102 protein-coding genes (1 of these 102 cut by a window edge) are annotated in these 113,050 nt (G+C 65.2%); 57 read left to right on the top strand and 45 right to left on the bottom strand.

The window, feature by feature from the left end; translation table 11 throughout:
- From modA to Q0894_RS10915, 7 genes are all read left to right on the top strand, one after another.
- Positions 1-514, top strand: partial view of a molybdate ABC transporter substrate-binding protein gene (modA, locus tag Q0894_RS10945; protein WP_299235111.1) — the 3' portion only. Its footprint begins 341 nt before the window's first position; 514 of the gene's 855 nt are visible here — the last part of the coding sequence; the start codon falls outside the window, past its left edge; the stop codon is at positions 512-514.
- Positions 514-1,182, top strand: coding sequence for a molybdate ABC transporter permease subunit (gene modB, locus Q0894_RS10940; RefSeq protein WP_299235108.1), 669 nt, complete (start codon positions 514-516; stop codon positions 1,180-1,182). Before modA ends, modB begins: the two co-directional genes overlap by 1 nt.
- Complete coding sequence (locus tag Q0894_RS10935; protein ID WP_240721739.1) at positions 1,175-2,320, top strand: ABC transporter ATP-binding protein; 1,146 nt, start codon at positions 1,175-1,177, stop codon at positions 2,318-2,320. Before modB ends, Q0894_RS10935 begins: the two co-directional genes overlap by 8 nt.
- Positions 2,317-2,811, top strand: coding sequence for a DUF192 domain-containing protein (locus Q0894_RS10930; RefSeq protein ID WP_299235103.1), 495 nt, complete (start codon positions 2,317-2,319; stop codon positions 2,809-2,811). The genes Q0894_RS10935 and Q0894_RS10930 overlap by 4 nt, the downstream gene beginning before the upstream one ends.
- A gap of 165 nt (positions 2,812-2,976) precedes the next feature.
- Positions 2,977-3,987 carry a DctP family TRAP transporter solute-binding subunit gene (locus Q0894_RS10925; RefSeq protein WP_299235100.1) on the top strand — a complete coding sequence of 337 codons (1,011 nt, stop codon included), beginning with the start codon at positions 2,977-2,979 and terminating at the stop codon, positions 3,985-3,987.
- A gap of 67 nt (positions 3,988-4,054) precedes the next feature.
- Positions 4,055-4,534 carry a TRAP transporter small permease gene (locus Q0894_RS10920; protein WP_132044373.1) on the top strand — a complete coding sequence of 160 codons (480 nt, stop codon included), beginning with the start codon at positions 4,055-4,057 and terminating at the stop codon, positions 4,532-4,534.
- Positions 4,524-5,831 carry a TRAP transporter large permease gene (locus Q0894_RS10915; RefSeq protein WP_299235096.1) on the top strand — a complete coding sequence of 436 codons (1,308 nt, stop codon included), beginning with the start codon at positions 4,524-4,526 and terminating at the stop codon, positions 5,829-5,831. The genes Q0894_RS10920 and Q0894_RS10915 overlap by 11 nt, the downstream gene beginning before the upstream one ends.
- Here Q0894_RS10915 and Q0894_RS10910 read toward each other — a convergent pair.
- Positions 5,816-6,340 (bottom strand): macro domain-containing protein, encoded by a 525-nt coding sequence (locus Q0894_RS10910; RefSeq protein ID WP_299235093.1) that lies wholly within the window; start codon positions 6,338-6,340, stop codon positions 5,816-5,818. The two genes, Q0894_RS10915 and Q0894_RS10910, sit on opposite strands and share 16 nt — an antisense overlap.
- A 101-nt stretch (positions 6,341-6,441) precedes the next feature.
- Between Q0894_RS10910 and Q0894_RS10905 the strand changes: the two genes are divergently transcribed.
- The 9 genes from Q0894_RS10905 to Q0894_RS10865 all read left to right on the top strand — a co-directional run bounded on the left by Q0894_RS10905 (position 6,442) and on the right by Q0894_RS10865 (position 18,136).
- Complete coding sequence (locus tag Q0894_RS10905) at positions 6,442-6,681, top strand: DUF2798 domain-containing protein (RefSeq protein WP_299235090.1); 240 nt, start codon at positions 6,442-6,444, stop codon at positions 6,679-6,681.
- Positions 6,682-6,916: 235 nt separating this feature from the next.
- Entirely contained in the window at positions 6,917-7,897 is a 981-nt protein-coding gene (locus Q0894_RS10900) for a TAXI family TRAP transporter solute-binding subunit (RefSeq protein WP_299235087.1), read from the top strand.
- Positions 7,898-8,030: 133 nt separating this feature from the next.
- Positions 8,031-10,625, top strand: coding sequence for a TRAP transporter permease (locus Q0894_RS10895; RefSeq protein WP_132044367.1), 2,595 nt, complete (start codon positions 8,031-8,033; stop codon positions 10,623-10,625).
- An 11-nt stretch (positions 10,626-10,636) separates the two neighbouring features.
- Entirely contained in the window at positions 10,637-11,065 is a 429-nt protein-coding gene (locus tag Q0894_RS10890; RefSeq protein ID WP_132044365.1) for a universal stress protein, read from the top strand.
- Between the two features lie 258 nt (positions 11,066-11,323).
- Positions 11,324-12,151, top strand: a complete 828-nt coding sequence (locus Q0894_RS10885; protein ID WP_132044363.1) for a DUF2189 domain-containing protein — start codon at positions 11,324-11,326, stop codon at positions 12,149-12,151.
- Positions 12,152-12,348: 197 nt separating this feature from the next.
- Positions 12,349-13,674 carry a transposase gene (locus Q0894_RS10880; RefSeq protein WP_299235080.1) on the top strand — a complete coding sequence of 442 codons (1,326 nt, stop codon included), beginning with the start codon at positions 12,349-12,351 and terminating at the stop codon, positions 13,672-13,674.
- Between the two features lie 80 nt (positions 13,675-13,754).
- Positions 13,755-14,261, top strand: a complete 507-nt coding sequence (locus Q0894_RS10875) for a molybdopterin-dependent oxidoreductase (protein ID WP_299235078.1) — start codon at positions 13,755-13,757, stop codon at positions 14,259-14,261.
- Between the two features lie 42 nt (positions 14,262-14,303).
- Positions 14,304-16,478, top strand: coding sequence for an ATP-binding protein (locus tag Q0894_RS10870; protein WP_299235075.1), 2,175 nt, complete (start codon positions 14,304-14,306; stop codon positions 16,476-16,478).
- Positions 16,479-16,615: 137 nt separating this feature from the next.
- A complete protein-coding gene (locus tag Q0894_RS10865) occupies positions 16,616-18,136 on the top strand; it encodes an aldehyde dehydrogenase family protein (RefSeq protein ID WP_299235072.1) in 1,521 nt (506 codons plus the stop codon).
- Between the two features lie 77 nt (positions 18,137-18,213).
- Here the strand turns inward: Q0894_RS10865 and Q0894_RS10860 are convergent, their stop codons facing one another.
- The 3 genes from Q0894_RS10860 to dauA all read right to left on the bottom strand — a co-directional run bounded on the left by Q0894_RS10860 (position 18,214) and on the right by dauA (position 21,105).
- Complete coding sequence (locus Q0894_RS10860) at positions 18,214-18,702, bottom strand: CreA family protein (protein WP_299235069.1); 489 nt, start codon at positions 18,700-18,702, stop codon at positions 18,214-18,216.
- A gap of 51 nt (positions 18,703-18,753) precedes the next feature.
- Positions 18,754-19,269: a TlpA disulfide reductase family protein gene (locus tag Q0894_RS10855; RefSeq protein WP_132042932.1), complete on the bottom strand. Its 516-nt coding sequence runs from the start codon at positions 19,267-19,269 to the stop codon at positions 18,754-18,756.
- Between the two features lie 93 nt (positions 19,270-19,362).
- On the bottom strand, positions 19,363-21,105 hold the full coding sequence (gene dauA / locus Q0894_RS10850) for a C4-dicarboxylic acid transporter DauA (protein ID WP_299235064.1): 1,743 nt from the start codon (positions 21,103-21,105) through the stop codon (positions 19,363-19,365).
- 253 nt (positions 21,106-21,358) lie between these two features.
- On the opposite strand from dauA, the gene Q0894_RS10845 reads away from it, so the two are divergent.
- Complete coding sequence (locus tag Q0894_RS10845; RefSeq protein WP_299235061.1) at positions 21,359-21,811, top strand: hypothetical protein; 453 nt, start codon at positions 21,359-21,361, stop codon at positions 21,809-21,811.
- A 53-nt stretch (positions 21,812-21,864) separates the two neighbouring features.
- On the opposite strand, the gene Q0894_RS10840 is transcribed toward Q0894_RS10845, so the two are convergent.
- The 9 genes from Q0894_RS10840 to Q0894_RS10800 form a co-directional block, all read right to left on the bottom strand.
- Entirely contained in the window at positions 21,865-22,626 is a 762-nt protein-coding gene (locus tag Q0894_RS10840; RefSeq protein ID WP_299235058.1) for a DUF1499 domain-containing protein, read from the bottom strand.
- Positions 22,627-22,732: 106 nt separating this feature from the next.
- Positions 22,733-23,467, bottom strand: a complete 735-nt coding sequence (locus Q0894_RS10835) for a hypothetical protein (RefSeq protein ID WP_299235055.1) — start codon at positions 23,465-23,467, stop codon at positions 22,733-22,735.
- Between the two features lie 92 nt (positions 23,468-23,559).
- Positions 23,560-24,273, bottom strand: coding sequence for a response regulator (locus Q0894_RS10830; RefSeq protein WP_132042942.1), 714 nt, complete (start codon positions 24,271-24,273; stop codon positions 23,560-23,562).
- Positions 24,270-25,706: an ATP-binding protein gene (locus Q0894_RS10825; RefSeq protein ID WP_132042944.1), complete on the bottom strand. Its 1,437-nt coding sequence runs from the start codon at positions 25,704-25,706 to the stop codon at positions 24,270-24,272. Before Q0894_RS10825 ends, Q0894_RS10830 begins: the two co-directional genes overlap by 4 nt.
- A gap of 92 nt (positions 25,707-25,798) precedes the next feature.
- Positions 25,799-26,725, bottom strand: a complete 927-nt coding sequence (locus tag Q0894_RS10820; protein WP_299235049.1) for a lysine exporter LysO family protein — start codon at positions 26,723-26,725, stop codon at positions 25,799-25,801.
- 97 nt (positions 26,726-26,822) lie between these two features.
- Complete coding sequence (locus tag Q0894_RS10815) at positions 26,823-27,566, bottom strand: hypothetical protein (protein ID WP_240721703.1); 744 nt, start codon at positions 27,564-27,566, stop codon at positions 26,823-26,825.
- Positions 27,567-27,692: 126 nt separating this feature from the next.
- Positions 27,693-29,039, bottom strand: a complete 1,347-nt coding sequence (locus tag Q0894_RS10810; protein ID WP_299235042.1) for a nicotinate phosphoribosyltransferase — start codon at positions 29,037-29,039, stop codon at positions 27,693-27,695.
- Complete coding sequence (locus tag Q0894_RS10805; protein ID WP_299235039.1) at positions 29,036-29,599, bottom strand: nicotinamidase; 564 nt, start codon at positions 29,597-29,599, stop codon at positions 29,036-29,038. The genes Q0894_RS10810 and Q0894_RS10805 overlap by 4 nt, the downstream gene beginning before the upstream one ends.
- A gap of 110 nt (positions 29,600-29,709) precedes the next feature.
- Positions 29,710-30,645, bottom strand: a complete 936-nt coding sequence (locus Q0894_RS10800; RefSeq protein ID WP_299235036.1) for a glyoxylate/hydroxypyruvate reductase A — start codon at positions 30,643-30,645, stop codon at positions 29,710-29,712.
- A 269-nt stretch (positions 30,646-30,914) separates the two neighbouring features.
- Here Q0894_RS10800 and doeA point away from each other — a divergent pair, with 269 nt between their 5' ends.
- The 10 genes from doeA to Q0894_RS10750 all read left to right on the top strand — a co-directional run bounded on the left by doeA (position 30,915) and on the right by Q0894_RS10750 (position 44,425).
- A complete protein-coding gene (doeA, locus tag Q0894_RS10795; RefSeq protein WP_132042953.1) occupies positions 30,915-32,114 on the top strand; it encodes an ectoine hydrolase DoeA in 1,200 nt (399 codons plus the stop codon).
- 147 nt (positions 32,115-32,261) lie between these two features.
- A complete protein-coding gene (gene doeB, locus Q0894_RS10790) occupies positions 32,262-33,275 on the top strand; it encodes a N(2)-acetyl-L-2,4-diaminobutanoate deacetylase DoeB (RefSeq protein ID WP_132042955.1) in 1,014 nt (337 codons plus the stop codon).
- Positions 33,276-33,291: 16 nt separating this feature from the next.
- Positions 33,292-33,765 (top strand): Lrp/AsnC family transcriptional regulator, encoded by a 474-nt coding sequence (locus Q0894_RS10785; RefSeq protein ID WP_132042957.1) that lies wholly within the window; start codon positions 33,292-33,294, stop codon positions 33,763-33,765.
- Positions 33,766-33,967: 202 nt separating this feature from the next.
- The gene (locus tag Q0894_RS10780; RefSeq protein WP_132042959.1) at positions 33,968-34,837 is read left to right on the top strand and encodes a carbon-nitrogen hydrolase family protein; all 870 of its coding nucleotides are present in this window, start codon (positions 33,968-33,970) and stop codon (positions 34,835-34,837) included.
- 35 nt (positions 34,838-34,872) lie between these two features.
- Positions 34,873-36,345, top strand: coding sequence for a biotin carboxylase (locus Q0894_RS10775; protein ID WP_299235029.1), 1,473 nt, complete (start codon positions 34,873-34,875; stop codon positions 36,343-36,345).
- Between the two features lie 47 nt (positions 36,346-36,392).
- Entirely contained in the window at positions 36,393-37,391 is a 999-nt protein-coding gene (locus Q0894_RS10770) for a C45 family peptidase (RefSeq protein WP_237561958.1), read from the top strand.
- Positions 37,392-37,470: 79 nt separating this feature from the next.
- Complete coding sequence (locus tag Q0894_RS10765) at positions 37,471-40,254, top strand: beta-eliminating lyase-related protein (RefSeq protein WP_132042963.1); 2,784 nt, start codon at positions 37,471-37,473, stop codon at positions 40,252-40,254.
- A gap of 320 nt (positions 40,255-40,574) precedes the next feature.
- A complete protein-coding gene (locus Q0894_RS10760; protein ID WP_299235024.1) occupies positions 40,575-42,074 on the top strand; it encodes an NAD-dependent succinate-semialdehyde dehydrogenase in 1,500 nt (499 codons plus the stop codon).
- Between the two features lie 80 nt (positions 42,075-42,154).
- A complete protein-coding gene (locus Q0894_RS10755) occupies positions 42,155-43,582 on the top strand; it encodes an aspartate aminotransferase family protein (RefSeq protein ID WP_132042965.1) in 1,428 nt (475 codons plus the stop codon).
- Between the two features lie 159 nt (positions 43,583-43,741).
- Positions 43,742-44,425: a haloacid dehalogenase type II gene (locus tag Q0894_RS10750; RefSeq protein ID WP_132042967.1), complete on the top strand. Its 684-nt coding sequence runs from the start codon at positions 43,742-43,744 to the stop codon at positions 44,423-44,425.
- Between the two features lie 113 nt (positions 44,426-44,538).
- Here Q0894_RS10750 and Q0894_RS10745 read toward each other — a convergent pair whose 3' ends face one another.
- Positions 44,539-45,495 carry a sulfurtransferase gene (locus Q0894_RS10745; protein ID WP_165927510.1) on the bottom strand — a complete coding sequence of 319 codons (957 nt, stop codon included), beginning with the start codon at positions 45,493-45,495 and terminating at the stop codon, positions 44,539-44,541.
- A 255-nt stretch (positions 45,496-45,750) separates the two neighbouring features.
- On the opposite strand from Q0894_RS10745, the gene Q0894_RS10740 reads away from it, so the two are divergent.
- The 3 genes from Q0894_RS10740 to Q0894_RS10730 all read left to right on the top strand — a co-directional run bounded on the left by Q0894_RS10740 (position 45,751) and on the right by Q0894_RS10730 (position 49,283).
- The gene (locus Q0894_RS10740; protein WP_299235020.1) at positions 45,751-48,108 is read left to right on the top strand and encodes a hypothetical protein; all 2,358 of its coding nucleotides are present in this window, start codon (positions 45,751-45,753) and stop codon (positions 48,106-48,108) included.
- 111 nt (positions 48,109-48,219) lie between these two features.
- Positions 48,220-48,588: a hypothetical protein gene (locus Q0894_RS10735; protein WP_299235017.1), complete on the top strand. Its 369-nt coding sequence runs from the start codon at positions 48,220-48,222 to the stop codon at positions 48,586-48,588.
- Between the two features lie 74 nt (positions 48,589-48,662).
- The gene (locus Q0894_RS10730) at positions 48,663-49,283 is read left to right on the top strand and encodes a DinB family protein (RefSeq protein WP_299235015.1); all 621 of its coding nucleotides are present in this window, start codon (positions 48,663-48,665) and stop codon (positions 49,281-49,283) included.
- Positions 49,284-49,547: 264 nt separating this feature from the next.
- On the opposite strand, the gene Q0894_RS10725 is transcribed toward Q0894_RS10730, so the two are convergent.
- Positions 49,548-49,730, bottom strand: a complete 183-nt coding sequence (locus Q0894_RS10725; RefSeq protein ID WP_272922936.1) for a zf-HC2 domain-containing protein — start codon at positions 49,728-49,730, stop codon at positions 49,548-49,550.
- Between the two features lie 2 nt (positions 49,731-49,732).
- Positions 49,733-50,347: a sigma-70 family RNA polymerase sigma factor gene (locus tag Q0894_RS10720; protein ID WP_132042977.1), complete on the bottom strand. Its 615-nt coding sequence runs from the start codon at positions 50,345-50,347 to the stop codon at positions 49,733-49,735.
- 230 nt (positions 50,348-50,577) lie between these two features.
- Here Q0894_RS10720 and Q0894_RS10715 point away from each other — a divergent pair, with 230 nt between their 5' ends.
- On the top strand, positions 50,578-51,351 hold the full coding sequence (locus tag Q0894_RS10715; protein ID WP_132042979.1) for a lipo-like protein: 774 nt from the start codon (positions 50,578-50,580) through the stop codon (positions 51,349-51,351).
- Here Q0894_RS10715 and Q0894_RS10710 read toward each other — a convergent pair.
- Together Q0894_RS10710 and Q0894_RS10705 are read right to left on the bottom strand one after the other, a co-directional pair.
- A complete protein-coding gene (locus Q0894_RS10710) occupies positions 51,312-51,926 on the bottom strand; it encodes a TIGR04282 family arsenosugar biosynthesis glycosyltransferase (RefSeq protein WP_299235009.1) in 615 nt (204 codons plus the stop codon). The genes Q0894_RS10715 and Q0894_RS10710 overlap by 40 nt on opposite strands.
- Positions 51,927-51,957: 31 nt before the next feature.
- On the bottom strand, positions 51,958-52,647 hold the full coding sequence (locus tag Q0894_RS10705; protein WP_205741912.1) for a TIGR04283 family arsenosugar biosynthesis glycosyltransferase: 690 nt from the start codon (positions 52,645-52,647) through the stop codon (positions 51,958-51,960).
- 121 nt (positions 52,648-52,768) lie between these two features.
- Here Q0894_RS10705 and Q0894_RS10700 point away from each other — a divergent pair, with 121 nt between their 5' ends.
- Complete coding sequence (locus Q0894_RS10700; RefSeq protein ID WP_132042985.1) at positions 52,769-54,964, top strand: bifunctional TVP38/TMEM64 family protein/FAD-dependent oxidoreductase; 2,196 nt, start codon at positions 52,769-52,771, stop codon at positions 54,962-54,964.
- The gene (locus Q0894_RS10695) at positions 54,957-55,796 is read left to right on the top strand and encodes a sterol desaturase family protein (protein ID WP_132042987.1); all 840 of its coding nucleotides are present in this window, start codon (positions 54,957-54,959) and stop codon (positions 55,794-55,796) included. The genes Q0894_RS10700 and Q0894_RS10695 overlap by 8 nt, the downstream gene beginning before the upstream one ends.
- Here the strand turns inward: Q0894_RS10695 and Q0894_RS10690 are convergent.
- From Q0894_RS10690 to Q0894_RS10675, 4 genes are read right to left on the bottom strand one after another with little or no spacing between them, the layout of a single operon-like run.
- Positions 55,783-56,412, bottom strand: a complete 630-nt coding sequence (locus Q0894_RS10690) for an ATP-binding cassette domain-containing protein (RefSeq protein ID WP_132042989.1) — start codon at positions 56,410-56,412, stop codon at positions 55,783-55,785. The two genes, Q0894_RS10695 and Q0894_RS10690, sit on opposite strands and share 14 nt — an antisense overlap.
- 2 nt (positions 56,413-56,414) lie before the next feature.
- Complete coding sequence (locus Q0894_RS10685) at positions 56,415-58,094, bottom strand: ABC transporter permease subunit (RefSeq protein ID WP_299234998.1); 1,680 nt, start codon at positions 58,092-58,094, stop codon at positions 56,415-56,417.
- Between the two features lie 37 nt (positions 58,095-58,131).
- Positions 58,132-59,403, bottom strand: a complete 1,272-nt coding sequence (locus tag Q0894_RS10680; RefSeq protein WP_132042991.1) for an ABC transporter substrate-binding protein — start codon at positions 59,401-59,403, stop codon at positions 58,132-58,134.
- 2 nt (positions 59,404-59,405) lie between these two features.
- Positions 59,406-60,509, bottom strand: coding sequence for a phosphotransferase (locus Q0894_RS10675; RefSeq protein ID WP_132042993.1), 1,104 nt, complete (start codon positions 60,507-60,509; stop codon positions 59,406-59,408).
- A gap of 217 nt (positions 60,510-60,726) precedes the next feature.
- Here Q0894_RS10675 and Q0894_RS10670 point away from each other — a divergent pair, with 217 nt between their 5' ends.
- Positions 60,727-61,434 (top strand): hypothetical protein, encoded by a 708-nt coding sequence (locus Q0894_RS10670; RefSeq protein WP_132042994.1) that lies wholly within the window; start codon positions 60,727-60,729, stop codon positions 61,432-61,434.
- 90 nt (positions 61,435-61,524) lie between these two features.
- On the opposite strand, the gene Q0894_RS10665 is transcribed toward Q0894_RS10670, so the two are convergent.
- Positions 61,525-63,558, bottom strand: a complete 2,034-nt coding sequence (locus Q0894_RS10665) for a diguanylate cyclase (protein WP_132042996.1) — start codon at positions 63,556-63,558, stop codon at positions 61,525-61,527.
- A 246-nt stretch (positions 63,559-63,804) separates the two neighbouring features.
- Between Q0894_RS10665 and Q0894_RS10660 the strand changes: the two genes are divergently transcribed.
- From Q0894_RS10660 to Q0894_RS10640, 5 genes are all read left to right on the top strand, one after another.
- The gene (locus tag Q0894_RS10660; RefSeq protein WP_299234981.1) at positions 63,805-65,283 is read left to right on the top strand and encodes a nodulation protein NfeD; all 1,479 of its coding nucleotides are present in this window, start codon (positions 63,805-63,807) and stop codon (positions 65,281-65,283) included.
- 58 nt (positions 65,284-65,341) lie between these two features.
- Positions 65,342-66,148, top strand: a complete 807-nt coding sequence (locus tag Q0894_RS10655) for a slipin family protein (RefSeq protein ID WP_132043000.1) — start codon at positions 65,342-65,344, stop codon at positions 66,146-66,148.
- Between the two features lie 104 nt (positions 66,149-66,252).
- Complete coding sequence (locus tag Q0894_RS10650) at positions 66,253-67,131, top strand: DMT family transporter (RefSeq protein WP_132043127.1); 879 nt, start codon at positions 66,253-66,255, stop codon at positions 67,129-67,131.
- Positions 67,132-67,393: 262 nt separating this feature from the next.
- Positions 67,394-68,881, top strand: coding sequence for a SulP family inorganic anion transporter (locus Q0894_RS10645; RefSeq protein WP_299234956.1), 1,488 nt, complete (start codon positions 67,394-67,396; stop codon positions 68,879-68,881).
- A 73-nt stretch (positions 68,882-68,954) separates the two neighbouring features.
- Positions 68,955-69,809, top strand: a complete 855-nt coding sequence (locus tag Q0894_RS10640; RefSeq protein ID WP_132043004.1) for a universal stress protein — start codon at positions 68,955-68,957, stop codon at positions 69,807-69,809.
- Between the two features lie 69 nt (positions 69,810-69,878).
- Here Q0894_RS10640 and Q0894_RS10635 read toward each other — a convergent pair whose 3' ends face one another.
- From Q0894_RS10635 to Q0894_RS15750, 8 genes are all read right to left on the bottom strand, one after another.
- A complete protein-coding gene (locus Q0894_RS10635) occupies positions 69,879-70,943 on the bottom strand; it encodes a LacI family DNA-binding transcriptional regulator (protein WP_299234950.1) in 1,065 nt (354 codons plus the stop codon).
- 112 nt (positions 70,944-71,055) lie between these two features.
- Complete coding sequence (gene ugpC / locus Q0894_RS10630) at positions 71,056-72,162, bottom strand: sn-glycerol-3-phosphate ABC transporter ATP-binding protein UgpC (RefSeq protein WP_299234947.1); 1,107 nt, start codon at positions 72,160-72,162, stop codon at positions 71,056-71,058.
- Between the two features lie 47 nt (positions 72,163-72,209).
- Positions 72,210-73,847, bottom strand: coding sequence for an alpha-glucosidase (locus Q0894_RS10625; RefSeq protein ID WP_299234944.1), 1,638 nt, complete (start codon positions 73,845-73,847; stop codon positions 72,210-72,212).
- 26 nt (positions 73,848-73,873) lie between these two features.
- Positions 73,874-74,716: a carbohydrate ABC transporter permease gene (locus Q0894_RS10620; protein WP_299234941.1), complete on the bottom strand. Its 843-nt coding sequence runs from the start codon at positions 74,714-74,716 to the stop codon at positions 73,874-73,876.
- Positions 74,713-75,687 (bottom strand): sugar ABC transporter permease, encoded by a 975-nt coding sequence (locus Q0894_RS10615; protein WP_299234938.1) that lies wholly within the window; start codon positions 75,685-75,687, stop codon positions 74,713-74,715. The genes Q0894_RS10620 and Q0894_RS10615 overlap by 4 nt, the downstream gene beginning before the upstream one ends.
- A gap of 12 nt (positions 75,688-75,699) precedes the next feature.
- Entirely contained in the window at positions 75,700-76,962 is a 1,263-nt protein-coding gene (locus Q0894_RS10610; RefSeq protein ID WP_299234935.1) for an ABC transporter substrate-binding protein, read from the bottom strand.
- Positions 76,963-77,140: 178 nt separating this feature from the next.
- Entirely contained in the window at positions 77,141-77,299 is a 159-nt protein-coding gene (locus tag Q0894_RS15755; RefSeq protein WP_366131001.1) for a hypothetical protein, read from the bottom strand.
- A 119-nt stretch (positions 77,300-77,418) separates the two neighbouring features.
- Positions 77,419-77,856 (bottom strand): aldo/keto reductase, encoded by a 438-nt coding sequence (locus Q0894_RS15750; protein WP_366131004.1) that lies wholly within the window; start codon positions 77,854-77,856, stop codon positions 77,419-77,421.
- A gap of 392 nt (positions 77,857-78,248) precedes the next feature.
- Here Q0894_RS15750 and Q0894_RS10600 point away from each other — a divergent pair, with 392 nt between their 5' ends.
- The 3 genes from Q0894_RS10600 (at position 78,249) to Q0894_RS10590 (ending at position 82,283) form a co-directional block, all read left to right on the top strand.
- Positions 78,249-79,733 carry a carbohydrate porin gene (locus Q0894_RS10600; RefSeq protein ID WP_299234931.1) on the top strand — a complete coding sequence of 495 codons (1,485 nt, stop codon included), beginning with the start codon at positions 78,249-78,251 and terminating at the stop codon, positions 79,731-79,733.
- Between the two features lie 356 nt (positions 79,734-80,089).
- Positions 80,090-80,464 carry a RidA family protein gene (locus Q0894_RS10595; RefSeq protein ID WP_161423412.1) on the top strand — a complete coding sequence of 125 codons (375 nt, stop codon included), beginning with the start codon at positions 80,090-80,092 and terminating at the stop codon, positions 80,462-80,464.
- 220 nt (positions 80,465-80,684) lie between these two features.
- A complete protein-coding gene (locus Q0894_RS10590; RefSeq protein WP_299234926.1) occupies positions 80,685-82,283 on the top strand; it encodes a solute:sodium symporter family transporter in 1,599 nt (532 codons plus the stop codon).
- A gap of 117 nt (positions 82,284-82,400) precedes the next feature.
- Here Q0894_RS10590 and Q0894_RS10585 read toward each other — a convergent pair whose 3' ends face one another.
- Positions 82,401-83,261, bottom strand: coding sequence for a MurR/RpiR family transcriptional regulator (locus Q0894_RS10585; protein ID WP_161423410.1), 861 nt, complete (start codon positions 83,259-83,261; stop codon positions 82,401-82,403).
- A 227-nt stretch (positions 83,262-83,488) separates the two neighbouring features.
- Between Q0894_RS10585 and zwf the strand changes: the two genes are divergently transcribed.
- The 3 genes from zwf (at position 83,489) to Q0894_RS10570 (ending at position 86,431) form a co-directional block, all read left to right on the top strand.
- Entirely contained in the window at positions 83,489-84,982 is a 1,494-nt protein-coding gene (zwf, locus tag Q0894_RS10580) for a glucose-6-phosphate dehydrogenase (RefSeq protein WP_299234919.1), read from the top strand.
- Positions 84,983-85,079: 97 nt separating this feature from the next.
- Complete coding sequence (gene pgl / locus Q0894_RS10575) at positions 85,080-85,751, top strand: 6-phosphogluconolactonase (RefSeq protein ID WP_299234916.1); 672 nt, start codon at positions 85,080-85,082, stop codon at positions 85,749-85,751.
- Between the two features lie 17 nt (positions 85,752-85,768).
- Positions 85,769-86,431 (top strand): bifunctional 4-hydroxy-2-oxoglutarate aldolase/2-dehydro-3-deoxy-phosphogluconate aldolase, encoded by a 663-nt coding sequence (locus Q0894_RS10570; RefSeq protein ID WP_299234913.1) that lies wholly within the window; start codon positions 85,769-85,771, stop codon positions 86,429-86,431.
- 101 nt (positions 86,432-86,532) lie between these two features.
- Here the strand turns inward: Q0894_RS10570 and Q0894_RS10565 are convergent, their stop codons facing one another.
- The 12 genes from Q0894_RS10565 to Q0894_RS10510 all read right to left on the bottom strand — a co-directional run bounded on the left by Q0894_RS10565 (position 86,533) and on the right by Q0894_RS10510 (position 100,540).
- Entirely contained in the window at positions 86,533-87,417 is an 885-nt protein-coding gene (locus Q0894_RS10565) for an SMP-30/gluconolactonase/LRE family protein (RefSeq protein WP_299234910.1), read from the bottom strand.
- The gene (locus Q0894_RS10560) at positions 87,414-88,025 is read right to left on the bottom strand and encodes a 2-dehydro-3-deoxy-6-phosphogalactonate aldolase (protein WP_299234907.1); all 612 of its coding nucleotides are present in this window, start codon (positions 88,023-88,025) and stop codon (positions 87,414-87,416) included. Before Q0894_RS10560 ends, Q0894_RS10565 begins: the two co-directional genes overlap by 4 nt.
- 24 nt (positions 88,026-88,049) lie before the next feature.
- Entirely contained in the window at positions 88,050-89,099 is a 1,050-nt protein-coding gene (locus Q0894_RS10555) for a 2-dehydro-3-deoxygalactonokinase (RefSeq protein WP_299234904.1), read from the bottom strand.
- Positions 89,096-89,866 (bottom strand): SDR family oxidoreductase, encoded by a 771-nt coding sequence (locus tag Q0894_RS10550; protein ID WP_299234901.1) that lies wholly within the window; start codon positions 89,864-89,866, stop codon positions 89,096-89,098. Before Q0894_RS10550 ends, Q0894_RS10555 begins: the two co-directional genes overlap by 4 nt.
- Positions 89,867-89,888: 22 nt before the next feature.
- Positions 89,889-91,037 carry a galactonate dehydratase gene (dgoD, locus tag Q0894_RS10545; RefSeq protein ID WP_299234898.1) on the bottom strand — a complete coding sequence of 383 codons (1,149 nt, stop codon included), beginning with the start codon at positions 91,035-91,037 and terminating at the stop codon, positions 89,889-89,891.
- Positions 91,034-91,843 carry an FCD domain-containing protein gene (locus Q0894_RS10540; protein WP_299234895.1) on the bottom strand — a complete coding sequence of 270 codons (810 nt, stop codon included), beginning with the start codon at positions 91,841-91,843 and terminating at the stop codon, positions 91,034-91,036. Before Q0894_RS10540 ends, dgoD begins: the two co-directional genes overlap by 4 nt.
- Before the next feature lie 164 nt (positions 91,844-92,007).
- A complete protein-coding gene (locus Q0894_RS10535) occupies positions 92,008-93,003 on the bottom strand; it encodes a Gfo/Idh/MocA family oxidoreductase (RefSeq protein ID WP_299234892.1) in 996 nt (331 codons plus the stop codon).
- Positions 93,004-93,167: 164 nt separating this feature from the next.
- A complete protein-coding gene (pgi, locus tag Q0894_RS10530; RefSeq protein WP_299234889.1) occupies positions 93,168-94,841 on the bottom strand; it encodes a glucose-6-phosphate isomerase in 1,674 nt (557 codons plus the stop codon).
- Between the two features lie 153 nt (positions 94,842-94,994).
- Complete coding sequence (locus Q0894_RS10525; protein WP_299234886.1) at positions 94,995-96,095, bottom strand: D-hexose-6-phosphate mutarotase; 1,101 nt, start codon at positions 96,093-96,095, stop codon at positions 94,995-94,997.
- 21 nt (positions 96,096-96,116) lie between these two features.
- Positions 96,117-97,082, bottom strand: a complete 966-nt coding sequence (gene glk, locus Q0894_RS10520; protein ID WP_299234883.1) for a glucokinase — start codon at positions 97,080-97,082, stop codon at positions 96,117-96,119.
- An 11-nt stretch (positions 97,083-97,093) separates the two neighbouring features.
- Entirely contained in the window at positions 97,094-98,980 is a 1,887-nt protein-coding gene (gene edd, locus Q0894_RS10515; protein ID WP_299234880.1) for a phosphogluconate dehydratase, read from the bottom strand.
- Positions 98,981-99,142: 162 nt separating this feature from the next.
- Entirely contained in the window at positions 99,143-100,540 is a 1,398-nt protein-coding gene (locus Q0894_RS10510; RefSeq protein ID WP_299234877.1) for a coniferyl aldehyde dehydrogenase, read from the bottom strand.
- Between the two features lie 116 nt (positions 100,541-100,656).
- On the opposite strand from Q0894_RS10510, the gene Q0894_RS10505 reads away from it, so the two are divergent.
- The 12 genes from Q0894_RS10505 (at position 100,657) to lpxL (ending at position 111,507) form a co-directional block, all read left to right on the top strand.
- Positions 100,657-101,820 carry a GNAT family N-acetyltransferase gene (locus tag Q0894_RS10505; RefSeq protein WP_299234875.1) on the top strand — a complete coding sequence of 388 codons (1,164 nt, stop codon included), beginning with the start codon at positions 100,657-100,659 and terminating at the stop codon, positions 101,818-101,820.
- A 46-nt stretch (positions 101,821-101,866) separates the two neighbouring features.
- The gene (gene ftsB / locus Q0894_RS10500) at positions 101,867-102,202 is read left to right on the top strand and encodes a cell division protein FtsB (RefSeq protein WP_132043042.1); all 336 of its coding nucleotides are present in this window, start codon (positions 101,867-101,869) and stop codon (positions 102,200-102,202) included.
- On the top strand, positions 102,199-102,933 hold the full coding sequence (gene ispD, locus Q0894_RS10495) for a 2-C-methyl-D-erythritol 4-phosphate cytidylyltransferase (protein WP_299234869.1): 735 nt from the start codon (positions 102,199-102,201) through the stop codon (positions 102,931-102,933). The genes ftsB and ispD overlap by 4 nt, the downstream gene beginning before the upstream one ends.
- A complete protein-coding gene (ispF, locus tag Q0894_RS10490) occupies positions 102,933-103,454 on the top strand; it encodes a 2-C-methyl-D-erythritol 2,4-cyclodiphosphate synthase (protein ID WP_299235223.1) in 522 nt (173 codons plus the stop codon). The genes ispD and ispF overlap by 1 nt, the downstream gene beginning before the upstream one ends.
- Entirely contained in the window at positions 103,447-104,523 is a 1,077-nt protein-coding gene (truD, locus tag Q0894_RS10485; protein ID WP_299234866.1) for a tRNA pseudouridine(13) synthase TruD, read from the top strand. The genes ispF and truD overlap by 8 nt, the downstream gene beginning before the upstream one ends.
- A gap of 26 nt (positions 104,524-104,549) precedes the next feature.
- On the top strand, positions 104,550-105,296 hold the full coding sequence (surE, locus tag Q0894_RS10480; protein ID WP_299235220.1) for a 5'/3'-nucleotidase SurE: 747 nt from the start codon (positions 104,550-104,552) through the stop codon (positions 105,294-105,296).
- Positions 105,283-105,963, top strand: coding sequence for a protein-L-isoaspartate(D-aspartate) O-methyltransferase (locus Q0894_RS10475; protein WP_299234863.1), 681 nt, complete (start codon positions 105,283-105,285; stop codon positions 105,961-105,963). Before surE ends, Q0894_RS10475 begins: the two co-directional genes overlap by 14 nt.
- Positions 105,964-106,015: 52 nt before the next feature.
- Positions 106,016-107,053, top strand: a complete 1,038-nt coding sequence (locus Q0894_RS10470) for a DUF368 domain-containing protein (RefSeq protein ID WP_299235217.1) — start codon at positions 106,016-106,018, stop codon at positions 107,051-107,053.
- Positions 107,053-108,219 (top strand): peptidoglycan DD-metalloendopeptidase family protein, encoded by a 1,167-nt coding sequence (locus Q0894_RS10465; protein ID WP_299234861.1) that lies wholly within the window; start codon positions 107,053-107,055, stop codon positions 108,217-108,219. The genes Q0894_RS10470 and Q0894_RS10465 overlap by 1 nt, the downstream gene beginning before the upstream one ends.
- A 107-nt stretch (positions 108,220-108,326) precedes the next feature.
- Positions 108,327-109,310 carry an RNA polymerase sigma factor RpoS gene (gene rpoS, locus Q0894_RS10460; RefSeq protein WP_299234859.1) on the top strand — a complete coding sequence of 328 codons (984 nt, stop codon included), beginning with the start codon at positions 108,327-108,329 and terminating at the stop codon, positions 109,308-109,310.
- Positions 109,311-109,465: 155 nt separating this feature from the next.
- Positions 109,466-110,569, top strand: a complete 1,104-nt coding sequence (gene alr / locus Q0894_RS10455; protein WP_299234856.1) for an alanine racemase — start codon at positions 109,466-109,468, stop codon at positions 110,567-110,569.
- Positions 110,570-110,589: 20 nt separating this feature from the next.
- Positions 110,590-111,507, top strand: a complete 918-nt coding sequence (gene lpxL / locus Q0894_RS10450) for an LpxL/LpxP family Kdo(2)-lipid IV(A) lauroyl/palmitoleoyl acyltransferase (RefSeq protein ID WP_299234853.1) — start codon at positions 110,590-110,592, stop codon at positions 111,505-111,507.
- On the opposite strand, the gene Q0894_RS10445 is transcribed toward lpxL, so the two are convergent.
- Positions 111,501-112,856 carry a DUF2254 domain-containing protein gene (locus Q0894_RS10445; protein ID WP_299234850.1) on the bottom strand — a complete coding sequence of 452 codons (1,356 nt, stop codon included), beginning with the start codon at positions 112,854-112,856 and terminating at the stop codon, positions 111,501-111,503. The genes lpxL and Q0894_RS10445 overlap by 7 nt on opposite strands.
- Between the last annotated feature and the right edge of the window lie 194 nt (positions 112,857-113,050).

The following is a 113,050-nucleotide window of genomic DNA, read 5'->3' as shown; positions in this document are numbered from 1 at the left end:
GGAGGAGCAGGGCCGGCTGCCCAGTGCGGAGGACCCGCTGGCGGCGGTTCGGGAGGCGGTGGCGTCGCATGCCGCCGGGGAGGGGCGATCGCGTATCGCCCTGGCGAACCCCGAGCATGCCCCCTATGGGGTCGCGGCACGCCAGGCCCTGGTGCAAGCCGGGTTATGGGAGCCCAGTGCGCCGCTGCGGGTGCTGGGGGAGAGCGTCGCCCAGGCGACCCGCTTCGCGCTCTCCGCGGATGCCCGCGGCGGGCTGGTGGCCTGGTCCCAGGCGCTGGCGCCACCGGTGGCCGCCCGGAGCGAGTTCGTGATGGTGCCGGCCGACTGGCACCAGCCCCTGGTGCAGCGCATGGCGCTGGTGAAGGGAGCCGGTGATACCGCGCGGGCCTTCTACGCCTGGCTGCAGCGGGAGGAGGCGCGTGCCATCTTGGCCGACTATGGTTTCCGCGCTCCCGGCGATGGTTTCCGCGCTCCCGGCGATGGCCTCCGGCTAGCCGAGGATGAGCCCCGCTGATGGACTGGACGGCGCTCTCGGTCTCGTTGCATCTGGCTGCCCTCACGGCACTGTTGCTGTTGCCGGCAGGGCTGTGGCTGGGCCGCGCCCTGGCCGGCAGTCGTTCGCGCGCCAAGCCCCTGGGTGAGGCCCTGATCGCCCTGCCACTGGTGATGCCGCCCACGGTGCTGGGGTTCTACCTGATGCAGGCCTTCGGGCTGGAGGCTCCCTTCGGCGGGCTCTGGGTGCGGCTGTTCGGTGAGGGGCTCAACTTCACCTTCGAGGGCATCCTGCTCGCCTCCCTGGTGGCCAATCTGCCCTTCGCGGTGCAGCCGGTGCAGCGCGCCTTCGAGGCGGTGCCGGCCAACCTGCGCGAGGCGGCCTGGTGCAGCGGCCTGTCGCCGCTGCATACCCTGTGGCGCATCGAGCTACCCCTGGTGTGGCCGGGCATCGTCTCGGCCATGGCGCTGACCTTCGCCCATACCCTGGGGGAGTTCGGGGTCATCCTGATGGTGGGCGGGGCCATCGATGGCGAGACGCGTACCCTGGCCATCGCCATCTACGATCGCGTTCAGGCCTTCGACGAGAGCGGGGCGGCCACCATGTCGGCGATGCTGCTGCTGGTCTCCTTCGTCACCATCGGTGTGGTCTATGGCCTCGCGGGGCGTCGGAGGTGGCGCCGTGCCTGACACCGTGGCCAAACCGGCCCCCCTCGAGGTGAGCCTGCATCAGTCGGGCCCCATCCCCCTGGCGGCGGACTTTCGCTGCGCGGCCGGTGAGCTACTGGCACTGGTGGGTCCCTCGGGCAGCGGCAAGACCACCCTGCTGCGCAGCATCGCCGGCCTCTACCGCCCACAAGGGGGGCGTATCGCCTGTGGCGAGGAGGTCTGGTTCGATGCCGACAGGCGACTCGCGCTCCCGCCCCAGCGCCGACGCCTGGGGCTGGTATTCCAGGACTATGCGCTGTTCCCGCACCTCACGGCGCTGGGCAACGTCATGGTGGCACTGCACCATCTGCCGGCCGCCGAGCGCCGTCGCCGGGCCGAGCAGTGGTTGATCCGGGTACGCCTGGAAGGGCTGGCCGGGCGCCACCCCGCCGAGCTCTCCGGCGGCCAGCGGCAGCGGGTGGCGCTGGCTCGGGCGCTGGCCCGCGAGCCGCGGGTGCTGCTGCTCGACGAGCCCTTCTCGGCGGTGGACCAGGTGACGCGGCGCCGCCTGCAGCGTGAACTGGCGCTGCTGCGCGAGGAGATCGCCATCCCCATCGTGCTGGTCACCCACGATCTCGACGAGGCGGCGGCATTGGCCGACCGCCTCTGCGTGCTGCATGCCGGACACACCCTCCAGACGGGTCCTCCACAGTCGCTTTTCCGCCGGCCGTCATCCCCGCAGGTGGCGCGGCTGCTCGATCGCCACAACGTCTTCAGCGGTGAGGTGGTGATGGAGGGTGACGAGCGCCGCCTGGCCTGGGGGCCCTGGCGTCTGGAGGTGGCCGAGGGGCTTGCGTCGCTGGCGCCGGGTACCCGCGTGGCCTGGTATCTGCCCGCCTCTGACGTGGTGCTGCATCGCCGAGGGCGCCCCTCGCTGGGGGAGCGCGAGAACCCGGTGAGCGCTCGCGTCGAGGAGCTGGTCGTGCTGGGCGGCATGACCTCGGTTACCCTGGCATTCGGCCACACCCCCGGGCGGCTCGGCTTCGAGATCGCCACCCATGCCGCCCGTCGCAACGGCCTGGCCCGCGGGGAGGCGGTACAGGTCTCGCTGCTCGCCGCGGGCATCCACCTGATGCCGGAGGCTTCCACCTCCGGCGATGACGCCATGAGCCTGCCATGAAACGTCTTCTGGTCGCCGCCATCCTCGCCGTCGCCCCCTTTACGCTGCACTCGGCAAGCGCTGCCGAGGTGCCCGCAAAGCGCTGGCCACTCACCATTGCTACCGGCGCGGGGGTGCATGAGTTCCATGCCGAGGTGGCGCAGACGTCGGCCGAACGCAGCCGTGGCCTGATGGGTCGCGAGCGACTCGCCGAGGACGGCGGCATGCTCTTTCTCTATGCCAGCGAGCAGCCGGGTCGCAGTGGCTTCTGGATGTACAACACCTTGATTCCGCTGGATATCGCCTTTATCGACGGGATGGGATGTATCGTCTCGACCCACACCATGGTGCCCTGTGGTTCGGATGCGCCGGCAGACTGTCCGGTGACGCGGCCGGGAGTGCCCTATCGAGCCGCGCTGGAGGTCAGGGCGGGTACCTTCCAGGCGCTGGGGATCAGAGTGGGAGACTGTGTCGCCTGGCCGGGTCACGCCACCCGTTGCAAACCGGAGTGACGGAGCTGATATTCAACGCTGGGAGCCCTTAGAATATTCCGCGAGGTGGCGCCGGGCCCTGGAGGGGGTCGTCCACCGCCGCCGGCTCACCGCGCCGGCACATCGTGCCACTCATAACCATAACCGCGCCTCGCAGATGACGAGGTGTCGCTGCAAGGACACGCCATGACAACGTATCGACCGCTTGCCAAGCTGGCCGCCGCCCTGGCCGGTGCCGCTGTGCTCTCCGCCTCGCTCTCCGTTCAGGCGCGCGAGATTGCCGTCTCCACCGTGCTTTCCGATGCCTTTCCCTGGGGCCAGGCCGCCGAGAAGTGGGCCGAGCTGGTGGAGGAGCGCACCGAGGGACGCATCACCATGCGCGTCTACCCCAACTCCCAGCTGGTCAACGGTGACCAGACTCGCGAATTCTCCGCCATGCGCTCCGGGCTGATCGACGCCGCCGTGGGCTCCACCATCAACTGGTCCCCCCAGGTGCCGGAGCTCAATCTCTTCTCGCTGCCCTTCTTCCTGCCCGACGAGGCGGCGGTGGACGCCGTGACCGGTGGCGAGGCGGGCGAGAAGATCTTTGCGGCCATCGAGTCACGGGACGTTATCCCGCTGGGCTGGGGCGAGAACGGTTTCCGCCAGCTCTCCAACTCCCGGGGCGCGATCGATGAGCCTCAGGACCTGGAGGACCTGAAGATCCGCGTGGTGGGCTCGCCGCTGTTCCAGGACACCTTCACCGCCCTGGGGGCCGACCCCACCCAGATGAGCTGGGCCGATGCCAAGCCGGCACTGACCACCGGCGCGGTGGATGGCCAGGAGAATCCGCTTTCGGTGTTCGACGTGGCGCGTATCGACCAGGTGGGCCAGGAGCATCTGACCCTGTGGAACTACATGAACGATCCGCTGATCTTCGCCGTGAATCGCCGGGTGTGGGAGTCACTGGACGAGGGCGACCAGGCGATCCTGCGTGAGGCCGCCGTGGAGGCGGGCGAGTGGGAGATGTCCATGACCCGCGAGGAGGAGAGCGAACGCCTGGCCGCCATCCAGGAGCGTGGCGTCACCGTAACGGAGCTCTCGGACGCCCAGTACCAGGCCTTCGTCGAGGCCACCGCCGGCGTTCACGATGAGTGGGTGCCGAAGATCGGTGAGGAGATCGTCGAGGCCGCCCGTGCCGCCATCGAGTCACGCTGATTCCCGCTCTTGATTCCCCTTGACCGGCCGGCCCTCGAGGCCGGCCGCTGCCTTGTGAGGTAACCCCATGACGCCTTCCCCGGATGCCAGGCCGGAGCGCTGGCTGGCCAGCCTGGCCCTGGTGATCATCGCGCTGATCAGTCTCGGCAACGTGGTGACTCGCTATATCACCGGTGGCTCGCTGGCCTTTACCGAAGAGCTCTCGGTATTCCTGCTGGTGGTGCTGACCTTCGCCGGCGCCGCCGTGGCGCTGCGGCGTAACGGTCATATCCGCATCGGCATGCTGGAGCGTGCCCTGCCGGTGGGCGCACACCGGGTCCTGATACTCTTCCAGGGGCTTTGCGGGGTGGCGGTGCTGGGACTGATCGCCTGGTTCGGCGCCAAGCTGGCCTGGCAGGAGTACCGCTGGGAGACTCTCTCGCCCGGGCTTGGTCTGCCCCAGTGGTGGTATATCGTCTGGCTGCCGCTGCTGGCGGCGGTGATGCTGGTGCGTCAGCTGCAACAGACCAGGGACCGGCTGCGTGGAGGACTCGACGATGAGTCCTGATCTCTGGATGCTGCTGGCCTTCGCCGGGCTGCTGATCGCCGGTGTCCCGGTGGCCTTCTCCCTGGGGCTGGCGGGTGCCGTAGGTATCCTGGCGGGGTTGTCGCCGGCGATGCTCGCTACCCTTGGCACCAATACCTACAACAGCATCGCCAAGTATCCGCTGATTGCCATTCCGCTGTTTATCCTCACCGGGCTGATCTTCGAGCGCTCCGGGGTGGCGCTGCGTCTGGTGCGCTTTGCCCAGGCACTGATCGGTCCGCGTCACGGCGGGCTGGCGCTGGTGGCAGTGCTGGTGTGCATGATCATGGGTGGCATGAGCGGTTCGGGGCCGGCGGATGCCGCCGCGGTGGCCATGGTGATGCTGCCGAGCATGACCCGGGCGGGCTACCCGAAGCCGTTCTCGGCCACGCTGATCGCCGCCTCGGCCTCCACGGCGATCCTGATCCCCCCCTCGGTGGCACTGATCCTCTACTCCATCGTGGTGCCGGGAGTCGATCTTCGGGCACTGTTCGCCGCCGGGCTCTTCCCCGGTGTACTCGCCGGTCTGGCGCTGCTGGTCCCGGCCCTGCTGGTCTCACGTCGCCATGGTTGGGAAGGTGGTGCACCGGTAGCGGGCGCCGACCCCCTTCGTGTGGGGGAGACCTTCAGGCAGGCGCTGCCGGCTCTGTTCGCGCCGGTGCTGATCCTCGGTGGGCTGCGCTCGGGGCTCTTCACTCCCACCGAGGCGGCGGTGGTGGCAGTGGCCTACGGTGTATTGATAGGGCTCTTCGTGACCCGCGAGCTCAGCCTGCGTGATCTCTGGTCGCTGTTCGGCGAGGCGGCGGTGATCTCGGGGGTGGTGATGCTGATCATCGCGCTTGCCGGCATCTTCGCCTGGGCCGGCACCATGCTCGGTACCTTCCGCCATCTGGCGGAGTGGATCATCTCGCTTTCCGACAACGGGGTGGTGCTGCTGGTGCTGATCATGCTGGCGGTGCTGGCCGCCGGCATGCTGCTCGACGCCATCTCCATCTACCTGATCATGATGCCGATCCTGATCCCGGTGATGCAGCACTTCGGCTGGAATCCGGTCTGGTTCGGTATCCTGCTGGCGATGAACATCGCCATCGGCCAGTTCACGCCGCCGGTGGCGGTCAATCTGATGGTGACCACCGAGGTGGCCAGAATTCGCCTAGAACAGACCGTGGGCTGGGCCCTGCTGTTCGTGGTGGCCATGGCCGCCGCCCTGGCGCTTGTTGCCGTGTTCCCGGAGATCGCGCTCTGGTTGCCGAGGACCCTGGGCTACAACGTCGGCTGATTGCCCTGAAGCGTGTCGAGCAGACGCTGGAAGCAGGCAGTGGTCTCGGCATCGAGGAGCACGAAGCGCACGCACTCGATATGCGGGCAGTCGGGCAGGGTGGCGATCGCCGTCTCGAGCGCTACTCGTGCGGCCTCTTCCAGCGGATAGCCGAAGGCGCCGGCGGAGAGTGCCGGGAAGGCGATGGAGCGCAGGCCCTCGCGTTCGGCCAGCATCAGGGCGTTCCGGTAGCAGTCGGCGAGCAGCGCCTCGGCGGGCCTGTCGACGCCGTAGACCGGCCCCAGGCAGTGAATGACATGGCGATTGGGCAGGGCGAAGGCGCCGGTTATCACCGCCTCTCCCGGGCGGATCGGCGCCAGCGGCCGGCAGGCGTGGTCGAGCTCGGGACCGGCGGCGCGATGCAGGGCCCCGGCCACGCCACCGCCGGGGCGCAGCTGGGCATTGGCGGCGTTGACCACCGCCTCGATGTCGGGTTGATGGGCGATGTCCCCCTGAATGCACTCGATCATGGTATCTCCTGAACGATGCGACCTTCGGGCGCGCTCGGGCAACGGGCGGGATGACGTAGAATGCACGACATTCCCACCCTGCAAGCCTATCAGGAGTTTCGATGTTGTTCCCGCCACGCTTCGCACCGCTCATTTTTGCCGTGCTGATGTCGCTCTATATGGTGACCCTGATGACCTTCGTGATCACCTGGGCCAACACCGGCCTTGGAGAGGGCTTCCTCGGTCGCTGGTGGCAAGCGTTCTATATTGCCTGGCCGATCGCCTTTGTACTGATGCTGGTGGGGGCGCCGCGACTGCAGTGCGTCGCTGCCTGGCTCGTCCGCCAGCCTTCGCATCGGTAACGGACCGGCCCCATGCGGCTCTTGCTGCGCCGCATCATAAGATTAACGCTTCATAAACGCTCGACAAGGCTAGACTGGTGGGTGAATACCTCCGCCGGTCATGATTCGGCGGCTTTGCCTCCGGTCATTATCCCCGGAATGATTTTTTCGCTAAAGTAGAGGAGGGTGGTAGATTCGGGGCCTCTGCGCTCACGACGCTCCGCTCTCTTGCCGACAACGTCAAAGAGGTGTGTTCATGAAACGCCATGCATTCTCTGCTGCTGCCTTCACCGGCGCGATCCTGGGGGCCGCGATGTTCGCCTCGCCGGCCATGGCCCAGGACGAAGAGAAGTTCATCACCATCGGTACCGGTGGCCAGACCGGCGTCTACTATGTGGTCGGCCAGTCCGTCTGCCGCCTGGTGAACCGTCTGGACGACGCCAACATCAAGTGCAACGCGCCCTCCACCGGCGGCTCGGTGGCCAACGTCAACGGCATCAAGTCCGGCCAGCTCGATATGGGTGTGGTGCAGTCCGATGTCCAGTACCAGGCCTACAACGGTACCGGCAACTTCGAAGGCGAGCCCTTTGAAGACCTGCGCGCGGTATTCCGTGCCCATGGCGAGCCGCTGACCATTCTGGCGCGGGCCGACTCCGGCATCGAGACCCTCGATGATCTGGAGGGCAAGCGCGTCAATATCGGCAACCCGGGTTCCGGCCAGCGCAACACCATGGAAGTGGTGATGGAGGCCAAGGGCTGGACCGAAGACTCCTTCTCGCTGGCCTCACAGCTCGATGCCGCCGAGATGGCCTCGGCCCTGGCCGACAACAACATCGACGCCATGGCCTATGTGGTCGGCCACCCCAACGGCTCCATCCAGGAGGCGACCACCACCGTCGACTCACGGCTGATCCCGCTCAACGGTGAGGCGATCCAGGGCATCGTCGACGAGTACCCCTACTACTCCATGTCGACCATCCCAGGCGGCCTCTACAAGGGCAACGACGAGGAGGTCGAGACCTTCGGTGTCGCGGCGACCTTCGTGACCACCGCCGAAACCGACGAGGAGATCGTCTACCAGACCGTCAAGGCGATCTTCGACAACTTCGATCGCTTCAAGAAGCTGCATCCGGCCTTTGCGAATCTCAAGCCGGAAGAGATGGTCTCTTCGGGTCTCTCCGCACCGCTGCACGATGGGGCTGCACGCTACTATCGTGAGCAGGGCTGGATTGAGTGATACAACGGCCTGAGGTGCTTTCACCTCGGTGAAGAATGCGCGGTCACCCGAGGGGGCCGCGCATTCTGTTTGAGATGCCGTGGGAGGCCATCCCGGGCGCTCCCAGGGAAACGTTACAGAGCAGGGCACGCTTATGACTGAGGACAACAAGAGGGCCGCGGGGCAAGAGGTCGATCTCGAGGATATGGTCGCCTCGAGCGACTCCGGGGCCCGCAAGCCGTCCGGCACGCCTGGCAAGCTGCTGGTCAGCATTGCCGCCGCCTGGTCGCTCTTCCAGCTGTGGATCGCGTCTCCACTGCCGTTCATGCTGGGCTTCGGGGTCTTCAACGCCACCGAGTCCCGCTCCATTCACCTGGCCTTCGCGCTCTTCCTGGCCTATATGGCCTATCCCGCGCTCAAGCGTTCGCCCCGTGATCGCATCCCCGTTCAGGACTGGGTCCTGGCGGCCGCGGCGGCCTTCTGTGGTGCCTACATGTTCATGTTCTACGAACAGTTGGCCCAGCGTCCCGGTGCGCCGATACTGCAGGACGTGATCATCGGTGTGGCGGGTATCCTGCTGCTGCTCGAGGCCACGCGACGGGCGCTCGGTCCGCCGCTGATGATCATCGCCTCGATCTTCATCATCTACTCGCTGGCCGGGCCCTACATGCCGGGCATCCTGTCCCACCGCGGGGTCAGCCTCTACGGTCTGGTCAACCATCAGTGGTTGACGACCCAGGGGGTCTTCGGCATTGCGCTGGGGGTCTCGACCAGCTTCGTGTTCCTGTTCGTGCTGTTCGGTGCGCTGCTCGACAAGGCCGGCGCCGGCAACTATTTCATCAAGGTCGCCTTCTCGCTGCTGGGCCACTACAAGGGCGGGCCGGCCAAGGCCGCCGTGGTGGCCTCGGGCATGACCGGCCTGATCTCCGGTTCCTCCATCGCCAACGTGGTGACCACCGGCACCTTCACGGTACCGATGATGAAGCGTGTCGGCTTCTCGGCGGAGAAGGCCGGCGCGGTGGAGGTCTCCTCCTCGGTCAATGGTCAGATCATGCCGCCGGTCATGGGGGCCGCGGCCTTCCTGATGGTCGAGTATGTGGGCATCTCCTACGTGGAGGTGATCAAGCACGCCTTCCTGCCGGCATTGATCTCCTATATCGCGTTGATCTATATCGTTCATCTCGAGGCGCTCAAGGCCGGCCTCCAGGGCCTGGAGAGCAGCAACCCGCCCAAGCCGCTGGTGCGCAAGGCGATCGGCTTCCTCGGAGGCCTGCTCCTGATGATGATCACGGCTCTCGTGGTCTACTATGGCCTGGGCTGGTTGAAGCCGGTGCTGGGTGGTGCGACGCCCTGGGTGGTGGCCGCCGGACTGGCGGTGATCTATGTGGGGCTGCTCAAGGTTGCCTCCCGCTATCCCGAGCTGGAGCTCGATGACCCCGATGCACCCATCTACAAGCTGCCCCAGACCCGTCCCACGGTGATGGTCGGCCTGCAGTTCATCCTGCCGGTGATCGTGCTGATCTGGTGCTTGATGGTGGAGCGCCTCTCGCCGGGGCTGTCGGCCTTCTGGGCCACGGTGTTCATGGTCTTCATCATCCTCACCCAGCGTCCCATCACATCGATCTTCCGTGGGCGCAGTGACATGGCGGCGGACCTGCGCGAGGGGGTCATGGACCTGTGGAGCGGCCTGGTCACCGGTGCCCGCAACATGATCGGCATCGGCATCGCCACCGCCACCGCCGGCATCATCGTCGGTGCGGTGTCCCAGACCGGCGTCGGCCTGGTGCTTGCCGATGTGGTGGAGATCCTCTCCATGGGCAACCTGATGCTGATCCTGATCTTCACCGCGGTGCTCAGCCTGATTCTCGGCATGGGGCTGCCCACCACGGCCAACTACATCGTGGTGTCGGCGCTACTGGCGCCGGTGATCGTCCAGCTGGGTGAGCAGAACGGCCTGCTGGTACCGTTGATCGCCGTACACCTGTTCGTGTTCTACTTCGGCATCATGGCGGATGTGACGCCGCCGGTGGGGCTCGCCTCCTTTGCCGCGGCGGCGGTCTCTGGCGGTGACCCGATACGTACCGGCTTCCAGGCCTTCTACTACAGCCTGCGCACCGCCGCGTTGCCGTTCCTGTTCATCTTCAATACCGACCTGCTGCTGATCGATGTCACCGCCCTGCAGGGGGTGCTGATCTTCGTGGTGTCGACGATCGCCATGCTGATCTTCGCGGCGGCCACCCAGGGGTTCATGATCGCCCGTAACCGCTGGTATGAGTCCATCGTGCTGCTGCTGGTGGCCTTTACCCTGTTTCGGCCGGGCTTCTGGATGGATCAGCTCCATGACCCCTATCAGGAGATTCCGCCGGCACAGTTTGTCGAGGCGCTTGGCAGCGTGGACGAGGAGAGTACGTTGCGGTTGCAGATCCTTGGCGAGGATGACTTCGGTGATCCGTTGACCACCTATATGCAGCTGCCGGTGCCGAGTGGCGAGACCGGCGAGGAGCGGCTGGAGAACCTGGGCCTGGAGCTGATCATCGAAGAGGACAGGGCCGTGGTCGACATGGTGACCTTCGGCAGCGAGGCGTCGGACCTGGGCTTCGACTTCGACCAGGAGATCATTCAGGTACTCGCGCCGGTGGATCGCTGGACCAAGGAGCTGATGTGGATTCCGGCCTTCCTGGTCTTCGGCCTGGTCGTAATGTTGCAGCGTCGACGGCGTGATCGTGACGCCGCTGCGGCGTCTGCCTGAGGGAGAGTGTCATGTATCAGAAGATCATGTTGACGGTGGACCTCAACGAGGAGGCCTCCTGGGCCAAGGCGCTACCGACGGCGCTGGCGCTGTGCCGCAGCTTCGGAGCGTCGCTGCATGTGGTGACGGTGCTGCCGGACTACCGCATGCCGCTGGTCGGCTCCTATTTTCCCAAGGATTTCGCCAAGAAGGCCCATGCGGCGATCACCGAGGCGCAGCACGAGTTTATTCGCGAGCACGTGCCTGACGATATCACGGTCCAGAGCGTCATCGTCGATGGCTCGCCCTGGGAGGCGATCGTCAAGGCGGCGAAGAAGCTCGAGGTGGACCTGATCGTGATGGCCTCCCATAACAAGCGCAAGTTCGCCGATTACGTGCTGGGGCCGAATGCCGAGCATGTGGTACACCACTCCAGGGTATCGGTAATGATCGTGCGTTGATCGCGGCAGGCATCCTGCCGCACCATTCGGTTTCGCAGAGGGCCTCGACATCGCGTCGGGGCCCTCTGCGTTCTGGCAGTGACCTGAGCGTGGAATGAGATCGGCGCGATTTCCGGCAGAGTTGATCCCGATCAACTAGATTAAGGCATAGTTAACGATAGACCCTCGTTAATGCGTTTCGATGACCCGGTGATGATCCGAGGCCATCCACGCGGCGCCCGAGTCGGTCGGGCACTCGTCGGCGAAGAGAGGTGACTCATGAATGCGGCAACTGAGAAATCACGGGACGCGTCGGCAGGGCCCGGCGTGAAGATCACCATCCAGCCGGTCGGCATGGAGCGACCCAGGGCCTGGCTCGCCGCCGGCATCGAGGATTTTCGCCAGGCTGCCGTCGTCAGTCTCGCGTACGGCATGTTCTGGGTGGGGCTGAGTATCGCCGTTACCGTCGGCGCCATCTATCTGGGCCTGTGGCACTGGCTGCTCCCGCTGGTGGCGGGCTTCATGTTCATTGGCCCGCTGGTGGCGGTAGGCTCCTATGGCATCAGTCGTGCACTGGAGGCCAGTCGCGCCCCGCATCTTGGGGATGCCTTCGGCGCCTGGCGGCCCCATGCCGGCCAGCTGGCGATGATGGGGGTCATGATGATGATCTTCTTCCTCGCCTGGATTCGTGTGGCGACCCTGCTGTTTGCCCTCTTCTTCGGCTTCGAGGTGCCAAGCCCGACGGATCTCTATGCCGCCCTGCTGACAACCCCCCAGGGGCTCGGCATGATCGCCGTCGGTACCGTGCTGGGAAGCATCCTGGCCTTTGGCGCCTTCGCCATCAGCGTAGTGGCCATTCCGACCCTGATGGATCAGGATCTGACCTTCATGGAGGGCATCGAGGCCAGCATTCGTTCGGTATCCAGAAACTTCCGTCCGATGCTGCTCTGGGCCGCGATTCTCACCGGCTGTGTGCTGGTCGGGGTGTTGACCTTCTATATTGGTCTGGCGCTTATCCTGCCGGTGCTGGGCTTCGCCAGCTGGCATGCCTACGAGGACCTGGTGGTCATCAAGCCCCGGGAGGAGAAGCACGACCTCCACGGCTGACCGTCGTTACTCTCCTTCGACCAGGCATCATGCCGGGGGCGACCATGCCCCCGGCCTTCGTTGAGCAAATCGGCCGCGCATCCTACGCATCGACGCGGAGCGTGATGCGCTAGTTAAGCGGCGAGCCTTGGCAAAAGCCAAGGCGTTTACTGGATAAATATCAGCTAATGGCTTAGCCTTTTTCCATGACTCGAACCTTGATTCGCACGGACAAGTGGCCTCTACACGCCACGGCGCAGCAGCGACACCTGGTGCGCTTGACGCTGGCGGAATACCGACAGTTCTGCCGTGCGTTGTCGGTGGTGGTACTGAGCAACTGGCCATCGCTACAGCAGGCACCGAGTTTTGCCGCTGCCGTGGAGCGGCTGATGCACCCTACCAAGAAAAACCCCTCGCCTCGCCACCTCTACTTCGCCAAGCGTTTCTACAAGTTCCCGTCCTACCTTCGCCGGGCGGCCATCGAGTTTGTCAAGGGCCAGGTATCCAGTTACCTGACCCGCTATCGGGCCTGGCAGTCGGGCGATCGCGCTCGCCGCGACGCCAAGCCACCACGCTTCAATCCGATCGCCGGCTGCTATCCGGTGATGTACCGCGGGCAGTTGGTCAAGTTCGATGCTGAGTTCACGACTGCCAGCCTGAAGCTGTGGGACGGCAATGAGTGGCTGTGGCATGAGGTGGCCATCAAGGCGGTACGCCAACGGCATCACCTGGGTACCATCAAATCACCGACGCTGGTACTCAACCGGCGCTGCCACCTGGCAGTGCCGGTAGAGATGACGCCACCCTCTCTTCCCGATCGACAGCGCGTCTGCGCCGTTGATCTGGGGATCAATACGCTGGCCACGGCCAGCATCGTGACACCGAACGGCACCGTCGCGGCGAGGGGGGGCTTCCACCCCGCCGCGGACATGGACCGTCGTGACAAGCGCGCCACGCTGATCCGCCGCAAGGCGCGCAAGACCGCCAAGCTCTCGAAAGGGTTTGGGCGGACGTGGTACCGCAAGGCCCAGCACATCAACGAGCAGATGGCCCAGCAGACCTCCCGCCGACTGGTCGACTTCGCCCTGGAGCATGGGGCCGATGTGATCGTGCTGGAGGATCTGAAGGGCTGGCGGCCCAGGGCCGGCAAGAAGCGGTCGGGACTGCGCCAGCGCTTCCACCACTGGCTGCATCGCCGACTGGCCACGCTGATCGAGCAGAAGATGGTCGAGGCCGGCGGCCGGGTCGTCCATGTCTACCCGCGAGGCACCTCCTCCTGGGCCTTCGATGGCTCGGGTCGCATCAAGCGGGACAAGGCGCAGCACGAACTCGCCACCTTCCAGAACGGCAAGCAATACAATGCGGATCTCAATGCCAGCTACAACATCGGCGCCCGCTACTGGGCCTGGAAATACAAGCTGACCCGCCGCAAGGACGGGCAGTTGTCAGCGGGCAAACGTTCCCCTGACAAACCGAGAACGCCGGTCACGCTCTCAACGCTCTGGCGGCGAGAGCCTGAAGCCCCGCATCGATACGTCGCATGATGCGTGGGTGCGTTCACCTGACCATACCGATGTGATCGCGTAGTCTGACGCACCAAACTCGATTGAAGGGGATGGCCGTCATGCGCCAGACGATCGTTATTTGCCTCGCCTTCCTGCTGGCCGGTCTGCCCGCATCCGCTATCGGCGATGGGCTGCCTGCGCCGGAAGGCGAGGTGTTGCTGACCGTCACCGGGAATATCACCCACACCAATGCCGGCAGCCAGGCGCACTTCGACCGCGAGCTGCTGGGGAGTCTCTCGCCACTGACGGTCTGTACTCGAACCCCATGGCACCGTGCGACCAGCTGCTTTCGGGGCCCTCTGATGCGCGAGGTGCTCGCGGCGGTGGGGGCGCAGGGCGATAGTATCGTCGTGCAGGCCCTGAACAAGTTTCGAGCGGAGATTCCCGTTCAGGAGCTGCATGACTATGACGTGATTCTGGCCATGAGTCGTGATGGCGAGCCGATGCCGATACGCGAACTCGGCCCGCTCTTCGTGCTCTATCCCTTCGGTGATCATCCGGAGCTGCATACCGAAGCGGTGCGCTTTCGTTCGGTATGGCATGTGGCCAGCATTCATGTGCGCTGATTGCATATGCGGTGATTGGGCGCACTCGACAGGGGGTGGCGGATGTTGAGGTTGCCCCTGCGGCTGAGGCTGGGGGCGATCAGCGCCCTGGTGCTGTTTGCCGCGGCCCTGATCGTGGTCAGCCTGGTTGCCTGGCGCCAGGATAGCCTGGTGGGCAGAGTCGCCGAGGGGACCGGTTGGCACGCCTATCGGATCGACCGTGAAACCGTCCAGATGCGCAGCTATCTGGTACAGCCCGATGCCACCCTCGACGGGCTCCGGCTGCGCTTCGAGCTGTTCTATAGCCGCATGCATATGCTGGGGCAGAGTGGCGTTGCCGAACTGTTGGCGAAGGCACCCGCGGTAGTCGAGCTGCTCGAGGATATCGAACGCCGGATCGGTGAGCTGGACGGCATGATCGGCGAGCTCGAGGCGCTCACTACCGAAAGCCGGCAGCGTCTCGAGGAGCGTCTGGAGATACTGGGAAGCCGCACCGAGCGCCTGGTGATTGCCGTCAATGGCTACCTGGCCGAGCGTGCGACCCTCCAGCGTCGTCAACAGCAACGACTCCATGGCCTGCTGTTGCTGCTGATCCTGGCCATGAGCTTCTCCGCGCTGCTGGTTGCGGTCATGTTGTTCCGCGAGGCCCGCGACAATGCCACTGCCCGCCGTGATCTGGAAATACTCAGCCATCAGCTACAGGCAGCCGTGCGACGTGCCGAGTCGGCGAACCAGGCCAAGTCGGAGTTCCTGGCCACGGTGAGTCATGAGATCCGCACGCCTCTCAACGGTGTCATCGGCATGAGCGACCTGCTGCTGGAAGAGCCTCTTGCGGAGCGACCTCGTCAGTATGCGACCACCCTTCATGACAGCGCCAACCTGCTGCTGGGGCTGATCAATGAGTTGCTGGACTTCTCCAAGATCGAGTCCGGGCATCTCGATCTGGAGTGCCAGCCATTATCGCTTGCCACGCTGGTGGAGGGGGCGGTGACGGTGTTCATGGCGCGCGCCGAGTCACGCGGGATCGGACTCGAGGCGCGAATCTCCGAGGAGCTGCCGGCCTGGGTGATGGGGGATCCGGCGCGACTGCGCCAGGTGCTGCTCAATCTGGTGTCCAACGCCGTGAAGTTCACCGGGGAGGGGGAGGTCATTGTCGAGGCGACGCCCGAGGGTGCCGATACCCTGCGCCTCGAGGTGCGTGATTCGGGGTGCGGCATCCCAGCCGAGCAACACAAGCATCTCTTCGAGCCATTCCGGCAGGGCGATGCTTCCATCGCGCGACGCTTCGGTGGCACCGGCCTGGGCCTGGCGATCTCGCGTCGTCTGATCGACGCCATGGGGGGACGCCTCGACATGCAGAGCGAGCCCGGGATCGGCAGCCGCTTCTGGTGCCTGCTGCCGCTGGTGCCCGCCACCGAGCCGGTGCGGGACGCCGCTGCGCGGCGCAGCGCGAGCAGGCAACTCTCCGGGAAGCACCTGCCGGGGGCAGAGTTGCTGGTAGTGGAGGATAACCCCGTCAACCAGCGGGTCGCCCGTGCGATGCTCGAGCGGCTGGGCTGCCGGGTAAGCCTGGCCGACTCGGGGAGCGAGGCGTTGACCCTGACCCGGCAACGGCAGTTTGACCTGATCTTCATGGACGTGCAGATGCCGGATATGGATGGGTTGGAGGTGACTCGCCGCCTTCGTCGGCGCCAGGGCTGGCTGACCGAGGTGCCCATCGTGGCGATGACCGCCGGCGGCCCGGGAGGCGAGCCATCGAGCTGTCTGGCCGCGGGGATGAATGGCTATCTTGCCAAGCCTCTGCTCCCGGAGCCCCTGCTGGAGGTGTTGAGGCGTCACCTGGGGGGCGACGAGGGAGAGCCGGGGGAGCCGCTGGTCATGAGCCAGCAGGCGCTGCTGGATCCTCGGGTCCTGAACTCTCTGCTCGACTCTCTCGGAAAACCGGGGCTTACGCGGCTGGTGGCGCTTTACCGCGACCAGAGCGGGGCGCACCTCGCTCAGATCACCTCGGCACTCGCGTCGAGTGACGCCGACCGATTGCGCCATGCCGCGCACCAGCTGAAGGGGGAGTCCTCGAGCCTGGGGACGGTAACGGTAGCGGAGTTGGCGGCGCGGATCGAACGCCTGGCTGCCGAAGGAGAGTTGGCGTCGATACCCCCGGTTCTCGAAGCGCTGCAAGTCCGTCTCACCACCACTCTGGTCTCCCTGGATCATTGGGACGAAATGTCTCAGGCCTGAGATTCAGTGGAAGAGCCAGTCCAGAGGAGTGGCTGTCAAGGAGAGTGGTTTCGACCAACGGAGTATGTCATCGGTTGCTGTCACGACCAAGAATGGCAGGGCAGTGTCCATACAACGATAATACTCAGGAGCATGCCATGATCTATGCCAACCCGGGCCAGTCCGGTGCGGTCGTCGACTTCGAGTCGCGGTACGGCAACTATATCGGGGGCGAGTTCGTTCCGCCGGTCAAGGGGCAGTACTTCGACAACGTCAGCCCGGTCAACGGCGAGGTATTCTGCGAGATTCCCCGCTCCGGCGCCGAGGATATCGACAAGGCGCTGGATGCGGCGCATGCCGCGGCACCGGCCTGGGGCAAGACCTCCGCCGCGGAGCGCTCCAACATACTGCTCAGGATCGCCGATCGCATCGAACAGAATATCGAGATGCTGGCGGTCGCCGAGACCTGGGACAACGGCAAGGCGGTTCGCGAGACCCTCAACGCCGACCTGCCGCTGGCCGTCGATCACTTCCGCTACTTCGCCGGCTGCATTCGTGCCCAGGAGGGCAGCGCCGCCGATATCGACGCCAATACCGTGGCCTATCACTTCCATGAGCCGCTGGGCGTGGTGGGGCAGATCATTCCCTGGAACTTCCCGCTGCTGATGGCCGTCTGGAAGCTGGCGCCGGCCCTGGCCGCGGGCAACTGCGTGGTGCTCAAGCCCGCCGAGCAGACGCCCGCCTCGATTCTCAAGCTGATGGAGGTGATCGGCGATCTGCTGCCCCCGGGCGTGGTCAATATCGTCAATGGCTACGGTGCCGAGGCGGGCCAGGCGCTTGCCGGAAGCCCGCGCATCGCCAAGATCGCCTTCACCGGCTCGACCCCGGTAGGCGCGCATATCCTCAAGTGTGCCGCCGAGAACATCATTCCCTCCACCGTGGAGCTGGGTGGCAAGTCGCCGAACATCTATTTCGCCGACATCATGAATGCCGAACCGGCGTTTATCGACAAGGCCGCCGAGGGGCTGGTGCTGGCCTTCTTCAACCAGGGTGAGGTGTGCACCTGCCCCTCCCGTGCCTTGATCCAGGAGTCCATGTACGACGCCTTCATGGCCAAGGTGATGGAGAAGGTCGGGCAGATCAAGCGCGGCAACCCGCTGGATACCGATGTCCAGGTGGGGGCCCAGGCCTCCCAGGAGCAGTTCGACAAGATCATGTCCTATATGGATATCGCCCGGGAGGAGGGGGCGGAGGTGCTCACCGGCGGTGACAAGGCGAGCTTCGATCCGGCCTATGACAAGGGCTTCTATATCGAGCCGACGCTGCTCAAGGGCCACAACAAGATGCGCGTCTTCCAGGAGGAGATCTTCGGGCCGGTGGTGGCGGTGACCACCTTCAAGGACGAGGAGGAGGCGCTGGCGATCGCCAACGATACCGAGTTCGGCCTCGGTGCCGGCGTCTGGAGTCGCGACATCAATGTGGCCTTCCGCATGGGGCGTGGCATCCAGGCCGGTCGCGTATGGACCAACTGCTACCACCAGTATCCGGCGCATGCGGCCTTCGGCGGCTACAAGAAGTCCGGCGTCGGTCGAGAGACCCACAAGGTGGCCCTCGAGCACTACCAGCAGACCAAGAACCTGCTGGTCAGCTACGACATCAATCCGATGGGCTTCTTCTAACCTCATGCCATTCGGGGCGCTGCTCCGAATGGCTTCGATCCCGTCGGCCGCGCCATCCGGCGTGGCCGACCCCCTCCCTACTCGCCGACGGGTGCCTGCCAGGCCTGGGTGTTCCAGAGTGGCACGCTGCTCAGGGCATGCTTGAAGCTGCCGCTGGTCTCCTTGGTGCTGTAGACCAGATACAGCAGCGTCTGGTTGTCGGCGTCGAAGATGCGGCGCACCTTGAGGCTCTTGAACAGTACACTCTTGGATCGGCGATAGAGCAGCTCGCCACTCGCCGAGGTGTCGATATCCGCCAGCATGGCGGGGGTGATGGGACCGGTCTGGCGGCAGGCAAGGCTGCTGTCGGAAGGGTCGGCGAAGTCGAGGTCGGCCTCGATATTGCTGAGGTGACAGGTCACCCCGGGAACCTTGGGGTCGGTGAGCCTCTCGATCTTGATGTCCTTGGTGGTGAACAGGCCCAGCGAGACATCGCCCACTTCGTTGTCGTTGCCACAGCCGGCAAGCAACAAGGAGAGTGTGGCCAGGATCAGCAGAGGGGTAGGGCGGGAGCGAACTCGAGGCATTGGGGATCCTGTCGGTATCGAGGAGAGTCTTCTCTTGGCGGCAGCGTGATTCTACCTCCTCGCGTCGTCCGCCGTCCCCTGGGGTCCGCTCGCACCGAGCCTTTCGGCCTCCTGCAGCAACTGGCCCAGATGCACGCCCAGCGTCAGATCCTCCTCGATGCCGAAGTGACGGTAGCGGAGCCGGCCGCGGATATCGATCAACAGCGTGGTGGGAGTGCCCTCCAGTGCCCAGGCGCGCATCGTATATGGTCGAGGATCGTCATCGCGGCTGGCGGTATCGACGCCGACCGGGAAGGCGTAGCGGTTCTCGGCCAGAAAGACCGCCAGCGCATGGGGCGTCATCACGTCATGGTGTTCGAAGACGCTGTGAAGCCCCACCACGCTCAGCGGAACATCGACCAGCCGGCGGGCAATCCGCTGGGTCTGCGGCAGGCCGTGGAGGACACAGCCGGGACAGAGCATCTGGAAGACATGGACCAGTACCACGCGCCCCCGCAGCATACCGAGCGTCAGGGGCGTGTCGCAGTTGAGCCAGCGGCTCACCCGCCAGTCGGGTAGTGCGGCCATGGTGACCTCATCGAGTGGCCGTGGGTTCTCTTACTATGGTCGAGAAGTTACCCTGACGGCCAGTCTCCCCTGGACCCTACGCAGCCGGGTGGCCTAGCCCGATGAGCCCGCCAGCCAGCGTTCGGCGAGGCGTAGTGCATGGCCCTGGTTGGTCACCATCGCCAATCGGCCCGCTTCACGGTGCAGGCCGGCGCGGCGCAACTTGAGGATCAGCGGGGCCGGCAGTCCCACGAATACCAGGCCGATGCCGCGCTCATGCAGTTCCTCGGCTAGGGTCCGCAGGGCGACGATGGCGGTGGCGTCGAGGCTGGGCACATCATGCATATCGAGCAGCATCACGCGGATCTCCCTATCGACTACCTGCAGCGACGAGATCGCCTTCTCGGCGGCGCCGAAGAACAGCGGGCCGTCGATATCGTAGAGAGCCACTCCCGGTGGCAGGTCCATGTTGCCGTCATGATCACTCTCGTCGAGCCGACGAGTCTGTGTCACTTCGGCCATGCGACGGATGAACAGCGCCGCCGCCAGTCCCATGCCCACCGCCACCGCCAGCACCATATCGAACACCACCGTCAGCGCGAAGCAGATCACCAGGATGGCAACATCGCTGGCCGGGGCACTCTTCAGGGTGTGGGCGAAGTGCCGTGCCTCGCTCATGTTCCAGGCGATGATAAACAGCAGGGCAGCCAGTGCCGCCATGGGCACCAGGGCCAGCACTCCCGACAGCAGTACTACCGCCAGCAGTACCACCAGGGCATGAATGACGGCGGCCAGCGGAGAGAAGGCGCCACTGCGGATATTGGTAGCGGTGCGTGCCAGTGCCGCGGTGGCGGTGATGCCACCGAAGAAGGGCGCGATGATATTGCCCAACCCCTGGCCCACCAGTTCGGCATTGGGGTCATGGCGGGAGCGGGTAAGGCCATCGGCCACCACGGCGCACAGCAGCGACTCGATGGCGCCCAGCATGGCGATGGCGAGAGCCGGGCCCAGCAGTTCGCGAATCAGGTCAAAGTCAACCACCAGCGGAGTGCCGTCCGGACCGGGAAGCTGCCAGGGCAGCACCAGGCTCGGAGCGAAAGGCGGGATGCCGCTGCCGCTCTCGCCGTGAAGGGTCCAGCTGAAGCGCGAGGCGATGGTGTCGATCTCGATGCCGGCGGCTCCCGCGGCCAGGGCCGCCAGGGTACCCACCGCGAGCCCTGCCAGCGGGGCAGGAACCGGCAGCTTGAGCCGCGGCCACAGCACCAGGGTGGCGAGCGTGATCAGGCCGATGCTCAGCTCGGCGGGGGCCAGCTCGGACAACGCCTTCAGGATTCGCAGCGCATTGCCCGGCGTGCTTTCGCCAAGCTCGAGCGAGAGCCCCAGGAAGTCCGGCAGCTGCAACAGGGCGATGACCACGGCGATACCGGCGGTAAAGCCCAGTACCACCGGGTAGGGGACGAACTGTATCAGGCTACCCAGTCGCGCCAGGCCCAGGGCCATCAGGATCAGTCCGGCCATCAGGGTGGCGATCAGCAGTCCGCCGATGCCGTGGTTGGCGACGATGGGGAACAAGATCACCACGAAGGCGGCGGTGGGGCCGGAGGCGTTGAAGCGCGAGCCGCCGGTGAGGGCGATGATCGCGCCGGCGACGATGGCGGTATAGAGGCCGTGCTGGGGGGGAACGCCGGTGGCGATGGCCAGCGCCATGGAGAGCGGGACGGCGACGATACCGATGGTCAACCCGGCGAGCAGGTCGCGACGCAGCTCGGCCAGGCCGTAGCCCCGGCGCCAGGCGGCAACAAGGGCGCTGCCAGGAAGCGGAACCCGGTAACCCTCGTTATCGGAGGAGCGAGACATGGCAACTCCTTTGCTTGCTAAAGAGCGGAGCTATTACGTTACGCCTTTATGTTGCGATGCCGCAAGGCTGCCCGGCTCGCTTGACAATACGGGTGAACCAGACCTGGGCCTATCTGAATGCTAGCCCGTTGTTCCTCTTCTGATTCCTCCGGAGCATTGCCAGGATGAAGCGAGGTGGTAACGAGAATGGACTACGCTGGGCTTAGGTCCACAGGACCCGATCGCTCATCTGGATACGCTCAAGAGGTGCAAGATGACCACTTCAACGCTTACTGGCAAGACTCCGCTACGGTGCATGCTGTTTTCCCTGCTGTTCGCCGCTCCCCTGATCATGGCCAACGATGGCCATGATCTCACCTTCGAGGGGGATGGGACCTTCAATGGGGCGCATGGCGGCCAGGAGGTCCATGCGGCTGTCGTCGATGCAGGCACCGGCGACGTGATAGCCACGAAATCCGGTACCGTCTCCGCCGATGAGGCCCCGGCCTTCTCGCTTGATTTTCCCGGCGTGCTGAAGGAGGACGGCAGCTACGAGGTGCACTACTGGATCGACTCCAACTTCGGTGGAGGCAGCGAAGGGGCCTGTGACCCCAAGGGCACCGATCATCAGTGGAGCGTATCGCTGGAGGCGACCAGCGAAGCACTGACGCATGAAGAAACTCATCGGCCAGCGGAGCAGACCGACGTCTGTGCCACCTTCGAATAATGTGTCGGGCCGGCCTGGCGCTGTCGGTCGGCCCAACGGCGAGCCCCGAAAGATTAGTCAGCCGACTCCAGGCGTCGCACCAGGTCGTCCATAAAGGTCAGGATGCGCGCCGCGTTGGTGCCGACGTCGCTGACCCCCAGCCGGGAGGCGGAGCGCATGTCTACCCGAGTGCCGTCATCCGTCTCGTTCAGTCGGATCACCACATCATCCTTGAAACCGAACCAGGTCGTGGTTGCCGTGGCCTCGATTCTTGTGTCACTGACCGCGGCAACGTCCCACCCGGCACTGGCTACCCCGGCTTCGGCGGCCTCTCGTACCGCCTCTAGAGGCGCATCGAGTATCAACGGCTGGATCGCCGGATAGGCGTCGCGCTGCTGCTGTGCGGTCGTTTCGCCGGGATACTCCACCGCATTGGGCGCGGCCCTGCGTGCCTCGATAAGAGCCACGAAGGCGGGCGGGTCCTGCATATCGGTGGTGATGTCATGGATCGGCGGCACCGCCTGGGCCTGCTGAAGCTGCAGCCAGGGTATGGCGACCAGTGCTCCACCGGCCAGTATCACCAGGCTGCCGAGCAGTGCGGGCAGGGCGCGACGAGTGACGAGGGCAATCAGCAGAGCCACCAGACCCAGTCCCGCAGCGCCGAGGGCGGTAAAGGCACCGTAGCGCAGCAGGCCGAAGGCATTTCCCAGAGTAAGCAGATCCATGCGATAGGCCGGGCCAGACAGGGCCATCGCCAGGGCCGCCAGGGTGGTGAGGATGCCTCCGACCAAGGCCACCTTGAAGGCCGGTCCCTGGTGTCTGCGGTCAGTCGTCATTGGCAAGATCCGGTAGCTATCGGTCATCAGCCAGCAGTCATCAGCCAGCATGAAAAGGGGCCGGGTGTGCCCCGGCCCTCTTCCACTACTGGTTCAGCGTAGCGTATCAGTCGTTGCCATTGCCATTGCCATTGCCATTGCCATTGCCATTGCCATTGCCATTGCCATTGCCATTGCCATTGCCATTGCCAGCGTGGTGGCCGTGCCGCTTGCCGTGGGCCATGCGGGCGGTCTGCTGCATCTCCTCGAACTGCTCATCGTTCAGCAGCTCGGCCAGTGCGGCTCGGTGCTCGTCGCGGAGTTTCTGGTAAGCCTCGCGACGCTCTTGACGGGAGTCGAAGTCACGATCGCGCAATTCGGCCATCTCGGCATAGTGAGCCTGGCGCAGTTCGCGCAGCTCGTCACGCTCCTCGTCGGAGAGGTCCCAGCCGTCGACCATCGCACGCATGCGGTGCTGCAGGACCTCGGCCGAGGGCTGGTGCCTGCTGGCGTGGTGCTCCTCGTGCATCTCGCGGCGTGCCTCGTCGAGAGCGCTCCGCTGCTCGTCACTGAGCAACTCGTCGATACGCTCACGATGCTCCTCGCGCAGCTCGGCCATCGCTTCGCGATGTTCGCGGTGGGCGCTCTCGAGGGCTGCGCGAGTCTCCGCATCGAGTCCGGCACGCTCGAAGAGTTCAGCGCGTTTCTCGGCGTGGCGTTCGGCGCGGGCTTCCTGCCACTGCTGGCGACTCTCGGCACGCTCGCCGTCGCCGGGCGCAGCGCTGGCCTGGAGTGCCAGCGGGGCGATCGCCATGGCGAGGAGGGCGGGGGCAAGCATCTTGCGGTAGCGTCTGGTCTGCATGAGAAGACTCCTGTTTCTCCTGGGTTGACAACGACTACCTTGCGCCGGCCCTGTGCAAGGGCCATGCAGCGAAGGTGCAAAGGTGGTGCAGTTCACTCCTCGGGCTGATACTTGTAGCCGACCCCGTAGACGGAGCGGATCACCTCGCGCTCGGGCCATATATCGGCAATCTTTCTGCGCAGTTTCTTGACGTGGCTGTCGACGGTGCGCTCGGAGACGATGCGGTGGTCCCGGTACATATGGTCCATCAGCTGGTCACGGGAAAAGATACGCCCCGGGGCATGCATCATCACCTTGAGAAGCTGGTACTCCACGGCGGTAAGCGCGAGGTCGTGACCATCCGCCAGGGCACGCCAGCCCTCCTCATCCAGTATCAGATCACTGCCCAGGGCGTCAGGCTCATTGGCCAGCTGGGTGCGGCGCAGCACCGCCTTGACCCTGGCGACGACCTCTCGAGGACTGAACGGCTTGCAGATGTAGTCATCGGCGCCCAGTTCGAGCCCCAGCAGGCGGTCGACCTCCTCGACCCGGGCGGTAAGCATGATCACCGGCAGGGCAGGCCAGCGCTGACGGATCTCGCGACACAGGGTTAGGCCGTCGGTGCCGGGCAGCATCAGGTCGAGGAGCACCAGCGCCGGTCCCTCGGCGGCCTGGCGCGTCTCCTCCAGCCACGGTAACACGCTGTTGCCATGGTCCAGGTGATGGGGCTCGAAGCCACTGCCGGCCAGGTAGTCGGCCACCAGTCGGGCGATCTTGGGTTCATCCTCGACGATCAGGATGCGTTGAGGGTGCTCGGCCGAGGTCATGCTCTCTTCTCCTTGAGCGTGGCGTCATCGAGAGGCGGGAAGCTCAGGATCCAGCGTAACCCACCCAGTGGCGAAGGGGCAGCGGTCATCCGGCCGCCGTGGGCCTTGACCAGGGCGGTGGCAATGGAGAGTCCCAGACCACTGCCACCGCTAGCCCGGCTGCGCGACCCCTCGACCCGGTAGAGGCGTTCGGAGAGCCGCGACAGCTGGGAGTCCGGGACTCCCGGTGCGCTGTCATCCCACAGGATTCGGACGCCACCAGGGCCGTTTTCGAGGCTGACGTGCAATTGGCCGGGGGGGTGCGTATAGGCGCAGGTGTTATCCAGCAGGTTGCTCCATAGCTGCCTCAGCCGGCTGGCATCACCACGGATCCAGGCCGACTCGGGGATGTCTTGCGTCAGGGTAAGGCCGTTGTCGTCGAGCCAGCCGCTGCCTTCGTCGAGACGCTGGCGCAAGCTGTCGGCGATATTGAGTGGTGCCAGCTGAACCTCCAGGGCGCCGGCATCGCTTTGCGAGAGCAACCGCAGGTCGGCGACCAGACGCTCGAGCTGCTTCACCTCCTGGGAGAGCGAGTGCAGGCTTTCGTGCTCCAGGGGCCGGATGCCGTCCTGCATCGCCTCGATCTCTCCGCGCAGCACCGCCAGCGGTGTGCGCAGCTCGTGGGCAATATCCGAGACCCAGCGACTGCGCGCCTCACGACTGGCTTCCAGGGTGGCGGCGAGGATATTGAAGTCACGCGAGAGTCGAGACAGTTCATCACGACCGCGCTCTGGCAGGCGGGTGCTGTAATCCCCTTCGGTCAGGCGCAGGGTGGCCTGGGCCATGCCGCGGGTACGGCGCCCCAGCCACCAGGAGAGACCGCCGGCCAGCAGCAGCGAGGCCAGGCCGAGGGCGCCGGTGATGATGCCCAGGTTACGCTGCTGGCGGGTCAGGAAGACGTGCTCCATGCGGGCCATCAGCTGCTCCGGCGGGCGGTAACCGAGGGTTCCGACCCGCTGCCCCTCGTGCTCGATGGGCAACCAGCGCAGGGTGGCGGCCTCCTCGTCGTTGTTGGGGGGCAGGCCGATCACCGGCAACCCCTCGGCATCATGAAGCACGAAGTCCTTGGGGTCGCCCAGTCGCCGCTCCAGCCCCATCGGCGGAGGGCCGGCACCTGGCCATAGCTGGTGACGCACCAGACGATACCAGGCTCGGGGCGAGGCACGCAGCCACTGCCAGTCGCCGCGGCGTGACCACTCATCGGCGAGGCCCTTGACGAGGGTCTCGGCGCGCTGGGTCTGGGTCTTGTCCAGGTACTCGAGGAAGCCCTGGTCGAGGCTTCGTGACACCGCCAGGAACACCAGGCCCGAGATGGCCACATTGACCGACAGGATGACCACGAACAGCTTGATGCCCAGCCGGGAAATGGCGGGGCGTGGCAGAGTCAGGCGCATGATTGCCTCACCGCGGGCGGAATGGGCCAACAGCATAACCCCGGGCGGCGCAGCCAATCGTCATGCAATGTGCAAACCCCGTGCAAGGAGGCTCACAGCGTCAGCAGGAACAGGATCAGTGGCGGCGACAGCAGGGAGAGCAGAAAGCCCGAGACCACCGCGACCGGCACGCAGCCGACCCCCCCATGCTGCTGGATCACCGGCAGGGTGAAGTCCATGGAGGTGGCGCCGCCGTAGCCGATGGCCAGGGCGGCGTGTCGGCGGATCACCAGCGGGATCAGCACGAAGGCGACCAGCTCACGGGTCAGATCGTTGAAGAAGGCGACACCGCCCAGCGCCGGCCCCAGGGCGTCGCCCACCAGAATGCCCGACAGGGAGTACCAGCCAAAACCGGCGGCCATGGCCAGCCCCTCGTTCCAGCGCAGGTCCAGCAGTGGGGCGGCGAGCAGGCCGCCGACGAGCGAGGTGGCGGCAAGGGTCAGGGCAATGGCCAGGCCGTGGTGGTTGAGCAGGATCTGGCGCAGCGGCATGCCGGAGTTGCGCAGCTGGCAGCCGATCAGGGCCAGCAGGATATAGAGCACCCACTCGGCCAGGGTCTCGGCCATGGCGTGGAGCGGCAGGGTGGTCAGCCGATCGGCGGCCAGCCCCAGTGCCACGCCGAGGACTACCACACCGACCAGGGCCAGCGAGCCGGCCATGGCAGCGAGCTTGCTGGTCGGGGCGCCGGGCACCACACGGGCGGGGTCGGCGGTGAGCCCCAGGCGGCGCGATAGCCACCAGAGACCGACCAGGTTGCAGGCCGATGTCACCACGAACAACGCCAGCGCCTGGCCGCCCATGCGCGACAGCTGCCCGGCGAGGTTATCGAGGCCGGCGAGGCTGAAGCCCATCAACAGCAGGATGCCATAGACCGAGGCACTGACCCCATGGTTGATCGCCGCCAGCACGGCAGGGTGTCGGATTGGTATCAGGTAACCCACTACCAGGGGCAGCAGCACGATCAGCAGGCCGCTCAGCATGGAGACTCCCTTCCCTATATTGGCCGCCCCGTGGCGGCGTCTCGAAAAGCGGCTACTCTAGCAGGCGGGCTTGAGGCGCCCAACCGCTGAAGCGACATTAGTCAGGGAGGGTTAGCCTGCTCAGTCTCAGCTGGCTGCGGCGCTTGCCATCACGGTGATAGTCGACCGACAGCAGCAGCCCGGGTACCTCGGGGTGGAATCGAAACAGCAGCCGGCGGCTCGGCTTGTCGGCCTCCCAGGCTTCGGCCGTGATCGTCTCGAAGCTACCCGCGGGTAGCGTGATCCGTGAGCGGCCTTGAGTGTGGGCCCTGAGACGCTCCTCGCGCCCCTTGTGATCCAGGTAGCGGATATCGCAGGGGCTGTCGGCACAGTCGCCGCCGATGATGCGGCGGGAGAGCGTGAAGAGTGCCGTCTGACGATCTGGCAGTGCCTCGAGTGGCTCGGCATCGAGTTGATAGCTGTCGCCGACGCCCAGCAGTGCGTAGCCGCTGGCGTAATAGAGTGACTGAATTCCTTCGTCCTGAATCATGAAACGGCTGCGCTCACTGCCGCGGGCGACCCGTATATCGGTCTCCATCAGGCTTTCCCAGTAGTCACCCTCACGGCTGAGGCGATGGTCGACATAGGCGGCCGGCCAGCCCTCGACCTCGAGCCGGTAACGCGCGGCGAAGGGGCGTAAGGCTATTGAGGGGACGGCGGCAGCCCGAGGAGCGGCGCCGTTTTGGGCTGGCGTGGTCGGTGCATTGGCCAGAGCCATCAGCGGCAGGCAGGCGAGCAGCCAGGGCGCAAATAGGGCCAACTGGCCGCCGCGCCGGGACCATCGTATGGCTCGCTGGGGCATGGACGCTCTCCATCATGGGAACTGAGTGGCCCGCAGGGCCTTTGGCGATAAGAGGTCGCTGTGGGTCCTAAAGTTCCCCTTGACGTGAAGATGCCGCATTGCCGGCGACGCTATCAGGCAAGGGCATCAGGTGATGGAGCGGAGATGTTCCAGGGCCGACGAGAGCTCGACCGGGTAGTCGCCGTGCCCAGCCTCCAGTCGCAGCAGCTCCTCGGGAAGACGAGTCAGGCTGTCACTGACTCGCTCGCGAGCCCCTTCGGCCAGGGCCATCCCTTCCTCGATCGGTTGACCGCCGCGCACCATGGGATGCAGCAGTGCCTCGCCTTCGACGCCTGTCTCATCGCGCAGGGCGATGACGTCGCCGAGGTAGCGGCCTTGCGCGTCCCGGCGGCGATAGACCTGCTTGGGGCAGGGCAGGTTGATCTTGCCCGGCGAGTGCTTGAGTCGTGGGGTTCCCGCGTACTCCACCAGCTTGTAGGAGAGATCGATGACCGGAGCGTCGGAGGAGACGCCCATCTCGGTGCCCACCCCGAAGGCATCGATGGGAGCGCGGGCCTCGATCAGGGCCGCGATCTTCCACTCATCCAGCCCGCTGCTGGCGACGATCTTCACCTCCTGGTGCCCCGCGGCATCGAGCAGCGCCCGGGTCTCCCGGGCAAGCTGGCCAAGGTCACCGGAGTCGAGGCGCACGGCACCCACTCGGATGCCCGGTTCGGCGTTCATCAGTTCGATCACCTTGCGCACCCCTTCCAGGGTATCGTGGGTATCGACCAGCAGGGTCGTGTCCGGGTAGTGGCGAGCGAAGGCGGCGAAGGCGGCCTCTTCATCATCGTGGGCGAGAATATAGCTATGGGCCATGGTGCCGGAAAGCGGCATGCCGTGGCGCAATCCGCCGAGCACGTTGCTGGTGCCGGCAAGCCCCGCGGTGCGATAGGCGCGAACCCCGCGCACCGCGGCATCGATGCCGTGCATGCGGCGCATGCCGAAGTCCACCACCGGCCGGCCCCGTGCCGCCAGCACGATGCGCACCGCCTTGGACGCTAGCACCGTCTCCAGCTGCACCAGGTTCATCGCCAGGCTCTCGAGGAGCTGGGCCTGGGCGATAGGCGCCTCCACTTCCAGCAGCGGCTCGTTGGCGAACACCGGCGTGCCCTCGGGCAGGGTCCAGATGTCGCCCTCGAAGCGCCAGCGGGCCAGCCAGTCGAGAAACCCCGCCTCGAAAAGGCCGGTGTCGGCCAGGCGCGTAAGCGCCATGTCGGTAAAGCGCAGCCGGGCCAGCCGTTCCGCGGCGTGCTGTTGCCCGCAGGCGAGCATGAAGCGACGCTCAGGCGGCAGCCGTCGGAAGAACAGGCTGAAGGTGGCGACCCCGTCCATGGCCTCCTTCCAGTAGGCCTGGGTCATGGTCAGCTGGTAGAAGTCGGTGAGCAGGGCCAGCTCGTCCTCGTCCACCGTCAGCGGGGGCAGTTTGCTCATGGGCGCACCTCGACGCCGGCCTCGAGCAGCGCGTTGCGCACGTCGTCAATGGCGTCGGGATCGACCGCGGCGCTGAGGGCTTCGAGCAGGCGCACCGCAAAGCCCTCCCGGCAGGCGTCGAGCGCCGTGGCCTTGACGCAGACGTCCAGCGCCAGGCCGCACACGATCACCCGGTCGATGCCCCGGTCGCGCAGATAGCCGGCCAGGCCTGTGCCGTCGAAGGCGGAGTAGGCGTCGGCGTCGAAGGCCGTGGCCTTGCTGACGCGTACCGTGTCGGCGGGCAGCGCCAGACCGGGATGGAAGGCCGCCCCCGGGGTGTCCTGCACGCAGTGCACGGGCCAGGGGCCGCCACGATGTTCGAAGCTCGCGTGGTCGATGGGGTGCCAGTCCCGGGAGGCGACGATCAGGGCGCCCGCTGCGTGGGCCGTGGCAATTTCGGTATTGATTGCCGGCACCAGCGCGCTGCCTCCGGCAACCGCCAGGGCGCCACCCTCGCAGAAGTCGTTCTGCATGTCGACGACCAGCAGGGCGTCACTGGGCGTGTAGTCGATAGGCGTCATAATGCTCCTCCCAAAAGCCGGTGATTGGCTCACTTATCAGCGTACCTTCTGAGTCGAGGCTCGTGTAACAAAGGCATAACCCCGTGGGGGAGAAGGGCCTGACGGGCTCTTCAGTAGCCGGCCCCGGGGTCCACCGTCTCCAGGGGCTCGCCCGCCTCGAAGGCCCGCAGCGCCGAGACCACCTGATCCAGAGCCACCTCCAGTGGTGTCGGCCCGGCCATGTGGGGCGTGATCCACACCCGCGGGTGGGACCAGAGCGGACTCGTCTCGGGCAGGGGTTCCTCGGGAAAGGCATCGAGGACGGCGCCGCGCAGGCGACCCTCGACAGTGCTGGCGCCGAGGGCGTCGAGCAGGGCCGCCTCGTCGATCAGGGTGCCTCGCCCTGGGTTGATCAGGCTGGCGCCCTCGGGCAGCAGGGCGAGGGTTCGCGCATTGATGATGTGCCGGGTGACGGGAGTATCGGGAAGCAGCAGCACCAGGCTCTTCACCTGGCTCAGCAGCGCCTCCAGGCCGTTATCGCCGTGGTGGCAGGTGATGTCGTCGAGACGCTTGGGCGATCGGCACCAGCCATGGACCGGGAAGCCGTCGGCAGCGATCATCGTCGCGACCCTGGCGCCGATGGCCCCCAGCCCCAGCACGCCTACCGGCCAGTCGGCCTTGTCGCACATGGTGTGCTCCCGCCACTCTCGTGCATGCTGCTGGCGACGGTAGCGATCGAAGTCACGCTGGAAGTGCAGCAGACCATAGCGCACATAATCACCGATCGGTTCGGCCATGCCGGCGTCACGCAGCTTGACGATGGGCACTCCGGCCGGGAGCTCGGGATTGTTCAGCAGGGCATCCACCCCGGCGCCCAGGTTGACGATGCCCTTGAGCGCCACGAGCTCGCTCAGCAGTGACGCCGGAGGCTTCCACGCCGCCAGATAGTCGGCTTCGCGACGCTTGGCTGCCGGTGCCGCACTGGTGAAGATCTCGGCCTCGGGGAGGCGGGCCGCCAGTGCTTCCTGCCAGCGCTTGGGCTCGTCGTTGTGGACCAGTACCTTCATGTTTCCTCCCGGATGACGTGATGCCTCCATCATCTCTGGAGTGGTGACCATGAACAAGCCCGTTACTTCCGAGCTCTCAACATAAGGAAGTGCTTGACCCTCTACCATGGGTAGGCAGTAACCTTCATGCTATGGGGCACCCTCCACTGTCAGGTGCGACTGTGCGACCCGAAATCGTTCAGGCATCTCGTCAGTGATCATGACCCTGGCCCGGCCTTCTCCTCGTCGAGAGGGCCGATTTTCTTGACGTTGCTTTGGCGAGTGGCCCAATGACCCAGGTAAACCTGCCCTTCACTCGAGAGGAATATGCCACCCGGCTGTGGAAGGTGCGTGCCGAGATGGCCGGTCGAGGCATCGATGTGCTGATCGTCAGTGACCCCTCCAACATGGCCTGGCTGACGGGCTATGACGGCTGGTCATTCTATGTGCATCAGTGCGTGCTGGTCGGACTCGAGGGCGAACCGGTATGGTATGGCCGTCGCATGGATGCCAACGGGGCTCTGCGCACCTGCTGGATCGATGCGGACAACATTACCTACTATCCGGACTACTATGTTCAGAATCCGGACATGCACCCCATGGAGTATCTGGCCCAGTCGATCATGCCCGATCGTGGCTGGCACGAGGGGGTGGTGGGCATGGAGATGGATAACTACTACTTCTCCGCCAAGGCCTATCAGAGCCTGCTGCGCGAGCTGCCCCACGCGCGCTTCATGGATGCCAATGGTCTGGTCAACTGGTGCCGTGCCATCAAGTCGCCCCAGGAGGTCGAGTACATGCGGGTGGCGGCGAAGATCGTCGAGGGCATGCACTCGCGTATTCTCGAGGTGATCGAGCCGGGGCTACCGAAGAGCAAGCTGGTCTCGGAGATCTACCGGGTGGCCATCGAGGGGTACCGAGATGAGCATGGTCGGGTATTCGGCGGTGACTATCCGGCCATCGTGCCGATGCTGCCCACTGGCCAGGATGCCGCCGCACCACACCTGACCTGGGACGATACGCCCTTTCGCAAGGGCGAGGGTACCTTCTTCGAGATCGCCGGGGTCTACAAGCGCTATCATGCGCCGATGTCGCGGACGGTCTTTCTGGGCAAGCCTCCGACGGAGTTCGTGCGTGCCGAATCGGCGCTGCTCGAGGGCATCGAGAGTGGACTCGAGGTGGCCAGGCCCGGCAATCGCACCGCGGATATCGCCATGGCGCTGGGTGCGGCCATGGACAAGTACGGCTTCGACCGCGGCGGAGCGCGCTGTGGCTATCCCATCGGCATCAGCTACCCGCCGGACTGGGGCGAGCGGACCATGAGTCTGCGCCCCTCCGACGAGACCATTCTGCAGCCGGGCATGACCTTCCACTTCATGCCTGGCCTGTGGGAGGACGACTGGGGCCTGGAGATCACCGAGAGCATCCTGATCACCGAGAGCGGCTGCGAGACCCTGGCCAACTTCCCGCGCCAGCTCTTTGTGCGTTGAGAAGGCAGGAAGCTTGACCAGCTTCGACATGTACGAGGGGCGCTGGGGGCAGATCGTAGAGGGAATTAAGAATCTGCCGCCAGATCAGCCTCGAGTGACACCAAGGCCACCATGCCTGTGCCATATGCGAACAAGGAGTTGTAAACCATGACCAAGCGTCCCAGCCCCATCAGCGCCACCGTCGACTTCGACGCCGACGGCGTCCAGCACGGCTTTCTCAAGCTGCCCATCTCGGTGGACGACTCCGCCTGGGGGGCGGTGATGATCCCGGTTACCGTGATCAAGAACGGCGAGGGCCCCACGGCGCTGCTGACCGGCGGCAACCACGGTGACGAGTACGAGGGCATCACCTCGCTGCTCAAGCTGTCGAGCGCGCTCGAGGCCGAGGAGGTCAACGGCCGGGTCATCATCGTGCCATGCATGAACCAGCCGGCGGTGATGGCCGGCAAGCGAACTTCCGGCCTCGATGGTGGCAACCTCAATCGCAGCTTCCCCGGTGACCCGGATGGCAGCGTGACCGAGAAGATCGCCGACTACTTCACTCGGGTGATGGTGCCGATGAGCGATGTGGTGCTCGACCTGCACTCCGGTGGGCGCACCCTGGACATCATCCCCTTCGGAGCCTCTCACGTGCTGGATGACCCCGAGCAGCAGCGCAAGGCCCTGGAGGGTGCCAAGGCCTTCGGTGCGCCCTATGCCATGATCATGTTCGAACTCGACGCCGCCGCGCTGTTCGATACCGCGGTGGAGAGCCAGGGCAAGATCTTCGTGGCGACAGAACTGGGCGGCGGCGGCACCTCCACCCCGGAGAGCCTGGCCATCACCGAGCGCGGTGTGCGCAACTTTCTGGTCCACTATGGCCTGCTGGAAGGGGAGGTGGAGATGCCCGCCGAGCCTCAGGTCTATCTCGATATGCCCGATGCCAGCTGCTACGTACAGAGCGAGCATAGCGGTGTGCTGGAGCTCTGCTTTGCCCTGGGCGAGCGGGTCGAAAAGGGCGAGGTGGTGGCGCGTGTCTACGACATGACGCGCAGCGGTACCGCACCGGTAGAGTATTACGCCGGCCGCAGCGGTGTACTGGCGGCGCGGCGCCACCCGGCGCTGGTCAACATGGGCGATACCATTGCGGTGATCGCCGATATCGTCGACTCCCTGGATTGAGGCGGCCAGCATCACGATGAAACTTGACCGTTATGATCTGAAGATTCTCGAGATCCTCTCTCGCGATGGGCGCATCACCAAGTCCCGGCTGGCCGAGGCGATCAATCTCTCGGTCAGCCCCTGTTGGGAGCGCGTGCGACGGCTGGAGAAGACCGGCATCATCGAGGGTTACAGCGCTCGCATCAATGCCGAGGCACTGGTGAGACGCACGCCGGTGTGGGTTCAGGTGGAGCTCAAGGCACATAACGCTGCGAGCTTCGCCCGCTTCGAGGCACTGGTGCATGCCACGCCCGAGGTGACCGAGTGCGTGGCGGTGGGCGGTGGCGTCGACTACCTGATCAAGGTCGAGGCCGACTCCATCGACGCCTATCAGCGTCTGATCGATGGCTGGCTGACTGGCGATGCCGGCATCGAGCGTTACTTCACCTATATTGTCACCAAGGCGGTCAAGCGTCCTGTTCCCGGAGATTGCCTCAAGGATCTTGGCTGAGCGATGCCTCGGCCGAACGCTTATTCGGCTGAACGAGATGTTTGCGTTGATGTTACATCGGTATATGTGTCATAAGCTGCTACCAGAAGGGTGAGCAGAGCTCATTCGGCCGGGCGATTCTGCCGGCATGCCACCGACGGTGCCAGTACGTGTTTGAATATGCCCCGGAAGTGATCAAAATCGCCTGAAGCAGAGAGATCTTATGACCTATTTCACGATCGCAGGGGTACAGATGCATGCCCTGCACCATGGTGACAATACCGAGGCCATGCGCCACCGGATTGACATGCTGATGAGCCGCTTTCCGCAGGTACAGATGGTTCTCTTCAGCGAGCTGATGCCCTTGGGGGCGTCGCCGCACCATGCGCAACCGATGCCTAGCGCGGCCGAGGCGTTGTTCTGCCAGGTCGCCGAGCAGCATCGTATCTGGCTGATTCCTGGCTCGATGTTTGAGCAGACCGAAAATGGCATCTTCAACACCCTCTCGGTGATCAACCCCCACGGCCAGGTAGTGGCGCGCTTTCGCAAGATGTTTCCCTTCCGTCCCTACGAGGCGGGCGTCGAGAGCGGCGCCGAGTTCGTGACCTTCGATGTGCCCAACGTGGCTCGCTTCGGAGTCTCGATCTGCTACGACATGTGGTTCCCCGAGACCACCCGCACGCTGGCTGCCATGGGGGCCGAAGTCATCCTGCATCCGACCATGACCGATACCATCGATCGTGACATCGAGCTGTCCATCGCCCGCACCAATGCGGCGGTCAACCAGTGCTACTTCTTCGATATCAATGGTGCCGGCGTCCTCGGCAACGGCCGCTCCATCGTGGTGGGACCTTCCGGCGACGTCATTCATCAGGCGGGCACCGGTGAGGAAGTCATGCCCATCGAAGTCGACATCAGCCGAGTGCGTCGCGAGCGTGAGACCGGACTGCGTGGCCTGGGCCAACCGTTGAAGAGTTTCCGTGACCGTACGGTCGACTTCTCACTGTATCGTAGTGAGACTGGTTCTAGCCCGTACCTCGACACCCTGGGCCCGCTGGCCAAGCCGGTGCGAGCCGATATCGAGGAGTATTAATCCCACGCCTTCCCCACAACGATGGAGCGATCACGATGAGCAAAATAACAACTATTGCCGACGTACGCCGCCACTTCCTCAATAACAAGGAACCGATCTACTTCATTTCGGCCACCAACTTCAACTTGCTGGGGGTTGGCGACTGGGTGGGCAACTTTCGCCATATCAACTACATCGACTGTTTTGAGGGCCAGCAGCGTAACGTCTTCGTGCCCAAGGAGAAGTTCCCGCGCGACTTCGAGAGCATCGAGGACATCAACAACTACCTCCTCGAGCACAAGGAGGTCATCGACTTCATCCAGTCCCGTGCCCAGGGGGAGAATGCCGGCGTAGCGGCTTTCCTGATGTTCGACGAGCACACCGAAGAGATCTGCGAGCAGCTCGGCCTCAAGGTGGCGTTCCCGCCGGCCCAGCTGCGCTCGCGCATGGACAACAAGATCGAGACCGTGCGCATCGGCAACAAGGCTGGCGTGCCCAGCGTGCCCAACGTGCTGGCCCGGGTGGGCAGCTACCAGGAGCTCTGCGAGGTGAGCCGGGAGCTCGGCGACGACCTGGTGGTGCAGACCGCCTACGGCGACTCCGGTCACACTACCTTCTTCATCACCAACGAAGACGACTACTACAAGCACGCCGAGGAGATCGAGGCCGAGTCCGAGGTCAAGATCATGAAGCGCATCAACTGTCGTGGCTCGGCCATCGAGGCCTGTGCCACCCGCTGCGGCACCGTGGTCGGCCCACTGATGACCGAGCTGGTTGGCTTCAAGACGCTGACGCCCTACAAGGGCGGCTGGTGTGGCAACGAGATGTTCGCCGGCGCCTTCGATCAGTCGGTACGCGACAAGGCCCGGGAGTACACTTTCCAGTTCGGAGAGGCGCTGCGCGAGGAGGGGTATCGCGGCTACTTCGAGCTCGACTTCCTGATCGACATGGACAACGGCGAGGTCTATCTCGGTGAGCTCAACCCACGTGTCACCGGCGCCAGCTCGCTGACCAATGTGGCGGCTTTCGCTCACTCCGATATCCCGCTGTTCCTGTTCCACCTGCTGGAGTTCTCCGACGTCGATTTCGATCTCGATATCAACGAGATCAACGAGCGCTGGGCGCATCCCGAAAGCGTGGACAGCTGGAGCCAGCTGGTCATCAAGCACACCGACGAAAGCGTCGATCTGCTGACCCGGGCGCCACGCACCGGGGTCTGGAAAATGGCCAGTGACGGCAGCATTGACTATGACCACTACAACTATCACCCCCACGCCGCCGAAGATGAAAGCGAGGGCTTCTTCCTGCGCATCAGTGGAGCGGGGGATTTCCGCTACGAGGGCGCAGACCTCGGCATCCTGATCACCCGTGGACGCCTGATGGATGACGACTTCCAGCTTACTGAACGCGCCAAGGCTTGGATCGACGGTATCCGTGGTGAGTACGCCGGGCAGTCGCTGCAGGATCCGGTGGTGGAGGAGGTGGCCGTCAGCCATGCCGTCGGCGGCGGCAACTTCAAGATCCTGTGAATACCGGGATCGGTTCCCCTTCGTCGCGGGAGGCGCTGTCGGGCGACATGAACAAGATGCTCGATTTTCGGACCGTACGCGAGGAGACGGCAGGCCCTCGTTGGCAGGCGCTGTTTGGCCACCACTGGCCGGCTTACGAGCAGTGGTACCTGAGCGAAGGGGAGCGTGAGCGGCCTGGCTACCTCGCCTGTTACAACGCGCTGCGAAAGTACATGCCAGAGCTTCTCGATACCTATCGCATGCTCTGTGAGCTGGCCGGTGGTGGTGATCTCGCCGCGCGCTTTCTGAGTCTTTACCAGCCGCCGCCGTACATCACCGGCTGCTCTCAGGCGGTGCTGGCGAGCCCCGCGTCGACGCTGCTGGCGCGCAATTACGACTATCCCCCGGAGCTCTGTGAAGGAACCATCCTCTACACCCGCTGGAACGCGAGGAGGGTAATCGCCATGTCCGACTGCCTGTGGGGTGTGCTGGACGGCATGAATGATCGGGGACTCGCCGTGTCGCTGGCCTTCGGCGGCAGCAAGGCCGTGGGCCAGGGCTTCGGCGCGCCGATCATCCTGCGCTACCTGTTGGAGTTCTGCGATAGCGTACCCGAGGCGTCCGACGTACTGGCGCGCATTCCCACCCACATGGCCTACAACATCACCGTGGCCGACGCCGCCGGTCGTTACGTCACGGCGATGATCGGCCCGGACCGCCCTGCCAGCATCCGGCGGGTGCCGGTGGCGACCAATCACCAGAAGAAGATCGAATGGTACGCCCACGCCCTGGCCTCGGAGACATTGATCCGTGAGCGCCAGCTGTCGATCCTGGTGGCCGACGAGGCTACCACCGAGGATCGGCTGATCGCTGCCTTCGCATCACCGCCGCTGTTCCGCCATGACTATCGCCGCGGCCTGGGGACCGTCTATACCGCTATCTATCGACCCATGACGGGGCGCGCGCAGTTTCACTGGCCCGGCCTGACCCTCGAGCTGGGCTTCGACCACTTCCCCGAGGAGCGAATCACCGTGCGCTATGGTGCGCGAGGCTTGTATGCCGGCTGATCCCGGCCCGTTACCCGTCGCTTCGTCGCTTCGTCGCAGCGCCGCGTGACAATAACAACGAACATGGATGGGTGTTGCCATGCAAGAGTTGACGCAAACCGAGACGCCCTACACGGCTCTGGGCTTCTACCACAAGATTTCCCAGCTGCGTGCCGATACCTGGAATGCGCTGAAGCGCGACCTGGGTATGCTGGTGCGCCTGAATGACGAGGGTCGGGCCAAGAACCTGATCAAGGCGATAGACGTCAAGTTGACGCGGCTCGAGATCATCGAGGACTACCATGCCTTTCCTTCCAAGGAGGACTTTCGTCACCTCTGGGCGCTGTTCGACCGCGAGGAGTACGGGCTTCTGGAGAAGGTGGTCAAGCGCCTGGTGCGGGCACTGATCAGTGAGTCCTATCGGCGCCGTCATGTCGACCTCTCCGAGACCGATGCCGACGCCGAGGAGCTTGAGACTCTGGATGCCCTGGCGCAGCTGCGGCGTGGCCACCCCGCCTCCAACAGCTCGGCCCAACCCTACTTCGAGCTGCTGATCGTCGACAACCTCTCGGCCCCGGAGGAGGAGGTGGTCCGTGAGGCCTTCCACAGCATGCGTCGCCCCGAGGATCGCTTCGTCTATGACGTGGTCACGGTAAGAAGCTTCGAGGATGCGCTGATCGCGGTGCTGGTCAATCCCAACATCCAGGCCTGCCTGATCCGCTACGAGTTTCCCTACAAGTCGAAGTACAACCTTAGCGCCCTGCGCAGCTATCTCGAAGGGCTCTCCGAGCAGTCTCTGGAGCAGCAGTCCGAGGCCGAACGCAGCATCCTGCTCAGCTCGATGATCCACGAGCTGCGTCCCGAGATCGATCAGTTTCTGGTCACCAGCGGCGATGTGGAGGCCACGGCCAGTCGCGACATCCGTCACTTCAATCGGATCTTCTACCGTGAGACGGACTACATCGAGCAGCACCATACCATCCTGCGGGCCATCGACAATCGCTACCGCACGCCCTTCTTCGACGCCCTGCGCGAGTACAGCAAGAAGCCGACCGGGGTCTTCCATGCCATGCCCATCTCCCGGGGCAAGTCGGTCACCCGCTCGCACTGGGCCGGGCAGATGATCGACTTCTACGGCATCAACATCTTCCTCGCCGAGACCTCGGCAACCTCCGGTGGGCTCGACTCCCTGCTGCAGCCCTACGGGCCGATCAAGAAGGCCCAGGAATACGCCGCCAGGGCCTTCGGAGCACGCCAGACCTTCTTCGTCACCAATGGTACCTCCACCGCCAACAAGATCGTGGTCCAGGCGCTGGTCAAGCCTCGGGACATCGTGCTGATCGATCGCGACTGCCACAAGTCGCATCACTACGGCATGGTGCTGGCCGGTGCTCACGTCAGCTACCTCGACTCCTATCCCCTCAACGATTACTCGATGTATGGAGCCGTGCCGCTGCACGAGATAAAGAAGACGTTACTCGGCTACAAGCGCTCGGGCCAGCTCGACAAGGTCAAGATGCTGCTGCTCACCAACTGCACCTTCGACGGCGTGGTCTACAACGTGCGGCGGGTGATGGAGGAGTGCCTGGCGATCAAGCCTGACCTGGTCTTCCTGTGGGACGAGGCCTGGTTCGCCTTCGCCGGCTTCAACCCGACCTATCGGCCGCGCACGGCCATGCACGCCGCCCGCACCCTGCGTGATCGCTACCGCAGCGCCGCCTATCGCGAGGAGTATGACGCCTGGAAGGCCGAGTTCGATGGCCTCGATCCCGACGACGATGCCACCTGGCTCGAGCGGCGCCTGAAGCCCGACCCCGATGCGGTGCGCATCCGCGCCTATGCCACCCACTCCACCCACAAGACCCTGACGTCACTGCGTCAGGGCTCGATGATTCATGTCTGGGATCAGGACTATCGACAGAAGGTCGAGGCACCGTTCCACGAGGCCTACATGACCCATACCTCGACTTCGCCGAACTACCAGATCATCGCCTCGCTGGACGTGGGTCGCATGCAGGCCGAGATGGAGGGATTCGAGCTGGTACATGCCCAGGTCGAGGCAGCGCTGTCACTGCGCGAACAGCTCTATACGCATCCGCTACTGCAGAAATACTTCCGAGTGCTGATCAACAGGGACATGGTGCCGCTGGAGTACCGCGAGTCGGGCGTAGAGACCTTCTATGATCCGGCCACCGGCTGGAACAAGATGGAGGAGGCCTGGGCCAACGATGAGTTTGTGGTCGATCCCAGCCGTATCACCATCGCCATCGGCGCCACGGGCATCGACGGCGACACCTTCAAGAACGAATACCTGATGAACAAGTACGGCATACAGATCAACAAGACTTCGCGCAATACCGTGCTGTTCATGACCAATATCGGCACCTCGAGGGGAGCTATTGCCTATCTGCTTGATGTCCTGATCAAACTGGCCAAGGAGTTCGAGTACCGTTGGGAGGAGAGTAGTCGACCCGAGCGCAAGATCATCGAGAACCGTGTCCACTCGCTGACCTGTGAGCTACCGCCCCTGCCGGACTTCAGTCGCTTCCACAATGCCTTCCGGCCGGCGGCTGATAACCACACGCCGGAGGGTGATATTCGTCGCGCCTACTTCCTGAGCTACGATGATGAGAATACCGAGTACCTGCGCTTCGACAACGGCGAGTTGCAGGCCCAGATGCATGATGGCCGCGACGTGGTCTCGGCGAGCTTCGTGATTCCCTATCCACCGGGTTTTCCGGTGCTGGTGCCGGGGCAGGTGATCAGCGCGGAGATCCTCCACTTCCTGCAGGCCCTGGATGTGACCGAGATTCATGGTTACCGGCCCGAGCTCGGGCTGCTGGTATTCACCGAAGAGGCCTTGAGCAATCCGTCGCCAGGCTGAATCCCGGGGCGACAGAAAAAAGGCCATCTTCCTGGTCAAAGACAAAAAAACTCTTATCTTTCTCGCCGGTTAACGAAAACTCCCGTTCTGTACTCTCCTTTATCATGACTCCATCGAGCCGCACCGAATGCAACCGGGCGGCTCTGTCGTTTCAATACTGTTTCGGTGCCTAGCGCCGGACTTTTTTTCGGCGCCCAGAGCCGCGCCGGACTTTTTTCGGCGCCCGGAGCCGCGCCGGACTTTTTTCGGCGCCCGGAGCCGCGCCGGACTTCGTAATATCGCCGGTGCCATCCACGCCGGTGAGTCAGGGGAGGTGTCGCATGAACATGAAGCTGTCCGGGTCGTTATCCACCATGCTCGAGGATCCGCGTCTGTTCCGTCAGTACGCCTATGTCGATGGCAGGTGGACCCACGGCAATGGGGGCCGCGAGGAAGTGGTTCAGGATCCCGCCACCGGCGAGGTCATCGGTCATATTCCCTGGCTCGAGGCAGACCAGATCTGTATGGCGGTGGATGCTGCCGAGGCAGCCTTTGCACACTGGCGTGCCCTGCGTGTCGATGAGCGCTGCGAGCGCCTGCTGGCGTGGTATGACCTGCTGCAGGCCAATCGTGAGGATCTGGCGACCATCATGACCCTGGAGCAGGGCAAGCCGTTGCCCGATGCCCGTGGCGAGGTGGAGTATGGAGCGAGCTTCGTGCGCTGGTTTGCCGAAGAGGGCAAGCGTACCTTCGGCGAGACGATCCCGAGCCATATTCCCAATGCGGCCCTGGGCACCATCAAGGAGCCGGTGGGCATCGCCGCACTGATCACGCCGTGGAACTTTCCGCTGGCGATGATCACTCGCAAGGCCGCCGCTGCACTGGCGGCCGGTTGCACGGTAATCGTCAAGCCCGCCGGTGAGACACCGTACTCGGCGCTGGCGCTGGCGGAGCTGGCCGAGCGCGCCGGTATCCCGGCCGGTGTCTTCAATGTGGTGCTGGGCGAGCCCGCCGAGGTCTCGAAGATCCTGTGTGCGGAGGAGCGCGTCAAGGCGGTCTCCTTCACCGGCTCCACCCGGGTCGGCCGTCTGCTGCTCGAACAGAGCGCCAATACCGTCAAGCGGGTGTCCCTTGAGTTGGGGGGCAATGCGCCCTTTATCGTCGGGCTCGACATGGACCCACGGGAGGCGGCCCTCGCCGCGGTGGCGGCCAAGTTTCAGACCGCCGGCCAGGACTGCCTCGCCGCCGATCGCATCCTGGTCCATGAGTCGATTCATGATGAGTTCGTCGAGCACTTCGCCGAGCGCATGGCGGCACTGACCGTGGGCAATGGCCTGGATAGTGAGGTGGACCTGGGGCCGCTGATCCATCGGCAGGCCGTCGAGAAGGCCGCCGGCATCGTCGAGGATGCCCTGGCCAAGGGCGCCACCCTGGTGGCCGGCGACCAGCAGGAGGCGCCGGGGGAGAACTTCTTCATGCCGGTACTGCTCACCGGGGTGACCCGCGACATGAAGGTCTGGAATGAAGAGACCTTCGCGCCGGTGGCCGGGATCACCGCCTATGCGGATGACGACCAGGCGATCGAGATGGCCAACGACACCGAGTATGGCCTGGCGGCTTATCTCTATACCCACGATATTCGCCGTATCTGGAAATTGATGCGTGCCCTGGAGTACGGCATGGTCGCGGTGAACTCGGTGAAGATGACCGGCCCGCCGGTGCCCTTCGGCGGCGTCAAGCAGTCGGGCCTGGGTCGTGAAGGCGGTGTGACAGGCATCGATGAGTATCTCGATACCAAGTACTACTGCCTCGGCGCCCTGGGCTCCGTGTCGGGGAGCTAGCTTCCAAGTTCCTGTAGTTGAAATCGATAAACATCCTCCCTGGCGGGGCGCCGGGGAGTCTTCCAACGAGAGAGAATGCAATGAACCAGCAGCACCAGGACCTGATCGACCGCGACCGCAAGGTGACCTTCCACGCCTCCTCTCACCTGCGCGACTTCGCCCATGGCAAGGCACCGGGCCGTGTGATCACCGGTGGACAGGGCATCACCATCCGCGACAAGGATGGACGTGAATTCATCGACGGCTTCGCCGGACTCTACTGTGTCAATATCGGCTATGGACGCACCGAGGTGGCCGAGGCGATCTACCAGCAGGCTCTGGAGCTCTCCTACTATCACACCTATGTAGGGCACTCGAACGAGCCGCAGATCGCGCTCTCCGAGAAGATCATCGAGCTCGCCGGGCCCGGCATGTCCAAGGTCTATTACGGCCTGGGTGGCAGCGATGCCAACGAGACCCAGCTCAAGATCGTGCGTTACTACAACAACGTGCTGGGACGTCCGCAGAAGAAGAAGGTGATCTCTCGCCAGCGGGGCTATCACGGTTCGGGCCTGGCCACGGGTTCGCTGACCGGCCTCAAGGCGTTTCACGACCAGTTCGACCTGCCGCTCGAGGGTATCCTGCATACCGAGGCGCCTTACTACTATCATCGCGGTGCCGAGCAGCAGGGCATGAGCGAGCGCGAGTTCTCGGCCCACTGCGCGGCCAGGCTCGAGGAGATGATCCTGGCCGAGGGGCCCGATACCGTGGCGGCCTTTATCGGCGAGCCGGTACTCGGGACCGGTGGCATCGTGCCGCCGCCGGAAGGCTACTGGGAGGCGATCCAGGCGGTACTGAACCGCTACGATATCCTGCTGATCGCCGACGAGGTGGTGTGTGGCTTCGGTCGCATCGGTGCCGACTTCGGCAGCCATCACTACGCCATCAAGCCGGACCTGATGACCGTGGCCAAGGGCCTGACCAGCGCCTACCAGCCGCTCTCCGGGGTGATCGTCGGGGATCGTGTGTGGCAGGTGCTGGAGCAGGGCACCGGCGAGTACGGCCCGATCGGCCATGGCTGGACCTACTCCGGTCATGCCCTGGGCTGTGCCGCGGCGCTGGCCAACCTCGAGATCATCGCGCGCGAGAAGCTGACCGAGAATGCCGCCGAGACCGGTGCCTACCTGCAGCGGGCCATGGCAGATGCCTTCGGCGATCACCCCATCGTCGGCGATGTGCGTGGCGTCGGCATGCTGGCGGCGCTGGAGTTTTCCGCCAATCCTGAGAAGCGAGAGCACTTCGACCCGGCCTTGAAGGTGGGGGCGCGTATCTCCGCCGCCGCCCTCGAGGAGAACCTGATCGCCCGTGCCATGCCGCAGGGTGACATTCTCGGCTTTGCCCCGCCGCTGATCGCCACCCGTGATCAGGTCGATGAGATCGTCGCGCGCACCCGCCGGGCGGTTGATCGGGTCACCGATGAGCTGGTGCGTGAGGGCGCGCTCAAGGCGCTGACGGCACCGGTTGCCTGATCGGTCATGTGAACTGCCCGGCCCCGTGAGGGCCACCTCGTCGCCGCGGGCCCGTCCCGCGGCGACGTCGTTGATGGCAGTGGATTAAATGGCGCTTGCCTTGGCCGCTGTGCTGGCACACCCTCGGGAGGATCGATTCGTACAGAAGGAGCGCTTTCCATGGCACAGGTCCTCGCCTTCGATGTCTACGGCACCTTGATCGACACCCACGGCGTCGCCACCGAGCTGGAGCAACGCCTCGGCGCGCTGGGCAAGGCGGCGCTGGCTCCGGAGTTTTCGCGCCGCTGGCGGGAGAAACAGCTGGAGTACAGCTTTCGTCGTGGGCTGATGGGGGGCTATGTGCCCTTCAGTCAGTGTACCGAGGAAGCCCTGGTATTCACCGACCGCTCCCTGCAGGCGGGGCTCTCCGAGGCGGATCGTGACCACCTGATGCAGGTCTATGCCCAGCTTCCGGCCTTCGCCGATGTCGCCGGCGCCTTGCGTCGCCTCGGCGAGGCGGGCGTTACCTGCGTGGCCTTCTCCAATGGCACCACTCAGGCGGTGGAGGGACTGCTGGCGAAGGCCGGTATCCGCGACCACTTCGAGGCGGTAATCAGCGTGGATGAGGTCAAGCGTTTCAAGCCGGACCCGGCGGTCTATGCCCACCTCCGCCATCGACTCGAGAGTGAGCCGAGTGACACCTGGCTGATCTCCAGCAACCCCTTCGACGTGATCGGTGCTCGTCATGCCGGCCTGCATGCGGCCTGGGTGCGGCGCAGCGCCGAGGCCCCGTTCGATCCCTGGGGCATCGATCCGGACCTGACCGTCGGTGACCTGGAGACCCTGGCCGAACGCCTCGCCTGAACGTGGATGCGCAGCGGCCCCGCGGCGGAGACCTGCGGCGGGGCCTAGAGGGAGTAGTGGATACCCTCGCGATAGTGTCGCGATAGTGTCGAGGTAGTGTCGAGGGTGGTGGGTCAGTCGAGCGCCTCGCCAACGGTAATGGTGCCGCGCTCGGCCAACTGCAGCGGGCGTGCATCGTCCTGAGTCCACTCGGCCATGGAGCCATCATACATGGCCACCTGTTCCAGGCCGCCGACCTCGCTGAGCTGGAACCAGCCGCTGGCGGCCCAGTGGCCGGTGTTGCAGAAGGCCACGGTGGGGGCCTCCGGGTCCAGGCCGAGTGCCTCGATGTTGGCCATGAGGCGCTCGGGGTCGAGGTAGTAGGCGCCATCACGCTCGATCAGGGCGGCGTGGTGAGGCAGATTCACGGCGCCGGGAATCGTGCCGGGGGCACGTGCCGCCGGTGATTGGGTCTTGCCGGTGTAGAAGTCCTCCGGGCGGGCATCCACCAGCGCCTCGCCGGCCTCGATGGCCGCTTCCACCTCCTCGGTGGTCGCCAGGAGCGCCTCCTGCAGGCTGGCCTCGAAGGTAGTGGCCTCGGGGGCGTCAGGGGTGCCGCTGGCGACCTCGAAGTTCTGGGCCTGCCAGCCGGCGAAGCCGCCGTTGAGTACCGCTACCTCATCGTGGCCCAGTGCCTTGAAGGTCCAGTAGACCCGTGCGGCACTGCCGAAGTCGGTGGCCCCGGTGCCGGCCGAGACGACGACCACGGTGTCGTCATTGTCGATGCCCAGCTCGCCGATCAGGGTCTCGAGCGCTTCGATATCGGGCATCAGGCCCGCGACGCCGTCGCGACTCTCGCGCCAGCCGGCGTCGGTGTAGTTGGAGTAGCGGCTACCCGGGATGCGGGCCTCCTCGAAGGAGGCGCGATCGCCACCGTTGTCGATACTGGAGCGAACATCCAGTACCACCAGGTCATCGTTGTCCAGCTGGTCGCTCAGCCATTCGGCGTCGACCAGGGGAGAGGGGAGCTGGGCATGGGCGTGACCGGCCATGGCCAGCGTGCCGGCGGCGATCAGGAGTCGAGTCCACATGGAGGGTACCTCGTCGTCGGAAAGGGGCTGCCTCCATGCTGCAACGATCCGGCGCTCCTTCGCCAAGAATGCTTGTCGACACTACTATTCCCAATGGGTATATCGACCCGATGCACGGCGACTCTCTTGCGAAGACCTCATCCCTCGAAGGCGACAGCCAGCGATCGTGTTGCTATTCCTGTAAGGAGTGTGAATTCGCCACGACCAAGTCAGCAGCAATCCAGGACTACCGACTGGTGCAGAGGAGACCCGAGCATGCCCCAGCACTCCACGACCCGGCACTTCTGGTTGAGTGGCCAGCGCGCCGCCGAGCAGGATCGCTTCTTTCGCGAAGCTCTCGAGACCCAGGGATGGGTGGAGGGCGACGAGACGACCTGGGATGCGGGTTGGGTGACCGGCATGCCGGCGCCGAGTCAGTTTCGTCGGGTGTCGGCGCACCGCAAGCTCAATCACTTTCCCGGCAATGCCGCCTTGACGGTCAAGAGTCGCCTGCATGAGAGCCTTTCCAGCATGAAGGCGAGAGTCGGTGAAGGCGTGGGTGACAACAAGGGGCATCCTCTGCTGTCACGCCTGAACTTCTTTCCCCACACCTGGGTAATGCCCCATGACTATCATGCCCTGCAGCGGGCGGCCCTGGCGGAGCCGGAAAGACGCTGGATTCTCAAGCCCACCAATGCCTCCAAGGGCAAGGGGGTGAGGGTGCTGCGTGACGCCGCCGAGGCCCCTCCCAGCCCGAACTGGCTGGTCCAGGAGTATCTGGATCGCCCCCACACCATCCGCGGGCACAAGTATGTACTGCGTCTCTATGTGTTGATCAGCTCACTGACCCCGTTGAGGCTCTATCTCTACCATCAGGGGTTCGCCAAGCTGGCTTCCGAACCGTGGGATCCCGACGACGCCGACAACCCCTACAGCCAGCTCACTAATCCCGATATCAACGCCCTGAACACGCGTGTCGAGGTGCCGGTGGAGTTTATCGATCTCGCGCGTTATCGCGGCTGGCTGCGTGACCAGGGCCACGACGACGAGGCCCTCTTCGCGAAGATCGGGGATCTGGTAACCCTGACCGCCATCTCCGGTGTGGATGCCCTGCGCCGCCGCACCGCCGAGGCGGGTGCCGATCCGCGCGGCGGCTACGAGCTGCTGGGTCTCGACTGCATGATCGATGATGACCTCAAGCCGTGGATACTGGAGTGCAACCTGAGCCCGTCGCTGGGCACCTGCGCGGCGCCCGAGGATGGCGGTATCGCCGAGGAGCGCATCAAGGGGGAGCTGGTGCGTGACATGCTGCGGCTGGTGGGTATTGCCGGTGAGGCTCCGCCGGAGCCGGAGACTGACTCACCCTCGGCGCTGCTTGCCGAGGCCCGTGCCGAGGCGTCACGCGCCGGTGGTTTCAAGCGACTGCTGCCCTCGGCGAGCCCCGAGCGCTACCTGCCTTTCTTTTCGCTGCCATCGCTGGCGGATATGACGCTCGCCGAGGCGCTGGTCGGGCGTGCCATGCCCCGTCCACGCCTGGCTCGACGCCGGGTCATCGAGCTGCATGAGGCCGACAGCCTGGCCCTTTACGCCGCCGACACCGGAAGGCTCTATCGTCCCAATGATGCCGCGGCGCTGATCTGGCTGTTGGCGACCGAGGGGCTTGACCCCGATGCCATCGCCGAAGCCTTGCGGTCCGCCAGTACCGAACCGCCCGAGCCCATGGCACTGCGTCGCCAGGTGTGGCAAACCCTGGGGGAGTGGTGTCGTGATGGGCTGCTCTGCCAGACAGAGGCGGTTGTACAGGCCCCCTCGGCTCGAAGCGAGACGGCACAGACGGAGGTTGCCGCTGATGCCGAGCCGGCTGCCGTGAAGCTTCGCCATGATGGCCGAGCCTGGGCGCTGCGGATCGCCGATGCCGCGATCGAACAGCGCCTGGTCGAGGCGTTCGGTGTAGGGCTCGAACCCCTGCCACCGGAGGAGGCGGGGCAGCTGCCGTGGCTCTCGCTGCTTGCGGCCCCCGCCGGCTATGCGCTGGCCGAGGGCAGTCGTCTGGTGTCGAGTCGCCTGACGCTGGCGGAGGTGGTGCCGGCGCTCTCCACCCTGCTGCTGAGGCTGGCCGCACGCTCCGGCGAGCCGGTGCTTGACGTGGCCTGTTGGCAGCCACGGCCCGGGGAGATGATGTTGCTGGCCGTCGATGATGAGTCCTGTCGCGAGGCCCTGACGTCTTCGTTGGGAGAGGCGCTGAGCCGTGGTGTTAGGCTGACATTGCAGGACGACACCGTGCATGTCGAGCCCCTGGGGCTTCCCTTCACCGGCCGCGGGAAGATGTCGGATGATGGCAGCGCGGAACAGGGGGCCACGTCGCTGCGCCTGGTGACGCTGAAAACGAACCAGGATGACGCCTCCGCCGGGCTCCTGCCGCAGACTCGACTCGATGCTCTGGCGGCGCTGCTGCCGCGTTGCCACTCATGTGAAGGTGGCGTGCCCTCGGCCGACCTGATGGCACGCCTCGATTCGTGGCTCGAGGGGGTGTCGCGGCAAATAGTGTGCCTTTCCGAGGATGGTTCAGGACTTTTCGCCATGCTTCTCCAGTCAGGTGTCACCTCGGCCGGCAAGGCGTCGATCGAGGCATGAGTCGTTGGGCCGCCTGGCGGTCCAGCATGGCGAGGCGTCACTTACACGCTTCGTCACTCGATGGCAGGCGCATTGCTGGCCTGCTACTGCAACCACGATGGAGGTCATGTCATGACTGAGATTGATAAGCAACGCCGGACCCTGATCGCACGGCTTGGTCGTCGGTTGGGCCATGCGGCACCTGCCCTGGCACTGGTTGCCAGCGGTGCCGCCATGCAGGCGGTGGCCGCAGAGCCCGATGAGGCCGTCTATACCAGTGGCCAGGAGGCGCCGCTGATGCTTGCCGAGGCCCATGCCGAAGGCGGTGCGGAAGCGGGTGCCGAGGCTGGCGCGCACGCCATGGATAAGGCGCAGGGTGAGGCCGAAGTCGAAGGAGAGGCGGAAGCTGAAGCGGAAGGAGAGGCGGAAGCCGAAGGGGAAGGAGAGGCGGAAGCCGAAGGGGAAGGAGAGGCAGAAGCCGAGGGGGAAGGCACCTATTGATGTCGAGCAACCGCTGCGCCGGCCTTCCGGGCCGGCGTGGTATCGATATCCCTCGGTAACCGAGAGGAGGGCACATGAACGAGACCCACTTGCGAGACTGTGTCGATAGAGTCGATAGACTGGTCGAGGAGAATCGCTGTAGCCTTCACCAGCTGGAGACCTTGCTGCTGGAGATCACTCCGCTAGCGTATCGACATGGCTTCGATGCCGAGGGTCGGCAGACCCTGGGGCGTCATGTACGCCATATCCTGGATCACTATCGGGCGCTGCTGGAGGGAATCGATGGCTCTTGTATCGACTATGAAGCGCGCGTCCGGGAGTCCGAGCTGGAGCAGGAACCGGCCGTGGCCCTAGAGTGGCTGGGCCAGATTCGTGCAAGGCTGACCATGCTAGGCGAGCACGCCTCCACGCCACTGCAGTTGAAATACCCGATCGATGAAGAGGGTGAAGCTCTCTTGTTGACCACCAGCCTGGCCCGTGAGTTGGCCTTTCTGACCAGCCACACCGTGCACCATATGGCGTTGCTTCGAGTTTTGGCACAGCAGCTCGGAGTGAAACTGCCCGCCGATTTCGGTGTGCATCCCTCCACGCTGCGTCATTGGCGCCGGCAGGCCATGGAGGATAAAGACTCGCCAAGCGTATTGCATGGGAGCGATGCCTTGCGGAAGGTGAGAGGTTTCATGGATCTATCGTGACGGGTCAGGATTTCGCACACCTCCAATGTGAGTTTAATATCATATTGCTGTCGAGATAACAGGCCTGAAACGATACGTACGTGTTCCTGTTATACGTGAGGGCCTCGGACAGCCTGGGGACTCATTTGCAGGAGAAAAGTGTCATGAGAAAGTATCTGATCGGGGCGGCAATGAGCATGTTCGTGGCGATGCCGGTGATGGCGCAGGCGGAAGGCCGGTGAAGACAGAGGAGTGAGGCACCGGTGGGCCGTCAGCGCCCGTCGTCTACGGATCCACCTCATGGTCAATCCCGTAGCCCCTGCAGGCCTCATGAAGTAGCCTGAACTGCCTGTCACACTGCCTGCAGGCGCCGCACATCGACAGATGGAACCGAAGCGACATCCTTTCCTGAAAGGTAAGGCTGCGTTCGTGCTTGAGTGACATCAGCCGAGAGGCCTCTTTGCACATCATCATGCGGTTTCTCCTTCCAACCAGCCTTTCTCGATACATTGGCGTAGACGTAGCCGTGCACGGTGCAGAATCACCCAGCAGTTGCTTTCTCGAATCTCGAGCAGCCCACAGATCTCCTCGGTAGAGAGCCCCATCAGCTCGCGCAGCGAGAAGACCCGGGCAGTGTTTTCCGGCAGTGCGATCATGCAGGCGTCGAACACCCTCCAGAAGTGCTGGCTTTCGATGACGGCGTCAGGATCCCCCCAGCTTGCCGGACGAGAATGGGCTTCCCAGCGCCCGTTTTTTCGAAACTGTCGATCGATGACCTCATCACTCTCCTCGTCATCGAGAGGCTGCAGGCGTCCCTGGCGCTTCTGGTAGCGCATGATGTCGAGAATCTTGTACTTCAATATTCCAAACACCCAGGTGTCATAGCCGGAACGACCCGCGAAGGTGGCATCCTTCTCGATGGCCGCCATCAGGGCTTCCTGAACGGCATCCTCTGCCATGGCATTGTCGCGCAGATGCATCCTGGCGAAAGAGACCAGCTTGGGTCTGATCGATGAAAGGCGTTCCAGGCGTATCGATCGTTGCTTGGCAAGCCTGTCACCCCCGCTCGCGGCCGGGTCTTCCATAAGGGTTGTCTCCAGTATCTGGGGAGAGCAGCGCAGGAAGTCCTGGTGCGCCCCTTTCGTCGCCGAACCGTGGGAACCATTACAGGATTTCGTCACCAGACTCTCATCGGCGGCACCACGCTCTGCTTGCAAGCCTCCTTCACGATGAGTGTAAGCCTACGTTGTCTCGAGCGACAAAAAACTAGCGTACTGGACGATACTGATCCATAGAGGCCGGTGTGGAGGGGGAGATGAAAGCCCTGGAGAGGTGTGGCTATCGCATTAGTTGCTGGCTGTCGAGGCCCAGGCCGTGGCATCGGCCCCAGTCGGCGACGGTTGGCGAGGTATGGAGCTGCCTGCTTCCCGGCGATGTCCTGCTGATCGAGGGGTCTTCACGCTTGAGCACCGTCATCAAGTACCTGACCCAGTCCTCCTGGTCCCATGCGGCCTTGTTTGTCGGCCCTGAGGCGGCGCTACGCGCCGGGGGCTACCCCGGAACCGCCTTCGTCGAGGCGGATCTAGCCGAGGGGGTCCGTCTGGTCGGTTACGATGAGTTCAGTGGCTATCCCTTGCGAATCTGCCGCCCCGTTGGCCTCGCCGATAACGACATCCAGCAACTGATCGAACATGCAACGCAGCGTGTCGGTCATCGCTATGATCTGCGTAATATCTTCGACCTGGCACGCTACCTGATGCCGCTCCCACCGGTGCCCGTCCCCTGGCGGCGTGGGATGCTGGCACTGGGTAGTGGTGACCCGACCCGTGCAATCTGTTCGACGCTGCTTGCCGAAGCGTTCCAGTTTATCAACTACCCCATTCTTCCCATCGAGGAGTGGCTGAGGGACGAGAAGCGCTGCGCCGAATGTCGTCGCCGCGTCTTCCGCCGCCGACACTTCAGCCTGTTTACGCCTCGCGATTTCGACCTGTCGCCCTATTTCCAGATCATCAAGCCGGGTCTCGGCGCAGGGTTCGACCCTCATCGGCTTCACTGGGCGTCATCCGATGGAGAAAGTGAGGTGGTGTAAGGGCTGCGGGAAGCCTGTCGCCAGCGCCTCAGGTCATCGGGGCGGTCGACGTCCCAGACGGTGGCCGGGCAGGCCAGGCGCCAGCCCAGGGCATCCAGCCGCTGGCGGGTCTGGGTCATGACGCGCTCGCTACCCCAGTCGATATCGGTGAAAAGGCTGGGATGGACCTCGTGAAGGCCGAGCAGTGCATAGCCCCCATCTTCTGCCGGCAGGCAGACGGCGTCGTGAGTCGCCAGTGCCTGGATACAGGTGTGCAGCAGTTCGGGCGTCAGTGTCGGGCAGTCGCTGCCGATGACCATCGCCGGCCCCGGCGTCAGCGCGAATCGCATGCGCTCCCCCAGGTCGCCTTCGTTCTGTGCATGCCGGGCGATGCCATGTTTCGTCGCCAGCTCGAGAAACAGCGGGTGCTCATGCTCGAGGGCCGTCCACAGCGTGATCCGCTTCGCCGGCAGGGCCGCACAGGCCACGGCCAGGGTGTGGCGCAGCAGGTCCGCATGGATCCGGGCGGCCTCTTCGGCACCGCAGCCCGGCATCAGGCGTGTCTTGACGCTTCCGGGAATCGGGGCCTTGGCCATGATGGTGAGCCTGACCCTGCCGGCTATCCCTTCAACGCACATGTCGATACTCCCTGGCCAGTGTCTCGGGTGGGGCTCCTCGCCAGTATCGCCAGCGCAGTCGCCACATCAACCAGATGGTGCGCCAGGGGCCCTGACTGTCCCAGCGGCGACCGGAACTGGTCACTCTCGAGTGCAGGCAGGCCGGGGGAGAGAGTCGCCCGAGGCGACGACTGATGGCGATATCCTCCATCAGTGGCTGGTCGGGAAAGCCCCCTACGGCCTCGAAGGCGGCGCGCGTCATGAACAGCGCCTGGTCGCCGGTAGCGATACCGGTCAGTCGCGAGCGCAGGTTCATGGCGCGTGCCACCATCGGCAGCAGTCGGCTATTACCCTCCAGGCGGATGTCGAACCTCCCCCAGCAGCGCTCCCGGGAGAGTGCCTGACGGATATGGTGATCGGCACTGTCGGGCAGATGAGTGTCCGCATGCAGAAAGAGCAGGATCTTGCCACAGGCCGCCTCTGCCCCGCGGTTCATCTGTCGTGCTCGCCCGCCGGGGGCGTCGATCACCTCCTGGCAGTGAGGCCGGGCCAGTTCAGGGGTACCATCCCGGCTGCCGCCATCGACCACGATCACCTCCGTGCCACCTTGGCGCAGGGGGGCAAGCCCGCGCAGGGTGGTCGTGATCGTTGCGGCCTCATTCAGCACGGGAATGATCAGGCTCAGGGGTGGACTGGGCATCGTCTCCATGGCCTTCATGGGAGTGAAGCGTAAGGATACCGTACCACCGACGACTCAATTTCAGGTTTTTGTTTCTCGCCTTTCCTTTATTCTCTTGTCCTTTCAGGCCCGAGGAGGCCCGATGCGTTCACGTCGACTGCTGTTGCTCGCGCTGATCGTCGTCCTGGTGGTGGCGTTCTTTCTCTCCGGCGCCAATGATTACCTGACCCTGGAGGTACTGCAGGCCGAGCAGGCGCGCTTTCATGCCTGGCTGTCGCGAGAGCCGGTAACGGTGATCGGTGGCTTCTTCCTTCTCTATGTCGCGATGGCGGCGCTCTCCCTGCCGGGGGCGGCCCTGATGACGGTGCTCAGCGGTACCCTGTTCGGCCTGGGCTGGGGGCTGCTGCTGGTCTCCTTTGCCAGTACCATCGGGGCGACCCTGGCGGCCCTGATCGCGCGCACCCTGCTGCGCGCACCACTGGAGCGGCGCTATGCCCACCAGCTGGAGCGCATCAATGCCGGTATTCGACGCGAGGGTGCCCTCTACCTCTTTACCCTGCGCTTGATTCCGCTGTTTCCCTTCTTCGTGATCAACCTGGTGGTGGGCCTGACGCGCATGCGGCTGACCACCTTCTACTGGGTCAGTCAGCTGGGCATGCTGCCGGGCACCGTGGTGTTCGTGAATGCCGGCAGTGAGCTGGCCGACCTGGAGTCACTGGGCGATATCCTGTCACCCTCGTTGCTGCTCTCCTTCGTGCTGATCGGACTCTTTCCCTGGCTTGCCAGGGGCATGGTGGCGCTGGTTCGGCGCCGTGCCCTGGTCCATCGCTACGGGCGTCCGTGCAGGTTCGACCGTGACATCGTGGTGATCGGCGCGGGCGCGGCGGGGCTGGTGGCCAGTTACATCGGCGCCGCCGTGCGCGCTCGAGTGACCCTGGTGGAGCGGGAGCGGATGGGGGGCGATTGCCTCAATACCGGCTGCGTGCCCTCCAAGGCGCTGATTCGCGCGGCACGCTCGGTCCGGGAGATAAGGCGAGCGGCGCGCTATGGCGTCCGGGTAGCGGAACCCAGCGTGGATTTTGCGGCGGTGATGACCCATGTTCGGGGCGCCATCGAGAGCATCGAGCCCCACGACAGTCCCGAGCGTTATCGTGGCCTGGGTGTGGATGTGCTCGAGGGCGATGCGCGGCTGACGAGCCCCTGGGAAGTCAGGGTGGAGACGCCCGAGGGGGAGCGTACCCTGACCACACGACATGTGATCATCGCCAGTGGTGCGCGACCGCGGGTGCCCGAGCTGCCCGGCATCGAGACGGTGAAGGTGCTGACATCCGATAATCTGTGGCAGCTCGATACGCTGCCCGAGCGCCTGGTGGTGCTGGGGGGGGGGCCGATTGGCTGTGAGCTGGGGCAGAGTCTTGCCATGCTGGGCAGCCGGGTGACTCTGGTGGAGTCTGCCGATCAGCTCCTGCCCCGCGAGGATGCCGAGGTGGCCAGGGAACTTGAGGCCGCCATGGAGGAGGAGGGGGTGCAGCTGCTGCTGGGGCACCGGGCGCTGCGCCTCGTCGCCGACGGCGAGAGTCATGCCCTCGAGGTGGCCGATACTGATGGCAACATCTCACGTCAGCCTCTAACCCATCTGCTGGTGGCCGTGGGCCGCGAAGCCAATGTGAGCGGCATGGGCCTCGAGGCGCTGGGAGTCGATACCCGGCAGAACGGCACCCTGGAGGTGGACGAGACGCTGCGTAGCGTGCTGCCGAATGTCTGGGCCTGTGGCGATGTGGTGGGGCCCTACCAGCTGACGCATGCCGGTGCCCATCAGGCCTGGCACGCCAGCGTCAATGCCCTGTTCGGAGAGGTCAGGCGCTTTCGGGTCAGCTACCAGGCGTTGCCGGCGGTCACCTTTACCTCACCGGAGATCGCGCGGGTCGGGCTCAATGAGCGCGAGGCTAGCGCCAGGAGCCTCGATGTCGAGGTAACCCGCTATTCGCTGGGTGAGCTGGATCGCGCCCTGGCCGAAGATGAGGCCCGGGGGTTCGTCAAGGTGCTGACTCGCCCCGGTAGCGACCGCATCCTGGGGGCTACCATCGTCGGTGCCGAGGCCGGAGAGATGCTGGCGACCTTCACCCTGGCGATGACCCGCGGGATCGGCCTCAACCGTCTGCTCTCCACCATCCACCCGTACCCCACCCGCAGTGAAGCGGTGAAGGCCACCGCCGGGGTGTGGAAGCATGCCCATAAACCGGAGCGCCTGCTGGGGTGGCTGGCGCGCTACTTTGCCTGGCGGCGCGGAGAACGCGAACCGGTCAATGGTCGATGCAAGGAGTCGCTTGATGCCTGAGGGCCTGCTGCAACATGAGCCCTGGCTGCGGTTGGTGGCCTTCGCCGGCGTGCTGCTGGCGATGGCCAGCTGGGAGCTGGTGGCCTCGCGTCGCCAGCAGCGAGTGTCCCGGCGGCGTCGCTGGCCCGCCAACCTGCTGATCGTGGTGGTCGACACCCTGGCGCTGCGTCTGGTCTTTCCGTTGGCGGCGGTGGGCGTGGCGCTGGCCATCGCGCCCCATGGCTGGGGGGTGATGCCCTGGCTGGGGGTGCCCTGGTGGCTGTCGGTGCCGCTCTGTGTGCTGGCCCTGGATGTCGTCATCTATTTCCAGCATCGCCTCTTCCACGCCGTACCCTGGCTATGGCGATTGCACCGGATGCACCACGCCGATCCGGAGATCGATGTCACCACGGGTCTACGCTTTCACCCTCTGGAGATCCTGATCTCGATGCTGCTCAAGGTCGTGGTGGTGCTGGCGCTGGGGGCGCCGGCGGTGGCGGTGCTGCTCTTCGAGGTGATCCTCAACGCCAGCTCGCTGTTCAACCATGCCAATGTGCGCCTATCGCTGCGGCTCGACCGTTGGCTGCGCTGGCTGGTGGTGACGCCTGACATGCATCGGGTTCACCACTCCTGGCGTCAACATGAGACCGACAGCAACTTCAGCTTCAACCTCTCCTGGTGGGACCGCCTGTTCGGTACCTATCGCGCTCAGCCTGAGGAGGGGCACCTAGGCATGACGATCGGCCTCGAAGTCTTCCGGGACCCCCGCGAACTGCGCCTGGGCCATATGCTTACCCAACCCTTCCGCCGGCCGAAGCCACAGCCGGAGGGCAAGCCAGTCAGCCGAGAGTGATCACCGGCCCGCCGGCGTTCTCGGCATCCTCGTGGTCGTGGGTCACCAACAGGCTGGGTAGGCCGGCGCGTCGCAGCCGGTCGAAGACCAGCTGGCGCACCTCGTGACGCAGCTGGCGGTCGAGCCTCGAGAAGGGCTCGTCGAGCAGCGCCGCGGCCGGCTCGGAGAGCAGCAGGCGCAGCAGCGCGATGCGCGCCTGCTGGCCACCGGAGAGGGTGGCCGGGTCACGGGGGCCGAAGCCCGCGAGGCCCACCTCCTCCAGAGCCTGCTCGATGCGAGCGGTCCTGTGTTTTACTCCACGGGGCATGCCGAAGCGCAGGTTGCCAGCCACCGTGAGATGAGGAAACAGCAGGGGGTCCTGGAACAGCAGGCCGATGCCGCGGGTCTCGGCGGGCAGGGCGGTGATCTCGCGCGCCCCCAGCCATACCCGCCCCCGAGCCTCGAAGGCGGGATCGAGGAATCCGGCGATCATGGCCAGCAGCGTCGACTTGCCGGCGCCCGAGGGGCCCATCACGGTCAGCACCTCGCCGGGGCCGATGACGGCATCGATCTCCATCAGCGTCCGCCCCCCCAGGGCGAGCCGCACTTCGTCGAGGATCAGGGTGTGGGATGTCATCTTCAAGGTGCTCCTTGCATGCCACGACGGTTTGACCACAGCAGCCGGGGCAGGCCCATGGCGATGATGAAACCCAGCAGCGGCAGTGCGGCCTGAACCAGTGCCCAGACGCCGATCACGCGACGGTTGCCGCCGCTGGCCAGGGATACCGCCTCGGTGGTGACGGTGGCAATGCGTCCGGCACCCAGCAGCAGGGTGGGCAGATACTGCCCGATGCTGACCGCCATGCCCACCGCGGCGGCGGTCAGCAGTGACGCCAGCAGCATGGGCAGTCTCACCCGCCAGAAGATGGCGTTGGGGGAGTGGCCCAGGGTCAGGGCGAGCCGCGTCCAGCGCGGATCGAAGCAGCGATAGCTCTCGGCCATCGACAGGAAGGTATATGGCAACACGAACAGCAGGTGCGCAAGGATCACCAGGGCCAGCCGGGCGCGGATTCCCAGGGTCTCCATCAGCACCACCAGGCCAAACAGGAAGGCGATCTGGGGCACGATCAGCGGCAGATAGAGCAGGCTCAGGCCGGCGATGCGCCGGCCGCTACGTTGTTCACTCTCCAGTGTCGCCAGGGTCAGCAGCATGGCGAGCAGGGTGGCGCTTGCCGCGATGATCAGGGTATTGGTCACGGGGCCGCCCAGCAAGGGAAGCGCGGTCTGCCAGTGCCCCAGGGTCAATGTGGTCGGCAGGGTCTCGGGAAAGCGCCAGAAGCCGGCGACGGAGTAGAGCGCCAGGCCACCTAGCCCCAGCCCGGCGGTGAGCGTGGTGATGACCAGAAAACCGCGGCCGGTGAGGCTTAGCCAGTGCTCGCCGCCGCGTCGCCGGCCGTTCACCACCCAGCCTCGGCCCAGTCGCCTTGCCAGGCACTCCAGTCCCCACCAGACAAGCAGAGCCGTAAGCGTGACCCCCAGTTGAAGCATGGCGCCGGCCGAGGCCAGGAAGCGTTTCTCCAGGTCGGGGTCGTGGAACCACTCGAGAATCGAGACGGCCAGTGTCGGTGGCAGGGTCGGCCCCAGGATCATCGCGACATCCACCACGGAGCTGGCGAAGGCGATCACCGCGTAGACCGGCAGGCGAATTAGCGGGTAGAGCGCCGGGGCGACTCCCTTTAGCCAGGCGATGGTGGGCCGATAGCCCAGTGAGCGGGCCAGGGCCACTCGTCTTGGGGCGTCGAGCTGGGGGAGAGCCGCCAGGCTCATCAGCATCAGGAAGGGGATCTCCTTGATGACCAGGCCGGCCATCAGGCCGAGGCCCCAGGGATCCTGAACGATCAGCAGGTCCGGCGGCCGCTCCCAGCCGGTCAGCCCCGGCGAGAACAGCCGCGCCAGCAGCCCCGAGGGAGCGACCAGGAACGCCAGGCCGAAGGCCGCCGCGGCATGGGGCAGCGCCAGCAGCGGTGACACCGCGCGGTGCAGCCAGCGGTCGAGCCGGGTGTCGGCGGCCGCGGCCAGGAACAGCAGCACCGCGGCCAGTGATAGGGCGGTGGTGATCAGGCCGCTGGCCAGGCTGATGCTCACCGAGCGTGCCAGCCCCGGCTGGTCCAGCAACTCGCGCCAGGGGGCCAGGCTGAACGTCTCGCCGCCCAGTGCGGGCAGATGGCCGAAAGCCGGTAGCAGCACCATCGCCACCCCGGCCAGGATGGGCCCGGCCAGCAAGGCGAGCACCACCGTTGGCATCAGGCGCAGCAGCATGGCGTCCGCTGCCTCCCGAATTCCTGTGTGGGTTGCCTCACTGTGCGACGTAACGCGCTTGCCACGCCTCCTGCAGGGCCGTCATCCAGCTGGGGTGGGGCTCGGGCAGGGTCCTCGACAGGGCCTCGGGGGGGAGCATGGCGGGACTGTCCGCATCGATGGTGAACCGTCGGCGGGTGGCGTCGTCCAGGTGGGCCACGTCGAGCACCGTGCGATCGCCCCAGACGGCGAGATCCTGCTTGTGGGCCTGGGCCTCGGGAGAAAGCAGGAAGTCGGCAAGCACCAGGGCACCCGCCTTGTTTGGCGAGTTGAAGGGAATCGCCACGAAGTGGACGTTCCCCAGGGTGCCGTCGTTGAGCACATAGCTGCGGGTGCTGGCGGGCAGTTCGAAGTCGGCGACCGCGGCGGCCGGTTCCGAGGGGTAGAAGGTAAACGCCAGGGAGAGTTCGCCGGCCCCCATCAGGCTGCGCAGTTCCGGCCCCGAGTTGGGGAACTGTCGCCCGCCCCGCCACAGATGCGGGTGCAGGGCATCCAGGTAGTCCCATAGCGGGGCGGTAATCGTGGCGAAGTCGCTCTCCTCCACCGGCGCATAGAGGGGCTGGCGATCGTCGGCCAGGGCGATCAGCGCCTGCTTGAGAAAGGTGCTGCCGGTGAAGTCGGGAATGCGTGGGTAGCTGAAGCGCCCGGGGTTGGCGCGGCTCCAGTCGAGCAGCGCCTCGATGCTGCCAGGGGGATTCTCCACCTCCTGGCTGTCTCCGCGGAGCTCGTCGCTATCCCCGCGAAGCTCATGGCTGTCATAGTAAAAGGTGATCTGCGCCTTGCCCCAGGGTGACTCGAAGCCCTCGGTGGGCAGGGTGAAGTCGGTGATCACCTCGGGGTTGTCGGCAGGGCGCGTCAGGGCGAAGTTGGGCAGCGCCTCGGTGAAGGGGCCATACAGCAGCTCGTGCTCGCGCATGGCGGCGAAATTCTCGCCGTTGAGCCAGATCAGATCGATGCTGCCATCGCCCAGATTGTTCGCCGCCTTCTCCGCGATGACCCGTGAGACTGCGGTGCTGGTGTCATCCAGCTTGACGTGCACGACCTCGACGCCGTGGTCCTCGGCCATCCGCTCGGCGACCCAGGCGATATAGCCATTGGTGCGTGTGTCGCCGCCCCAGGCGTTCCAGTAGACCGTCTGGCCACGAGCCTGCTCGCGCACGGCCTGCCAGTCATCGAGATTGGGGCTGGCCGCCAGCGGTGTGGCCGACGCCAGGCCGAGAGAAACGCAGGTCAGCGCGGTGGTCAGGCGGGCGGGGCGATATTGGAGCATGGTCAGGCATCCTGTTCCAGAGCGTGCGAGAGGGCAGTGGACAGCGCGTCGAACTCGCGCCGGACATGGTCGATGACGGCGGGGGAGAGGTAGTGGTTGACCCTGTCGCGCACATGGGCGATCAGCGCGTCATCGCTGAGCTCGGCAGACCAGTCCTCGCCGCGGGCCCCGGCGTCTCGGGTGCGATCATGACTGGCACGCCATTTGGCGCACCAGGTCAGCGACCATAGCCACATGGCACGGCGGCAGGTGAGCAGGGTATCGAGCTCGCCGATGCCGGTACGGCTCATCCAGCGGTGGTGGAAGTCGGCCAGTTCGCCGATGCCGAGCACGGCATGGCTGTTGGGGTCCCAGGTGGTGGAGGTATAGAGGCTGGCGTGGGCCAGGTCGAAGCCGGGGAGCCCGTAGCGGCACTTCTCCAGGTCGACCAGCACGGCGCGACCCTCGGCATTGATCAGGAAGTTGCCCGGGTGCGCGTCGAAGCTGATCAGCCGGGGTCTCGACGCCTCGCCGCGTTCAAGTTCACTCGGCAGGGAGCCCAGCTCCTCTCGCACCATCGTCACCACCTCGGCAGACAGTCCGGCCTGGTCGAGGAACTCGGCCTGGGTCGTCACCTCGTCGCGCATGGCGGCCCAGGGATCGGCCGGTGCCAGCAGCGGGGCACGTGCTTCGGCGGGCGGCAACGGCAGCCCATGCAGGGCGGCGAGTGCCTCGGCGATCGCCGGCAGGTCGTCGGGCAGTCGAGCCGGCCGCCCGTGTACGGCATCCACCAGCAGGCCGCCTCGAGGCAGCGTTGTCGATGGGGTGAGCACGCCCTGCAGGGATGGCGTGTGGCCGGAGGGGCCGGCGCGTTCGAAGCAGGCGGCCTGATAGTCCAGGTTGGCGCCTGCCGCAAGGCCCAGCTGGCTCTGCTTGGGGAGCCGTGCCACCCAGTCGTCGCCGTCACGAATGAGCCAGACGTGGTGATGGGCCAGCCCGGTATCGGCCATCGGTCGCAGCTCACGTATCGCCTCCCGATAGCCCTGCCTGACCAGCGCCTCGGCCAGGCATTCTCTCTGTGCGTCCCGTGTCTCGGTGGGTCTCGCTTCGCTCGTGGTCCCTGTCATGGGCCTCCTCGCTGGAATGATATCGATCTGTCAGGAGTGTCGTGGCGAAGCAGAGATCCTTACAGCCTTTAGCCGTAAGGTTCGCCGGGTCGGCTCCTACCAAGACGTATCGCCTAAGGGTGGCGGTCCCCATGGCGACGAACGTCATCGGGAGAGTATCAATATCCCTTGTCCCTGTGGGCAATGACCCTGTGGGCAACCATCGAGGAGAAGCACCATGTCACACGATAACGACAAGAGACACCGGCTGCTGGGTCGCCTGGGTCGGCAGCTGGCCTGCACGGCCCCCGTGCTGGTGCTGGCGGCGGCGGGCGTCTCACTGCAGGCCACCATGGAGAATGAGAGCAGCGACTCTGGCCCGAGCACTCTCTCACTGTTCCTCTCCAGCGCCCATGCCGAGGCCCAGGGTGAGGTGGAGGGCGAGGCGCAAGCGGAAGCAGAGGCAGAGGCGCAATCTGAGGGGGAGGCCGAAGGAGAGGCAGAGGGTGAAGGAGAAGGTGAGGCAGAGGGTGAAGCCGAAGCTGCTAAAGCCGATAGCAGGGAGGCCGTTAAACGGCCGGAAGGCTATACGCCAGTTTACAGCGAGGATGGCGCCAACGATGCCAGCCTGCTGGCCCAGGGTGAGGCGCTCTACTACGACGACTCCCTGAGCAGCAACGGCCTGGCCTGTGCCAGTTGTCATGGCAGCGATGGCGAGGATGTCGGTTATCAGGCTACCTTCGAGCAGCCCTTCCCCCATCGAGTGGCCATGGCCGATAGCCGGTTCGGCATGCCCGAGGTTCACGCCGACGAGATGGTGCAGGTCTGCATGGTCGCCCCCATGGAGGCCGAGCCGCTGGGTTGGGGGAGCGAAGCGTTGACCTCGCTTGCGGCCTATATGGTCGAGGTGCAGCGCCGCTTCGCCGGCGAGTCTCACGATCTGTGATCCCCTCCGCTGGCGGCTCTCTCCTGGCACCGGACAGCCGGCTGGATCTTGGGCGCAATCCCTGTTGCTGGGTCCGAGATTCAGTACCGGCTAGCCGGTGCCAGACTGGGGCACCTCCTCGTCGGTAATGACGCGATTGCGACCGCTCTGCTTGGCGCGATAGCTGGCGGCATCGGCCCGGGCGAGCACGGCATCGATGTTTCTGTCGCCCGGTTGGAAGCAGGAAATGCCGATACTGGCGGTGACCTGCCAACGATGCTCCTGGTGTTCGATCGAGAGAGAGGCGATTCGCTCCCGCAACACCTCGGCGAGGGTCAATGCCTGGTCGAGGCGGCAGCCCGTCAGCAGCACGGCGAATTCGTCGCCACCCTGGCGTGCCGCATGATCGCTGTTGCGTGCCACGCCTCGCATCGTTTCGGCGACGCGTTGCAGCATGCGGTCCCCCAGGGCGTGACCGCCCTGATCATTGATCGGCTTGAAGTGGTCGAGATCGAAGAGCAGTACCGCCGTTTGATCACCAGTCTTCTGCCAATCCACCAGTGCCTCTTCCAGCCGGCGTGTCAGACCGCGTCGGTTGAGGAGTCGGGTCAACGGGTCGTGCTCCGCCTCCCAGCGGCGTAGCGCGTCATCGCGGCGATGCTGGGTAATATCGCGAACGACTCCGGCGACGCCGATAAACTCTCCCTCCACCTGTATCGTACTTGTGTGAATATCCAGCCAGCGCTGCCTGCCCTCGTGATCCACGAAACGGAACTGGCGCATGAAGTCCTGCTGTTCGGCAAGGCTCTGTCGCCAGGCCTCTCGCACCGGGTCGCGCTCCTCGGGATGGATGCGGTCGGCCCAGCTCTCAAGCGTCTGCGGCACGGAAGAGCCGAGGGTCTCGTGGAGTGCCTCATTGAGGAAGGTCAGCCGACCCTGAGGGTCGGTAACGAACATGCCCTGAGGAGAGGCCGCCAGCGTGGCATTTAGCATGGCACTGCGACGGGTAAGGTCCTGCAAGCTAGCCATGCGGGCCTGCTCGGTCTCGTTGAGGGTATCGATAACCCGACGCAGCTCCGGCATTCGGGTGGGGATCTCGAGCCGGTGGCGTTGTCCGTCGCGAAGCTCAAGAACCTGCCTGGCCAGCCGGGTCAGCGGGCGCAGTGCCAGCCAGATCAGGAGGCCGACCATCGGCAGCACCATCAATAGCGCCCACCAGGCCAGCTGCGTGATCCGACGCATGCCGGCAACCAAGGGCGCCTCGGCCTGAACCTTGGGGAGATGCACGCCGACGATCCAGTCCGCCGGCCAGACCTGACGGTAAGCCACCAGCGCAGGCTCACCGCTGATGGTGGTCTCCTCGGCCTCCCCCTGCCAGCCATGGAGGGCCCGGTCGAGTGCCGGGGGGAGGGTGTCGGGCAACTCGACGATAGCCTGGCGTTGCTTGGGATGATAGAGGCGCTGGCCGGCTGCGGTAGTGATGGTGACATGCCCGCGTTCGCCAAGGCGCAGGCTCTCGAAGCCCTTGAAGAGCCGACTCTGGTCGATATTGACTAACCCACCCAGGAAGCCTGTGTAGCGCCCCTCGGCATCATGCAGCGGCACCAGCATCATCACCATGGGCTGGTCGCTGATTCGGCTCACGAAGGGAGCGCTGACGTGGGGCTGCTGGAAGGCGTGCATGAAGCGCGCATAGTCCCGGTCGGGGAAGCGGGCCCCCACTATTCCATTGCGGGTGGGCCAGGCATCCGTGATCCGACTCTCTAAGTCGAACAGTGCCAGGGCCTCGAAGTAGGGTACCAGGGCATGGACCTGGGGCGTGGCGAGGGCGCGATCGGTCGGCTCGGGGATATGCTGGGCGAGGCGTTCCAGGGCCTGCAGGCGCTCGCTGACCTGGTGGACGATGGAGTTGCGTATCAGCTCGGCCTCATAACGCAGATGCTGACGGTTGGTCTCATCCACCAGCAATTGACCCGCTTGCCAGCCGTATGTCAACAGTGTCACGCAGAGCACCGCCCACAGTGTACCTGCGCCGAGCAGCAGGCGGCCGCGCAACGTGAGTAGCGGAGATGTCAGGGGGTGGCTCAGCCAGCCAAGGCGTCGAGTCCTGTAACCTCGTCCGTCGCCGTAAGGGGTAGTGGTCATGGACGAGTATGCTGCCAGCGAGCGGGGCTTGGCGCCAGTTACCGCGTTGAAATAGCTTGTCGAGTTCGGGGGCGTTGCTGCTGCAGGTGCCTGGAGAGCGGACTGAAGGGGCAAGGCGATGGCGACGATCAGGGCTCGGGTGCTCGGCGCATGCAGTAGGGTGTCCTGCTATGCTTGATATCGGTAGATGTTGAATTATTTCGCTGTGGCGCATCTCGAGGCATCAGCCCTCCGCAGGAGGTTTCCATGCAAGCGTGGCGAGTGTCGCCCTCTCGGCATCCGGCGATGATTTTCAGCCTCGCCTGCCTGGCCCTTGGGATGTTGCTGCTGCTCGGCCAGGCCGCCGTGAAGGCCCAGCAGGGCGAGCGCACTGCGATGGTGATGCGCCTGGAGGGTGCCATCGGGCCGGCCACCAGCGATTACTTTCGACGCGGCCTGGTGCGTGCCGCCGAGGCCGATGCCGAGCTGGTCGTGGTGGAGATGGATACCCCCGGGGGGCTCGATGCCGCCATGCGCGACATGATCCGCGCCATGCTCACCTCCGAGGTGCCGGTGGCCTTCTACGTCACGCCGGCGGGGGCTCGGGCGGCCAGTGCCGGTACCTATCTGCTCTATGCCAGCCACGTCGCTGCCATGGCGCCGGCCACTCATCTGGGCTCGGCGACGCCGGTGCAGTTAGGCGGGGGCGGGCTACCGGGCCTGGGTGAGCCTGAACCCGAATCGAACGGCTCCGCCGACACCGCGGAACGCGACGGCGATGCGGCTGAGACCACGCCTGACGAGGGCGAGTCGATGCCAGGCGAGACCGCACAGGGGGCGCCGGACAAGCGTCGCGGCGAGACGGCGATGGAGCGCAAGGTGCTGGAGGATGCCGTCTCCTATATCCGCTCGCTGGCCGAGCGCCACGACCGCAACGCCGACTGGGCCGAGCAGGCGGTGCGCGAGGCGGTCAATCTTACCGCCCGGGAGGCGCTTGAGCAGAATGTCATCGACGTGGTGGCTCGAAACCTCGATGACCTGCTCGCCCAGCTCGACGGTCGCACGGTGGTGATGAATAACGGGGAGCGCACCCTTGCCACCGCGGACCTGGTCGTCGAACGCTTCGATCCGGATTGGCGCACCGAGCTGCTGACCGTGATCACCAACCCCAATGTCGCCTACTTCCTGATGATCATTGGCTTCTATGGCCTGATCTTCGAACTCTCCAACCCCGGCAGCCTGGTGCCGGGCACCATCGGTATCATCTGCCTGCTGCTGGCGCTGTTCGCCTTCCAGGTGCTGCCGGTGAACTACGCCGGCCTGGCGCTGATCCTGGTGGGAATGGGGCTGATCGTGGGCGAAGCACTGATGCCCAGTTTCGGCATTCTCGGCTTCGGCGGCATCGTCGCCTTCGTGATCGGATCGGTGATACTGATGGACGCGGACACTCTGAACATCTCGCTGCCGATGATCGGTGGCATCGCGCTGCTCGCGGCAGGCCTGATGCTATGGGTCGTGACTCGCTTCCTCGGCCTGCGGCGTCGTCCGCCGCGTACCGGCCATGAGGAGCTGGTCGGCAGCGAGGCGCTGGTCCTCGAGAACTTCACCGGCCAGGGCCACGTACGCCTGATGGGTGAACGCTGGCGGGCACGCAGTCCCACGCCGCTCGCCCGCGGGCAGTCGGTCCGCGTCACCGCGGTTGACGGGCTGACCCTGGAGGTCGAACCGCTGGCCTCATTGCCCTGAGGCTTGTCCGGCACGGTCGATGATCCGCATCGTCCGGCCCAACCAAGGAGCCGACACCATGCTGCTTTCCTATCTCGTCCCGGTCGTTCTGCTTATCATGCTGCTGGCGGCCTCGATTCGCATCCTGCCCGAGTACAAACGCGGCGTGGTGTTCTTCCTGGGACGCTTCCAGGCGGTCAAGGGGCCTGGGCTGATCATCATCATTCCGGGCATCCAGAAGATGCAGGTGGTCGATCTGCGGGTGGTCACCATGGATGTGCCCGAACAGGATGTGATCTCCCGGGACAACGTCACCGTAAAGGTCAACGCCGTGCTCTATTTTCGTGTAGTGGACCCCGAGAGGGCGATCATCCAGGTCGAGAACTACACCCTCGCCACCAGCCAGCTGGCCCAGACCACCCTGCGCTCGGTGCTTGGCAAGCACGACCTCGACGAGATGCTCTCCGAGCGCGACAAGCTCAACGATGATATTCAGGAGATCATCGACACCTCTGCCGAAAGCTGGGGCATCAAGGTGGCCAACGTGGAGATCAAGCATGTCGATCTCGACGAGAGCATGATCCGCGCCATTGCCCGCCAGGCCGAAGCCGAGCGGGAGCGTCGCGCCAAGGTGATTCACGCCGAGGGCGAGCTGCAGGCCTCGCGCAAGCTGGTGCAGGCCGCCAACGTCATGGCCGAGAACTCGGCGGCGCTACAGCTGCGCTATCTGCAGACCATGAGCGACATGAGCAACAAGAACGCCTCCACCATCGTCTTCCCGCTGCCCATGGATATCATGGAGGCCTTCAAGCATATGCAGGCGTCAGCGACGGCTCGGGAGGGCGCCTCCGGTCGGGCATCCGACGGCAACGGTGATTCCGCCTGACCCCGTGCCACGGCCGGCTGGCCGTGGCATGCTGAGGCGCCCGTATTGTCCATGAGGTTGCCTTGACACTATCCCATCTGAATCGCCGCCAGCAGGGGCTGTTGATGACCGGTGGCGGGGTCCTGTTGATTTCCCCCGATGCGCTGCTGATCAAGCTGATCGGCCTGCCGGACGCCGAGATCCTGGTGTGGCGGGGACTACTTACCGCCCTCGGTTTTCTCGCCATTGTGCTCGCTCGCCACGGACGGGGAGCGGCGGCGGCCTATCGGCGATGTGGCTGGACCGGTATCGGCGTGGCACTGCTGTTCAGCCTCTCCACATTCGGCTTCGTGTTGGGCAACCAGTACACCCGTGCCGGCAACGTGCTGATGATCCTCGCCGGGGCACCGCTGATCGCCGCACTGCTCTCCCGCGTCTTTCTCCATGAGCGCCTGCCGCGGCGTACCTGGCTGGCTATCCTGGCCTGCCTGGTAGGTATTGCCCTGATCGCCCTGGACGACGCGGGTGTCGGCTCCTGGCGCGGCAACGCCTTTGCGCTGCTTGCCGCCACGGCGATGGCGGCCAACTTTACCCTCTGCCGGACGCGCCAGGATGTCGACATGAGCCCCATGCTGACCCTGGCGGGAGTGATCGTGGCGGCCACCGCGGTGCTCTACGGCGTCTCAGGCCCGGGCATCACGCTGCCCGCCGGCACGACCCTGGCGTGGCTGCTGGTGCTCTGCCTTGGGCTGCTGCCTCTGGGTTTCACCCTGCTCCAGCGTGGCCCGCTCTACCTGCCCGCCGCCGAGGTGGGGCTGCTGATGCTGCTGGAGGTCGTGGTCGGCACGCTCTGGGTATGGTGGCTGCTCGGCGAGCGCCCGTCGCCGGCGGCGTTTGCCGGTGGCTCCCTGGTACTCGGTAGCCTGCTGCTCAAGGGGCTGGTCGATCGACGGGTCGAGCGGCGCCAGCGCACTCGGGATGCAGTGCAACATGGGCTCTGCTAGAATCCGCGCCCTGTCTCACGCAAACACTGGACCTTACACAAGCACTGGACCTTCGTCTGATGATGCTCCAGCACAATCTGATGCGTCCGGCAGGGCTGGCTTCGCCGCCCTAGCTCACTCCCTTCCCCCTGCGTGATTCCCGGGCGCTCCGGTGTCCACCCGGCGTGCCCATCCCTGACGCTCGAATGAGGCAGGGAGGCATGCCCACGGCACGTCCCCTGACGCCTCATGGCCTTCCAATCACTCCTGACTGGACCGCAGCATGTACGAAAAGATGAAACAGAGCTGGTTCTCCAATCTCAAGGGCGACACCCTGTCGGGAATCGTCGTTGCCCTGGCGCTGATCCCCGAGGCGATCGCCTTCTCGATCATCGCCGGGGTCGACCCCAAGGTGGGACTCTATGCGTCCTTCTCCATGGCGGTGATCATCGCCTTCGCCGGAGGGCGGCCTGGCATGATCTCGGCGGCCACCGGGGCGATGGCACTGCTGATGGTCACCCTGGTCAAGGAGCATGGCCTGCAGTACCTGCTGGCCGCCACCCTGCTCACCGGGGTCTTGCAGATCATCGCCGGCTATCTGCGCCTGGCCGATCTGATGCGCTTCGTGTCGCGCTCGGTGGTAACCGGTTTCGTCAATGCCCTGGCGATCCTGATCTTCATGGCCCAGCTGCCGGAACTGACGGGGGTGACATGGCATGTGTATGCCATGACCGCAATGGGACTGGCGATCATCTACGGCTTCCCCTATCTGCCGAAGATCGGCAAGTCGGTCCCCTCGCCACTGGTCTGCATCCTGGTGCTCACCGCGGTCTACCTGCTCACCGGCATGGAGATTCGCACCGTCGGCGACATGGGCGAGCTGCCCGATACCCTGCCGGTCTTCCTGTGGCCCGAGGTGCCGCTGAATCTCGAGACGCTGATGATCATCCTGCCGTACTCGATCATGCTCACCGTGGTGGGCCTGCTGGAGTCGATGATGACCGCCACCATCGTCGACGACCTGACCGATACGCCCAGCGACAAGAACCGTGAGTGCAAGGGGCAGGGCCTGGCCAATATCGGCACCGGCCTGATCGGCGGCATGGCGGGCTGCGCGATGATTGGCCAGTCGGTGATCAACATCAAGTCGGGAGGGCGGACGCGCCTCTCTACCCTGATCGCCGGGGTCGTGCTGCTGCTGATGGTGGTGTTCCTCGCCGACTGGGTCTCGCAGATCCCCATGGCCGCCCTGGTCGCGGTGATGATCATGGTCTCCATCGGCACCTTCAGCTGGAGCTCCATCAAGGACCTCAAGAAGCATCCCATGAGCACCAACATGGTCATGCTGGCCACGGTGGGCGTGACGGTAGGCACCCATAACCTGGCGATCGGTGTCTTCGTCGGTGTGCTGCTCGCCGCCATGAACTTCGCCAACAAGGTGGGCAATATCCTCTACGTTGGCGCCGAGACCCCCGAGGAGGGTCATCGTGTCTACAGGGTGGTGGGTCAGGTGTTTTTCGCCTCCTCCGAGCGTTTCGGCAGTGCCTTCGACCTCAAGGAGACCGTGAAGAAGGTCACCATCGATTTGTCACGCGCGCATTTCTGGGACATTACCGCCGTCCAGGCCCTGGACCGCATCGTGATCAAGTTCCGCCGCGAGGGTACCGAGGTGGAGCTGGTCGGCCTCAACGAGGCGAGTGCCACCATCGTCGATCGTTATGCGGTGCATTACGACCCCGAGGCCGTCGAGAAGCTGATGGGCGGACATTGACCCGTCGGCAGGATGATGTAGAACGATGGTGTACTAACGTAATGGATACCAACGCCAGCTTCAGGACAAGACGATGACAGAACAGGTGATGGCCGCCATTGACGGCTCGAAGTTCTCCGAGGGAGTGTGCGACTACGCCGCCTGGGCCAGCCAGGCGCTGGGGGCTCCGCTGACCTTCCTGCATGTGAATGACAACCACCCCCAGACCGCCGAGACGGACCTGTCCGGCAACCTCGGCCTGGGCGCTCGGGAGCATCTGCTGGAGGAGCTGGCCCAGCTGGATGAGAAGCGCGCCAAGGTGGCCCAGGAACAGGGGCGGCTGATGCTCAAGGCGGCCAGGGAGCGTGCTGTCGAGCGCGGTGTCGATGATCCCGCCGTTCGCCAGCGCAACGGTACCCTGGTGGAGACCCTGGAGGAGCTTCAGGAGGAGATCCGTCTGCTGGTGGTGGGCAAGCGCGGTGAGACCGCCCACCAGGACAGCGGCCATCTGGGCTCCAACCTGGAGCGAGTGGTGCGCACCCTGCATCGGCCGATCCTGATGGTGCCGGATACCTTCCGTCGTCCCGAAAGGGTGCTGCTCGCCTTCGATGGCAGCAAGACCACCCGCAAGGGCGTCGAGATGCTGGCCCGAAGCCCGCTGTTCGACGGCGTCCCGGTGCACGTGGTGATCGTCGGCGCCGAGACCGGCGACAACCGCTCGCAGCTCGATTGGGCGCTCTCGACCCTGCGCGAGGCCGGTCACGAGGCCGAGGGCGCCATCCGCGCCGGCGAGGTGGAGGCGACCCTGCGCGCCTACAAGCAGGAGCACAACATCGACCTGCTGGTGATGGGGGCCTATGGCCACTCGCGCATTCGCCACCTGCTGGTGGGCAGCACCACCACCGCCATGCTGCGTAATGCCCGAGGGCCGGTGCTGCTGCTGCGCTGATCTCCTAGCGATTGTCCTGTGACCATGACGCCCCGGTGCCGGTTCGGCCCGGGGCGTCATGGTTTCGGGTCACGGACAGCTTTGTCCGATAATTAGTTCGGTGCCGAGCAGGCGATCCTCGCGGGGGCTGAGACCGAGGATCATGCGGGCGGCGATGCGGCCCTTCTCGGCGCTGTCCTGACGCACGGTGGTCAGGCGTGGCGCCCGGTACTGGCCTTCGGCGATACCGTCGAAGCCGGTGATGCGAAGGTCCTCGGGTACTCGCAGGTCGCGTTGCTCGGCGAGCGTCACGACGGTCAGGGCGATGCGGTCGGACATGCACAACAGCAGGTCCGGTCGTTCGTCGTCGGGCGCATCGAGGATCGCCTCGATCACCGGGGCGCAGACCTCGAAGGTGTTCTCCTCGATGTTCCACATCGGCACCGTCGCCGGATCGAAGCCGTGCTCCTCGAGGGCGCGGTGGAAGCCGGACAGCCGCGAGCGGGTGATGGTCTGATCGGCACCCAGCAGGGTGTGGTCGGCGGTGACGGGGCCGTTGCAGGCGGTCTCGGTGAGGCGCAGGTTGATGATGCCGGGGCGCCTTGGCGGATCGGCCAGGGCATGAGTCGCGATGGCATGGCAGGCCGGGGCGTTGTCGACATGCACCTTGGGATGCCCGGCGATATCGAAGTCGACCGAGATCATCGGGCGCTGGACGGGCAGCCCCTCGAGCATCGTCGGGCTCGGCATGAGGCCGTAGATGATGTAGCCGTCGGCCATGTTGGCGGCGCCGGGAACCTGTGAGACATGCTGACGGCCGGAGAGCAGCAGCAGGGTGTGGCCATGGGCGTCGAGCACTTCGGCGATGCCGGCCAGCAGCTCGCTGGCCACGGCGTCATTGAGGCTGTAGGTCAGTGTCTCGGCGAGCACCACGGCGATGATCCGTGAGCGGCCGGTGCGCAGGCTGCGTGCCTTGGCATCGGGGCCCGAGTAGCCGAGTCGCCGCGCCTCACTTAGGATGCGCTCGCGAAGCTTGGGCGAGAGCTGGTCGGGGCGATTGAAGGCGTTGGAGATGCTGGCCGTGGACACGCCGAGCTCCCGGGCCAGGTCCTTGAGGGTGATGCGGGGAGGGGCGGGTGGCACAGGCGAATCCATGATGATGATATCTCGGCGTGATTATACCGTTGCAGGCCAGCGGTTAACAGGACCCCCGTCGCCGACCTGACGGTCGGGGACGGGAGGATGCTGTCGAGGTGTCCGCTGGCCTTCAGGCGGCCGCGGTGGCCTTGGCGAGGGGCAGGGCCCGGTCGTCTGCATCGAACAGGTGCACGTGCTCAAGCTCCGGTACGAGCGCCACCTCCTGGCCGACCTGCCATTGGCTCGGGGCCTCGCTGCGGTGGATCAGCAGAGCCTCGCCGGCCTTGGGCTCGAGATAGACATAGACCTCGTTGCCCAGGTACTCGACGTTGACGATCTCGAAACGGTTGTCGCCGCGGGGCTCGGCCAGGGCCAGGTGCTCGGGGCGAACGCCGAGAGTCAGCTCGTCACCACGAGGCTGACCGCTGGCGTCCTGAGGCAGGGGCAGTTCACCCAGGCCCGCGGCTTTGACCCGACAGGTCTCGGCTTCGGCACCGAGCAGCTGGACCGGCATGAAGTTCATGGTCGGCGAGCCGATGAAACCGGCGACGAACCGGGTGGCGGGCTGCTGGTAGAGGGTCTGGGGGCTGCCGACCTGCTCGATGCGGCCGTCGCGCAGCACCACGATCTTGTCGGCCAGCGTCATGGCTTCGACCTGATCGTGGGTGACGTAGATCATGGTCGAGCCGAGGCGATGGTGCAGGCGGGCGATCTCGTTGCGCATCTGAACGCGCAGCGAGGCATCCAGGTTGGAGAGCGGCTCGTCGAACAGCAGGATGCGCGGCTCCCGGGCCATGGCACGGCCCATGGCGACCCGCTGGCGCTGGCCGCCGGAGAGTTCTTTGGGCTTTCTGTGCAGCAGCTCCTCGAGCTGCAGGATGCGCGCGGTGTCCATCACCCGCTGCTCGATGCTCTGCTTGTCGGTCTTGGCAAGCTTCAGGCCGAAGGCCATGTTCTCGTAGACCGTCATGTGCGGGTAGAGGGCGTAGGACTGGAAGACCATGCCGACGCCGCGCTCGCGGGGCGGCAGGTCATTGACCAGGTCGTTGGCGAAGTGCATGTCGCCGTTGGTGATCGATTCCAGCCCGGCGATCAGGCGCAACAGGGTCGACTTGCCGCAGCCCGAGGGGCCGACGAAGACCACGAACTCGCCATCACCGACCTCGAGATCGAGATCCTTGATGATATGGGTGCTGCCGAAGACCTTGTTGATCTTTGAGAGGTTCACGCTTGCCATCTTGCGACTCCCTGCCGGCGCCCTAGGCGCCGGCATGTGATAGGGGGTTAATCGAGCGAGATAAAGGCGGCCTGATAGGCCGGAAGGACCAGCTGCGAGGCCTTGAGGCTCGCGAGGAAGCCGGGTCCGTCGAGCAGTTGCGTGCGCTCGCCAAGGGACGCCGGCAGAGCGGTCTCCCTGGACTCGCCGGTCAGGTTAAAGACGCACAGCAGCCGTTCGCCCCCCCGGTTGGCATCGGCCTCACGGATGAAGCCGAGCAGGTCCTCGCCGACCTCAACCAGGCTGAGATCACCGTCGATCAGGGCCGGATGCTGGCGCCGGAAGGCCAGCATGGCGCGGGTGGCGGCCAGTACCGAGTCGGCGTCGTCCTGCTGGTTGTCGACGGCGAGCGGGAGATGGCGCTCGTCGACCGGCAGCCAGGGCTCGACGGGAGAGAAACCGCCCCGCTCGCCCTGGATCCAGGGCATCGGTGTACGACAGCCATCGCGACCCTTGAACTCCGGCCACAGCACCTTGCCGTAGGGGTCCTGGATGCGCTCGAAGGGCACCTCGGCTTCCGGCAGGCCGAGCTCCTCGCCCTGATAGAGGCAGACGCTGCCGCGCAGCGACAGCACCATGGAAAGAGCCACCTTGGGGTAGGCGACCGGGTCCTCATCGGCGCCCCAGCGGGTTGCACTGCGCACCACGTCGTGGTTGGACAGAGCCCAGCAGGGCCAGGCATCGCCGGCCAGGCGCTGGAAGCGTTCGATCACCTCGCGGATATAGCCGGCCGAATGCGGTTCGTTCAGCAGGTCGAAGCCGTAGGCCATGTGCAGCTTGTCGCCGCCCGCGGTGTATTCGGCCATGCGCTCCAGCGGCTTGTCGTCGCCGATCTCGCCTACCGTGGTGGTGCCGGGGAACTCGTCCATCAGGGCGCGCAGCTCCTTGAGGAAGTCCAGGTTCTCCGGGCGGCTCAGGTCGTAGACGTGGCGCTGCCAGGTGTAGGGGTTGGTGACCGGGGCCCCCAGGGTCTTGGCCTCGCCCGCCGGCACCGGCGGGTTGTCGCGAAGCTCAGGATCATGGAAGTAAAAGTTGACGGTGTCGAGACGGAAGCCGTCGACGCCGAGCTCGAGCCAGAAGCGCATGTTGTCGAGCTGAGCCTTCCTTGCCTCGGGATGGTGGAAGTTCACGTCCGGCTGGCTTTTCAGGAAGTTGTGCAGGTAGTACTGCTGACGGCGCGAATCGAAGGTCCAGGCCGAGCCGCCGAAGATCGACAGCCAGTTGTTGGGCGGCGTGCCGTCGGGCTTGGGGTCCGCCCACACGAACCAGTCGGCCTTGTCATTGGTGCGGTCCTGGCGGCTCTCCTGGAACCAGGGATGCTGATCGGAGGTATGGCTGATCACCTGGTCGATCATCACCTTCAGGCCCAACGCATGGGCGCGACCCAGCAGGGTCTTGAAGTCGTCGAGGGTGCCGAACATCGGGTCGACATCGCGGTAGTCACTGATGTCGTAGCCGAAGTCGAGCATCGGCGAGGTGAAGAAGGGCGACAGCCAGATGCCGTCGACGCCCAGCGAGGCCACATAGTCGAGCTTCTCGGTGATGCCCGGCAGGTCGCCGATGCCATCGCCGTTGCTGTCCATGAAGCTGCGCGGATAGATCTGATAGATGACGCCACCGCGCCACCAGAAAGTCGTTTTTTGCATCTTGGATTCCATTGATGACATGAAGCTTATCCCTTGACGGCGCCGGCGGTGAGGCCAGAGACGATGCGACGCTGGAAGATCATCACCAGGATCACCAGCGGCACGGTGACGGTGACCGAGGCGGCCATGATCGGCCCCCAGGGCAGCTCGTGCTGGCTACCGCCGGAGATCAGGGCGATGGCCACCGGCACGGTGCGCTCGCTGTCGGTGAGGGTGAAGGTCAGGGCGAACAGGAACTCGTTCCAGGCGGCGATGAAGGCTAGCAGGCCGGTGGTGGCCATGGCCGGCCACATCAGCGGCAGGAATACCTTGGTGATGGTCACCCAGGGGGTGGCGCCGTCCATGATGGCGGCTTCCTCGAGCTCCATCGGCAGCTGACGCATGAAGGTGGTCAGCACCCAGACGGTGAACGGCAGGGTGAAGATGGTGTAGCTGAGGATCAGGCCGCCGGGGCTGTTGTACAGGTTCAGGGTGCGGATGACCTCGAACAACCCGGAGAGCACCGCGACCTGGGGGAACATGGAGACACCGAGGACCACCAGCATCACGGTGGTGCGGCCGCGAAAGCGGACCCGGCCCAGTGCGTAGGAAGCGGTGATGCCGAGCAGCAGGGCGATGAACACCACGCTGATGGCGACCAGGATCGAGTTGCCGATGGCCTGCACGAAGCTCTTCTGGGAGAAGATCTGCGCATAGTTGCCGAAGTCCACCGAGGACAGCCAATAATCGACTTGGAACAGCTCGCTGGAGGGCTTCAGCGAGGTGATCACGGCGTAGTAGAAGGGGAAGATGGCGTAGACCATGATCACGGCGATCAGGGCCCATTTACCGATCTGCTTGGCGAGCTTGATCTGCTGATATCGGTTCATTCGTCGACTCCCAGCTGGCGGCGGCCCAGGTACAGATAGAGGATGGTCACCAGCGCGATGATCAGGAACAGCAGGGTCGAGGCGGCACTGCCGTAGCCCACGTCCTGGAACTCGACCAGCTGCTGGCGAGCGTATATCGACATGGTCATGGTGTTGGTGGAGTTCGAGGTCAGCACGTAGATGACGTCGAACACGCGCAGAGCATCGAGCAGACGGAAGATCACGGCGACCAGCAGGGCCGGGGTGATCAGCGGCAGGGTGACGCGGAAGAACACCTTGACCGGATGGATGCCGTCCACCTCGGCGGCCTCATAGCAGTCCTTGGGCAGCATCTGCAGGGCGGCCAGTACCAGCAGGGCGACGAAGGGAATGGTCTTCCAGACATCGACCATGATCACCGCCCACATCGACAGGTCGGCGTCGGCGGTCCAGGCCAGGGGGGCATCGATCAGGCCCAGGGTCATCAGCAGATGGTTGATGATCCCGAACTGGTCATTGAGCATCCAGGCCCACATCTTGGCCGAGACGATGGTGGGGATGGCCCAGGGAATCAGCACCGCGGCGCGCACCAGCATGCGCCCCTTGAATTCGGCGTTGAGCAGCAGGGCGACGATGATGCCGAAGATCACCTCCAGCGACACCGATACCACGCTGAAGTAGAGGGTGTTCCATACCGACTGCCACCACACCGGATCGGTGAGGATGCCGTACCAGTCGCCATCATCGAAGACCAGGTAGTTCTCGATGCCGATCCAGGCGGCGCCGGCGGTGTCCGACAGCGAGGCGTCGGTGAAGCTGAAGTAGAAGGTCCGCGCCAGCGGCCAGCCGGCCACCATCGCCAGGGTGATCAGCATCGGGATCAGGAACAGCCAGGCGGCACGAACGCGCTGGCGACGCACCTTGGTGCCCCGATAGCCCGCCTTGGAAGAGCGCCCCACGGCGGAGGCGCTGTCGGTTGCAGAAGTGGACATGTCGACCTCCGGTTACCAGCGACGGCGCTTGATGCGCGACAGTTCGCTATCCAGCTGGGAAACCGCCTCGGCGCCGGTCAGGTCACCGGACAGCACGCTGTGGGTGGCATTGAAGAAGCTGTTGCTGACCCGGCCGTAGTTGTCGCCGGTGGGAGCGGAGGGTCGCGCCACGGCATTGGTGAAGGTGTCGTAGAGGGTGCCGAAGAAGGGCACGGCCGCCAGGACTTCCTCGTCTTGATAGAGGCTGGCGATGGTCGGGTTGTAGGCACCTTCGATGGCGCGACGCTTCTGTTCGGCCTCGCCGGTCAGGAAGGCCACCAGGTCGGCGGCGACCTCCGGGGATTCGGTGTACTTGGAGACCGCCAGGTTCCAGCCTCCCAGGGTCGCGGCGCTTTCCCCTTCGGCACCATGGGGCAGCTTGACCACGCCGACCTTGCCGGCCACGTCGCTGTCCTCGCTCTGGGCCAGCGGCCAGGCGTAGGGCCAGTTGCGCATGAAGACCGCATTGCCGGACTGGAAGACCCCGCGGGCCTCTTCCTCGGTGTAGTTGAGGGCCCCTTCCGGCGAGATGTCGCCGATCCAGCTTGCCGCCAGGTCCAGCGCCTGGGCGGCCTTGTCATTGTCGATGGTGATCTCGCCCTCGGCATCGACGATAGTGCCGCCGCCATTGCTCGCCATCCATTCCAGGGCGTTGGAGGTCAGCCCTTCGTAGGCGCGGCCCTGGAAGACATAGCCCCACATCTTGTCGTTGCCGGCGGCGCGCTCGGCGTCCTGGATATCCTCCGCCACGGCGGTCATCTCTTCCCAGGTCTCGGGCGCCTCATGGCCATATTGCTCGAGCAGGTCCTTGCGGTAGTAGAGCACGCCGGCGTCGGTGAACCAGGGCATGGCCACCAGCCGGTCGTCGACGGTGTTGTTGGCGACGATGGTCTCGAAATGATCGGCGGCGACGTCCTTTCCGAGGACTTCGCGCAGGTCGAGCAGATGGTTCGCCAGCAGGCCCGGCCAGACCACGTCGATCTGCATTACATCAATGTCGCTGGACTGGGCGGAGAGGATCTGCTGATAGAGCGACAGCCGCTCGGTGGAGGAGTTCGGGGTGGAGACAATGTTGACGGTGTGGCCCGTTTTCTCTTCCCAAGCCTGGATGCCCTGCTCGCACATGGCAAGCTCGGCGCCCACCGCTCCGCAGGAAATTGTTAGTTCCGCAGCTTGGCTGCCGCCCGTGGCAGCGCCGGCCAGAGCGATGGCGGAGATCAGAGTCTTCTTGAGCATGTAGCTTTCCTCGTGACTTGTTGTTGTCGCTGTTCCAGGGAGAGTTCGTCGAGATGTGTCGCTTGCAGGCAGTGCGCTCGGGTGTCTTTGGTTGTCTTAAACGATTAAGATCGTAATTACAAAATAGCTGCCGCTTAAACTGGGTTTCAACCGCGACTTTGGTCGCAGTCTCTGGCCGTCAGGCGACCTCGTGGCCGCGGGCTGCCTCCAGCAGGGCGTACCAATCCAGTCGTGGCAGGGACAGCCGTGTATCCTCCTGCAGGGTTGTGATCCGCGACGGGTCGAGGGTGCCAATCACTGGTACCGGCGCCCCCGGCAGGCAACGCAGCCAAGCCAAGGCGATACCGGCAGGGCTGACGCCATGGGATCGGCCAGGCGATTCAGGGTCTGACCGGCGCTACCCTCGAACAGCGCGCCGCCATCCAGAGGCGACCAAGCGAGGGGCAAAAGGCCGTCTCAGCACAGAGCATCGAAGTGGCCGTTGAGCAGCGGGGCCGAATTGGTGAGAGATAGCTGCAGCTGGTGATACATCAACGGTTTTGACAGTGCTTCCTGCAGGCGGCGCCACTGCTCGGGCATGAAGTTGGAGACTCCCAGCGAGGCGACTTTGCCGTCGCGCACGGCATCGTCCAGCACCCGGGCGGTGGCCTCGGTCTCCATCAACGGGTCAGGGCGGTGAATTAGGAAGGCGTCGAGACGCTCGACGCCCAGCCGCGTCAGGGCGCGGTCGATGGCACCGGCCAGCCACGCTGGCGAGCTGTCGTAGTGCTTGGTATCACCCCGGTCCATCCGGGTGCGGGCCTTGGTGGTCACCCGAACTCGCCGGGCCAGGCCGGGACGGCAGCGTATTGCCTCACCGAATAGCCGCTCGTTCTTGCCTTGGCCACCGTAGATGTCGGCGTGATCGAACCAGTTGAGACCCTGATCTAGGCGAGCCTCGAGCCAGTCGGCCAGCCGCTCGAGTGCCTACAGTTCGGGGCGCTCATGCAGGTGCATCATGCCCAGCATGTGCGGGGGAATATCGCTACTCATCGCGAGGCCTCGTGGGCGGTCAAACGACGCAGGGTATGTCAGGATCGTGCAGCTTTGTAAATAAGTTACGTGCTTGTTCCGTCAGCGTGCAAGATCATTAGACATAAGTAGTAATATTACAAGATTCATTTTGCGATTGGTATCTGTAACGATTAAGTTTTGTGGTGATCTTCCGCGCCGGTCCGTCTCCGGTACCCCGGGCATCCTGGCTTCGAGATGCCACGTCTCGACAATAACAAAGGACGAGAATGACAATGCACGCTGTTACGCTCAAGAATCCTCTCACTATCGCCATTGCCGCTGCCGGCTTTATTCTGGCCGGCACTGTCAAAGCCCAAGCCAGTGACCTCGAGCAACGCCTGGCCGAGCTAGAAGCGCGCATCTCTGCCGCCGAGCAGCGCGCCAATCTAGCCGAGCAGCAGGCCGAGGAGGGAATCTCACAGGAGGCGATTGAGGAACGACTAGCTAGAGTCGAACGCCAAGCCAGCGGCGAGCAGGGCTTTACCTTCAATGTCTACGCCCGCTCAGGCCTGCTGATTGGCGAGGATGGCAAAAGTGCCGAGGGAGGCCCCTATCTGACCCCGGCCGGATCCCAGGGTGGGGCCGTGGGACGCCTGGGCAACGAGCCGGACACCTACGCCGAGGCGATCTTCAACTATAAGATACGCTTCGACAACGGCGCCAAGGCGCACTACCGCACAATGATCGCCGACGGTACCACCACCAGCAACGACTGGACCGCCGATGAGTCAAACCTCAACGTGCGCCAAGTCTACGCCGAGTTCAGCGACCTGCCGAGCTTCACCGGCGCCTTCGAAAACTCCGCTATCTGGGCCGGCAAGCGCTTCGATCGCGACAACTTCGATATTCACTGGCTCGACAGCGACATCGTCTTTCTGGCCGGTACCGGCGGCGGTATCTACGACATGCAGCTGGCCGAAAGTTGGAAATCCAACCTCTCGCTCTATGGTCGCAGCTTCAGTGAATTTCCCGTGACACGGGAGTCTCCAGGCGATGACAGCGGCGATACCGACAACCTGATCCTTACCTCTAACAACTACTTCGGCAATTGGCAGTGGATGCTCAACGGCATGTCCGCCGCCGATAACGAGGAGCGCGATATTGGCCCAGGCCAAGAGGCTGCCGAGAATGGCTTCCATACCATGGTGGCCTACCACGGCGATAGCTTCTTAGGGATCAACGAGGGCAATTTCAAGGTCGCCGTGCTGCACGGCCAGGGTCTGGGGGGGGAAGTGAAAGGGCTCGGTTCCGATGGCAACCTGACGGACAACGCCACTACGACCCGTCTTGCCCTCTATGGCACCACCTATCTAGCCCCCAAGTGGCGTGTGGCTCCGGCGGTTCTTGCTGAGACCAGCGAAGACCGCTACGTCGACGGCGACCAGTACGACTGGGCAACCTTCAACTTGCGACTGGCCAATGAACTGACGCAGAACTTCGAGATGCAATACGAGGCTAGCTACCAGTGGATTGACCTCGCCCCCCAAGGCTTCGACGGTCGCACTACTGTCGATGGGGACTACACTAAACTCACTGTCGCCCCGACCTTCAAGTCCCAGGTAGACGGCTTCTGGCAGCGCCCAGAGATCCGCCTGTTTGCATCTTGGAGCGACTGGGACGAAGAGCTGAATGACTACAGTGCTGATGATGCTTTCGGCAGTGGCGAATTCAACGGCAGCCAGTGGACTTTCGGCGTGCAGACCGAAGTCTGGTTCTGATTGGCTTTGCTTCGGTAGCGGCCGGCATCTCACTTTAGGATACTTAGCTGTTTCGATGTTTGCCTGCGGCAGTAGCCGCAGGCTTTTTACGTCTGGCGCCTGTCTTTGCTTATGGGTGTTCGCCCTTGGTTGTCGCTTGAATTAAGGGGGGGGGCACTGAGGGGCAGGATATTGGAGAGTAGTGTGGCGATAATACTCGTGCTGTTACGATGCACCGAGAAGCGGCCACCAGGGTTTTCACGACGTAAGAGATTACAAGCTGGTCAGCGAACGGCATGCAAGTGTGCCATCGACGCTACCTGGCGCAGGGGTGATAATTGGTCTCCACCTTTCATGCAACAGCGAGGAGAAAAACGATGACGATTAATCGCTACGACACCAAGGCACGCATGAGTCGTGCCGTTATCCACAACGGCATCGCTTACCTGTGCGGCCAGGTAGCTGGCCCCGAGGCACGCCATGGCGACATCACCGCACAGACCGAGAGCATGCTGGCCCGTGTGGATGCACTGCTCAAGGAGGTGGGCAGTGATCGCGAGAGTCTGCTGACGGCCACCATCTATCTCAAGGATGGTCATGACTTTGCTGCCATGAACGCGGTGTGGGACGCCTGGGTTCCCGCCGGCCATGCCCCGGCACGTACCTGCGTCTGTGCGCCGATGCCGGCCGATGAGCTCAAGGTCGAGATCACCGTTACCGCCGCCGTGGCCTCGATCGACTACAGCTACTGACGGCCCTGGCGCCCGGGTGTCGCCCCTGGCGGGGCGCGCTCCGGCGCGGAGTGTTAGCACCCCTCAGCTTGGTAAGATTTACAAAGACATCCTCCTCTTTTTGACCAAAGTCGAATATTGACGAAGGGATATCCGGCTAGAATGGCGTGACAATTCTTAATGTCAGACATTCCGGCCGGTTGTGGTCGGGCCCCGACACCGACAAAAGAGAGGCTCCCTCATGCATGCCCTCACCCTGGCGTCCTTCCTGTTCTTCACGGGATTGGTCGCCTTTATCACTTGGCGCATCACGCGCAGTGACGATCACTCAAGCACCAAGGGTTACTTCCTGGCCGGCCGCACCCTGACCTTTCCGCTGATTGCGGGGTCGCTGCTGATGACCAACCTTTCCACCGAGCAGATGGTGGGGCTCAACGGCGCCGCCTTTACCGACGGCCTGAGCGTGATGGCCTGGGAGGTGGTGGCCGTCATTGCACTGGTGGCGTTGGCCCTGTTCTTTCTGCCTCGCTTCCTGAGAAGCGGTATCGCGACGCTGCCGCAGCTGCTCGAGATCCGCTTTGATCGTGGCACCCAGCTGATCACCAACATCATCTTCCTGATCGCCTATGCGGTGATCCTGCTGCCCATCATCCTCTACTCGGGGGCCATGGGACTGCAGGGCATGCTCGATCTGCAGGGGCTCACCGGCGTTCAGTCGCCCACCGTGCTGCTGTGGCTGACCGTCTGGGTCGTGGGCATCATAGGCGCCGTCTATGCGCTGTTCGGCGGCCTGCGCACCGTTGCCGTCTCCGACACCCTCAACGGGGTGGGACTGCTGATCGGTGGTTTCGTGATCGTCTATTTTGGCCTGCAGGCGGTCAGTGACGGCAGCGGCGTGCTGGAGGGCTGGAACATCCTCAAGGCCAGCGATCCGGAGAAGCTCAACTCCATCGGGGGTGCCGAGCAGCAGGTACCCTTCTTTACCCTGTTTACCGGGGTGTTTCTGATCAATGTGTTTTACTGGACGACCAACCAGCAGATCATCCAGCGCACCTTTGCGGCCAAGAACCTCGCGGAGGGCCAGAAGGGTGTGTTGCTGACCGGGTTCTTCAAGCTGCTGGGGCCGCTCTATCTGGTGTTGCCGGGGATCATCGCCTATCACCTCTACGCCGATCAGGGGGTGCGCGCAGACGAGGCCTATGGCCAGCTGGTGTTCAATGTACTGCCGCCGTACCTCACGGGCTTCTTCGCCGCAGTCATGGTGGGTGCCATCCTCTCGTCGTTCAACTCGGCACTCAACAGCACCACCACCATCTTCAGCCTGGGGATCTACAAGGGGGTGCTCAACAAGGAGGCCAGCGAGGAGCAGGTGGTCAGGTCGGGCAAGGTGTTCGGCTGGGTCATGGCCGTAGTGACCATGATCATCGCCCCGCTACTCGCCGGGCAGGAGAGCCTGTTCGGCTATCTGCAGAAGATGAATGCCATCTACTTCATCCCCATCCTGGCGGTGGTGCTGGTGGGGCTGCTTACCCGTCGGGTCCCGCCCATGGCAGCCAAGATCGCGCTGATCGGGGGCTGTCTGTTGATCGCCGCCGGCTACTTCGTGCCGCCCTTCAACAAGCTGCCCGTGATCATGCACGAGTTCCATTTCGTGACCCTGGTCTTTGTGCTGCTGGTCGCGATGATGCTGCTGATCGGCAAGCTGCGCCCACGTGACACCGCCTGGGTGCATGAGGATGTGCAGGCGGTGGATCTGACTCCCTGGAAGGGAGCCGTACCCGTGGGAATCGTGCTGGTGGTGCTGGTGGTGGTGATCTACGCGGCCTTCGCCGGCGTGTAGGACGCAAGCCAGCAGCCTTTCTGCTGACCACCCACTGCTGCCAGAGACAACGCTCTACTGCCAGAGACAACACCGCCTCGCCGAAGCTCGGCGAGGCGGTGTTGTGTCGGTGGGGGCTCAGTCGTCGCTGCCGGGGTAGCGGGTATCCTGAAGACTATCCTTGATCTTCTTGAGGTGGCCGAGGAAGTCCTCGCCGCGACGCAGGGTGACCCCGGTGGCCAGCACATCGATCAGGGCCAGCTGGATCATCCTCGAGGTCATGGGCATATAGTAATCGGTATCCTCGGGAGTCGCGACCTCCAGGGTCTCGCTGCACTCTCGGGCCAGCGGAGAGTTCGGCGCGGTGATGCCCAGCACCACGGCACCGTTCTCGCGTGCCAGCCTGGCGATGTCGACCAGTTCGCGGGTGCGGCCGGTCCATGAGATGACCACCACCACATCCCCGGTATGACAGGTGGAGGCCACCATGCGCTGCATCAGCACGTCGATATAGGCAGTGACCGGCAGGTTGAAGCGAAAGAACTTGTGCTGAGCATCCTGGGCCACGGCACCCGAGGCGCCCAGGCCGAAGAAGTGCACCTGTTTTGCCTGGATCAGAAAGTCGACCACGCGCTCGATACGGGTGACGTCGGTCTGGCGGCGGGCGGCGTCCAGGGCGGCGATGGTGGCTCCGAAGATCTTCTGGGTGTAGTCGGCGGCGCTATCGTCGGGCTCCACCGCCTGGCTTACGTAGGGGGTGCCCCTGGCCAGGCTCTGGGCCAGCTTGATCTTGAAGTCCGGATAGCCCTTGGCGTCGAAGCTGCGGCAGAAGCGATTGACGGTGGGTTCGCTGACGGATGCGGCCTGCGCGAGGGTGGCGATGCTCATGCCGGTAGCGGCCGCCGGGTCGGCGAGAATCACGTCGGCGACCTTGCGTTCGGAGCGGTTGAGTTCCTCGAGGCGCTGTCGGATGCGATCGATCAGGTCGTGACGAGCCATGGGGGGGCGAGCTCTCCGTGCTGGGGCGGCGCATGGCCGCGAGTTGGCGCGATGGTGGAAAATGTGGTGATTTAACTACATGGTGGTGACTATCCTAGCTCGCCCTCCCGGGCTTAGGCCACAAGAGGTGGCCGGCAAGCCATTTTTGTTTGTAAGGTTACTATCGAGGCTTGCTTTTCCTGCGTCTTGTGCGTATTTTTTTTGTAAGTTAACGAAAGGGGGTGGGGATGAGCCAACACAACCGAGCCGGGCAAGCGACTGGGGCCGAGATCGATCTGGCGCTGTTCGGCGCTCTCGGCGACCTGGCCCAACGCAAGCTGTTTCCGTCGCTGTTCCACCTGGAGCGGGAGGGGCTGCTGGATCCCGCCACTCGCCTGCTGGGGCTGGCTCGCCAGGAGCATGACCGCGACAGCTTTCGGGCGGTGGTCGAGAAGACGCTGAAGGCCCGCGTCAAGCCGGAGGAACTTGATCGCAAGGCACTGGAGCGTTTTCTGGCGCGTATCGATTTCCTGCAGCTCGACTTCACGCGTCCCGAGGGTTACACCGCCATCCATGAATGGCGTCAGGGTGCCGAGCGGCCGATGGTGGTCTATCTTTCGGTGGCCGCCAGGATCTACGGCGATATCTGCCGACACCTCGAGTCCACCGGCTGCCTCGATGACGAATCGCGCGTGGTGGTCGAGAAGCCGATCGGCTACGACCTGGCCTCTTCTGCCGAGATCAACGATGCCATCGGTGCCGTCTTCCCCGAGTCCCGTATCTATCGCATCGACCACTATCTGGGCAAGGAGACGGTGCAGAACCTGATCGCGCTGCGTTTCGCCAACCCCCTGTTCGGTACCCAGTGGAACCAGAACCATATCTCGCATGTGGAGATCACCGTGGCCGAACAGGTCGGTATCGAGGGGCGCTGGGGCTACTTCGATGATGCCGGTCAGTTGCGTGACATGGTCCAAAACCACCTGCTGCAGCTGGTCTGCCTGATTGCCATGGATCCACCGGCAAACCTGGATGCCGACGCCATCCGCGATGAGAAGGTCAAGGTGCTCAAGGCACTCAAGCCGTTCACCGACGACATGCTGGGGCGTGACGTGGTGCGCGGCCAGTACACCGCCGGCACCATCGACGGCAAGAGCGTGCCCGGCTACCTCGAGGAGGAGGGCGCCAATACCGAGAGCCATACCGAGTCCTTCGTGGCCATGAAGACCGGCGTTGCCAACTGGCGCTGGGCCGGGGTGCCCTTCTATCTGCGCACCGGCAAGCGCATGCCCGAGAAGCTCTCGCAGATCGTGATCCACTTCCGCCAGCAGCCGCACTATATCTTCGATCCGGACCAGCGTGATCTCGCCGCCAACAAGCTGGTGATCCGCCTGCAGCCCGAGGAGGGGATTGCCCTGGAGGTGCTGACCAAGGACAGTGGCCTGGACAAGGGCATGCGCCTGCGGCGTGGCCCCCTGCATCTGGATTTCAACAGCGCCTTTCCCAAGACGCGTATCCCCGATGCCTATGAGCGACTGTTGCTGGAGGTGATGAAGGGGCAGCAGTATCTCTTCGTGCGTCGCGATGAGGTGGAGTATGCCTGGCGGTGGTGTGACAGCCTGAATGCTGCCTGGGAAGACCGGGGCGAGCCACCTCGCCGTTACCCGGCTGGCTCCTGGGGGCCCGTAGCCTCCATCGCCATGATCACTCAGGATGGCCGCAGCTGGTATGAAGACTATTGAGGCATCCCGGCCGGCTCCTGATGGCCGCTGTCGACTCTCTCGAGACCGCCATGATCACCCAGGATGGCCGCAGTTGTTAGTATGAGGATTATTGAACATGACGAACGTTTCTCCCCGTGAACAGCTTGCCCGGCAGCTGGCCGAGGCGGTGGCCGAGGCCCTGCGCGCCGACCTTGAGCAACATAACCACGCCCTACTGGTGGTCTCCGGTGGCTCGACGCCGGTACCGTTCTTCACGGCGCTGGCCGCCTGCCGGCTGCCCTGGGAGCGGGTCCAGGTCACCCTGGCCGACGAGCGCTGGGTGGCCGAGACGGCCGACGACAGCAATGCACGCCTGGTGCGTGAGCATCTGTTGCGCGGCCCAGCGGCAGCGGCCACCTTCGTACCCCTGACCAGTGACCACTCCACCCCCGAGCAGGGGGCCGAGGTCGTGGCCGAACGCATCGAGGCCCTGGCCTGGCCGGCCAGCGTGGTGATTCTCGGCATGGGGGGCGACGGCCACACCGCCTCGCTGTTTCCCGATAGCCGCGAGCTCGATCTGGCACTGAGCACCGATGCCACCACGGTGGCCGTGCGGACGCCGAGTCAGCCCCAGCCGCGCATCACCCTGAGCGCCGGTCGCCTGCACCAAGCGCGCCGCCATTTTCTGCATATCACCGGTGGCGACAAGCAGGCCGTACTGGCCCGAGCGCTGGCCGGCGACAACGTCCGTGAGCTACCGATTCGCGCCTTCCTGGCCTGCCCGCTGGCGACCTACTGGGCCCCCTGAGCTTTGGAGATACCTTCATGACCCCCGACAAGCAGCTTCCCTCGACCCGTACTACCGAGCTTGACAGCATCTGCCTCAAGGCAGAGGTCATCCCGGTGCTGGCCATCGAGCGTATCGAGGATGCCGTGCCTCTGGCTCGCGCCCTCTTCGAAGGTGGTCTCTCCGTGCTGGAGGTCACTCTGCGCACCGACTGTGCCCTGGAGGCGATTCGACGCATCAAGGAGGCGCTGCCTCAGGCCAGCATCGGCGTGGGTACCGTGCTGACGCCGGCCCAGTACCGGCAGGCCGAGGAGGTGGGGGCCGACTTCATCGTTACCCCCGGCACCACCGAGGCGCTCTATCGCCATGGCGTGGAGAGCCCGGTACCCATGCTGCCGGGGGTGGCCAGTGTCTCCGAGCTGATGACCGGCTGGCAGTTTGGCTACCGTCGCTTCAAGTTCTTCCCCGCCGAAGCCAGTGGTGGCGTCAATGCACTCAAGGCCTTCGCGGGCCCGTTGCCCGAGGCGAGGTTCTGCCCCACCGGCGGCATCAATCTTGACAATGCGGCAGACTATCTGGCGCTTCCGAACGTGATGTGTGTGGGGGGGTCCTGGTTGACGCCGAAATCCCTGGTCGAGGCCGAGGACTGGAACGGCATCCGCCAGCTGGCCCGGGAAGTGGCGGAGCGTTACCACCACTGATGGTTTCATGACCCCGTGCTCTCTCGACAGCCAGTCGCTGTCGCCTTTCACCCGGCCTTCCATGGCCGGGTTTTTTACCTCGGCCCTATGTCAGTTCGGCCCTATGTCAGTCGCAGTACCGGCTCGGCCAGTCCGGTCACGCCGACATCGGCCACGAACAGGGCGCCCGCCAGTGGCTGAGCGGCGAGTGAGGCTTGGTCCAGGCCCTCCCGGGCGGTGGTGATATAGAGTCGCTCGAGGTTCTTTCCGGCGAAGACGGGGCAGGAAGGCTGGGTCACCGGGAGCTCGATCTCGGCGACGATATGGCCGTCGTGGTCCAGTCTTACCACCTGGCCGGCGCCCCACAGGGCGAGCCAGAGGTAGCCCTCGGCGTCCACCACCGCGCCGTCGGGATGGCCCGAAGTGGCCGAGACGTCGGCCCAGTGGGTAGGCTCCCCCTGCGGCCAGCCTTCACGATCCAGGGCCCAGCGCATCACCACGCCGGTCACGGTGTCGGTAAACCAGGCAAACTCACCGTCGGGCGAGAAGCAGATGGCATTGGGGATGGTCAAGCCGGTACGCAGACGGGTCAGCTCACCCCGGTGCAGGCGATAGAGGCTGCCGGCACCGGGCTCGGCTGCCTTGCCCATGCTGGAGAGCCACAGGCTGCCGTGGCGGTCCACACGGCCGTCGTTGCTGCGGGTGACGGGATTGTCGGCCTCGAAGTCGAGAAGTGTCTCGACCCTTCCACCATGAGGGTCGAAACGGCTGAGGCGGTCCTCGCCCACCAGCAGAAGCTCCCCACCCGCTAGTGGGGCGGCCAGGGAGACCCGATGGTCGAGGGCGTGCTGGCCGGTGGCCCCGGTTGAGGGCGCCAGCCAGTGCAGTCGCCGAGCGAGAATGTCGCACCAGTAGAGGCGTCCCGTGGCGGCATGCCACTGGGGGCCTTCGCCCAGTTCGCAATGACGCTCCACGGCGAGTTCGGCACGGATACGCGGTGTCATCATGCCTCACCTCCCGCGGCACGCCAGGCCGACACCAGCGCCTGGGCCTGTTCGCCCACCGTTGCCGGACTCTGGCCGGGGCGGTAGAGGGCGCTGCCCAGGCCGGCGCCATCGATGCCGGCGGACCGCCAGGCGGCAAAGTTGTCCACGCCGATGCCACCCACCGCATAGAGCCGGGTGCCGGTGGGGAGCACGGCACGCATGGCCTGCATGCCCTCGAGACCCACCTGGATCGCCGGGAACAGCTTGAGGCCGCTGGCGCCTGCTTCCAGGGCGTCGAAGGCCTCGGAAGGGGTGACGATACCCGGCCAGCTCTGCATGTCGAGACGACGGCTCTCCTCGATGACCGCCGGCCGGCAGTTGGGCGAGACCACGAGTCGACCGCCGGCAGCGAAGACGTCGCGTACCTGGGAAGGCGTCAACACGGTGCCGGCGCCTACCAGAGCCCGGTCGCCCAGGGTGTCGGCCAGGCGGCGGATGCTCTCCAGCGGGTCGGGGGAGTTGAGGGGCACCTCGAGGGTGGTGATGCCGGCGGCGAGCACCGCCTCACCCATCGCCACCGCCTCGTCGGGGGTGACGCCGCGCAGGATGCCGATCAGGGGCAGGGTCATGGGTCGATCTCCATCAACGGGGATTCAGGCGCCTGAGGCGCGGTTCATGGCGGCCTGGCTCAGGGTGCGATTGGCCAGGCTCAGGCCGGCGAGCACGGCGCTCTCGCCGTCCAGCGTGTGGCTGGTGTGGCCCAGGGTCGAAAGCGCCAGGGCGTAGCGCGCGCAGAGCGTGTCGTTGCCGATCAGGGTGATGTCCCGGGCCGCGGCCGACTCGAGCCTCAGCTCGTCCCGCAGTCCCGCGAGCTCCAGACCGATGACGAGACCCGACAGACGCGCGGCGAGGCGAGCGCCACGGGCCTCGCCGACCGGCAGGCCGTCGTCCAGCAGGTCGCGGGCACGCAGGCCGAAGAGCCTGGCGGTAAAGGCGGCGGGGGCGTCGTTGATCTCGCGCACAGCCGCAATGAAACACTCGCGATTGCCCGGCTCGCTGGGGTCGTCGATACCGGCCGGGTGGTAGAGAGAGTGGCGCAGCACCGACTGGCGAGCCAGCAGGTCGTATAGTTCGCCGGTCATGCAGGTGGTGAAGCGGGTGACCGTTCCCTCTTCGAGCCGTGCCCATTTGGCGTGGGTGCCGGGCAGGCAGGCGAGCCCCGTGAAAGGAGAGAAGGCCTCCTCTCGCCCATCGCGACCGGCATCGGTACGACAGAGGCCGGCCAGCTGAGTCTCCTCGCCGCGCATCACATCGAAGCCGTGCTGCTGGTCATCGGCTGCCTGGCAGAGCCCCGGCAACAGGGTGACCTCCAGGCGTGGGTCCTCGAGCGAGGGCGTCACCGCGCCCCGAGACAGATTGTCCAGCCGTGTTGGCACCGGCAGGTAGGCGGCCTCGAGCCAACCCTGGCGAGCCCCGGCCATGCCGCATATCCGCACCGGCACGCGGCCCGTGGGGGGCAGCCAGCCGCCGATCACCCGCTTGAGTTCGGGCTCATAGTCATGGGGTGCCAGCGAGAGCATGCCACGCCGGGAGTCGGTGCGAGCCAGCACCCTGTTCCGGGCGTCCAGGGCCCAGGCGCGCAGATTACTCGAGCCCCAGTCGACAGCGACCCAGGCCAGCGACTCGGCCACCGAATGGCTCATGCTCGACCCCCATCGATGATCAGCTCCTGGCCGGTCATCATCCGCGATGCCCGGGAGGCCAGGAACAGGCAGGGACCGATCATGTCTTCCACCGGAATCGGCTCCTTGAGGCACTGCTGAGCCAGACACTCCTGAAGGTCGGCCTCGTTGACCCAGAGCTCCTTCTGACGCCTGGTCATCACCCAGCCGGGGATCAGGCAGTTGACGCGGATGGCATCAGGGCCCAGCTCACGGGCCAGTGCTCGGGTCAGGCCGAGAATGCCGGCCTTGGCGGTGACATAGGCCGGATAGCCGGCAAGGCCCAGGTGCACGCTGTTGGAGGAGAGGTTGATGATCGCGCCGCCGCCTAGCTCGCGCATGTCGGCGGCGACGGCCTGGGCAGTGAAGAACTGCGGCCGCAGGTTGGTGGCGAGTGAGTCATCCCACTCCTCGGCACTCCACTCATCGAGGCGGTGACGGGTGTCCCTGGCGGCATTGTTGACCAGCACGCCGATCGGGCCATGGGCATGACGCGCCTGTGCGATGGCCGCCTGGAGCGCCGTCACGTCACGGATATCACAGGCGATGGCGAGCGGCCGGTTGGCGTACTTCGCCTCCATGGCATCGCAGAACGCTTCGGCATCGTCCAGGTCGACGAAGGCCACCCTGGCGCCCTGGGCCAGGAAGCCCTCGGTCAGGGCCGCGCCGATGCCCGAGCCACCGCCGGTGATAAAGACGCTCTGGTCCTTCAGGTCGCCGAAGGTCAGGTCGTTGAAGCTGAAACTCATGCTCTTCTCTCTCTCCTGTTCCCTACCATTCGGCGATGGAGCCGTCTTCGTGAGTCCATACCGGGTTGCGCCAGCGATGGCCGACCTTCGCGCGCTCCTCGACGAAGGCCTCGTCGATCTCCACGCCGAGCCCCGGCCCCTGAGGAATGGCACAGAAGCCCTCCTCGATGGACAGCGCCGACTTGTCGACCAGGTAGTCGAGTACATCGTTGTCGCGGTTGTAATGGATGCCCATGCTCTGCTCCTGGATGAAGGCGTTGTGACACACCGCATCGAGCTGCAGGGAGGCGGCCAGGGTCAGCGGGCCGAGCGGGCAGTGCGGGGCCAGCGCGACATCATGGGCGGAGGCCATGGAGGCAATCTTGAGCCCCTCGCTGATGCCACCGCAGTGGGAGAGGTCGGGCTGGATGATATCGATCATGCCATCGGCGAGCAGGTCGCGGAACTCGAAGCGGGTGTGCAGCCGCTCGCCGGTCGCCAGGGGATATCCCAGGCCACCGGCAATCTGCTTGAGGCAGGGCAGGTGCTCGGGGGCCACCGGTTCCTCGACGAACATCGGATGGAAGGGCTCCAGCTCACGCAGCAGCGCCTTGGCCATGGGCCGGTGGACCCGGCCATGGAAGTCGATGCCGATGCCCACGTCGGGGCCCACGGCGTCGCGGGCCTCTGCCACGCGTGCCACCGCTTCGTCGACCTTGCGGTGGGAGTCGACGATGGCGAGCTCCGCGGTACCGTTCATCTTGAAGGCGGTAAAGCCCTGTTCGACCAGGGCACGGGCCCCGGCGCCCACGTCACTCGGACGGTCGCCGCCCGTCCAGGCGTACATGCGCATGCGGTCGCGCACCGCGCCGCCCAGCAGCTGGTGCACCGGCACCCCCAGGTCGCGGCCCTTGAGGTCCCAGAGCGCCTGGTCGATGCCGGCGATGGCACTCATCAGGATCGGCCCGCCACGGTAGAAGCCGGCGCGATACAGTGTGTTCCACAGGTGTTCGATGCGGTGCGGGTCCTGGCCGACCAGATAGTCGGCGAGCTCGTGGACGGCGGCCTCCACGGTGGCGGCGCGGCCTTCGATGACCGGCTCGCCCCAGCCGTAGCACCCTTCATCGGTTTCGATCTTGAGGAACAGCCAGCGCGGGGGGACCTGCCAGGTCTTGAGTCGGGTGATCTTCATGGGGAGTCCTCGGGAGTGGGATGGGAGTGAGAGGGAGTGGGCACGATGGCCAGGTCGATGGCGGTACGCCGGAGCACCTCGCGGGCGGCACTCTCGGCGGCGGCGCCATCACGACGAGTGATGGCCTCCAGCACGCGGCCGTGGCGGGCCAGGCTGTCATCGAGACCTTCGTGCTCACCGGAGACCCGTGCCTGGGAGCTCTGGATCAGGGCAATGATCGAGGGGCGCAGCAGGTGGCCCATCTGGCGCCAGACCAGGTTGTGGCTGGCGCGATAGATGGCGTCGTGGAAGGCCACATCGTGTTCGGCATGAAGGTCGCGGGCGGCGGGCTTGTCGGCGGTGGCACACATCCCCTGGTAGGCGGCCTCCAGACGGTCGAGATCCGCCGGCTCTGCGGCATCGGCGGCGAGCCGGGCGACGACCGGTTCCGCTGAGTAGCGGAAGGCGTAGATCTCGCGAATCAGGGAGGCGTCGAGACTCTCGATGCCGGTCATCCAGTCGCTGACGAGCGGGTCGAGCAGGTGCCAGTCATCGACCATGCGCACCACACTGCCGCGGCCGGCGGTGCGCTCGATCAGCCCGGTGGCGGTGAGACTGGCCAGGGCGTTGCGAACCTGATTGCGACTCACCGCGAAGTGATGGCAAAGGTCCATCTCCTTGGGGAAGTCATCGCCGGGTCGCCAGCGGCCGGCGAACAGCGCCCGGGCCAGCAGGCGAGCCAAGGCTTCGGCGCCCCCTTGGTGGGGGGGGAGGTTACTCAGGGAGGTCGTGCGGGTCTCGGTCGAGGGGGCTGCCTTGTCGGACATGGCATCGCTCCAGCATGGGCAATGCGCTTAGATTAATAAATGTCTGACATTTTAACAAGCCGTCAGGGCAGTCGGCCGGCACCAGGCATGTCAAGGCGTGGTAGAGGCCGCAACAGCCTGGTTCGGTGCCGGTGGTTGGTCGGGGGGCTAGGGGAGGTGTCGGCCTATGCGCGAAGGCGAATCGTGCACTCCTGATGCAGCGATTCCCGGCAGGCCGCCAGTAGCCGCGCCTGATCGGCGAGTTCGGCGGGGGCATCCGGAGCAGGGCCTTCGCCCAGGGCCCAGGCGGAGAAGGCCTCGACCTGAGCCGGATACTGATCGCCGTAGACCGGCTCGCGGCGGGTGCGGCCCCGTTCGTCGGTGATGACGATCTCGCCCACGCCGCCCTGCTTGTCGGGGCGGAAGGCAGTGGGAAGCAGCAGGCTGCCGTGGCTGCCGATCACCTCGTAGCGGTTGAGCATGGTCTGTTCGAAGCTGGCGCCGAACTCTGCCAGCCGGCCGTCGGCATAGCGCAGCACGCCGTTTACGCTGGTGTCCACGCCGAGCGCCTCGGGTACCCGGCCCACCACCGTGACCGACTCGGGCATGCCGAGCAGGCGGCGAATCACATCCAGTGGATAGCAGCCGACGTCGTGGAGGCTGCCGCCGGCGGCATCGACGGAGAGGCGGATATTGTCGCTGTCCAGGGCCAGGGGGAAGGAGAAGAGTCCGCGCACCTGGCGGACGTCACCGATCTCGCCACGCTCGATAAGCTCCCGGGCCCTGAGATGCTGGGGGTGATGGCGATACATGTAGCCCTCCATCAGCGCCACCCCGGCCCTGTCGCAGGCCTCCTGCATGGCGCGTGCCTCCTCGGCGTCGAGGGCGGCGGGCTTCTCGCACAGCACATGCTTGCCGTGACGTGCCGCCTCGCACACCCAGCGAGCATGGAGGTGATTGGGCAGTGGTATATAGACCGCTTCCACATCCGGGTCTTCCAGCAGCTGGCGGAACCCCTCGTGGGCCCGGGGGATGCCGTATTCCGCGGCCACATCACCGGCCTTGCCGCTTTCGCTGGCGATGGCGGTTAGGCGCGCATTGGGCGCGGCCTGGATGGCCGGGATCATCGCCTTGCGGGCGATGCCGGCGGTGCTCAGTATGCCCCACTGTAGCTGGCGCATGTCGGCATCTCCTTGCTGGGGTAGAGGCCTGGCAGGCAGGCCTGTCTGCTTGGTGCGCTTGTCCCGGCTCACCCGTCGGAACGTTTGGCCGCTTGTCGATTGGCTAGCAGGGAACATGCCTCACCGGCCATCGTGGGTCCAGAGGCGTAACCATCAAGATGGTGTCAGCGGCTGGGTGCTCGGCTGCTGGCCTTGCCCTTTGCACCCTTGCCGGGCCTGGGTGCCGCGGGTTCTGGTGTCGCGCTGGCGTGACCGGGAAAGTGCTCCCTGACCCGCATGAGCAGGCCCTGGGTGGAGGCGTCGAAGTCCTGGCTCTGGGCGTCGAGGCGACTGCTGATCTCTCCGGCGATGCGCTTGCCGAGCTGCACGCCCCACTGGTCGAAGGAGTTGATGTTCCAGATCACCCCCTGAACGAACACCTTGTGCTCGTAGAGCGCGATCAGAGCACCGAGGTTCCTGGGCGTCAGTTCGTCGAGCAGCAGGGTGCTGGAGGGTCGGTTGCCCGGGCAACTGTAGGGATCGAGCTCTCCACCCTTGGCGCTGCCCTCCATGAAGGCATTGGCCTGGGCCAGCATGTTGGTGAGCAGGGCGAAGTGGTGGTCCTCCACCCCCGGCTCCGGCTTCAGGCTGGCGATGAAGTCGATGGGAACATAGCGGGTGCCCTGGTGGAGCAGCTGGAAGAAGGCGTGCTGGCCGTTGGAGCCGGTCTGGCCCCAGACGATCGGTCCGGTCTTGTAGTCCACCGGCTGACCGAAGATGTCCACCGACTTGCCGTTGGACTCCATGTCGAGCTGCTGAAGGAAGGCCGGCAGCTGATGCAGGGCCTGGTCGTAGGGCACGATGGCCTGGGTCTCGGCGCCGTGGAAGTTGATATACCAGATGCCGATCAGGGCCATCAGCACCGGCATGTTGGCGGCATTGGGCGCGGTCAGGAAGTGCTGATCCATCTCGTAGGCGCCCTCGAGCATCGCCATGAACCCCTCGAAGCCCACCGCCAGGGCGATCGGCAGGCCGATCGATGACCACATCGAGTAGCGACCCCCGACCCAGGCCCAGAACTCGAAGATGTTCTCCTCGCGAATGCCGAAGTCCATCGCCGCGCGCTTGTTGGTGGAGGCGGCGACGAAGTGGGCGCCGACGTCGGCGCCCTCGCCGGCGTTATCGACGAACCAGCGCCGCGCGGTCTTGGCGTTGAGCAGTGTCTCCTGGGTGGAAAAGGTCTTGGTGGAGACGATGAACAGGGTGGTGGCAGGGTCGAGGCGACGCAGCACCTTCTGGATATGCGTGCCGTCGACATTTGAGACGAAGTGGAAGTTGAGGTCGCCCTGACGATACTTGAGCAGTGCCCGGCACGCCATGTTGGGGCCCAGGTCCGAGCCGCCGATGCCGATATTGACCACATCCTTGATGCGCTGGCCATCGTAGCCCTTCCACTCGCCGCTGCGCACCGCTTCGGAGAAGCGCTGGATCTGCTCCCGGGTGCGCTGGATCTCGGGCATCACATCCTGGCCGTCGACCATCAGCGGGCCTTCGCCAAGGTTGCGCAGGGCGGTATGCAGCACCGGACGGTTCTCGGTGACGTTGATGATGTCGCCGGAGAACATCTGGGCACGACGCTGGACCAGTGCCGAGTGGTCGGCGAGCTCGAGCAGGGTGTCGAGCACGGCCGGGGAGATATGGTGCTTCGAGTAGTCGAGAAACAGCCCCCCGACGCGCAGGCTCATCTTGTCATAGCGCTGGGGGTCGGCGGCGAAGTAGTCGCTAATGCGGTCGTGGCGAGTCTGGTCATGCAGCCGGGTGAGGGCTTGCCAGGTGACGCTGCGGGTAAGCTGGAACATCGTGGACCTCGTCGGGGTTTTGGGAGGCAGGGGGCAATCGGTGGACCGGCCGGAGACTCGGGAGCCGGACCCGGCAATGCGCATCTCGAATGCGTGGCTAAGCCTTTTGATGGCCCGCCGATGGCGAGCCAGCCACTCACACGCAAGAGGCGCTCAGGCCTCGTCCGCCCGGGACAGGGTGGTACCCAGCAGATGCTGGGCGCCGGGCACCAGCCACACCGGGTCGAGACGGGTGTTGGCGGCCTCCACGCAGAGGAAGTGGCGACCCACCTCGGCCGGTGTATCGGCGGGCAGGGCGTCATCGCCGGGGTGCCAGACCACCGCCGAGTCGCTGCCCTGGCGAGCGATGCGCAGGCGGCGGTTGCCATCGTCGAGGGTGAGCTCGGCATTGCTGTGATAGATGCGATCCAGCGCGCCACGCACGCCGAGTTCGCCCTGCTGCTCCCGCTCGGCGAAGCCGGCCAGCTTGTCGAGATAGCGGGCGCCGGGGAGGCCTTCCAGGCGGCACCCAAAGGCATCGGCCACCGCCAGATAGGTGTGCAGCGCACCGCTCATCTTCACCGGCGTCTCGCCGGTGTGTTCGGTGATGAGCTCCACATGAAGGCGGTTGGCATTGGCCTGGATCACCGCGCGCGGAGTGAGCTGACTATGCAGGCGTGACTCGGGGGAAAGGTGAAGCTCCACGCCCTCTTCATGTTCGTCCACCGCGTCGAGACGCCACGCCGCCTTGCGCGCCGGCCCATGCAGCGGGCCGGAGCGGTCCGCACTCTCGTCGGCGATGTGCTCGTCGGCGAACCAGGGCCAGCAGAGCGGGATGCCGCCGCGGATGGCCCCGGGCGGGTCCTGGGGCGTGGGCGTTACCCATAGCCAGCCGCCGGCCGCCATGCCTTCGGGTGCCTCCGCAGCGTCGGTTGGAAGAGCGCCAGCGGCTCGCGCGGCTTCGGGCGCGTTAGGAAGAGCGCTTGCGGCTCGCGCGGCTTCGGGCGCGTTAGGAAGAGCGTCAGCGGTTCGCGCGGTTTCGGGCGCGTTAGGAAGAGCGCTTGCGGCTCGCGCGGTTTCGGGCGCGTTAGGAAGAGCGCCTGCGGCTTGCGCGGCATCGGGCGCAGGAAAATAGTGCAGCACCTGGGCCCCCTGCAGCGAGACGACAAGCTCGCCCCAGGTTTCGTTGGCCAGCCATATATCGCGGCCATGCCATTCGGCACGACGCTGGCCGTCGGTATCATCGAGCAGGGTTCGCAGACTTGCGGGAATCATCGTTTGACCTCTTCCGTCGAGCTATTCGACTTCTTCATTGTGCAGTGCCTCGGCGGCGCCCAGCAGGCCCGGCCATGGCGCCGTGACGACATGGATCGGGATCGCGGCATTGTAGGCATGCATGCGCCCCTTGTCGGCGAAGGCCTCGCGGAAGCGGCTTTCGGGCAGCCAGTCGAGCAGCCGCGGCAGGATGCCACCGCATAGCGTGACACCGCCGCGGGCGCCCAGGGTGAGTGCCGCATCGCCGCAGACATCGCCGAGGATCTTCAGGAATCGCAGCAGGGTATCACGGGCGATGGGGTCCTCGTCGGCGGCCGCTGTCACCTGGGCCGGCGTGGAGAACGCGGGCGTGGTGCTCTCCAGTGAGCAGTGGGCGAGGTAGAGGTCGAGCAGCCCCTGGCCACAGAGAACGCGCTCCACCGAGACGCGCCCGTAACGGTGATGGAAGTGGCGAAGCAGCTGTCGTTCCCGCTCATCGGTGGGGGCGAAGGTAATGTGGCCTCCCTCACCCGGCAGCGGGATCCAGGCATGGCGACCGGGGAAGAGGGTGGCCACACCGAGGCCGGTGCCAGGGCCGATGACCAGCCGGGCGGCGTGGGGAGTCGCCTGGCCTGGCTGGATCTCGATCAGCTCCTCCTCGGCCACATGGGGCACTCCCAGGGCCTGGGCGGTGAAGTCGTTGATCGTCTTGAAGAGGGTGAGCCCGAGCTCGGCCTGGACCCTGGCGCGCGAGAAGACCCAGGGGTTGTTGGTCATCTTGATGCGGTCGTCATGCACCGGGCAGGCGAAGGCCAGGCACGCCTCTCGTGGTGCCTGAGCGCCGGTGGCACCCACGCGAGCAAGGTAGTCCTGCACCGCTTCCACCAGGCCGGGGTAATCGGCGCAGGGCAGGCTGAGGATATCGTGAGGGGCGACTCCCCCGGGGGTGACCAGCGCGAAACGTGCGTTGGTCCCACCGATGTCACCGATCAGGGCCGGTCGTGTCATCGCAAAGATCCTCAGGCATCCTCATCGTGAATCTGTCCGGCCTGGCGGGCCAGGTCGTCGGCCTCGAAGCCGCCGAAGACCCCGGCTCCCTCCTCGCCGCGCATGGCGAGGTGGCGGAAGCCGGCAAACAGCTCGCGGCCCAGCCCCACATGGTAGTGGTCCAGTGCGGCGACGCGCTGCTCGCGATCGGCCCAGACATGGGCCTCGACCCTGGTCTCGAGAGTGCCGGCATTGGCGTCGAGACGCACGATATCGCCGTCACGCAGCTTCGACAGGGGACCGCCGTCCAGCGCCTCGGGGCTGATATGGATGGCCGCCGGCACCTTGCCGGAGGCGCCGGACATGCGTCCGTCGGTGACCAGCGCCACCTTGTGGCCACGGTCCTGAAGCACGCCGAGATAGGGCGTCAGCTTGTGCAGCTCGGGCATGCCATTGGCCTTGGGTCCCTGGAAGCGCACCACGGCGATGACGTCACGGTCGAGCTCGCCGGCCTCGAAGGCGGCCTTGAGCTCGTTCTGGTCCTCGAAGATCTTCACCGGCGCTTCCACCACACGGTGCTCCTCGGCGACCGCCGAGACCTTGATCACGCCGCGCCCCAGATTGCCGTCGACCACGGTGAGTCCACCGGTAGCGGCGAAGGGCTCCGCCACGCCGCGCAGCACGTCGCGATCGAGACTCGCTGCCGGCCCCTCGCGCCAGACCAGCTTGCCCTCCTCGAGGAAGGGTTCCTGGGTGTAGGCGGTGAGATCGGTACCGAACACCGTGGGGATATCCCCGTGGATCAGGCCGGCCGTGAGCAGTTCGCGGAACAGGAAGCTCATGCCGCCGGCGGCCTGGAAGTGATTGATGTCGGCCTGGCCGTTGGGGTAGACCTGCATCAGGCTCGGGGTCACCGCGGAGAGGTCGGTAAAGTCCTCCCAGGTGAGAGTCAGGCCGGCGGCGGCGGCCATGGCCACGAGGTGCAGGGTGTGATTGGTGGAGCCGCCGGAGGCGAGCAGACCGACGATGGCATTGACGATGGCGCGCTCGTCGATCTGCTTGTAGAAGGGACGGTAGTCGCCGCCGGGTTCGGTGTTGCGGATCGCCTGCTCGGTGGCGAAGCGAGTCAGCGCCTCACGCATCTCGGTGCCGGGATTGACGAAGGAGGTGCCGGGCAGGTGCAGCCCCATCATCTCCATCATCAACTGGTTGGAGTTGGCGGTGCCGTAGAAGGTGCAGGTGCCGGGGCTGTGGTAGGACGCGGACTCGGCCTCCAGCAGCTCCTCGCGGCTCGCCTTGCCCTCGGCGAACAGCTGGCGAATGCGTGCCTTCTCCTTGTTGGGCAGGCCGCTGGGCATGGGGCCGGCGGGGACGAACATGGCCGGCAGGTGGCCGAAGCGTGCCGCGGCGATAAACAGCCCCGGCACGATCTTGTCGCATACACCGAGGTAGAGCGCGGCGTCGAACATGTTGTGGGAAAGGCCCACGGCGGAGGCCATGGCGATCACGTCGCGGGAGAACAGCGACAGTTCCATGCCTGGCTGGCCCTGGGTGACGCCGTCACACATGGCGGGCACGCCGCCGGCGAACTGGGCGGTGGAGCCCATGGCGCGCGCCGCGGCCTTGATGGTCTCGGGGAAGGTCTCCAGCGGCTGATGAGCCGAGAGCATGTCGTTGTAGGCCGAGATGATGCCCAGGTTGGCACTGTTCATCAGTTTCAGGGCGTTCTTGTCTTCGACCCCGCAGGCGGCAAAGCCGTGAGCCAGGTTGCCGCAGGAGAGCTCTCCGCGGTGCACGCCACGCCGGTGCTGGTCGGCCATGCGTGCCTCGTAGAGGGCGCGTCGCTCGGCGGAGCGCTGGCGAATGCGGTCGGTAACGTCGGCGACGGTGGCATTGAGGGTCGGGTTGGAGCTGGCCATGGTGCACCTCGGCAGTGACTGCTTGGTAAGTTTACCAAATAAATGTTCGGTACTCGGGGACATCCTAGCGAATTTTTCGCATAAAATGTAGTTTTATTACCTTGTGTCGTTGGGTGTCATTGTAGCCGTTGGATGTCGTGGCGCGGCTCGACGCTGGGGGCCTCAAAGCCCCAGCAGACGCAATAGCCAGCGCCGGTAGGGGGGATTGAGCCGCCCTACCTGGCTGCGGGGCGACTGGGTGAAGACGGCGCGCGCATGACTGAAGCGCTGGAAGCCCGCCTCGCCGTGATAGGCGCCGCTGCCGCTCTCGCCGACGCCGCCGAAGGGCAGTGCCGGCACGGCGTTGTGCCACAGGGTGTCATTGAATACCACGCCGCCGGAATGGGTCTCTTCGAGCAGGCGTCGACGCAGGGCGGGGTCCTCGGTAAAGGCGTAGAGTGCCAGCGGGCGAGGCTGGCTCTTGATACGCGTGATGGCGGCATCCATGTCACGCACGCCGAGCACCGGTAGCCAGGGGCCGAAGATCTCCTCGTGCATAAGGGTGAGGCTGTCACTCGGGTCGACGATCAGCGTGGGGGGCAGCTTGACACCACCGTCGGGCAGCTCGAGCCTTTCCCCCAGGTCGATCACCCGGCAGCCATGGTCGCGGGCCTCGTCGAGCATCGCCTGGAGGCGCTGACGGTGTGCCGCGCCTGGCACCGCGCTGTAGTCATGGCTAGCGGTGCCCTGAGGGTAGAAGCGTGCTATCTGGCGCTGCATCGCCTTGAGAAATGCCTCGAGTCGCGAGGCATCCACCAGCACGTGATCGGGGGCGATGCAGGTGCGGCCGGCGTTCAGCCACTTGCCGAAGGCGATGCGCTCGGCGGCCCTCTCCAGGTCGGCGTCGGCGGCCACCAGCGCCGGCGTCTTGCCGCCTAGCTCCAGGGTGACCGGCGTCAGGTTGGTTGCCGCGGCACGCGCCACCTCTCGACCGATGTTGGCACTGCCGGTAAACAGCAGGTGGTCGAAGGGGAGGGCGGCGAAGGCCCTGGCCAGGTCGGCATCGCCCTCTGCCACGCAGAGCTCCTCGGGAGCGAAATAACGAGCCGCCAGGCGTGCCATCAGTGCCGAGGTGGCAGGGCTGTGCTCGCTGGGTTTGATCATTACCCGGTTGCCGGCGGCCAGGGCATCGATGGCGGGTAGCCAGGCAAGGTTCCAGGGGTAGTTGGATGGGGCGATGATGCCGACCACACCGAGCGGCTGATAGTGAACCTTCGCTCGGGCCGGCAATAGCCTCCAGCCCACCGGCTGGCGCTCGGGGCGCATCCAGCGACGCAGTCGGCGTCGGGTGAAGCCGGCCGACTGAAGGACGGTGGCCACCTCGGTCAGGCGTGTCTCCATGGCGGCGCGGTGGCCGAAGTCAGTGCTGATCGCAGTGACGATCTCGTCGCGATGGCGGCGGGTCAGGGTGGCCAGGCGCTTCAGCCGGTCGCGCCGGGTGGCGAGGCTCGGGAAGGGCGCTTCCTTGAAGGCACGCCGCTGGCTGTCGAGGAGGGCCTGGAGATCACTGGCATCGCTCATGCTGGAATCCTGTTCGTGGTGATGGAAGGTTGATGGGGGGCTGTGCACAATGGTGGCGCCATCTCGCCGCCAGGGCCAGGGAGGGAGGCGCAACGAACCGTGAAAGGAGTGATCGCATGACAATGCTGAGGCGCCAACCCCTGCCCTCCATGGAGGCGGTGTCCGCCAGAGCCTGGAACGCCCTGATCGGTGATGATCACCCCTTTCTGCGCCATGAGTTCCTGCATGCCCTGGAAGCCAGCGGCTCGGTATGCCCGGCCACCGGATGGGTGCCGCGCCACCAGACCCTGTGGCAGGGCGAAGCGTTGGTCGGCCTCATGCCGCTCTATCACAAGCATCACTCCTTCGGTGAGTACGTCTTCGACTGGGCCTGGGCCGATGCCTGGGAGCGCGCTGGTGGGCGCTACTACCCCAAGGCGCTGACGGCAATTCCCTATACTCCGGCACCCGGTCCGCGCCTGGCGCTGGCGCCGGGTGTTGATCCATGCGAGGCACGTGAGACCCTGGCCAGTGCCTGGGAGGAGGGCGAGCTATCCGGCTGGCACCTGCTGTTCGCCGAGGAGGCGGAGGTGGCCGAGTGGCAGAAGGCTCGGCCGGGGCTGCTGGCGCGGCACGGTGTACAGTTCCAGTGGCAGGATCGTGGCTATGGCGACTTCGAGGGCTTCCTGGCCACCCTGACCTCCAAGCGGCGCAAGGCGATTCGCCGTGAACGGCGGATCGTCGCCGACCAGGCGCTGAGCCTGCATCGTCTGGAGGGCGAGGCAATCGACGCCGCGGCCCTCGAGCACTTCTATCGCTGCTATGAGATCACCTATCTGGAGCGTGGTCGCCATGGCTACCTCAATCTCGACTTCTTTCGGCGCTTGCGTGCCACCATGCCGGAGAACCTGCTGCTAGTGCAGGCGCGTCGCGACGATCGCCCCGTGGCGGCGGCGCTCTACCTGCAGGGTGCACGTACCCTCTTTGGCCGTTACTGGGGCAGCGAGGTGAGCGCCGACTGCCTGCACTTCGAGGCCTGCTACTACCAGGGGATCGAGCACTGCCTGGCTCATGGCCTGACGCGCTTCGACCCCGGTACCCAGGGCGAGCACAAGCTCACCCGGGGATTCGAGCCGCGGCTGCTGACCTCGCTTCACCATATCGCCGATCCACGCTTGCGTGACGCCGTGGCGCGTTTCTGTGCCGAGGAGCGCGAACATGTGCTGGCCTATCGGCGCGCCGCCGAGTCGGCACTGCCGTTTCGCGATGAGGCGAAGATTGACTCTGCCGGCGAGCAATGAAAATGGCATAATGCGCGGCATCGTATCGAGGTGACGGGAAGGCATCATGCTCAAGGGGTTGGCGCTGACGCTGACGATCCTGCTGGCGCTGCTGCAGTATCGACTGTGGCTCGGCCAGGGAGGCGTCATGGAGTTGCGTGAGGTTCGCCAGCGAGTGGCGTCGCTGGAGGCGGCCAACCAGCCGCTGCGCGACCGCAATGCGCGCCTGGCCGCCGAGGTGCTAGACCTCAAGACCGGCCTCGATGCCATCGAGGAGCGGGCACGCAGCGATATCGGCATGGTGCGCACCGACGAGCAGTTCTTCTGGGTGCCCGATGTGGCGGTGGAGGTGGAGCCGGTGGTCAATCCGCTGCCCGCCACTCGCCTGGAGGCGAGCCGATGAGTGCGTCACCCTGGCTGGTGGTGCCTGCGGCGGGGCAGGGACGGCGCATGGGGGCCGACCGTCCCAAGCAGTACCTGACCCTCGATGCTCGCCCGGTGATGGCCCACACCCTGACCCGGCTGCATGCCGCCTTCCCAGGGGCACGACTCTGCCTCTGCCTGGACCCCGACGACGCCTGGTTCGACCCTGTCTGGGTACCCTTCGCCGACTGGCGGCGCGTGGCGGGAGGCGCCGAACGTGCGGACAGCGTGGCCAATGCCCTGGGGGTCATCGCCGATGAGGCGCGTGATGATGACCTGGTGCTGGTCCATGATGTGGCGCGCCCCTGTGTCGACGTCGAGGACCTGCGGCGGCTGATGCAGGTGCTTGCCGATGATGCGGTGGGCGGGCTGCTGGCTGCCCCCGTGGCGGATACCATGAAGCGCGATGATGGCGCCGGCCGGGTCGCCCTTACCGAGCCCCGTGCGGGCCTCTGGCATGCCCTGACCCCTCAGGGCTTTCGCTACGGCCTGTTGAATCAGGCGCTTCGCCAGGCCATGGCGTCCGCCGTCATGGTCACCGACGAGGCCTCGGCGGTGGAAGCTCTGGGGCATGCGCCTCGGCTGGTGCCCGGGCGTCGCGACAACCTCAAGATCACCCATCCCGAGGACCTGGCCCTGGCCGGCATGATCCTGGCGGCCCAGGCCTCGGTGCATAGCGAGACGACGCCGGCAGGCGTTGCGGAGAGATGATGCGAATCGGCCATGGTTTCGATGTCCACCGCTTCGGCGAGGGCGACCACCTGATGATCGGCGGCGTCGCCGTCCCCTTCGAGCGCGGCTTCGTCGCGCATTCCGATGGCGATGTGCTGCTGCATGCCGTCAGCGATGCCCTGTTGGGCGCCTGCGCCCTGGGCGATATCGGCCGCCACTTCCCCGATACCGATCCGGCATGGAAGGGCGCCGACAGTCGCGACCTGTTGCGTCGTGTGGTGGCCCTGGTGCACCAGGCCGGCTATCGGGTCGGTAACCTCGATGCCACGCTGATGGCCCAGGCGCCGAAGATGGCGCCTCACGTCGAGGCTATGGCGGCCAATGTTGCCGCCGACCTCGGCGTCGAACGCGAAGCCGTCAACGTCAAGGCCACCACCACCGAGCGTCTGGGCTTTAGCGGCCGCGGCGAGGGCATCGCCGCCGAGGCGGTGGCGCTGCTCCTGCCGGTCACGCCAGGCGTTTACAATGAGACCACGACGAGCGAGGGCGCCGGTGAGTGATTCGCCGTCACATCATCCGCTCGACGCCCTCGACTGGCCCCCGACCTGGCCGCGGGTGCTTGATGCCGAGTTCGGGTCGCCCCCGGAGGGGGACTATCGAGCCCGCCCCGAGGACTTCCTGGTCGAGGAGACGCTCGACTTTGACCCCGAGGGGGAGGGCGAGCATCTCTGGCTCTATATCGAGAAGCGTGACCTGACCACCGCCATGGCGGTGAAGGAGCTCGCCAGGTTATGCGAGGCCTCGCCGCGGGCAGTGGGCTACTCGGGGATGAAGGACCGGGTCGCGGTGACCCGTCAGTGGTTGTCGGTGCAGCTGCCGGGGCGCGAGGCGCCGGTGGGATTGCGGGAGGACCTGGCCGAGCGTGGCATACGGGTGCTCGAGATGGCACGCCACCCGCGCAAGCTCAAGCGGGGGGTGCATCGCACCAACCGCTTCCGGTTGCGCCTGACTGGCCCGGCGGTGGCCGACGAAGGCCTCGTTCATCGCTGGGAGCGCCTGCTCGAGCGTGGGGTGCCCAACTATTTCGGCCCCCAGCGCTTCGGTCCGGATGGCCGCAACCTGCTGCGTGCGCGTTCGCTGCTGGCCCGTGGCTGGCGCAAGCGCGACGACCGCGATGGCATGCTGCTCTCGTCGGCACGCAGCTTCCTGTTCAACGAGCTGCTCGCCGAGCGCATCCGCGAGGGCAGCTGGGGGCGTCTGTTGCCGGGGGAGGTGGCCAACCTCGATGGCAGTGCCAGCCAGTTCGCCGTCGAGTCGCCGGACGCCGAGCTCGAGGCCCGGGCGGCGCGACTCGATCTGCATCCTAGCGGTGTGCTGTGGGGTGTGGGTGGCTCGCTTGCGAGTGGCGAGGCGCGGCGTCGTGAGGACCAGCTGGTTCAGCGTTTTGCGGGGCTATGCGCGGGACTCGAGGCGGCCGGCGTACGCCTGGGGCGCCGCCCGCTGCGCCTGCGTCTGGCCGAGACACGCCTGGAGCGTGGTGACGGTGAGCTGTGGCTGACCTTTACACTGCCCCGCGGTGCCTTTGCCACCGCGGTACTCAGAGAACTGATCGCGCACCCGACCCTGTGACGGAGGCGCCCATGCAAGGATTCGAGATGCGTCGACTGCTGCTCTCCAACGACGACGGTGTTCACGCCCCGGGGCTGCGCGCCCTGCACGATGCCCTGGTCTCCCATGCCAGGCTGCGGGTGGTGGCGCCGGACCGCGACAAGAGCGGGGCCAGCAACTCGCTGACCCTGTCCCGGCCGCTGTCACTGACGGCCATGGAAAATGGCTTCTACAGCGTCGACGGCACGCCGGCGGACTGTGTCTACCTGGGCGTCAACGGTGTCTGGAACGAGAAGCCCGATCTGGTGATCTCTGGCATCAACCATGGCGGCAACCTGGGAGATGACGTGCTCTACTCAGGCACCGTGGCCGCCGCCATGGAGGGGCGCAACCTGGGCATGGCGGCCATCGCCATGTCGTTGGTGGGGCATCGCCACTTCGACACCGCCGGCAGGGTGGCGGCAAGCCTGGTGGGGGCCGCCGAGCAGCTCTCGTTGCCGCCGCGCAGCCTGCTCAATGTCAACGTGCCCGACCTGCCCTGGGACGAGATCCGCGGCTTTCGGGTTACCCGCCTGGGCTATCGTGGGCCCGCGGGGTCTCCCCAGGAGGTGCGTGACCCGCGTGGCAAGGTGCGCTGGTGGATTGCGCCGCTGAGCAAGAACGCCGACGATGGCCCCGATACCGACTTCGCCGCCGTGGAGGCGGGCTTCGTCTCCATTACCCCGTTGCAGACCGACCTGACTCGGCATGCGGCCATTGCAGATGTAAAAGGCTGGCTGGATGCACTCACCTGATCGTCTGGCCGAGCTGGTGCGTGGTGTGGGCATGACCTCCCAGCGTACCCGCGATCGCATGCTGGAGCGCCTGGCCGCCCAGGGCATCCGTGACACTCGGGTGCTGGAAACCATGGGTCGTGAGCCACGCCACCTGTTTCTCGATGAGGCGCTCTCCCATCGCGCCTACGAGGATACCTCCCTGCCGATCGGCTACGGCCAGACCCTCTCCCAGCCGTGGATGGTGGCGCGGATGACCGAGCTGGTGCTGCAGGCAACGCCGCAACGCGTACTGGAGGTCGGCACCGGATCCGGCTATCAGACGCTGATACTTTCGCGACTGGTACCGGAACTCTGGTCCATCGAGCGAATCAATGCTTTGCAGCGACGTGCCGCCGAGCGGCTGCGCTTGCTGGGGGCGAAGAATGCACACCTGCGCCTGGCCGACGGTGGCCATGGCTGGGAAGAGGCCGCGCCCTTCGATGTGATCCTGCTGACCGCCTGCGCCAGCGAGCTACCGGCCGCACTGCTCTCCCAGCTCGCCGAAGGCGGCGTGCTGATTACCCCGCTGTCCGACGCTCGGGGGCGCCAGTGGCTGACCCTTATCCAGCGCCAGGACGACCAGTTCGAGAAGCGGCGGCTGGAGCCGGTACGCTTCGTGCCGCTGCTCGAAGGCGTCATTCGTTGAAAGGAGTCCGCTGTTGAAGCGATATCTCGCCACCCTCTTGAAGGGCGCCGGCATGGGCGCCGCCGACGCGGTTCCTGGCGTGTCCGGCGGTACCATCGCCTTTATCACCGGGATCTACGAGGAGTTGATCCATACCATCAAGCAGTTCGGCCCCAGTGCCTTCGGGGCGTGGCGGCGTGGCGGGGTGGCTGGCCTGGTGGCCCATCTCAATCTGCCCTTCCTGTTGCCGTTGCTGCTGGGGATCGCCGTTAGCCTGATCAGCGTCGCCCACCTGGCGGTGTGGTTGCTTGAGGACCACCCGCTGCTGCTCAACGGCTTCTTCTTCGGGCTGGTGCTGGCCTCGGCGCTGGTGGTCAGTCGTCATCCGGCCGACTGGCGGTGGTGGCATATCCTGCCGCTGATAGGAGGGCTGCTACTGGCTAACGGACTGCCCTCGCTGATGCCGTTGATAAGCGAGCTGGGCAGCCAGGAGGTGATGCTGCTGGCAGGGGGCGCCATCGCCATCAGTGCCATGATTCTGCCCGGTGTTTCCGGCAGTTTCCTGCTGCTGACCATGGGCCTCTATGGCACCGTGATGGATGGCATCCGTGGCTTCGACCTGGGACTGATCGGACTCTTCGGCATGGGGTGTGCGGTGGGGTTGTTCGCCTTTTCGCGGCTACTCTCCTGGTTTCTCGACCACTACCACACCGCGACCCTGCAGTTGCTGGTGGGCTTTATCGTCGGCTCATTGCCGCTACTCTGGCCATGGCGGGAGCTGGTACGCTACCAGCTGGGTCCGGAGGGGCAGATGATTCCACTGGATTATCGCTACCTGACACCGGGCGATTACGGCCTGCTCACCGGCGATGCCCCTCAGCTGGTGGCGGTGGTGGCGCTGATGCTGGCGGGTGCAGTCGTCGTGCTGCTGCTCGATCACTCGGGGCGACGCAGCGCTGCAGTGCGTGACAATGGCTCACCTGCGACAGGTTCCCAAACAACCAGCGCTCGTGAGGCAAGTTCTCACGGGGCAAGCGCTCGAGAGACCCGTTCTCGAGAGGACAGCTCTCGCAAGACCAGCTCTAAAGACCAACAAGGAGGAAGGCTCTGATGCGTAACGTATTGATGATTTCGGGGCTGGCCCTGGCGCTGGTCGGTTGTGCCAGTCAGCAGGGCGCCCCGAGCCAGGTGCCGGTGCGAGACCTCTCGGCCAGTCGCGCCGAAACGGCGGCCAGCCACTACACAGTGGAGCGGGGGGATACCCTCTATGGCATCGCCTGGCGCCATAACATGGACTACCGCGACCTGGCGCGCCTCAATCGTATAGGCCCTCCCTACGCGATTCAGCCGGGCCAGCGACTGGTCCTCGATGGCGAGGCAGCCGGTGGAAAGCCGTCGGTGCCGCAGGCCGAAGAGACGAGTAACAGTGCCGTGGCGGTGGCCACCCCCCTCGGCGGTGCCCAGGCTGACGCCGGCTCCGATGATATGGAGTGGCTGCTGCCGAGTGGCGAGACCGAAACGGTGTCACGCCGCGACCGGACGAGTGCTGCTCCCGGCGACTCCGAGGGCGTCCAGGCATCGGCATCCAGCGGAGAAAATGATGGCGGGCCGGGGCCGGTCTATTCACCGGATAGCCCCGGCGCCGATGGTAGCCTGAGTGAGCGGGATCTGGCCGAACGTAGCGAGCGGGATGCCGCGAGTGACGCGTCGCAGGGCGCCCCTGCGGCCGAGGAAGCGAACGAGACCCAGGCAGTGGCGGCCACCGAAACCCGCAAGGAACCCGTCACGGAAGAGCCGCTCAGCGAGTCGTCCAGTGAAGAGGCCAGCGGCGCCGATGCCGGTACCGCCGTTGCCGGTGGCACCCAGGCGCGGGAGCGCGGCTCACGTACCTATACTCCCGTCGCCGAGGTGCCGTGGCAGTGGCCCGTGAGCGGTGATGTGGTCGGCCAGTTCGGCGATGGGGGCGCGATTACTGCCGGCATTGATATCGCCGGACAAAAGGGGCAACCTGTCAAGGCGGCTGGGCCCGGGATCGTGGTCTACGCGGGTAGCGGCGTCAGGGGCTATGGCAAGCTGATCCTGCTCAAGCACAACGACCAGTTCCTCAGCGCCTATGCCCATAACGAGACGTTGAAGGTAAGCGAGAATGATGTGGTCGAGGCCGGCGAGGTGATTGCCACCATGGGGGACAGTGATGCCGAGGATGTCAGGCTTCACTTCGAGGTGCGCAAGGATGGACAGCCTCAGGATCCCCTGGACTACCTGCCCTCGCGTTGATGCCGCCGCCCGGTGGGGAAGCCTCACCGGGGTTGTCACACAATAATAATCGGTTTCGCCGATGCTCCAGGGGTCGGCGACGGGACGCTAGCACGGGGTAGCCATCGATGAGCATGCTTGAACGGGACCTTCAGGATGTGGATCTGAACACGCTAGAGGAGAAGGAGCAGGAGATCGTCGATTCCATCGACGAGCCAGAGAGGGATGACGAGGCTGCCTTCGAGAAGGCACTGACTCGCGAAGATCGCTACAGCCATCAGAGCCTCGACGCCACTCAGATCTATCTCAACGAGATCGGCTTCTCGCCGCTGCTCACCCCCGAGGAGGAGGTCTACTACGGCCGCCTGGCCCAGAAGGGCGACCCCATGGGGCGCTCACGCATGATCGAGTCCAACCTGCGGCTGGTGGTGAAGATCGCCAGGCGCTACCTCAATCGCGGCCTCTCGCTGCTCGACCTCATCGAGGAGGGCAATCTCGGGCTGATCCGCGCCGTGGAGAAGTTCGACCCCGAGCGAGGCTTCCGCTTCTCCACCTATGCCACCTGGTGGATCCGTCAGACCATCGAGCGGGCGTTGATGAACCAGACACGCACCATCCGTCTGCCCATCCACGTGGTCAAGGAGCTCAACATCTATCTGCGCGCGGCCCGCGAGCTGACCCAGAAGCTTGATCACGAGGCTACCGCGGAGGAGATCGCCGAGTACCTCGACAAGCCGGTTGAGGCCGTCAAGAAGATGATGGGGCTCAACGAGCGCATCTCGTCGGTGGATTACCCGGTGGGAGGGGACAGCGACAAGCCGTTGATCGAGACGCTCGCCGATGACAGTGATGATGGCCCCGAGTCGAGTCTGCTCGACGGCGACGTCAAGCAGCTCGTGGACGAGTGGCTCTCCGCGCTCAGCGAAAAGCAGCGCGAGGTGGTGGTGCGTCGCTTCGGCCTGCGCGGTCATGAGGCGGCTACCCTCGAGCAGGTGGGCGAGGAGATCGGCTTGACCCGCGAGCGGGTGCGTCAGATTCAGGTCGAGGCCTTGAAGAAGTTACGCCGGCTTCTCGAGAAGCAGGGGCTCAGCCTGGATGCCATCTTTGCCTGATATTCCCATATCAGCAAGAACCTCTAGTTAGCCTGCAAAATTCAGCATGTCGTCGTGAAAGGCCACCATCCATATGGTGGCTTTTTCCGTGATTCCCGCTGCACTTCCGACGATAATTCCAGGCTTGCCCACTATCCATCGTTCAGGAGTTTGCCATGGCCCGGCCGCTGATCGCCGAGATCGACCTCGACGCCCTGCGCCATAACTATCGTCTCGCCTGTGAGTGTTCACCGCACAGCAACAGTGTCGCCGTGATCAAGGCCGATGCCTATGGTCACGGTGCGGTTGCCTGTGCACGAGCCCTCGAGGGCATCGCTCCTGCCTTTGCGGTGGCCTGTATCGAGGAGGGGGTGACGCTGCGCGAGGCGGGTATCACCGCCCCCATCGTGCTGCTCGAGGGCATCTTCAGCGCGGATGAAATAAGCCAGGTGGATGAGCTTGGTCTGTGGATAGCGGTACACAGCGACTGGCAGATCGACGCCCTGCTGGGGCAGCGACTCTCTCGGCCGGTGCCGGTGTGGCTCAAGGTGGACTCCGGCATGCATCGTCTGGGTTTCTCGCCCGAACGTGCACAGGCGGCATGGCAGCGTCTGGCAGCGGCGCCGGAGCAGGCCTGTGACCTCCACCTGATGAGCCACTTCGCTACCGCGGATCTGGTCGACGCCGGCTACTTCAGGCGTCAGCTGAGTCAGCTCGAGGCCCTGGCCGAACGGTTGGGCGCGCCGCTGTGTCTGGCCAACTCGCCGGCGACCCTGGCGCACCCCGAGGCCCATGGTGCCTGGAATCGCCCGGGAGTGATGCTCTATGGCAGTGATCCTCTCGAGCAGCCCAACGCCTTGACCTCCCGGCTGGCGCCGGTGATGACCCTGCGTTCGGCAATCATCGCCGTGCGTGAACTTCCCGCCGGTGAGCCGGTGGGATACGGCGGGCGCTGGGTCACCCCCCGGCCCTCACGCATCGGCGTGGTGGCGGCGGGATACGGCGACGGCTATGACCGCCATGCCGTGGACGGCACCCCGGTGCTGGTCGCGGGCAAGCGCACCGCCATTGCCGGCAAGGTCTCCATGGATATGCTCACCGTGGATATCACCGATATTCCCGAGGCGGATATCGGCAGCGAGGTCGTGTTGTGGGGGCGGGCCGCCAACGGCGAGGTGCTGTCGATGGATGAGGTGGCTCGCCACTGCGATACCATCAGCTACACTCTGCTGACCGGGGTGCTGCCCAGGGTGCCGAGGCGGTATCATGGAGCGTCTTGAAAGCCCGACAGGAACCGAACATGTCCAGGGACGCTCCTGACCGCCCCAACTTCGCTCACCCCCGTTACTGGCCGGTCTGGTTGGCCATTGCCGCCATGCATGTGGCGGCCTGGCTGCCCTGGCGTCTCAAGCTGTGGATCGGCAAGCTGATCGGCCTGACCGCCAGGCGCTTTGCCGGGCGGCGCCGGCATATTACCGAGACCAATCTCAGGCTCTGCTTCCCGGAGCTTGACGATGAAGCGCAGCGGCGCCTGGTCAGGGAGACCTTTATCGCCAACGGCATCGGCCTCATGGAGACCGCAACAGGCTGGTGTCGTGACCCCGAGCACCTGCGTCACCGGGTCGTCTTCAAGGGCCAGGAGCATCGCGCCCGGCTGGAGGCCGAGGGGAGGGGGGCGTTGATCCTCGGGGTGCACTTCTCGACCCTCGATCTGGGTGCCGCCCTGCATTCGCTCTATTTTCGTGCCGACGCCGTGCAGCGGCCCCATGACAACCCGCTCTTCGCCCGCTTCATGGGGCGCGCCCGTGCGCCCTACTTCGATGCGGTGATCGACCGCCACGACCTGCGCGGCGTGGTGCGCCGCATCAAGGCGGGTCACGCGGTCTGGTATTCGCCCGATCAGGACTTTGGCCGGGATGTCAGCGTCTTCGCACCCTTCTTCGGCATCCAGGCGGCCACGGTGAAGATGACGTCACGCATCGCCCGCATGACCGGCGCGCCGGTGATACCGCTGATCTTTCACCGCAACGCCGATAATCGCACCTATACCCTCGAGTACCTGCCGCCACTCAGGGATTTTCCCAGCGATGATGAAGTGGCTGATGCCACCCGCATCAACACCGCGATCGAGGCGGCGATCCGCCAGCACCCCGAACAGTATCTGTGGCTGCACCGGCGTTTCAAGACACGCCCGGAAGGGGAGCCCTCACCCTACTGAGGCGGCCGGTCTGGAGGGAAGCGGGGCAGGGTGTCCGGCAACGAGAGGCGATGGGAGCCGCGATTCAAGTGGTCCGAGACGAAGCGTCGATCCAGTGGGTGGTCCGCCGTCTGGGCGAGCGTTTCCACCACCCGGTCGGCATGGGCCTGCAGTGTCTTGATATCCCGGCGATCGGCGAACTGTGAGAGGGTCTTCAGTGATCTGAGCAGCTCCAGGCCGATGCTCAGGTCCTCTCTGCCGTAGGTAAGGATGGGCTGGAAGAGTCGGAAAACAAGGCTGTCGAACTCCTCTACCTGCCAGGTCACCCGGCAGACGCCGTCCTGGTCGAAGAGTGCGTCACAGGGCCGCCACTCCAGGCGTCGACGCAGCAGGTCGGTGAGGCGATGCAGACACAGTCGAGCGGTGCCGGGGTCGTTGATCCCCGGTGACAGCGCCTTGAGGGCCACCTCCATCAGCTGTGTCATGCCGAACACATAGTGCTCGCTGATCGACTCCCCCTCCATATAGGTCAGCGTAGCGCGTACCTCATCGCACCAGCCCGAGTCGGGCGCCTCCGGGGCTTCAAGCGAGAGGATCGGCATGCCCGCCACCACGTAGTCGCCGAAGTGGAAATGCAGGTGCAGTGTGCCCTCGGCTCGCTCCGCCAGGGTTGCCAGGGTAGTGAGGTCGGCATTCAGCAGATAGCCCGCCTGCCGGGTATGTACGGGGTGATAGGGGGGCTCGGAAGTGATGGGGGGAGTGGAGGTGGAGAGAACCCGCCACTCCTCACCGCTCTGGCAGGTCTGCAGCGCCTGCATCGAGGTAAGGGTGGTTCGGTGCAGGTCGGCCGCCACGGCATCGACCTGGATCGACTGCGAGGCGTTGTGGATGAAGTAGACGAATAGAGCGAGGCAGTGAATGACCATCAGGCAGGCCAGGTAGACCGCCAGTGTCCGCCAGGTCGCGATGCCCTCGGTGACATCGGGAGTCATCAGCAACACTAGGGCAAAGAGAATGGTGCCCAGGTAGTGGCCCAGGACCCACTGATGATGTCGCTCCGAGATCAGCCCGAACACCAGTTTATGGGAGAACTGCCCGCCGGCCTGGGAGAGGACCGACATCACCATGGAGAAGCTGAATACCATCAGCGAGATCATGCCACCGAGCAGGGCGGCGAGCAGCGAACGCGTGCTTTCCGGAGGCTCGATCAGCTTGACCAGCACGGAGGGGAGCTGCTCATCGGAGATCGGCAGGAAGAGCGACACATAGGCCAGCACCGCATAGGCCAGCGCCAGCAGAGAAGGCAGGTAGGCAATACTCTGCCGAAAGGTCTTGAACAGATGGATGGGCCAGTACAGCAAGCGGATCATGGGCGACTCCTCATGCGATGAGTCCTCTTATGGCGTGTCTCGACATCGAGGGCAACCCCTCGCTGTCGCCGGAAGCTGCAGGTGCCAAGCCGTAAACGACAAGAAACCCCACGACCATGAACTGCACCCCGAAAGTTGGACACCCACATCCAACCTTCGGGGTGTTTTTATGAGTAACCGATACGACGAGTGGT

Source organism: uncultured Halomonas sp., assembly GCF_947501415.1.
GTDB lineage: Bacteria > Pseudomonadota > Gammaproteobacteria > Pseudomonadales > Halomonadaceae > Halomonas.
The sequence above is the reverse complement of the archived record's forward strand: the minus strand, read 5'-3'. Positions and strand labels throughout refer to the sequence as shown.

What these genes read in the sequence shown, in the direction of transcription:
- modB (WP_299235108.1), top strand. Translation starts at nt 514, where the DNA reads ATGGACTGGACGGCGCTCTCGGTCTCGTTGCATCTGGCTGCCCTCACG.
- Q0894_RS10930 (WP_299235103.1), top strand. Translation starts at nt 2,317, where the DNA reads ATGAAACGTCTTCTGGTCGCCGCCATCCTCGCCGTCGCCCCCTTTACG.
- Q0894_RS10925 (WP_299235100.1), top strand. Translation starts at nt 2,977, where the DNA reads ATGACAACGTATCGACCGCTTGCCAAGCTGGCCGCCGCCCTGGCCGGT.
- Q0894_RS10920 (WP_132044373.1), top strand. Translation starts at nt 4,055, where the DNA reads ATGACGCCTTCCCCGGATGCCAGGCCGGAGCGCTGGCTGGCCAGCCTG.
- Q0894_RS10915 (WP_299235096.1), top strand. Translation starts at nt 4,524, where the DNA reads ATGAGTCCTGATCTCTGGATGCTGCTGGCCTTCGCCGGGCTGCTGATC.
- Q0894_RS10910 (WP_299235093.1), bottom strand. Translation starts at nt 6,340, where the DNA reads ATGATCGAGTGCATTCAGGGGGACATCGCCCATCAACCCGACATCGAG.
- Q0894_RS10905 (WP_299235090.1), top strand. Translation starts at nt 6,442, where the DNA reads ATGTTGTTCCCGCCACGCTTCGCACCGCTCATTTTTGCCGTGCTGATG.
- Q0894_RS10900 (WP_299235087.1), top strand. Translation starts at nt 6,917, where the DNA reads ATGAAACGCCATGCATTCTCTGCTGCTGCCTTCACCGGCGCGATCCTG.
- Q0894_RS10895 (WP_132044367.1), top strand. Translation starts at nt 8,031, where the DNA reads ATGACTGAGGACAACAAGAGGGCCGCGGGGCAAGAGGTCGATCTCGAG.
- Q0894_RS10890 (WP_132044365.1), top strand. Translation starts at nt 10,637, where the DNA reads ATGTATCAGAAGATCATGTTGACGGTGGACCTCAACGAGGAGGCCTCC.
- Q0894_RS10885 (WP_132044363.1), top strand. Translation starts at nt 11,324, where the DNA reads ATGAATGCGGCAACTGAGAAATCACGGGACGCGTCGGCAGGGCCCGGC.
- Q0894_RS10875 (WP_299235078.1), top strand. Translation starts at nt 13,755, where the DNA reads ATGCGCCAGACGATCGTTATTTGCCTCGCCTTCCTGCTGGCCGGTCTG.
- Q0894_RS10870 (WP_299235075.1), top strand. Translation starts at nt 14,304, where the DNA reads ATGTTGAGGTTGCCCCTGCGGCTGAGGCTGGGGGCGATCAGCGCCCTG.
- Q0894_RS10865 (WP_299235072.1), top strand. Translation starts at nt 16,616, where the DNA reads ATGATCTATGCCAACCCGGGCCAGTCCGGTGCGGTCGTCGACTTCGAG.
- Q0894_RS10860 (WP_299235069.1), bottom strand. Translation starts at nt 18,702, where the DNA reads ATGCCTCGAGTTCGCTCCCGCCCTACCCCTCTGCTGATCCTGGCCACA.
- Q0894_RS10855 (WP_132042932.1), bottom strand. Translation starts at nt 19,269, where the DNA reads ATGGCCGCACTACCCGACTGGCGGGTGAGCCGCTGGCTCAACTGCGAC.
- dauA (WP_299235064.1), bottom strand. Translation starts at nt 21,105, where the DNA reads ATGTCTCGCTCCTCCGATAACGAGGGTTACCGGGTTCCGCTTCCTGGC.
- Q0894_RS10845 (WP_299235061.1), top strand. Translation starts at nt 21,359, where the DNA reads ATGACCACTTCAACGCTTACTGGCAAGACTCCGCTACGGTGCATGCTG.
- Q0894_RS10840 (WP_299235058.1), bottom strand. Translation starts at nt 22,626, where the DNA reads ATGACGACTGACCGCAGACACCAGGGACCGGCCTTCAAGGTGGCCTTG.
- Q0894_RS10835 (WP_299235055.1), bottom strand. Translation starts at nt 23,467, where the DNA reads ATGCAGACCAGACGCTACCGCAAGATGCTTGCCCCCGCCCTCCTCGCC.
- Q0894_RS10830 (WP_132042942.1), bottom strand. Translation starts at nt 24,273, where the DNA reads ATGACCTCGGCCGAGCACCCTCAACGCATCCTGATCGTCGAGGATGAA.
- Q0894_RS10825 (WP_132042944.1), bottom strand. Translation starts at nt 25,706, where the DNA reads ATGCGCCTGACTCTGCCACGCCCCGCCATTTCCCGGCTGGGCATCAAG.
- Q0894_RS10820 (WP_299235049.1), bottom strand. Translation starts at nt 26,725, where the DNA reads ATGCTGAGCGGCCTGCTGATCGTGCTGCTGCCCCTGGTAGTGGGTTAC.
- Q0894_RS10815 (WP_240721703.1), bottom strand. Translation starts at nt 27,566, where the DNA reads ATGCCCCAGCGAGCCATACGATGGTCCCGGCGCGGCGGCCAGTTGGCC.
- Q0894_RS10810 (WP_299235042.1), bottom strand. Translation starts at nt 29,039, where the DNA reads ATGAGCAAACTGCCCCCGCTGACGGTGGACGAGGACGAGCTGGCCCTG.
- Q0894_RS10805 (WP_299235039.1), bottom strand. Translation starts at nt 29,599, where the DNA reads ATGACGCCTATCGACTACACGCCCAGTGACGCCCTGCTGGTCGTCGAC.
- Q0894_RS10800 (WP_299235036.1), bottom strand. Translation starts at nt 30,645, where the DNA reads ATGAAGGTACTGGTCCACAACGACGAGCCCAAGCGCTGGCAGGAAGCA.
- doeA (WP_132042953.1), top strand. Translation starts at nt 30,915, where the DNA reads ATGACCCAGGTAAACCTGCCCTTCACTCGAGAGGAATATGCCACCCGG.
- doeB (WP_132042955.1), top strand. Translation starts at nt 32,262, where the DNA reads ATGACCAAGCGTCCCAGCCCCATCAGCGCCACCGTCGACTTCGACGCC.
- Q0894_RS10785 (WP_132042957.1), top strand. Translation starts at nt 33,292, where the DNA reads ATGAAACTTGACCGTTATGATCTGAAGATTCTCGAGATCCTCTCTCGC.
- Q0894_RS10780 (WP_132042959.1), top strand. Translation starts at nt 33,968, where the DNA reads ATGACCTATTTCACGATCGCAGGGGTACAGATGCATGCCCTGCACCAT.
- Q0894_RS10775 (WP_299235029.1), top strand. Translation starts at nt 34,873, where the DNA reads ATGAGCAAAATAACAACTATTGCCGACGTACGCCGCCACTTCCTCAAT.
- Q0894_RS10770 (WP_237561958.1), top strand. Translation starts at nt 36,393, where the DNA reads ATGAACAAGATGCTCGATTTTCGGACCGTACGCGAGGAGACGGCAGGC.
- Q0894_RS10765 (WP_132042963.1), top strand. Translation starts at nt 37,471, where the DNA reads ATGCAAGAGTTGACGCAAACCGAGACGCCCTACACGGCTCTGGGCTTC.
- Q0894_RS10760 (WP_299235024.1), top strand. Translation starts at nt 40,575, where the DNA reads ATGAACATGAAGCTGTCCGGGTCGTTATCCACCATGCTCGAGGATCCG.
- Q0894_RS10755 (WP_132042965.1), top strand. Translation starts at nt 42,155, where the DNA reads ATGAACCAGCAGCACCAGGACCTGATCGACCGCGACCGCAAGGTGACC.
- Q0894_RS10750 (WP_132042967.1), top strand. Translation starts at nt 43,742, where the DNA reads ATGGCACAGGTCCTCGCCTTCGATGTCTACGGCACCTTGATCGACACC.
- Q0894_RS10745 (WP_165927510.1), bottom strand. Translation starts at nt 45,495, where the DNA reads ATGTGGACTCGACTCCTGATCGCCGCCGGCACGCTGGCCATGGCCGGT.
- Q0894_RS10740 (WP_299235020.1), top strand. Translation starts at nt 45,751, where the DNA reads ATGCCCCAGCACTCCACGACCCGGCACTTCTGGTTGAGTGGCCAGCGC.
- Q0894_RS10735 (WP_299235017.1), top strand. Translation starts at nt 48,220, where the DNA reads ATGACTGAGATTGATAAGCAACGCCGGACCCTGATCGCACGGCTTGGT.
- Q0894_RS10730 (WP_299235015.1), top strand. Translation starts at nt 48,663, where the DNA reads ATGAACGAGACCCACTTGCGAGACTGTGTCGATAGAGTCGATAGACTG.
- Q0894_RS10725 (WP_272922936.1), bottom strand. Translation starts at nt 49,730, where the DNA reads ATGTGCAAAGAGGCCTCTCGGCTGATGTCACTCAAGCACGAACGCAGC.
- Q0894_RS10720 (WP_132042977.1), bottom strand. Translation starts at nt 50,347, where the DNA reads ATGGAAGACCCGGCCGCGAGCGGGGGTGACAGGCTTGCCAAGCAACGA.
- Q0894_RS10715 (WP_132042979.1), top strand. Translation starts at nt 50,578, where the DNA reads ATGAAAGCCCTGGAGAGGTGTGGCTATCGCATTAGTTGCTGGCTGTCG.
- Q0894_RS10710 (WP_299235009.1), bottom strand. Translation starts at nt 51,926, where the DNA reads ATGGCCAAGGCCCCGATTCCCGGAAGCGTCAAGACACGCCTGATGCCG.
- Q0894_RS10705 (WP_205741912.1), bottom strand. Translation starts at nt 52,647, where the DNA reads ATGCCCAGTCCACCCCTGAGCCTGATCATTCCCGTGCTGAATGAGGCC.
- Q0894_RS10700 (WP_132042985.1), top strand. Translation starts at nt 52,769, where the DNA reads ATGCGTTCACGTCGACTGCTGTTGCTCGCGCTGATCGTCGTCCTGGTG.
- Q0894_RS10695 (WP_132042987.1), top strand. Translation starts at nt 54,957, where the DNA reads ATGCCTGAGGGCCTGCTGCAACATGAGCCCTGGCTGCGGTTGGTGGCC.
- Q0894_RS10690 (WP_132042989.1), bottom strand. Translation starts at nt 56,412, where the DNA reads ATGACATCCCACACCCTGATCCTCGACGAAGTGCGGCTCGCCCTGGGG.
- Q0894_RS10685 (WP_299234998.1), bottom strand. Translation starts at nt 58,094, where the DNA reads ATGCTGCTGCGCCTGATGCCAACGGTGGTGCTCGCCTTGCTGGCCGGG.
- Q0894_RS10680 (WP_132042991.1), bottom strand. Translation starts at nt 59,403, where the DNA reads ATGCTCCAATATCGCCCCGCCCGCCTGACCACCGCGCTGACCTGCGTT.
- Q0894_RS10675 (WP_132042993.1), bottom strand. Translation starts at nt 60,509, where the DNA reads ATGACAGGGACCACGAGCGAAGCGAGACCCACCGAGACACGGGACGCA.
- Q0894_RS10670 (WP_132042994.1), top strand. Translation starts at nt 60,727, where the DNA reads ATGTCACACGATAACGACAAGAGACACCGGCTGCTGGGTCGCCTGGGT.
- Q0894_RS10665 (WP_132042996.1), bottom strand. Translation starts at nt 63,558, where the DNA reads ATGACCACTACCCCTTACGGCGACGGACGAGGTTACAGGACTCGACGC.
- Q0894_RS10660 (WP_299234981.1), top strand. Translation starts at nt 63,805, where the DNA reads ATGCAAGCGTGGCGAGTGTCGCCCTCTCGGCATCCGGCGATGATTTTC.
- Q0894_RS10655 (WP_132043000.1), top strand. Translation starts at nt 65,342, where the DNA reads ATGCTGCTTTCCTATCTCGTCCCGGTCGTTCTGCTTATCATGCTGCTG.
- Q0894_RS10650 (WP_132043127.1), top strand. Translation starts at nt 66,253, where the DNA reads ATGACCGGTGGCGGGGTCCTGTTGATTTCCCCCGATGCGCTGCTGATC.
- Q0894_RS10645 (WP_299234956.1), top strand. Translation starts at nt 67,394, where the DNA reads ATGTACGAAAAGATGAAACAGAGCTGGTTCTCCAATCTCAAGGGCGAC.
- Q0894_RS10640 (WP_132043004.1), top strand. Translation starts at nt 68,955, where the DNA reads ATGACAGAACAGGTGATGGCCGCCATTGACGGCTCGAAGTTCTCCGAG.
- Q0894_RS10635 (WP_299234950.1), bottom strand. Translation starts at nt 70,943, where the DNA reads ATGGATTCGCCTGTGCCACCCGCCCCTCCCCGCATCACCCTCAAGGAC.
- ugpC (WP_299234947.1), bottom strand. Translation starts at nt 72,162, where the DNA reads ATGGCAAGCGTGAACCTCTCAAAGATCAACAAGGTCTTCGGCAGCACC.
- Q0894_RS10625 (WP_299234944.1), bottom strand. Translation starts at nt 73,847, where the DNA reads ATGCAAAAAACGACTTTCTGGTGGCGCGGTGGCGTCATCTATCAGATC.
- Q0894_RS10620 (WP_299234941.1), bottom strand. Translation starts at nt 74,716, where the DNA reads ATGAACCGATATCAGCAGATCAAGCTCGCCAAGCAGATCGGTAAATGG.
- Q0894_RS10615 (WP_299234938.1), bottom strand. Translation starts at nt 75,687, where the DNA reads ATGTCCACTTCTGCAACCGACAGCGCCTCCGCCGTGGGGCGCTCTTCC.
- Q0894_RS10610 (WP_299234935.1), bottom strand. Translation starts at nt 76,962, where the DNA reads ATGCTCAAGAAGACTCTGATCTCCGCCATCGCTCTGGCCGGCGCTGCC.
- Q0894_RS10600 (WP_299234931.1), top strand. Translation starts at nt 78,249, where the DNA reads ATGCACGCTGTTACGCTCAAGAATCCTCTCACTATCGCCATTGCCGCT.
- Q0894_RS10595 (WP_161423412.1), top strand. Translation starts at nt 80,090, where the DNA reads ATGACGATTAATCGCTACGACACCAAGGCACGCATGAGTCGTGCCGTT.
- Q0894_RS10590 (WP_299234926.1), top strand. Translation starts at nt 80,685, where the DNA reads ATGCATGCCCTCACCCTGGCGTCCTTCCTGTTCTTCACGGGATTGGTC.
- Q0894_RS10585 (WP_161423410.1), bottom strand. Translation starts at nt 83,261, where the DNA reads ATGGCTCGTCACGACCTGATCGATCGCATCCGACAGCGCCTCGAGGAA.
- zwf (WP_299234919.1), top strand. Translation starts at nt 83,489, where the DNA reads ATGAGCCAACACAACCGAGCCGGGCAAGCGACTGGGGCCGAGATCGAT.
- pgl (WP_299234916.1), top strand. Translation starts at nt 85,080, where the DNA reads ATGACGAACGTTTCTCCCCGTGAACAGCTTGCCCGGCAGCTGGCCGAG.
- Q0894_RS10570 (WP_299234913.1), top strand. Translation starts at nt 85,769, where the DNA reads ATGACCCCCGACAAGCAGCTTCCCTCGACCCGTACTACCGAGCTTGAC.
- Q0894_RS10565 (WP_299234910.1), bottom strand. Translation starts at nt 87,417, where the DNA reads ATGATGACACCGCGTATCCGTGCCGAACTCGCCGTGGAGCGTCATTGC.
- Q0894_RS10560 (WP_299234907.1), bottom strand. Translation starts at nt 88,025, where the DNA reads ATGACCCTGCCCCTGATCGGCATCCTGCGCGGCGTCACCCCCGACGAG.
- Q0894_RS10555 (WP_299234904.1), bottom strand. Translation starts at nt 89,099, where the DNA reads ATGAGCCATTCGGTGGCCGAGTCGCTGGCCTGGGTCGCTGTCGACTGG.
- Q0894_RS10550 (WP_299234901.1), bottom strand. Translation starts at nt 89,866, where the DNA reads ATGAGTTTCAGCTTCAACGACCTGACCTTCGGCGACCTGAAGGACCAG.
- dgoD (WP_299234898.1), bottom strand. Translation starts at nt 91,037, where the DNA reads ATGAAGATCACCCGACTCAAGACCTGGCAGGTCCCCCCGCGCTGGCTG.
- Q0894_RS10540 (WP_299234895.1), bottom strand. Translation starts at nt 91,843, where the DNA reads ATGTCCGACAAGGCAGCCCCCTCGACCGAGACCCGCACGACCTCCCTG.
- Q0894_RS10535 (WP_299234892.1), bottom strand. Translation starts at nt 93,003, where the DNA reads ATGCGCCAGCTACAGTGGGGCATACTGAGCACCGCCGGCATCGCCCGC.
- pgi (WP_299234889.1), bottom strand. Translation starts at nt 94,841, where the DNA reads ATGTTCCAGCTTACCCGCAGCGTCACCTGGCAAGCCCTCACCCGGCTG.
- Q0894_RS10525 (WP_299234886.1), bottom strand. Translation starts at nt 96,095, where the DNA reads ATGATTCCCGCAAGTCTGCGAACCCTGCTCGATGATACCGACGGCCAG.
- glk (WP_299234883.1), bottom strand. Translation starts at nt 97,082, where the DNA reads ATGACACGACCGGCCCTGATCGGTGACATCGGTGGGACCAACGCACGT.
- edd (WP_299234880.1), bottom strand. Translation starts at nt 98,980, where the DNA reads ATGGCCAGCTCCAACCCGACCCTCAATGCCACCGTCGCCGACGTTACC.
- Q0894_RS10510 (WP_299234877.1), bottom strand. Translation starts at nt 100,540, where the DNA reads ATGAGCGATGCCAGTGATCTCCAGGCCCTCCTCGACAGCCAGCGGCGT.
- Q0894_RS10505 (WP_299234875.1), top strand. Translation starts at nt 100,657, where the DNA reads ATGACAATGCTGAGGCGCCAACCCCTGCCCTCCATGGAGGCGGTGTCC.
- ftsB (WP_132043042.1), top strand. Translation starts at nt 101,867, where the DNA reads ATGCTCAAGGGGTTGGCGCTGACGCTGACGATCCTGCTGGCGCTGCTG.
- ispD (WP_299234869.1), top strand. Translation starts at nt 102,199, where the DNA reads ATGAGTGCGTCACCCTGGCTGGTGGTGCCTGCGGCGGGGCAGGGACGG.
- ispF (WP_299235223.1), top strand. Translation starts at nt 102,933, where the DNA reads ATGCGAATCGGCCATGGTTTCGATGTCCACCGCTTCGGCGAGGGCGAC.
- surE (WP_299235220.1), top strand. Translation starts at nt 104,550, where the DNA reads ATGCGTCGACTGCTGCTCTCCAACGACGACGGTGTTCACGCCCCGGGG.
- Q0894_RS10475 (WP_299234863.1), top strand. Translation starts at nt 105,283, where the DNA reads ATGCACTCACCTGATCGTCTGGCCGAGCTGGTGCGTGGTGTGGGCATG.
- Q0894_RS10470 (WP_299235217.1), top strand. Translation starts at nt 106,016, where the DNA reads ATGGGCGCCGCCGACGCGGTTCCTGGCGTGTCCGGCGGTACCATCGCC.
- Q0894_RS10465 (WP_299234861.1), top strand. Translation starts at nt 107,053, where the DNA reads ATGCGTAACGTATTGATGATTTCGGGGCTGGCCCTGGCGCTGGTCGGT.
- rpoS (WP_299234859.1), top strand. Translation starts at nt 108,327, where the DNA reads ATGAGCATGCTTGAACGGGACCTTCAGGATGTGGATCTGAACACGCTA.
- alr (WP_299234856.1), top strand. Translation starts at nt 109,466, where the DNA reads ATGGCCCGGCCGCTGATCGCCGAGATCGACCTCGACGCCCTGCGCCAT.
- lpxL (WP_299234853.1), top strand. Translation starts at nt 110,590, where the DNA reads ATGTCCAGGGACGCTCCTGACCGCCCCAACTTCGCTCACCCCCGTTAC.
- Q0894_RS10445 (WP_299234850.1), bottom strand. Translation starts at nt 112,856, where the DNA reads ATGATCCGCTTGCTGTACTGGCCCATCCATCTGTTCAAGACCTTTCGG.